The organism is Streptomyces peucetius, from assembly GCF_025854275.1.
GTDB lineage: Bacteria > Actinomycetota > Actinomycetes > Streptomycetales > Streptomycetaceae > Streptomyces > Streptomyces peucetius_A.
Genome location: NZ_CP107567.1, coordinates 6158512 through 6273854 on the forward strand (window position 1 = coordinate 6158512; position 115343 = coordinate 6273854).

The 115343-nt window shown below is 71.9% G+C and carries 92 protein-coding genes and 7 pseudogenes (2 of these 99 only partly in view); 51 read left to right on the forward strand and 48 right to left on the reverse strand.

Features of this window, described 5'->3' with window-relative positions; translation table 11 throughout:
- The 4 genes in view from OGH68_RS28025 to OGH68_RS28040 are tightly spaced (at most 33 nt apart) and all read left to right on the forward strand, a layout consistent with a single transcriptional unit that may run on beyond the window.
- Positions 1-1424, forward strand: partial view of a sensor histidine kinase gene (locus tag OGH68_RS28025; RefSeq protein ID WP_264247796.1) — the 3' portion only. Its footprint begins 1129 nt before the window's first position; only the last 1424 of its 2553 coding nucleotides appear in the window; its start codon lies off the left edge, out of view; it ends in the stop codon at positions 1422-1424.
- Entirely contained in the window at positions 1421-2104 is a 684-nt protein-coding gene (locus OGH68_RS28030; RefSeq protein WP_264247797.1) for a response regulator, read from the forward strand. The genes OGH68_RS28025 and OGH68_RS28030 overlap by 4 nt, the downstream gene beginning before the upstream one ends.
- Positions 2105-2137: 33 nt before the next feature.
- The gene (locus tag OGH68_RS28035; RefSeq protein WP_264247798.1) at positions 2138-2563 is read left to right on the forward strand and encodes an OB-fold nucleic acid binding domain-containing protein; all 426 of its coding nucleotides are present in this window, start codon (positions 2138-2140) and stop codon (positions 2561-2563) included.
- Between the two features lie 3 nt (positions 2564-2566).
- Positions 2567-3361: a DUF3159 domain-containing protein gene (locus OGH68_RS28040; RefSeq protein ID WP_413471041.1), complete on the forward strand. Its 795-nt coding sequence runs from the start codon at positions 2567-2569 to the stop codon at positions 3359-3361.
- A gap of 258 nt (positions 3362-3619) precedes the next feature.
- Here OGH68_RS28040 and OGH68_RS28045 read toward each other — a convergent pair whose 3' ends face one another.
- Together OGH68_RS28045 and OGH68_RS28050 are read right to left on the reverse strand one after the other, a co-directional pair.
- Positions 3620-4303 carry a potassium channel family protein gene (locus OGH68_RS28045; protein WP_264247799.1) on the reverse strand — a complete coding sequence of 228 codons (684 nt, stop codon included), beginning with the start codon at positions 4301-4303 and terminating at the stop codon, positions 3620-3622.
- Entirely contained in the window at positions 4303-4971 is a 669-nt protein-coding gene (locus tag OGH68_RS28050) for a potassium channel family protein (protein WP_264247800.1), read from the reverse strand. Before OGH68_RS28050 ends, OGH68_RS28045 begins: the two co-directional genes overlap by 1 nt.
- 212 nt (positions 4972-5183) lie before the next feature.
- Here OGH68_RS28050 and OGH68_RS28055 point away from each other — a divergent pair, with 212 nt between their 5' ends.
- Positions 5184-7232, forward strand: coding sequence for an APC family permease (locus OGH68_RS28055; RefSeq protein WP_264247801.1), 2049 nt, complete (start codon positions 5184-5186; stop codon positions 7230-7232).
- A 90-nt stretch (positions 7233-7322) separates the two neighbouring features.
- Positions 7323-8651 carry a class I SAM-dependent RNA methyltransferase gene (locus OGH68_RS28060; protein ID WP_264247802.1) on the forward strand — a complete coding sequence of 443 codons (1329 nt, stop codon included), beginning with the start codon at positions 7323-7325 and terminating at the stop codon, positions 8649-8651.
- A gap of 942 nt (positions 8652-9593) precedes the next feature.
- Here OGH68_RS28060 and OGH68_RS28065 read toward each other — a convergent pair.
- Complete coding sequence (locus OGH68_RS28065) at positions 9594-10196, reverse strand: TetR/AcrR family transcriptional regulator (protein ID WP_264247803.1); 603 nt, start codon at positions 10194-10196, stop codon at positions 9594-9596.
- 158 nt (positions 10197-10354) lie between these two features.
- Here OGH68_RS28065 and OGH68_RS28070 point away from each other — a divergent pair, with 158 nt between their 5' ends.
- A complete protein-coding gene (locus OGH68_RS28070) occupies positions 10355-10972 on the forward strand; it encodes a flavodoxin family protein (protein ID WP_264247804.1) in 618 nt (205 codons plus the stop codon).
- Complete coding sequence (locus tag OGH68_RS28075; protein ID WP_264247805.1) at positions 10969-12054, forward strand: NAD(P)H-dependent flavin oxidoreductase; 1086 nt, start codon at positions 10969-10971, stop codon at positions 12052-12054. Before OGH68_RS28070 ends, OGH68_RS28075 begins: the two co-directional genes overlap by 4 nt.
- Here OGH68_RS28075 and OGH68_RS28080 read toward each other — a convergent pair.
- From OGH68_RS28080 to OGH68_RS28095, 4 genes are all read right to left on the reverse strand, one after another.
- A complete protein-coding gene (locus OGH68_RS28080; protein WP_264247806.1) occupies positions 12042-12344 on the reverse strand; it encodes a hypothetical protein in 303 nt (100 codons plus the stop codon). The two genes, OGH68_RS28075 and OGH68_RS28080, sit on opposite strands and share 13 nt — an antisense overlap.
- Before the next feature lie 137 nt (positions 12345-12481).
- Positions 12482-12787 (reverse strand): hypothetical protein, encoded by a 306-nt coding sequence (locus OGH68_RS28085; protein WP_264247807.1) that lies wholly within the window; start codon positions 12785-12787, stop codon positions 12482-12484.
- 312 nt (positions 12788-13099) lie between these two features.
- Entirely contained in the window at positions 13100-13591 is a 492-nt protein-coding gene (locus OGH68_RS28090; protein WP_264247808.1) for a hypothetical protein, read from the reverse strand.
- Between the two features lie 79 nt (positions 13592-13670).
- Positions 13671-13970: a hypothetical protein gene (locus tag OGH68_RS28095; protein ID WP_264247809.1), complete on the reverse strand. Its 300-nt coding sequence runs from the start codon at positions 13968-13970 to the stop codon at positions 13671-13673.
- 105 nt (positions 13971-14075) lie between these two features.
- Between OGH68_RS28095 and OGH68_RS28100 the strand changes: the two genes are divergently transcribed.
- Positions 14076-14621 carry an ABATE domain-containing protein gene (locus OGH68_RS28100; protein ID WP_264247810.1) on the forward strand — a complete coding sequence of 182 codons (546 nt, stop codon included), beginning with the start codon at positions 14076-14078 and terminating at the stop codon, positions 14619-14621.
- 18 nt (positions 14622-14639) lie between these two features.
- Here the strand turns inward: OGH68_RS28100 and OGH68_RS28105 are convergent, their stop codons facing one another.
- Positions 14640-15347 carry a SapC family protein gene (locus OGH68_RS28105; protein WP_264247811.1) on the reverse strand — a complete coding sequence of 236 codons (708 nt, stop codon included), beginning with the start codon at positions 15345-15347 and terminating at the stop codon, positions 14640-14642.
- Between the two features lie 434 nt (positions 15348-15781).
- Entirely contained in the window at positions 15782-16342 is a 561-nt protein-coding gene (locus OGH68_RS28110) for a TetR/AcrR family transcriptional regulator (protein WP_264247812.1), read from the reverse strand.
- Here OGH68_RS28110 and OGH68_RS28115 point away from each other — a divergent pair.
- The 3 genes from OGH68_RS28115 to OGH68_RS28125 are packed head-to-tail and all read left to right on the forward strand — an operon-like array spanning position 16269 to position 18639.
- Positions 16269-16856: an aminotransferase class I/II-fold pyridoxal phosphate-dependent enzyme gene (locus OGH68_RS28115; RefSeq protein WP_264250326.1), complete on the forward strand. Its 588-nt coding sequence runs from the start codon at positions 16269-16271 to the stop codon at positions 16854-16856. The genes OGH68_RS28110 and OGH68_RS28115 overlap by 74 nt on opposite strands.
- Positions 16856-17104, forward strand: a complete 249-nt coding sequence (locus tag OGH68_RS28120) for a hypothetical protein (protein ID WP_264247813.1) — start codon at positions 16856-16858, stop codon at positions 17102-17104. Before OGH68_RS28115 ends, OGH68_RS28120 begins: the two co-directional genes overlap by 1 nt.
- A gap of 44 nt (positions 17105-17148) precedes the next feature.
- Positions 17149-18639, forward strand: a complete 1491-nt coding sequence (locus OGH68_RS28125; protein ID WP_264247814.1) for an alpha/beta hydrolase family protein — start codon at positions 17149-17151, stop codon at positions 18637-18639.
- A gap of 1102 nt (positions 18640-19741) precedes the next feature.
- Here the strand turns inward: OGH68_RS28125 and OGH68_RS28130 are convergent.
- From OGH68_RS28130 to OGH68_RS28165, 8 genes and pseudogenes are all read right to left on the reverse strand, one after another.
- A pseudogene (locus OGH68_RS28130) lies at positions 19742-19967 on the reverse strand (IS701 family transposase); the annotation flags it as partial.
- Positions 19966-21221: pseudogene (locus OGH68_RS28135) on the reverse strand (transposase); the annotation flags it as partial. The pseudogenes OGH68_RS28130 and OGH68_RS28135, both read right to left, overlap by 2 nt.
- A 194-nt stretch (positions 21222-21415) precedes the next feature.
- Entirely contained in the window at positions 21416-21604 is a 189-nt protein-coding gene (locus tag OGH68_RS28140; protein WP_018888431.1) for an acyl-CoA carboxylase epsilon subunit, read from the reverse strand.
- Between the two features lie 32 nt (positions 21605-21636).
- Positions 21637-23181: an acyl-CoA carboxylase subunit beta gene (locus OGH68_RS28145; RefSeq protein WP_264247815.1), complete on the reverse strand. Its 1545-nt coding sequence runs from the start codon at positions 23179-23181 to the stop codon at positions 21637-21639.
- A gap of 24 nt (positions 23182-23205) precedes the next feature.
- Positions 23206-23637 (reverse strand): hypothetical protein, encoded by a 432-nt coding sequence (locus tag OGH68_RS28150; RefSeq protein ID WP_078878630.1) that lies wholly within the window; start codon positions 23635-23637, stop codon positions 23206-23208.
- A 110-nt stretch (positions 23638-23747) separates the two neighbouring features.
- Positions 23748-24542, reverse strand: coding sequence for an AfsR/SARP family transcriptional regulator (locus OGH68_RS28155; protein WP_030862306.1), 795 nt, complete (start codon positions 24540-24542; stop codon positions 23748-23750).
- Positions 24543-24962: 420 nt separating this feature from the next.
- Positions 24963-25055, reverse strand: a pseudogene (locus tag OGH68_RS28160).
- A 31-nt stretch (positions 25056-25086) separates the two neighbouring features.
- Positions 25087-25179, reverse strand: a pseudogene (locus tag OGH68_RS28165).
- A gap of 175 nt (positions 25180-25354) precedes the next feature.
- On the opposite strand from OGH68_RS28165, the gene OGH68_RS28170 reads away from it, so the two are divergent.
- The 6 genes from OGH68_RS28170 (at position 25355) to fabI (ending at position 30703) form a co-directional block, all read left to right on the forward strand.
- The gene (locus OGH68_RS28170; RefSeq protein WP_264247816.1) at positions 25355-26350 is read left to right on the forward strand and encodes a DUF2156 domain-containing protein; all 996 of its coding nucleotides are present in this window, start codon (positions 25355-25357) and stop codon (positions 26348-26350) included.
- Between the two features lie 143 nt (positions 26351-26493).
- Positions 26494-26658, forward strand: a complete 165-nt coding sequence (locus OGH68_RS28175) for a hypothetical protein (RefSeq protein ID WP_167343788.1) — start codon at positions 26494-26496, stop codon at positions 26656-26658.
- A 245-nt stretch (positions 26659-26903) separates the two neighbouring features.
- Positions 26904-28007 (forward strand): fatty acid desaturase family protein, encoded by a 1104-nt coding sequence (locus OGH68_RS28180; RefSeq protein ID WP_264247817.1) that lies wholly within the window; start codon positions 26904-26906, stop codon positions 28005-28007.
- Positions 28008-28188: 181 nt separating this feature from the next.
- Positions 28189-29613, forward strand: coding sequence for an MFS transporter (locus OGH68_RS28185; protein ID WP_264247818.1), 1425 nt, complete (start codon positions 28189-28191; stop codon positions 29611-29613).
- 2 nt (positions 29614-29615) lie between these two features.
- Positions 29616-29942 carry a ferredoxin gene (fdxA, locus tag OGH68_RS28190; protein ID WP_018888440.1) on the forward strand — a complete coding sequence of 109 codons (327 nt, stop codon included), beginning with the start codon at positions 29616-29618 and terminating at the stop codon, positions 29940-29942.
- Positions 29939-30703, forward strand: coding sequence for an enoyl-ACP reductase FabI (fabI, locus tag OGH68_RS28195; RefSeq protein ID WP_030234948.1), 765 nt, complete (start codon positions 29939-29941; stop codon positions 30701-30703). Before fdxA ends, fabI begins: the two co-directional genes overlap by 4 nt.
- Before the next feature lie 83 nt (positions 30704-30786).
- Here fabI and serS read toward each other — a convergent pair whose 3' ends face one another.
- The 11 genes from serS to OGH68_RS28250 all read right to left on the reverse strand — a co-directional run bounded on the left by serS (position 30787) and on the right by OGH68_RS28250 (position 41667).
- Positions 30787-32064: a serine--tRNA ligase gene (gene serS / locus OGH68_RS28200; protein ID WP_264247819.1), complete on the reverse strand. Its 1278-nt coding sequence runs from the start codon at positions 32062-32064 to the stop codon at positions 30787-30789.
- A gap of 136 nt (positions 32065-32200) precedes the next feature.
- Positions 32201-33421 carry a beta-ketoacyl-[acyl-carrier-protein] synthase family protein gene (locus tag OGH68_RS28205; protein ID WP_018888443.1) on the reverse strand — a complete coding sequence of 407 codons (1221 nt, stop codon included), beginning with the start codon at positions 33419-33421 and terminating at the stop codon, positions 32201-32203.
- Entirely contained in the window at positions 33421-33651 is a 231-nt protein-coding gene (locus OGH68_RS28210; protein WP_018888444.1) for an acyl carrier protein, read from the reverse strand. Before OGH68_RS28210 ends, OGH68_RS28205 begins: the two co-directional genes overlap by 1 nt.
- Positions 33652-33757: 106 nt before the next feature.
- Positions 33758-34765 (reverse strand): beta-ketoacyl-ACP synthase III, encoded by a 1008-nt coding sequence (locus tag OGH68_RS28215; RefSeq protein WP_264247820.1) that lies wholly within the window; start codon positions 34763-34765, stop codon positions 33758-33760.
- Entirely contained in the window at positions 34762-35754 is a 993-nt protein-coding gene (locus OGH68_RS28220) for a VlmB-like protein (RefSeq protein ID WP_030234932.1), read from the reverse strand. The genes OGH68_RS28215 and OGH68_RS28220 overlap by 4 nt, the downstream gene beginning before the upstream one ends.
- Positions 35751-36308, reverse strand: coding sequence for a flavin reductase family protein (locus OGH68_RS28225; RefSeq protein ID WP_264247821.1), 558 nt, complete (start codon positions 36306-36308; stop codon positions 35751-35753). Before OGH68_RS28225 ends, OGH68_RS28220 begins: the two co-directional genes overlap by 4 nt.
- Positions 36305-36913, reverse strand: a complete 609-nt coding sequence (locus tag OGH68_RS28230; protein WP_264247822.1) for a hypothetical protein — start codon at positions 36911-36913, stop codon at positions 36305-36307. The genes OGH68_RS28225 and OGH68_RS28230 overlap by 4 nt, the downstream gene beginning before the upstream one ends.
- A gap of 21 nt (positions 36914-36934) precedes the next feature.
- Complete coding sequence (locus OGH68_RS28235; RefSeq protein ID WP_043378878.1) at positions 36935-37417, reverse strand: type II toxin-antitoxin system RatA family toxin; 483 nt, start codon at positions 37415-37417, stop codon at positions 36935-36937.
- A gap of 2 nt (positions 37418-37419) precedes the next feature.
- Positions 37420-38715, reverse strand: coding sequence for an aspartate aminotransferase family protein (locus tag OGH68_RS28240; RefSeq protein ID WP_264247824.1), 1296 nt, complete (start codon positions 38713-38715; stop codon positions 37420-37422).
- 135 nt (positions 38716-38850) lie between these two features.
- Positions 38851-39990 carry an acyl-CoA dehydrogenase family protein gene (locus OGH68_RS28245; protein ID WP_264247825.1) on the reverse strand — a complete coding sequence of 380 codons (1140 nt, stop codon included), beginning with the start codon at positions 39988-39990 and terminating at the stop codon, positions 38851-38853.
- 45 nt (positions 39991-40035) lie between these two features.
- Positions 40036-41667, reverse strand: a complete 1632-nt coding sequence (locus tag OGH68_RS28250; RefSeq protein WP_264247826.1) for an aldehyde dehydrogenase family protein — start codon at positions 41665-41667, stop codon at positions 40036-40038.
- 138 nt (positions 41668-41805) lie between these two features.
- On the opposite strand from OGH68_RS28250, the gene OGH68_RS28255 reads away from it, so the two are divergent.
- From OGH68_RS28255 to OGH68_RS28305, 11 genes are all read left to right on the forward strand, one after another.
- A complete protein-coding gene (locus OGH68_RS28255) occupies positions 41806-42132 on the forward strand; it encodes an acyl carrier protein (RefSeq protein WP_264247827.1) in 327 nt (108 codons plus the stop codon).
- 11 nt (positions 42133-42143) lie between these two features.
- The gene (locus tag OGH68_RS28260; RefSeq protein WP_264247829.1) at positions 42144-47852 is read left to right on the forward strand and encodes a type I polyketide synthase; all 5709 of its coding nucleotides are present in this window, start codon (positions 42144-42146) and stop codon (positions 47850-47852) included.
- A gap of 18 nt (positions 47853-47870) precedes the next feature.
- The gene (locus tag OGH68_RS28265; RefSeq protein ID WP_264247830.1) at positions 47871-49487 is read left to right on the forward strand and encodes a fatty acid--CoA ligase; all 1617 of its coding nucleotides are present in this window, start codon (positions 47871-47873) and stop codon (positions 49485-49487) included.
- 38 nt (positions 49488-49525) lie between these two features.
- Positions 49526-50530 (forward strand): LLM class flavin-dependent oxidoreductase, encoded by a 1005-nt coding sequence (locus OGH68_RS28270; protein ID WP_264247832.1) that lies wholly within the window; start codon positions 49526-49528, stop codon positions 50528-50530.
- 53 nt (positions 50531-50583) lie between these two features.
- Complete coding sequence (locus OGH68_RS28275) at positions 50584-51351, forward strand: thioesterase II family protein (RefSeq protein ID WP_264250327.1); 768 nt, start codon at positions 50584-50586, stop codon at positions 51349-51351.
- A 288-nt stretch (positions 51352-51639) separates the two neighbouring features.
- Positions 51640-52893 carry a cytochrome P450 gene (locus OGH68_RS28280; RefSeq protein ID WP_264247833.1) on the forward strand — a complete coding sequence of 418 codons (1254 nt, stop codon included), beginning with the start codon at positions 51640-51642 and terminating at the stop codon, positions 52891-52893.
- Between the two features lie 60 nt (positions 52894-52953).
- The gene (locus OGH68_RS28285; RefSeq protein WP_264247834.1) at positions 52954-54426 is read left to right on the forward strand and encodes an MFS transporter; all 1473 of its coding nucleotides are present in this window, start codon (positions 52954-52956) and stop codon (positions 54424-54426) included.
- A gap of 31 nt (positions 54427-54457) precedes the next feature.
- The gene (locus OGH68_RS28290; RefSeq protein ID WP_264247835.1) at positions 54458-55288 is read left to right on the forward strand and encodes an alpha/beta fold hydrolase; all 831 of its coding nucleotides are present in this window, start codon (positions 54458-54460) and stop codon (positions 55286-55288) included.
- 402 nt (positions 55289-55690) lie between these two features.
- Positions 55691-56656, forward strand: coding sequence for a diacylglycerol/lipid kinase family protein (locus OGH68_RS28295; RefSeq protein WP_264247836.1), 966 nt, complete (start codon positions 55691-55693; stop codon positions 56654-56656).
- 82 nt (positions 56657-56738) lie between these two features.
- Positions 56739-57107, forward strand: a complete 369-nt coding sequence (locus OGH68_RS28300; RefSeq protein ID WP_030234889.1) for a nuclear transport factor 2 family protein — start codon at positions 56739-56741, stop codon at positions 57105-57107.
- 128 nt (positions 57108-57235) lie between these two features.
- Positions 57236-58789, forward strand: a complete 1554-nt coding sequence (locus OGH68_RS28305) for an MmgE/PrpD family protein (RefSeq protein ID WP_264247837.1) — start codon at positions 57236-57238, stop codon at positions 58787-58789.
- Between the two features lie 87 nt (positions 58790-58876).
- Here OGH68_RS28305 and OGH68_RS28310 read toward each other — a convergent pair whose 3' ends face one another.
- On the reverse strand, positions 58877-59536 hold the full coding sequence (locus OGH68_RS28310) for a ScbR family autoregulator-binding transcription factor (RefSeq protein ID WP_264247838.1): 660 nt from the start codon (positions 59534-59536) through the stop codon (positions 58877-58879).
- A gap of 334 nt (positions 59537-59870) precedes the next feature.
- Here OGH68_RS28310 and OGH68_RS28315 point away from each other — a divergent pair, with 334 nt between their 5' ends.
- Positions 59871-60836, forward strand: coding sequence for a ScbA/BarX family gamma-butyrolactone biosynthesis protein (locus OGH68_RS28315; protein WP_264247839.1), 966 nt, complete (start codon positions 59871-59873; stop codon positions 60834-60836).
- A 46-nt stretch (positions 60837-60882) separates the two neighbouring features.
- Here OGH68_RS28315 and OGH68_RS28320 read toward each other — a convergent pair whose 3' ends face one another.
- Positions 60883-61476: a TetR/AcrR family transcriptional regulator gene (locus OGH68_RS28320; RefSeq protein ID WP_264247840.1), complete on the reverse strand. Its 594-nt coding sequence runs from the start codon at positions 61474-61476 to the stop codon at positions 60883-60885.
- Between the two features lie 98 nt (positions 61477-61574).
- On the opposite strand from OGH68_RS28320, the gene OGH68_RS28325 reads away from it, so the two are divergent.
- From OGH68_RS28325 to OGH68_RS28335, 3 genes are read left to right on the forward strand one after another with little or no spacing between them, the layout of a single operon-like run.
- Positions 61575-62822 carry an acyl-CoA dehydrogenase family protein gene (locus OGH68_RS28325; protein ID WP_264247841.1) on the forward strand — a complete coding sequence of 416 codons (1248 nt, stop codon included), beginning with the start codon at positions 61575-61577 and terminating at the stop codon, positions 62820-62822.
- A complete protein-coding gene (locus OGH68_RS28330; RefSeq protein WP_264247842.1) occupies positions 62812-63567 on the forward strand; it encodes an HAD family hydrolase in 756 nt (251 codons plus the stop codon). The genes OGH68_RS28325 and OGH68_RS28330 overlap by 11 nt, the downstream gene beginning before the upstream one ends.
- 44 nt (positions 63568-63611) lie before the next feature.
- The gene (locus OGH68_RS28335) at positions 63612-63809 is read left to right on the forward strand and encodes a hypothetical protein (RefSeq protein WP_264250328.1); all 198 of its coding nucleotides are present in this window, start codon (positions 63612-63614) and stop codon (positions 63807-63809) included.
- A 111-nt stretch (positions 63810-63920) separates the two neighbouring features.
- On the opposite strand, the pseudogene rpsR reads toward OGH68_RS28335, so the two are convergent.
- The 3 genes and pseudogenes from rpsR to OGH68_RS28350 form a co-directional block, all read right to left on the reverse strand.
- Positions 63921-64019: pseudogene (gene rpsR / locus OGH68_RS28340) on the reverse strand (bS18 family ribosomal protein); the annotation flags it as partial.
- Between the two features lie 633 nt (positions 64020-64652).
- A complete protein-coding gene (locus OGH68_RS28345; protein ID WP_319020244.1) occupies positions 64653-65144 on the reverse strand; it encodes a potassium channel family protein in 492 nt (163 codons plus the stop codon).
- Positions 65145-65624: 480 nt separating this feature from the next.
- A complete protein-coding gene (locus tag OGH68_RS28350) occupies positions 65625-66149 on the reverse strand; it encodes a hypothetical protein (protein ID WP_264247844.1) in 525 nt (174 codons plus the stop codon).
- Between the two features lie 557 nt (positions 66150-66706).
- On the opposite strand from OGH68_RS28350, the pseudogene OGH68_RS28355 reads away from it, so the two are divergent.
- A pseudogene (locus tag OGH68_RS28355) lies at positions 66707-67047 on the forward strand (acetyl-CoA carboxylase biotin carboxyl carrier protein subunit); the annotation flags it as partial.
- A 107-nt stretch (positions 67048-67154) separates the two neighbouring features.
- On the forward strand, positions 67155-67952 hold the full coding sequence (locus OGH68_RS28360) for a putative protein N(5)-glutamine methyltransferase (RefSeq protein ID WP_264247845.1): 798 nt from the start codon (positions 67155-67157) through the stop codon (positions 67950-67952).
- 59 nt (positions 67953-68011) lie between these two features.
- Here OGH68_RS28360 and OGH68_RS28365 read toward each other — a convergent pair whose 3' ends face one another.
- Together OGH68_RS28365 and OGH68_RS28370 are read right to left on the reverse strand one after the other, a co-directional pair.
- On the reverse strand, positions 68012-68203 hold the full coding sequence (locus tag OGH68_RS28365; RefSeq protein ID WP_264247846.1) for a hypothetical protein: 192 nt from the start codon (positions 68201-68203) through the stop codon (positions 68012-68014).
- Entirely contained in the window at positions 68179-68721 is a 543-nt protein-coding gene (locus OGH68_RS28370; protein ID WP_319020245.1) for an NAD(P)H-dependent oxidoreductase, read from the reverse strand. The genes OGH68_RS28365 and OGH68_RS28370 overlap by 25 nt, the downstream gene beginning before the upstream one ends.
- On the opposite strand from OGH68_RS28370, the gene OGH68_RS28375 reads away from it, so the two are divergent.
- The 3 genes from OGH68_RS28375 to OGH68_RS28385 are packed head-to-tail and all read left to right on the forward strand — an operon-like array spanning position 68713 to position 72238.
- Positions 68713-69933, forward strand: coding sequence for a lycopene cyclase family protein (locus tag OGH68_RS28375; protein ID WP_264247847.1), 1221 nt, complete (start codon positions 68713-68715; stop codon positions 69931-69933). The two genes, OGH68_RS28370 and OGH68_RS28375, sit on opposite strands and share 9 nt — an antisense overlap.
- Complete coding sequence (locus OGH68_RS28380; protein ID WP_264247848.1) at positions 69930-70673, forward strand: class I SAM-dependent methyltransferase; 744 nt, start codon at positions 69930-69932, stop codon at positions 70671-70673. Before OGH68_RS28375 ends, OGH68_RS28380 begins: the two co-directional genes overlap by 4 nt.
- On the forward strand, positions 70670-72238 hold the full coding sequence (locus OGH68_RS28385) for an FAD-dependent oxidoreductase (protein ID WP_264247849.1): 1569 nt from the start codon (positions 70670-70672) through the stop codon (positions 72236-72238). Before OGH68_RS28380 ends, OGH68_RS28385 begins: the two co-directional genes overlap by 4 nt.
- A 78-nt stretch (positions 72239-72316) precedes the next feature.
- Here the strand turns inward: OGH68_RS28385 and OGH68_RS28390 are convergent, their stop codons facing one another.
- From OGH68_RS28390 to OGH68_RS28420, 7 genes and pseudogenes are all read right to left on the reverse strand, one after another.
- Positions 72317-73321: a Rieske (2Fe-2S) protein gene (locus tag OGH68_RS28390; protein WP_264247850.1), complete on the reverse strand. Its 1005-nt coding sequence runs from the start codon at positions 73319-73321 to the stop codon at positions 72317-72319.
- A gap of 5 nt (positions 73322-73326) precedes the next feature.
- Positions 73327-74334, reverse strand: a complete 1008-nt coding sequence (locus OGH68_RS28395; protein ID WP_264247851.1) for a phytoene/squalene synthase family protein — start codon at positions 74332-74334, stop codon at positions 73327-73329.
- Between the two features lie 9 nt (positions 74335-74343).
- A complete protein-coding gene (locus OGH68_RS28400; RefSeq protein ID WP_264247852.1) occupies positions 74344-75825 on the reverse strand; it encodes a phytoene desaturase in 1482 nt (493 codons plus the stop codon).
- A 362-nt stretch (positions 75826-76187) separates the two neighbouring features.
- Positions 76188-76670, reverse strand: coding sequence for an MSMEG_6728 family protein (locus OGH68_RS28405; protein ID WP_264247853.1), 483 nt, complete (start codon positions 76668-76670; stop codon positions 76188-76190).
- A gap of 167 nt (positions 76671-76837) precedes the next feature.
- Positions 76838-77736, reverse strand: a pseudogene (locus OGH68_RS28410) (LysR family transcriptional regulator).
- A gap of 119 nt (positions 77737-77855) precedes the next feature.
- Positions 77856-78137: a hypothetical protein gene (locus OGH68_RS28415; RefSeq protein WP_264247854.1), complete on the reverse strand. Its 282-nt coding sequence runs from the start codon at positions 78135-78137 to the stop codon at positions 77856-77858.
- A gap of 1 nt (position 78138) precedes the next feature.
- Complete coding sequence (locus OGH68_RS28420; RefSeq protein ID WP_264250331.1) at positions 78139-83322, reverse strand: DUF6531 domain-containing protein; 5184 nt, start codon at positions 83320-83322, stop codon at positions 78139-78141.
- An 846-nt stretch (positions 83323-84168) separates the two neighbouring features.
- On the opposite strand from OGH68_RS28420, the gene OGH68_RS28425 reads away from it, so the two are divergent.
- The 7 genes from OGH68_RS28425 to OGH68_RS28455 all read left to right on the forward strand — a co-directional run bounded on the left by OGH68_RS28425 (position 84169) and on the right by OGH68_RS28455 (position 95985).
- On the forward strand, positions 84169-87765 hold the full coding sequence (locus tag OGH68_RS28425; protein WP_413471128.1) for a LamG-like jellyroll fold domain-containing protein: 3597 nt from the start codon (positions 84169-84171) through the stop codon (positions 87763-87765).
- Between the two features lie 97 nt (positions 87766-87862).
- The gene (locus OGH68_RS28430) at positions 87863-88918 is read left to right on the forward strand and encodes a LacI family DNA-binding transcriptional regulator (protein ID WP_264247856.1); all 1056 of its coding nucleotides are present in this window, start codon (positions 87863-87865) and stop codon (positions 88916-88918) included.
- Complete coding sequence (locus OGH68_RS28435) at positions 88915-90165, forward strand: extracellular solute-binding protein (protein WP_264247857.1); 1251 nt, start codon at positions 88915-88917, stop codon at positions 90163-90165. Before OGH68_RS28430 ends, OGH68_RS28435 begins: the two co-directional genes overlap by 4 nt.
- Before the next feature lie 21 nt (positions 90166-90186).
- Positions 90187-91173: a carbohydrate ABC transporter permease gene (locus OGH68_RS28440; protein ID WP_264247858.1), complete on the forward strand. Its 987-nt coding sequence runs from the start codon at positions 90187-90189 to the stop codon at positions 91171-91173.
- The gene (locus OGH68_RS28445; protein WP_264247859.1) at positions 91170-92015 is read left to right on the forward strand and encodes a carbohydrate ABC transporter permease; all 846 of its coding nucleotides are present in this window, start codon (positions 91170-91172) and stop codon (positions 92013-92015) included. Before OGH68_RS28440 ends, OGH68_RS28445 begins: the two co-directional genes overlap by 4 nt.
- A gap of 5 nt (positions 92016-92020) precedes the next feature.
- Positions 92021-94039: a TIM-barrel domain-containing protein gene (locus OGH68_RS28450; protein ID WP_264247860.1), complete on the forward strand. Its 2019-nt coding sequence runs from the start codon at positions 92021-92023 to the stop codon at positions 94037-94039.
- On the forward strand, positions 94036-95985 hold the full coding sequence (locus OGH68_RS28455; protein ID WP_264247861.1) for a glycoside hydrolase family 127 protein: 1950 nt from the start codon (positions 94036-94038) through the stop codon (positions 95983-95985). The genes OGH68_RS28450 and OGH68_RS28455 overlap by 4 nt, the downstream gene beginning before the upstream one ends.
- 12 nt (positions 95986-95997) lie before the next feature.
- Here the strand turns inward: OGH68_RS28455 and OGH68_RS28460 are convergent, their stop codons facing one another.
- From OGH68_RS28460 to OGH68_RS28470, 3 genes are all read right to left on the reverse strand, one after another.
- Positions 95998-96780, reverse strand: coding sequence for a spermidine synthase (locus OGH68_RS28460; protein WP_264247862.1), 783 nt, complete (start codon positions 96778-96780; stop codon positions 95998-96000).
- 115 nt (positions 96781-96895) lie between these two features.
- Positions 96896-98581: a ribonuclease J gene (locus tag OGH68_RS28465; RefSeq protein WP_264247863.1), complete on the reverse strand. Its 1686-nt coding sequence runs from the start codon at positions 98579-98581 to the stop codon at positions 96896-96898.
- Positions 98582-98716: 135 nt separating this feature from the next.
- A complete protein-coding gene (locus tag OGH68_RS28470; RefSeq protein WP_264247864.1) occupies positions 98717-99769 on the reverse strand; it encodes a PucR family transcriptional regulator in 1053 nt (350 codons plus the stop codon).
- 584 nt (positions 99770-100353) lie between these two features.
- Between OGH68_RS28470 and fusA the strand changes: the two genes are divergently transcribed.
- Complete coding sequence (gene fusA / locus OGH68_RS28475; protein ID WP_264247865.1) at positions 100354-102447, forward strand: elongation factor G; 2094 nt, start codon at positions 100354-100356, stop codon at positions 102445-102447.
- Between the two features lie 83 nt (positions 102448-102530).
- Here the strand turns inward: fusA and OGH68_RS28480 are convergent, their stop codons facing one another.
- Positions 102531-103202: a flavin reductase family protein gene (locus OGH68_RS28480; protein ID WP_264247866.1), complete on the reverse strand. Its 672-nt coding sequence runs from the start codon at positions 103200-103202 to the stop codon at positions 102531-102533.
- A gap of 30 nt (positions 103203-103232) precedes the next feature.
- Between OGH68_RS28480 and OGH68_RS28485 the strand changes: the two genes are divergently transcribed.
- From OGH68_RS28485 to OGH68_RS28495, 3 genes are all read left to right on the forward strand, one after another.
- A complete protein-coding gene (locus OGH68_RS28485; RefSeq protein ID WP_264247868.1) occupies positions 103233-103469 on the forward strand; it encodes a hypothetical protein in 237 nt (78 codons plus the stop codon).
- A gap of 214 nt (positions 103470-103683) precedes the next feature.
- Positions 103684-104427 carry a transposase family protein gene (locus OGH68_RS28490; protein ID WP_413471087.1) on the forward strand — a complete coding sequence of 248 codons (744 nt, stop codon included), beginning with the start codon at positions 103684-103686 and terminating at the stop codon, positions 104425-104427.
- A 29-nt stretch (positions 104428-104456) separates the two neighbouring features.
- Positions 104457-105005 (forward strand): DUF1062 domain-containing protein, encoded by a 549-nt coding sequence (locus OGH68_RS28495; protein ID WP_264247869.1) that lies wholly within the window; start codon positions 104457-104459, stop codon positions 105003-105005.
- A 99-nt stretch (positions 105006-105104) separates the two neighbouring features.
- Here the strand turns inward: OGH68_RS28495 and OGH68_RS28500 are convergent, their stop codons facing one another.
- Complete coding sequence (locus OGH68_RS28500; protein ID WP_264247871.1) at positions 105105-105494, reverse strand: hypothetical protein; 390 nt, start codon at positions 105492-105494, stop codon at positions 105105-105107.
- Positions 105495-105586: 92 nt separating this feature from the next.
- Positions 105587-108343 carry an ATP-binding protein gene (locus OGH68_RS28505; protein WP_264247873.1) on the reverse strand — a complete coding sequence of 919 codons (2757 nt, stop codon included), beginning with the start codon at positions 108341-108343 and terminating at the stop codon, positions 105587-105589.
- Positions 108344-108496: 153 nt separating this feature from the next.
- Here OGH68_RS28505 and OGH68_RS28510 point away from each other — a divergent pair, with 153 nt between their 5' ends.
- Positions 108497-109156: an isochorismatase family protein gene (locus OGH68_RS28510; RefSeq protein ID WP_264247874.1), complete on the forward strand. Its 660-nt coding sequence runs from the start codon at positions 108497-108499 to the stop codon at positions 109154-109156.
- Positions 109157-109747: 591 nt separating this feature from the next.
- Positions 109748-115343, forward strand: the 5' portion of a protein-coding gene (locus OGH68_RS28515) for a DNRLRE domain-containing protein (RefSeq protein ID WP_264247876.1). It continues 2954 nt past the right edge of the window; only the first 5596 of its 8550 coding nucleotides appear in the window; its start codon is at positions 109748-109750; the stop codon falls past the right edge of the window.

A 115343-nucleotide genomic window follows, 5' to 3' on the forward strand; every position in this document is an offset into this window, starting at 1 on the left:
CCCGGATCGCCGGGGGGTGGCTCGTCGGCGTCGCGGGACCCGTGGCGCTCTCGCTGCTGCTCACCGGTCTCGACAACGGGCCGGGCCTGGCCAACAACGTCCTGCTCTTCCTCTTCCTGACCGTGAACGCGGCCCTGCTCGGCGGACTGCTGCCCGCGCTCGCCTCCGCCGCCGTCGGCTCGCTGCTGCTCAACTACTACTTCACCTCGCCCACCCACACCCTCGACATCGCGGAGCCGAGGAACCTCGTCGCCATCGTGATCTTCTTCGCGGTGGGCGTCGCCGTGGCCTCCGTGGTGGACCTGGCCACGCGCCGCACCCACCAGGCGGCCCGTCTGAAGGCCGAGTCCGAGATCCTCTCCTTCCTCGCCGGCAGCGTCCTGCGCGGTCACACCGCGCTGGACGCCCTGCTGGAGCGGGTACGGGAGACGTTCGCCATGGAGTCCGTCGCGCTCCTCGAGCGGGACAGCGACGTCGATCCGTGGACCTGCACGGCGAGCGCCGGCCCCCGGCCCGCCACCCGGCCCGACGACGCGGACGTGGACATGCCCGTCGGGGACCACATGGCGATGGCGCTCTCCGGCCGTGTCCTGCCCGCCGAGGACCGGCGGGTCCTCGCGGCGTTCGCCACCCAGGCCGCCGTCGTCGTGGACCGGCAGCGCCTGGTCGGCGAGGCGGAACAGGCCCGTGAACTCGTGGAGGGCAACCGGATACGCACGGCCCTGCTCGCCGCCGTCAGCCACGATCTGCGCACCCCGCTGGCCGGCATCAAGGCGGCCGTCACCTCACTGCGGTCCGACGACGTCGCATGGTCAGAGGCGGACGAGGCCGAGCTGCTGGCCGGCATCGAGGAGGGCGCCGACCGCCTCGACCACCTGGTGGGCAACCTGCTCGACATGTCCCGGCTGCAGACCGGGACCGTCACCCCCCTGATCCGCGAGACCGGTCTCGACGAGGTGATCCCCCTCGCGCTCGCCGGCGTCCCGGCCGAGAGCGTCGAACTGGACATCCCCGAGACACTGCCCATGGTGGCCGTGGACCGGGGCCTGCTGGAGCGCGCCGTGGCCAACATCGTCGAGAACGCCGTCAAATACAGCCCCGACGACACGCGTGTCACCGTCGCCGCGAGCACCCTCGGCAACCGCGTCGAGCTGCGCGTCGTGGACCGCGGCAGCGGTGTGCCCGACGACGCGAAGGAACGGATCTTCGAACCGTTCCAGCGCCACGGCGACGCCCCGCGCGGCGCCGGCGTCGGCCTCGGACTCGCCGTCGCCCGCGGATTCACGGAGGCGATGGGCGGCACGGTCGCCGCCGAGGACACGCCCGGCGGCGGCATGACGATGGTGCTCACCCTCGCGGCCGCCCCCGGCCCCACCCGAACACTCCCAGCAGCCCACACGGGCGGAAAGGCGGGCAGCACATGACCCGGGTGCTCGTGGTCGACGACGAGCCGCAGATAGTACGTGCCCTCGTGATCAACCTGAAGGCGCGCAAGTACGAGGTGGACTCGGCGTCCGACGGCGCCACCGCCCTGGAACTGGCCGCGGCCCGCCACCCCGATGTCGTCGTGCTCGACCTCGGACTGCCCGACATGGACGGCGTCGAGGTGATCAGGGGCCTGCGCGGCTGGACGCGCATCCCCATCCTCGTCCTGTCCGCCCGGCACTCCTCCGACGAGAAGGTCCAGGCGCTGGACGCCGGCGCCGACGACTACGTCACCAAGCCGTTCGGCATGGACGAGCTGCTCGCCCGGCTGCGCGCCGCGGTCCGCAGGGCGGAGCCCGTCGGCGGCGGGGACGAGGTGAGCCTGCTCGAGACCGACGGCTTCACCGTCGACCTGGCCGCGAAGAAGGTGCACCGCGAAGGCCGTGACGTACGGCTCACCCCGACCGAGTGGCATCTGCTCGAGGTCCTGGTGCGCAACACCGGGCGCCTGGTGAGCCAGAAGCAGCTGCTTCAGGAGGTGTGGGGCCCCTCGTACGGCACCGAGACGAACTATCTGCGCGTCTACATGGCGCAGCTCCGCCGCAAGCTCGAGGCCGACCCGTCGCATCCCAGGCATTTCGTCACCGAACCCGGCATGGGATACCGCTTCGAACGTTGATTTGGGCCTGGTGGCGGCCGGTAGGCTTGCTGTATGAGTGCTCGACCCCGTTCCGCGAAGGCGGCGAAGGAGGATCCGGTGGCCAGACCGGCCGGCCGCTTCCGGCGCATGCTGGACCGGCTCTCCAGCTCGCAGCAGGACCTCGAGTCCGAGGAGCTCCAGGAGGACGCACAGGCATCGGGGTGCACCCGCATCTGCGACTGCGGCGACCGCCAGGTCGTCAGAGTCGCTGGTACGTTGCGCACGGTCACCCTGCGTCCGGTGGCCGGCGTGCCCGCGCTGGAGGCGGAGCTCTTCGACGGCACGGCTCCGCTGGACGTGGTCTGGCTCGGCCGGCGTTCCATCGCCGGCATAGAGCCGGGCCGCAGACTGATCGCCTCCGGCCGGGTCTCCATGAGCCAGGGCCGCCGGGTGCTGTTCAATCCCAAATACGAACTCCGACCACTCGGACAGGAGTAGCCGGTGGCGTCTGTCGACAAGCCGACCCCCACTACCACGACCAGCGACGCGCAGGATCCCGCTGCCCCCGCCACGTCACCCGCCGCCGCGCCGGCGTCCGCCTCCGGTTCCGGAACCGCTTCGGCGTCCGACGACGTGAAGACGGTCACGGAGGCGGCTCTGTTCGAGGCCTTCGGCGGCGTCCGCGGCATGGTGGAGACGGTCCTGCCGGGACTGCTCTTCGTCTCGATCTACACCGTCAACAAGGACCTGCACCTCTCGGCGATCGCCGCCCTCGGCGTCGCGCTGGTGATGGTCGTGGTCCGGCTCGTGCGCAAGGACACGGTCAAGCACGCGTTCAGCGGTGTCTTCGGTGTGGCCTTCGGTGTCGTGTTCGCGATGATGACGGGCAACGCGAAGGACTTCTACCTGCCGGGCATGCTGTACACGCTGGGCCTGGCCCTGGCGTACATCATCACGGCCATCGCGGGCGTACCCCTGATCGGCCTGATCCTCGGCCCGGTCTTCAAGGAGAACCTCTCCTGGCGGACCCGCAACCCCGGCCGCAAGAAGGCGTACACCAAGGCGAGCTGGGCGTGGGGGCTGATCCTGCTCGCCAAGTGCGCGATCCTCTTCCCGCTGTACTGGTGGGCCGACACGACCCAGCTCGGCTGGGTGCTCGTGGCGCTGAAGATCCCGCCGTTCCTGCTGGCGGTCTACCTGACTTGGGTCTTCCTCGCGAAGGCACCGCCGCCGATCGACGTCTTCGCGGAGATGGGGGCGGAGGAGGAGCGGCGCAAGGCCGAACAAACCGGCTGACCGCGGCGCCATGGCCCTGTCCGGAGCGGGCCATGTCCTTGTGCAAGCCCTGCCGGCCGTGCCCGAAGCCCTCGGGCACGGCCGGCTGCGCAGGGCGAAGCCCCTGGCCCCGGAATGCGGGGCCAGGGGCTTCGTTGTGAGCGCACGCGGCCCGGCGACGGCCGCCCGCCGGGGGAAGCGGCGGGGTGGACGACTCCATCCGGTGAGCGGGCAGCCCTCACGCCCCCGCAGGGGCGTGGCCGGGCGTGGGCCCCCGGTTCAGTCCGACGTCGGCGGACCCTCGCGGCGGACCGAGAGGAGGTCCTCCAGCTGTTCCTCCCGCGCCTGCGCCGCCACGAACAGCAGCTCGTCACCCGCCTCGAGCGTCTGTTCCGGGCTCGGCGTCAGCACCCGCGAACCACGGATGATCGTGACCAGCGAGGTGTCCTCGGGCCAGGCCACGTCCCCCACCAGCGTGCCCGCCAGCGCCGACTCGGGCGGCAGCGTCAGCTCGACGAGGTTCGCGTCGCCGTGGCTGAAGCGCAGCAGGCGTACCAGGTCGCCGACGCTCACCGCTTCCTCCACCAGCGCCGACATGAGGCGCGGCGTGGACACGGCGACATCGACGCCCCAGGACTCGTTGAAGAGCCACTCGTTCTTGGGGTTGTTGACGCGCGCGACGACCCGCGGCACCCCGTACTCGGTCTTGGCGAGCAGCGACACGACCAGGTTGACCTTGTCGTCACCGGTGGCGGCGATCACCACGCTGCAGCGCTGCAGCGCCGCCTCGTCCAGCGACGTGATCTCGCAGGCGTCGGCGAGCAGCCACTCCGCCTGCGGCACGCGCTCCACCGAGATCGCGGTGGGGGTCTTGTCGATGAGGAGGACCTCGTGCCCGTTCTCCAGCAGCTCACCGGCGATGGAACGGCCCACCGCACCGGCGCCCGCGATAGCGACACGCATCAGTGACCGCCCTCCTCAGGACCTTCCGCGAAGGCCTCCTCGACCTTCGCGATCTCGTCCGTGCGCATCATCACATGCACGAGATCACCTTCTTGCAGAACGGTCTGCGAGGTCGGCAGGATCGCCTCGCCCAGCCGGGTCAGGAAGGCGACCCGTACGCCCGTCTCGTCCTGCAGTCGGCTGATCTTGTGGCCGATCCACGCCGGCGAGGTGTGCACCTCTGCCAGCTGCACGCCGCCGCTTGGATCGCGCCACAGCGGCTCCGCGCCGGAGGGCAGCAGCCGCCGCAGCATCTGGTCGGCGGTCCAGCGGACGGTGGCGACCGTCGGGATACCGAGACGCTGGTAGACCTCGGCCCGCCGGGGGTCGTAGATACGGGCCGCGACGTTCTCGATGCCGAACATCTCGCGTGCCACGCGGGCCGCGATGATGTTGGAATTGTCACCGCTGCTGACGGCGGCGAACGCGCCCGCGTCCTCGATGCCCGCCTCCCGCAGGGTGTCCTGGTCGAAGCCGACCCCGGTGACGCGGCGGCCGCCGAACCCGGATCCCAGACGGCGGAAGGCGGTGGGGTCCCGGTCGACGACGGCGACCGTGTGCCCCTGCTGCTCCAGGGTCTGCGCGAGAGCGGCTCCCACTCGCCCGCATCCCATGATGACGATGTGCACGACCGTCCTTCCGGCTATGTCTTCTGGGGTACCCGGCCATCGAGGCACAGTTCTGCGGTACCGGTCCTTGACGCACTCAGGGTCTCAGACCACAGCCGGACAGGGTACGCGCCATTCGTCAAGAGGGCCCGGCGAGGCACCCGCGTTAAGATCCCGCACGTGATGCGCTCCTGGTTGGGCCTGGCTCATATTGAGCGCTTACGATCCTCAGCGTGTCCAAACTGACCGACGTTCCCAAACGGATCCTGATCGGCCGGGCGCTGCGCAGTGAAAAGCTGGGGGAGACACTTCTCCCGAAACGCATCGCCCTCCCTGTCTTCGCTTCCGACCCGCTGTCCTCCGTGGCATACGCGCCGGGCGAAGTCCTGCTGGTCCTGTCCATCGCCGGTGCGTCGGCGTACCACTTCAGCCCGTGGATCGCGGCCGCCGTCGTGGTCCTCATGTTCACGGTCGTCGCCTCGTACCGGCAGAACGTGCACGCGTACCCGAGCGGCGGCGGCGACTACGAGGTCGCCAACACCAATCTCGGCCCGAAGGCCGGTCTGACCGTCGCCAGCGCCCTTCTGGTCGACTACGTCCTCACGGTGGCCGTGTCGATCTCCTCCGGTGTGGAGAACCTCGGCTCGGCGATTCCGTTCGTCGTCGAGCACAAGGTGTTCTCGGCCGTCGCGATCATCGTCCTGCTCACCCTGATGAACCTGCGGGGCGTGAAGGAGTCGGGCAAGCTCTTCGCGATCCCGACCTATGTCTTCGTCACCGGCGTCTTCATCATGATCATGTGGGGTGCGTTCAAGGGCATCGTCCTCGACGACACCATGCGCGCCCCGACCGCCGACTACGAGATCAAGCCGGAGCACCAGGGCCTCGCCGGCTTCGCGCTGCTCTTCCTGCTGCTGCGCGCGTTCTCCTCCGGTTGCGCCGCGCTGACCGGCGTCGAGGCCATCAGCAACGGTGTCCCGGCCTTCCGCAAGCCCAAGAGCCGCAACGCCGCGACGACGCTGTTCATGATGGGCGCTCTGGCCGTCACCATGTTCTGCGGCATCATCGGCCTGGCCATGGCCACCGACGTCAAGATGGCGGAGTTCCCGGCGAGGGACCTGATTTCGAACGGCGCCCCGGTCGGTCCGGACTATGTCCAGAACCCGGTGATCTCGCAGGTCGCGGCCGCCGTCTTCGGCGACGGAACGTTCTTCTTCGTGCTGCTCGCCGCCGCCACCGCGCTGGTGCTGTTCCTGGCCGCGAACACCGCGTACAACGGCTTCCCGCTGCTTGGCTCGATCCTGGCGCAGGACCGCTACCTGCCGCGTCAGCTGCACACCCGCGGCGACCGGCTCGCCTTCTCCAACGGCATCGTGCTGCTGGCGGGCGCCGCGATCCTCCTGGTCTGGGTGTACGAGGCCGACTCCACCAAGCTGATCCAGCTGTACATCGTCGGCGTCTTCGTCTCGTTCACCCTCAGCCAGACCGGCATGGTCCGGCACTGGAACCGGCATCTGAAGACCGAGCGGGACAAGGGCAAGCGCCGCCGCATGATCCGCTCCCGGGCGATCAACACCTTCGGTGCCTTCTTCACCGGGCTGGTGCTGATCGTCGTGCTCGCCACCAAGTTCACGCACGGCGCGTGGGTGGCCCTGCTGGGCATGGTGATCTTCTACGGGACGATGACCGCGATCCGTAAGCACTACGACCGGGTCGCCGAGGAGATCGCGGCACCCGACGAGCCCGGCGAGGACAGTGTCAGGCCGTCGCGCGTCCACGCGATCGTCCTCGTCTCCAAGGTCCACCGGCCGACCCTGCGGGCCGTCGCCTACGCGAAGGCGATGCGCTTCGACCGGCTCGAGGCCATCAGCATCAACGTCGACCCGGCCGAGACCACGGCACTCAAGCAGGAGTGGGACCGGCGGGGCATCAACGTCCCCCTGAAGATCCTCGACTCCCCCTACCGGGAGATCACCCGCCCCGTCATCGAGTACGTGAAGGGCCTGCGCCGCGAGAGCCCGCGCGATGTGGTCAGCGTCATCATTCCCGAGTACGTGGTGGGGCACTGGTACGAGCACTTCCTGCACAACCAGAGCGCGCTGCGGCTGAAGGGCCGGCTGCTGTTCACGCCCGGCGTGATGGTGACCTCGGTGCCGTACCAGCTGGTGTCCTCGGAGGCGGCCAAGCAGCGGGCCCGGAAGCGCCAGGAGTGGCACGCCCCCGGGTCGGTGCGGCGCGGCATGGTGAACGGCAGGCCGAAGGAGCCGAGCGGCAGGGCCTGAGACGCTCCGCGGCCGACGTAGACTGGTCGGTCGTTGTCCTGCGCTCGCCGTGTCCCGCGCCGCCCCCTTGATCTCTGGAGTCACCCCACCATGCAGAACGCACCTGAGTCCTCGCTGGTCGGGCAGGAGTACGAGGTCGAGGTCGGCCCGGTCGCCCACGGCGGCCACTGTGTCGCCCGCACCGAGGACGGGCGGGTGCTGTTCGTACGGCACTCGCTGCCCGGCGAGAAGGTGGTGGCCAAGGTCACCGAGGGCGAGGAGGACTCCCGTTTCCTGCGCGCCGACGCGGTACGGGTGCTGGAGCCGTCCAAGGACCGTGTCGAGGCCCCCTGCCCCTACGCCGGCCCCGGCAGGTGCGGCGGCTGCGACTGGCAGCACGCCAAGCCGGGCGCCCAGCGCCGCTTCAAGGGCGAGGTGATCGCCGAGCAGCTGCAGCGCCTCGCGGGCCTCACCCCGGAAGAGGCCGGCTGGGACGGGACCGTCATGCCCGCGCCGGGCGACAAGCTCCCGGCGGGCGAGGTGCCGGCCTGGCGCACCCGCGTCCAGTACGCGATCGACGCCGAGGGCCGGGCCGGACTGCGCAAGCACCGCTCGCACGACGTACAGCCCATCGACCACTGCATGATCGCGGCGCCGGGGGTCAGCGAACTGGGCATCGAGAAGCGGGACTGGCCGCAGATGGCGTCCGTCGAGGCGATCGCGGCGACCGGCTCCAACGACCGCCAGGTCGTGCTCACGCCCCGCCCCGGCGGCCGGCTCCCGCTCGTCGAGCTCGACAAGCCGGTCTCCGTCCTCCGGGTCGAGGAACGCGACGGCTCGGTCCACCGCGTCCACGGCCGTGCCTTCGTACGCGAACGGGCCGACGAGCGCACCTACCGCGTCGGCATGGGCGGCTTCTGGCAGGTCCACCCGCAGGCGGCCGACCTCCTGGTCAAGGCCGTGATGCAGGGGCTGCTGCCGCGCAAGGGCGACATGGCACTCGACCTCTACTGCGGCGTGGGCCTCTTCGCGGGCGCCCTCGCCGACCGGGTGGGGGAGAAGGGCGCGGTGCTGGGCATCGAGTCCGGCAAGCGCTCGGTGGAGGACGCCCGCCACAACCTCCAGGACTTCGACCGGGTCCGCATCGAGCAGGGCAAGGTCGAGTCCGTCCTGCCCCGCACCGGCATCGAGGAGGTCGACATCATCGTCCTCGACCCGCCCCGCGCGGGCGCCGGCAAGCAGACCGTCAAGCACCTCGCCGGGCTGGGTGCGCGGAGGATCGCCTACGTCGCCTGCGACCCGGCGGCGCTGGCGAGGGACCTGGCGTACTTCCGCGAGGGCGGCTACCGGCCGCGGACGCTGCGGGCGTTCGACCTGTTCCCGATGACGGCGCACGTGGAGTGCGTGGCGATTCTCGAGCCCGCTCCAAAGGGGCTCTGAACTGCGGTTTTCCTAGGCTGCTCAGGTGTGGACCGGTGCGCTCGACCTGTTTTCCAGAGGTGCATGACGTAGAGCGCGTCGTATCCACAGGGCGGTGTCTGACCTGCTCTTACGTGGCGTCGTTTCATGACAACAAGGGTTTCTCATCGGTCTTGGGTCGCACAGCGGTAGGACGTCTTGTCGCTCAGATGACGCTCGTCCTGGCGTGCAGTCACCTTGCAGACTGAAGATGCTCGCCTTCGGATTCCCATCTTCAGGCAGCTACCTCCAGCGGGCGTTGCCGTTCTCGCTGAGCACGGCAGATTCAACTCTCCACTGTTCGCCTTCACCAGCCTCACCACGGACGACGGAATCCGGCCCGTCGGGGTGGCTGTGCGGCGGTAGACGTGTTCCGGCGCGCCGGAGGCCCCTGGTGCCATCGCCTCCACCACCGGCCCCGTCCGACCCCACCGGCGTCCGTGCCACTGTCCCACTCCGGGCCCTACACACCGGCCGCGTCACGACGGCCCTGCCACCTGCGCCGGCTGCGGCCCCGCGGGGAGAGGGCACGGGTCTGCGTGCTCGGCGCGATGAGTCTGCCCTTCGGCGGAGACAGACTCGCCCTGGACGTCACCTCTGAGGCACGCAGCAGGCTGCAGGTGACCGCGGCCGCCGCCATCCCCCTGGGCGGCTCCACCCCCAACCCCCGCTACCCACGACGTACGGCTGACCGTCGGCGAGGACGCGTCCCTGCGCTGACTGTCCCGGTTGCTGATCAGCGCTGGCGGCAGCATCCTCCACCAGCCGTCCGCGTGGAAACTCGCCGGTACTTCGTCGCTGCTCCTGCGTGAAGAACGACTCTCCGGACGCTTCGCGGAGCCGCCGAGCCACCTGTCCACTCCGCGCATACGGGTGAGCGGGCGGGTGTCAAGGCCCGCCACTCCGTGTCCGTACCGGGGCTGTCTACGGCTCTTCGCCGCTGACGAGGAGCAGTGTGTGGGGCCAGAGGGTGTCCAGGACCGCGGGATCGTTCTTGAGTTTGGCGAACAGCACCAGCCCCTCCAGATGGGCGATTACTGCGCGTGCGACCGACTGTTCGGCGTGCTCGCGAGGGATGTCGCCTTCGCCCGCGGCCTGACCGAGCACGTCGCCGATCAGCGCGGTCTGCTCGTCGAAGATCTCTTCCAGCCTGGCGCGAACGTCAGGTTCCTGGGTGCTGAGTTCGAGGGTGAGGTTCCCGAGCAGGCAGCCGTCGACCGTGCCGCAGGTCTCCTTCCTGTGCCGCTGGACCTGTGCCATGCCCTCCAGCAGCCGGCGGAGCCGGATCAGAGCGGGGTCCGGGCCGTCCAGCGCGGTGGTCCAGGCGCGGCGCTGGCCTTCCCAGTAGGCGTTGACCGCCTGGAGGGTGAGGTCCTGTTTCGAGGTGAAGAAGTGGTAGAAGCTGCCCTTCTTGACCTCTGCCGCGGCGCAGATCTCCGCTACTCCCAGGCTGCTGTACCCCCGGTGCCGCATGAGTTCGCCGGCGGCGTCGAGGAGCCGCTCGCGTGCGGTGCTGGTGCGTCCCATGGCGGCAAGTATACGGTCGGTCAACTAATTCGGAGGTGCGCCGGGTGGCGGGATAGTTGACCGGTCGTCTAGTGTGCTTCCGGAGGCGGCCCCGACACCCGCGTCCGGTTGACCGTTCGCCCCGATTCCGGGGCATACACCACTTCATGGAGGGCCACATGTCCGTACCCATCTCTGTCGTCATCGCCTACCACAGCGGATACGGGCACACGGGCCGGCAGGCGGCGGCCGTGGCGGAGGGCGCCGCGGCGGTGCCCGGCGTCCTGGCCGATCTGCGGGACGTCTCCACGCTCGACGAGGGCCTGTGGGCGGCTCTGGCGGAGGCGGAGGCGATCGTCTTCGGCTCCCCCACGTACATGGGCGCCACCTCTGCCGTGTTCCAGCGCTTCGTGGAGGCCAGTGCCCCCGTCTGGGCCGCGCGCGGCTGGCAGGGCAAGCTCGCCGCCGGGTTCACCAACTCGGCGGGGGTGAACGGCAACAAGGACAACGCGCTGCTGTCCATGACGGTCCTGGCGGCCCAGCACGGCATGAACTGGGTTCCGCTTGGCCTGCTGCCCGGCTGGATCTACAGCTCCGGCGGCAGTCCCGAGGACCTGAACCGGCTGGGTTCGTTCGTGGGAGCCATGGCGCAGTCGCCCTCCGACCTCGGCCCGGAGGAGTCCCCTGCAGAGGCCGATCTGCGGACCGCGCGGCACCTTGGCGAGCATGTCGCCCGGACGGCCCTGCAGTTCGTGCACGGGCGCGAGGCCGTCGAAGCCCTGGTGGTGACGGCGTGAGCGCCGGACGCCTCGGTGATCTGCTGGGCATCGCCCTTCCCGTCGTGCAGGGCCCGTTCGGCGGGGGCCTGTCCTCGGTCGCACTGGCCGCGGCCGTGTCCGAAGGGGGAGGGCTGGGCTCCTACGGGGCGCACCTCCTGGACCCGCGAGAGATCACGGGCCTCGTCGGAGAGTTGAGGGCCCGCACCGGCCACCCGTTCGCCATCAACCTCTGGGTCCCCCACCAGGACGAGGCCGGACCGTGGCCGGACGCCGCCGAACTGGCCCCGCACATCCGGCGGCTGCACCCCTGCTACGACGAACTCGGGCTGCCCGCGGTGGCGGCCGAGGACATCACGCCGGGGCCGGACTTCGACGCCCAGGTGGACGCGCTGCTCGCGGCAGCGCCCCCGGTCATCAGCTTCGTGATGGGCCTCCCGCCCCGAAGGGTGATGGACGAGGCCCGCCGCCGCGGCATCGCGGTGATCGGCACGGCGACCACCGTGGACGAGGCAGTCGCACTGGAGCGCGCCGGCGTCGACGCCGTCGTGGCCTCCGGCGCCGATGCCGGCGGCCACCGGGGCGCCTTCCTGCGGCCGGTACGGGAGTCGCTCGTGGGGACGTTCTCGCTCGTGCCCCAGGTAGCCGACGCCGTGAGCGTTCCCGTCATCGCCGCCGGCGGGATCGCCGACGGCCGGGGGATGGCCGCGGCGCTCACCCTGGGCGCCGACGCCGTCCAGATCGGCACCGCCTTCCTCGCCACCCGCGAATCAGGGGCGAGCGAAGCCCACAAAAGGGCACTCGGCTCCCTCGAGGCCCGCACCACCGTTCTCACGCGTCTCTTCACGGGCCGGACCGCCCGCGGAATCGTGAACCGGTTCGTCCGTGACATGGCCCCGTACGAGGAGACCGTGCCCGCGTACCCCGTGCAGAGCGCACTGATGCAGTCCGTCCGCCGTGAAGCCGGTGCCCAAGGGCGGGAGGATCTCAGCAGCCTGTGGGCCGGCCAAGCCGCGGTACTTGCCGGCGGCGCACGTGGGGCGCGGGACTACCTCAGCTTGCTCATGGACGACTTCCGGGCACGGGGAGGTCAGGGAGCCTGACAGGTCGGATCGTCGACGACGACGGTGTTGGCGGGGACGATGACGGGCGGATCGTCGTGCCTCACCCAGCGGGTGGTGACATAGGCGCGCTTGCCGACTCCCACGCATTCGGTGGTGAGGTTGCCGAAGCCGTCGGGCATGTTGAAGACCTCGGCCGGCGTGTTGTCCCCCGAGCGTCCCTGGACCGGCGCGTCGCCTTTGCCGCGCTCGTCGTTGTACTGCTGGGTATAGTCGGTGACCAGGTCGATGGCCGCGATCACCGGAATCACGCGCCGGAACGCAGGGGACATGCCGTGCATCGTCGATCCTCTCGGACAGGGAGCGGGTGGGGTGGAAGCTGGGGCGAGGGGAGCGGGTTGGTGCCGCGAGCGGGGCACAAGCGGTGGCGGCGCTGACGCGCCGCGCACGGAAGACCTCATGGGGGCGTTCAGCCGAAGGTGGCTTCCGGTGGGATGTGGAGGGTGAAGGCGCAGGATTTGTAGGGCCGGCCGGTGATCTGGAGTTGTACGCGGTGCGCGCCGGGGTGGTATCGGCGTGTGCTGAGTGGCCGGAGCGGGTGGCGGCGGACGCCCGAGCGGCGCTCGCCGGGGAGGAGGTCGCGACTGGTGAGTTTGAAGACCTTGGGGGAGAGGCTGCCGTTCGCCTTTCGGTAGTGGACGACGTAGTCGATGACGAGACGCGCGTTACGGGGGCCCAGTGTTGGTGACCTCGTAGTCGAAGACCAGTTCCTCACCCAGGTGCACGTGGGGTGTGCGGACGTCGGGGCTGACGACCCGGACACGGACGTCGGGGTCGTGGCCGAGGAGGCCAGCGCGTCACGGTCGCCGGCCTTGACGAGGGTCCGCAGGCCATGCCGGACCAGGGCCGGTGTGGTGGGGCGCGGGCTCGGCGAGCCAGCGGGCGGCGGTGGCGACGGCCGTGCCGGGGTGGTCGTGGCTGATGTCGTTGAGGTGGTTGGCCACTGAGCGCCTGACGTACTCGCTCGGGTCTCGGTACAGCGCGTCCAGGACGGGCAGGGCCGGGGTGGGGTCGGCGACGAACGCGGTCAGCCGGGGCGCACGGGCAGGCGCGGGCGGGTGCCCTCGCGCGCGAGGCGTCGGCCGTGCGGATCGGGATGACGGATCCACAGCACCGCCCGTTCCAGGGCGCGTGGTGGATCGGCGCTGAAGAAGGGGCGTACCGCCATCTCCGCGGTGAGCAGCGGAGTGAGGGCGGCGAGCAGATCGAGACCCGGCTCGAACATGTCGGACGCCAGGGCGCGTTCGTCGACGGCCGCGTTGACGGGGAAGGTCATCCAGCCAGTGAATTCGGGTCGGCGCAGGGCCGCGTGGACGACGTCGGCGAAGGCGGGGTAGGCGTCCGGAACGTCGGCGAGGACGGCTTCCTTCACGGCGGTGATGCGCCGACTGAAAGCCAGGTCCTCCAGCAGGGCTCCGCAGCCGCGGAGGGCAGTCGCCGGTGCGGCGCCCGCTGCCGCCATGACGGAGGCCAGCAGCTCCTTGGTGCGAGGGTTGATCAGTTCGTCGGCCGTGGGCACGACTGTCCCTTTTCCTCGGTGCCGTACCGGGCGGCGTGCTCGCCCTGTGTGGTCGGGCGCGCCGCCGGTACCGGCTCGGCTAGGGCTGGGTGCTGTGCAGTACTTCGGCGTGCCGCATCTCGTGGACCTCGCCGATCAGGCTGAAGAACTCCCCGGCGGCCGGGTCTCCGGGCATCTCCTCCGCCGCGCGGGCGGCTGCCTCCGGGGAGGCCCAGAGGATGAGGTCGAGCAGGGAGCCGTCCTCGTACCGGGCGAGGTGCGCGCCGAGGAAGTCGGACCCGTACCGCTCACGCAGAAGGGCGATCAGCCTGGCGCGGTGGGCGGTCAGCCGCTCGGGGTCGGCGCAGGCGAAGCGGACGTATTCGATCGTCGTGCTCATGGGAACCCTTCCTTTATCGCCTCACGGATTCGGATCTCTGAATCCGTGAATGGAAGCTATCACGGATTCGGCGCAGGGAATCCGTGGGTCCGGTAGGTTGATGACATGTCCCTCAAGAACCTGCGCGAGATGCCGTGGATCGGCGAGCGGCCGGTCCTCGACGTGGCCAACACCGTCGTCGTCGGAGCCGGTCACGCGGGTGGCGACGTCGACCTGCTGGCCGAACCGGAGCTCCTGGCGTCCTGGCGGGAGAAGGCGTGCGACCGGGAGCTCGCCGACCTCCCCCTGGAGGATCTCGCGGAGCTGCGCGCCCCGGTCAGGGCCGCGCTGGACGCGGCGGCGCGGCAGGCCCCGGTGCCGGGGCCGGCGAGGGCGCGACTCAACGCGCTGGCCGCGCGGGCCCCCGTGACCTTCCGGGTCGACGATGCCGGCCACCTCACGGAGCAGGAGGCTGGCGGGCCGGTCGCGGCGACGGTCGCCCGGCAGGCGCTCGTGCTGGCCGCCGGGCCGGAGCAGGCGCGGTTGCGGTGCTGCCCCGCGCCGAGCTGCGGGATGTTCTTCCTCGCGCGCAGACGGGATCAGGCGTGGTGCTCCATCGGCTGCGGCAACCGGGCGCGCGCCGCCCGCCGCAGCGAGCAGCGCGCGGACTGAACCCGACCCTTCCCTTCGTCAGCCGTCGACGAGCTCGCCGTAGAGGCGTGTCGGGTTGTGCAGCGAGACGAGGTGGGCGTGGATCAGTCTGAGATAGCCCTTGAGGTGGAGAGAGAGCAGATCGGCGGGGGAATCGCCGGCGCCGATCTCCCGCAGCCTCTCCTCGCTGATCACCCAGATGTTGCCGATCTCGACAGTGGCGCCGCCGGGCCGGGGCATTGTTATCGTCCGCTGCTCCAGCAGGTCGAGGCGGAGGAGTTCCTTCATGAAGTCCCGGGTCGGCATCACCTCCCGGGCGCACTGCAGGAGGAGTTCGACGCGCTCGGTCAGGAGTGGTGTGAGGGAGCCGTCCTCCTCGAAGAGGCGCTCGCCCTCGACTGTGCTCCAGCCGTCGTAGTCGGCGTCGATGTACACGCTCATCTCTTCGTCGTCCTCCACGACCGGGAAGAACGGGTACGCGCGGACCGAGGCGGGCCGGTACGCGTGGGGGCGCCACTCGCCGTCCTGTGTGACGTACTGGTTGCGGCCCCGTTCAAGGCCCAGCAGCGCGCACGGGGTGAGCCCTCTCGGGCCCTCGGAGAAGACGATCGGATAGGTCACCGCCGCCTCCGGGAACTCCGCCCCCAGGAGTGTGGCGAGCTGCTGCGGCGCGCCGTACCGCTCGGTCTGCGGCAGGGTCACGCGCAGTGAGGCGTGCTCTTCCTTGTTCAGTGGCACCGGCCGCATGAGATCTCCCCTCCTCACCAATAACGGATTTGAAATGCAAATCCGTGAGACACGCTGTCAGTCTCCGCGTGAGTCGGCGCCGGATCGGGGTCGATGCCGGGCCGTCCGGCCGCCGGGCGGCCGCTGCGCGGCCTCTGCGTGGCCGTCGGGTGTGGCGAAGGCGACCAGGGGTCGGCCTTCGTTGCCGGGCAGGGTTCCGGACCGGATCGCGGTGCGCCACCCGGCAAGGGAGCTGGGGAAGCCGACCCTCCGGTGGGCCGCGTCCTCCCGCCGCGGGTGCGGTCTCGGATCGGTGGCGGGGAAACACGCCGGTGAGGCTGATCCACCGGCGGAACCCCGCCCGGACGGAGGCGTGTGCGTGAGCTGGGCCGTCAGAGTCCAGGACGTCCATGTCGGGGCTCAGGTTGGACCCCCGGCCGAGGGGTGGCGCGGCGTCAGGGCGTGGCGAAGAGCGTCAGTGCGGCCCGGACGGCTCGTTTGAACGGCTCCGTGCTGCCGCTCGCCCGGCACAGTACCTGGGTGCCTTCGAGGAGGGTGACCAGCAAGGCGGCCTTCTCCTCTGCGTCGGCCGTCGCGAGTCCCGCCTCCCGCAGGTTTCGGGCGAGCTGTTCGGTCCACGAGCCGAAGGTCGCGGCGGCAGCCTGGCGCAGCTCACCGTTCTCCTCGTCCGCGGGGACGGTCACGGCGGCGACGGCGCATCCGGCGCCTCGGGTCGCAGCCTGGGCAACGGGCCGTGCGAACTCCACGAAGGCCGTGGCGACGCCCTTCGGGTCGGCCGCGCCGAGCTCGGCGAGCCGGTCGCGTACCTCGCGCCCGTGCCGTGTGGCGGCTTCCGCGGCCAACTGGCCCTTGCCGCCGGGGAAGTGGTGATAGATGGCGCCGCGGGCCGCCCCGCTTCGCGCGAGCACATCGGTGAACGACATGCCCTGCAAGCCGTGTTCCCGCAGTGCGTCCACCGCGGCATCCACCATCCGGCCCCGGGTCTCCTTGGCCATCGCGCCCGGTCCTCCCTCTCGTTCCCCACACACCCCCGGGGGCCGGCAGGTCGATCCGGAAGAGCTTGCCGCAGCGGTGGGGCCCGACACCGCCGCTGTGTTGGCCATGGCACCGGCCATGCCGACCGGTGCACTGCTCGGCCCGAGTCACTGGAAGGCTCTCGCTCCTGTTCTGGAGAGGCATGACTGCTGGCTGATCCACAACGCGGCGATGGAACGCATCCTGTTTGACGTCAACCGCCCGGCGCATCCGGCCGCGCACCCCGCTCTCGCGGAGCGGACCATCACCGTCGGCTCGGCGTCCAAGGAGCTGCGTCTGATCGGCTGGCGGGTGGGGTGGGTCGTGGGTCCGTCCCGGATCATCTCCGACATCGCACTGGTGGGGATGACCAATGTCGTGTGCCAGGTGGGAATCGCCCAACAGGCCGTCGTCGCAGCGCTCGACGCGTCCGGCGCCGATTTGAGGACGTCGCCACGGCCACACGCGTCTGGGAGCGGCGCCGGGACATCGTGATGCGGCAGCTCGACGGCTACCCGCTCGTACGACCGCACGGCGGCTGGTCCCTTCTGCTCGACACCGCCACGCTGGGACTGGCTCCGGGTGAGGCGTCCGAGCGTCTGTTCCACCGCGGGCGGGTCGCCGCGACGCCAATGACGGGGTGGGGACCCAGTGGAGACAGGTATCTGCGGCTGGTCTTCGCCAACGAACCCACCGACCGTCTCGGCGATCTGCGCGAACGCTTCCGTGCGGCCTTCGGATGAAGGTCAGTCAGCCTCAGGTCGCACACGGTCGCGACCTGGGCTTGATGTGGGGAAGGCAGTCGTGCACCCAGCATGACCGTGTGACCGAAACACTGCCGGGACTGCACATGTCCCTTCTGGAAACCGTGCTTGTGGTAGGTGCCGTCGCGCTTGTGACGGCCCGCTGGCTCCCCCGACGGATGCGTCGGCCTGCCGCGTTCGGTGCCGGAGTCGTGGTCCTGTTGTCCGGTGTGGCGCTGGTGGTGGGTCCGGTGCGCTGGCAGATGGTGCCCGTCCTGGTCGGCACCGCACTCGTCCTGCCGTTCGCCGTCGCGGCCGAGCTGCGAGCGCGCGGCGGCCGGGCGCCGCGCAGGGCTCGATGGTGGGCGGCTTTGCCGGCGTCGCTGGTGTGTCTGTGTCTGATCGCGGTCGGCCCGGCCGCCGCCTGGGCTTTGCCCGTGCCGGTGTTCCCGGCGCCGTCCGGCTCCTTCGCCGTGGGCACCAGCGTGGTGCAGTGGACCGACCCCGGCCGGCCCGAGAACGCCACCTCCGAGGCTGACGATCGGCGCACTGTCGTCGTGCAGTTGTGGTACCCGGCACGAAAGAGCCCGTCGGAGGCGCGGCGTGCCGCGTACCTCGGACGCACGGACCGCGAGGTGGAGATCGTCTCGGACGCCCTCGCCGCTTACGCCGGCATACCCGGATTCCTGCTCGACGGCCTGCCCCGCGCCCGTACCCACGCGGTGGTCGACGCGCCGGTGGCCGGCGGCAACGGACGCTTCCCGGTCGTGCTGTTCTCCCCGGGTCTGGGCGGCGTACGTACCCAGAATTCGGCGTGGGCGCAGGAACTGGCCAGCCACGGCTACGTCGTCGCGGCCCTCGACCATCCCTACGACTCGGCCGCCGTCGTCCTCGCCGACGGCCGGACCATCCGCACGAAGGTCACCGCCACGGGTGATGATGACCGTGACGAGGAGCTGGCTGTCGGGTGGACCGCAATCCGGGCAGCCGACCTGAGCTTCGTTCTCAGCCAGTTGGACCGTGTAACGCGAGGCGAGATCCCGGGGCCTGTGAGCGGGCGCATGGACACCGGACGGGTCGCCGTTGCCGGTCACTCCCTCGGCGGGGGAGCCGCCCTGCAGGCAGCTCGCCAGGACGATCGGTTCGACGCCGTCATCGACCTGGACGGCTTTCCGCACGACCCCGCCCCGACACGTTTCCCGCAACCGGTGCTGGCGCTGACCCAGGACGTCAGCCGGGACATCGACCCGGACTACCTCCCCCGCCTCACTCATGTGCTCAGCTTGAGCGGCGCGACCAGTTACCGGCTCACCGTCCCCGGCGCGGCCCATCTCACGTTCACGGACGCGCCGCTCTACATGCCCCCGGTGGAGTCGCTCCTCGGATCACAGGACCGTACCGATGGGCCGCGTATCACCGCCGCCGCGTCCCTGGCCTTCCTCGACACCACGCTGCGCGACCAGCCGGATGACCTGGCCGCCGTTCTGCGCGCTCACGGTGTTCTCACCGTCCACTCCCCGCGCGGCAGTGGCTGAGGAAGGGGTGTGGCCCGCCCGCTGCCGCCGGCGCCTGGGCGGCCGGTCCGTGCGACCGTCACAGCAGGGGGTACGGTCCGTCGGTCGGAGTCGGTGCTACACGGCGGCGGGCCAGCTCTGTTGGTCGAGGATGCACGCCACCGCGTCGGGGTGGGCGAGCGGGGGTAGTGCCCGGTGCCCGGGACGGCGGATCGGGCTGCGTAGTCGCAGGTGGCCCGGACATCGCGCGGAGCATCCGGGGTAGTCCGAGCCCGGAGCGAGTTCTATCGGGGGGCACGACCATCAGCCGGCCGTCTCGACGCCCGAGGCGTCCAGCCCTGATGGGCCCTCTTGAGGACCTCCATATGCCGCCGTGCTGGGGGTCACGCCCACAGCGGGCGCCGTCAGTCCCGCCGCGATAGCAGCCGGACGGGAATGACGACCATGACTTGGGTTCTGTCTCCCGCTGGGTTCATTGATTCACACGGCCTTGGGCAGGTTCGGTGGCTGGGGTCGGAGGCCGAAGGGATGGGGGCCGCCCCGTACACCTGGGCGAGAGTGGCGGCCCGCTGTCGGCGGACGAGGTCGGCGGTGCCGAAATGGACGCCAGCCCGGATGTATAGAGGCCGGAGAAGTGGTGCGGGGTGCGATGCGGGAACCATGTCCGGAGTGAACGAGGGCGGGCTTGCACGAGGGCGCGGTTTTGGCAGCATGCCCCGCCCTGACCGGAGGGATGGGCTGTTGGTCATGACGCTCGTTTGACGCTCTGTGCCCCCGCACGCAGGCCAGTCGGCCGAGAAATGGCCTCTGACCCGGGTCTTTCCGAGACCCGCTCAGTCCGACATTTTTCCGATGACGTCGCACGTGGAGTGTGTGGCGATTCTTGAGCTCGCAGCAAAGGGCCGCTGACCTGCTGATTTTCTGATTCCCCAGGTTGCGGGCGGGTCGTGCCGACATGTTTCCGTAGGTTCACCGCGTGGAGCATGCTGTAGGTTCCTGCCACACGTCTCACCTGCGTTTCGCAGCAGGGGTGTGAGTCGAGAACGCTCGGCCTCAACTCCGTAAGGGACGGGTTCGGGAAATGTCTTGACGCTCGTTCGACGCTGTTTCTGACGGAGCGTGACAGGGCCTGCTTCATTTCCCGGTAGTCGTGCTCGATGCGCCAGCGGAGCTTGGCGAGCCGGACCAGGGTGGTCAGTGGGGTGTCGGCGGGCAGGTCGGAGAGCCAGAACTGGACCGGCTCGGTCTCGGCGGCGGGCCACTCGGTCAGCAGCCAGCACTCGGGCAGCTCCGGGCCCTCGGTGGTCCTGGCGGATCTCGCGTCCGGCAGGCCGGATACGCAAGGCCACGGCGGCCGCCCCGGGTGATGCGGGCGGCTGCGTGCAGCAGCCGGTAGCGGAGCTTCTTTGGCTCGGCGGTGGCCAACTCGCCTGCCAGCAGCAGTGTTTGAGTCCAGGCGAGCAGGTCGGCGCCGGTCAGGGCGAGCTCCAGCCAGGCGGCGTTGATCTGGAAGTGGCGGGAGGGGAAGCGGCCCAGGCCGGTGGTCTTGCCGTTGCGGATGCGGTCCTCGACGCGGGCGTGTCCGCGATGGCGGACCTCCAGGTGCTGCAAGGAGCCCTCGCCGTAGGGGGTGTCGGTGAGGAAGACCTGGTGGCGCATGCCTTCGCAGTCGATCACGCCGGTCAGCTCCGCGACTTCCGCGCCCTGGCGCAGGGTGCCGTCCTGTTCGAGTGCGGGATGCCAGACCTGCTCGGGCAGGGCTCGGATCGCCTGGCGGATCGGCTCGGTGACGGCGTATCCGACGGAGAAGTAGGTGAGGATTCCGCATGAGCGCAGGGCCCGCACGTAGTCCAGGAACGCTTCGCTCCTCCGGCGCTGTCGGCGCGGATGAGGATGGGTGTGCTGTGGCGGTGGGTGTCGGGGGTCTGGGCAAGTGCCTGGTCGAGGACGGTGATGTGGTCGACGGCGGTGTTGGCGCCGGCGTTGCCGGGCCTGAGGACTCCGGCCAGGGCTTCGCCAGTGTTGTCCAGGAAGCACAGCGGCGGGTGGTAGCCGAAGCCGCGCTTGTAGGTCGCCGCTGCCTGCTCTTTCTCGGAGTGGCAGGTGACCAGGGTGGCGTCGAGGTCCAGGACCAGGCCGGGCAGGTCGCGTCCGCCCGCGCGGGCTGCGGGTATCCCTGCCCTGGTCTCGGCGGCCTGCAGCCAGGCGATCTCCCGGGCGGTGGCCCTGGCCGAGCGCAGGCGGGCGAGTCCTGCCGAGTCGATGCCGGCCAGCAGGCGCCAGGCGGTCGGGCCGGAGGCGACGGGGCCGAACACCTCTGCCTGATCGCGCAGCAGGGCCAGGTCCGCTATCGCCTCGCCGCCGTCGGCGAGCATGACCGCGAAATCGACCGCGATCCGGCCGGGATCGTGCCCGGTGCCACGCGGCCGCAACCGGCGCAATGCATCCATGAAGGCGCTGGTCAGACCAGTGACATCGGCGAGATCGGCCAGCAGGCGGGATCCGGCGTGGCTGACCACCCCGTGACCGTCGGCCGACACGACGAGCTTGGGACGCGACCGGATGGGCTGCACGCAGAAAGTGCCTTCCCGCTGTGATGACAGAGGCCTTAGACAAGCCTCATCAGAAGGCACTTTCGCTTTTCCGACCAAGACTCGGACACCGCGGCAAGTGAAACGCCCAGGCTGGACCGGGTGAATGGGGACGCCCGAGTCCCGGCGGGAGTTGGGTGCGCCGAAGCGCCGGACCGGCCGCCTCGGAGGGAGGGGGCCGGTCCGGCGCTTCGGCGCGTCACAGCTCAGGGCGTCTGCCAGCTGTGCGGGGGGTGGAAAGGGCGGGGGCGCCAGGAGGTGGTGCCGGGGGTGGACGCCTGCGCGTCGACGTCGGCCCGGGTGGCACGGCTGAGCAGCAGGGCCGCGAGGGCGGCCAGTTCCTCGTCCGTGGCTTGGCCCTTCTCGATGCGGATGGGGGGCGGGGGAGTGAGCATGGGACCTCCGTCACTGTGGGGCGGCCGTGCCGTCACTGAGGGGGGTTGCCGTGCTTGCGGGCGGGGTGGTCGGCGTGCTTGGTGCGCAGCATCGCCAGTGAGCGGATGAGGACCTCGCGAGTGTCGGCGGGGTCGATGACGTCGTCGACGAGGCCGCGCTCGGCCGCGTAGTAGGGGTGCATCAGTTCCGCCTTGTACTCCTTGACCAGCTCGGCCCGCATGGCTTCGGGGTCCTCGGCCTCGGCGATCCGGCGGCGGAAGATGACGTTGGCCGCGCCCTCGGCGCCCATGACGGCGATCTCGTTGGTGGGCCAGGCGTAGGTGAGGTCGGCGCCGATGGACTGGCTGTCCATGACGATGTAGGCGCCGCCGTAGGCCTTGCGCAGGATCAGGGAGATCCGCGGCACCGTGGCGTTGCAGTACGCGTACAGCAGTTTGGCGCCGTGGCGGATGATGCCGCCGTGCTCCTGGTCGACGCCGGGCAGGAACCCGGGGACGTCCAGGAGGGTGACGATCGGGATGCTGAAGGCGTCGCACATCTGCACGAAGCGGGCGGTCTTCTCGCTGGCCTCGATGTCCAGGACACCGGCGAGCACTCTGGGCTGGTTGGCGACGACGCCCACCACCTGCCCGCCGAGACGGGCCAGCGCGCAGATGATGTTGCGCGCCCAGCGCTCGTGGACCTCCAGGTACTCGCCGTCGTCGACGATCTCCTCGATGACCTCCGCCATGTCGTAGGGCCGGTTGCCGTCCGCCGGGACCAGGTCGGCGAGGGTGTCGCAGCGACGGTCGTGCGGGTCGTCGCACGGCACCGCGGGCGGGTTCTCCCGGTTGTTCTGCGGGAGCAGGGACAGGAGGTAGCGGACCTCCTGGATGCAGGTCTCCTCGTCGTCGTGGGCGAAGTGGCAGACGCCGCTGGTCTCGGCGTGCACGTCCGCGCCGCCGAGGCCGTTCTGGGTGATCTCCTCACCGGTGACCGCCTTGACGACGTCCGGTCCGGTGATGAACATCTGCGACGTCTCGCGGACCATGAACACGAAGTCGGTGAGTGCGGGGGAGTAGGCGGCACCTCCGGCGCACGGGCCGAGCATCACCGAGATCTGCGGGATGACGCCGGACGCCCGGGTGTTGCGCTGGAAAATGCCGCCGTAGCCGGCGAGCGCGGTGACGCCCTCCTGGATGCGGGCGCCGGCGCCGTCGTTGAGGGAGACCAGCGGTGCGCCCGCCGCGATGGCCATGTCCATGATCTTGTGGATCTTGTTGGCGTGGGCCTCGCCCAGCGCACCGCCGAAGATCCGGAAGTCGTGGGCGTAGACGAACACCGTGCGGCCCTCCACCGTGCCCCAGCCGGTGATCACACCGTCCGTGTACGGCTTCCTGGCCTCCAGACCGAATCCGGTCGCCCGGTGTCGGCGCAGCTGCTCGACCTCGCGGAACGAGCCCTCGTCCAACAGCAGGCCGATGCGCTCGCGCGCGGTCAGCTTGCCCTTGGCGTGCTGCGCCCGCGTCGCCTTCTCACTAGGGCCGGCCAGCACCTGGCGGCGTATCCCGGCCAGCTCCGCGACGTGGGACCTCATGTCTCCCCCTGATGGGACGGGATGTCAGTTGCCGAGCCGACGCAGACCGTTCATCTGGAGCACGGCGAAGGCCGCGACGACGGCCGCTTGGAGCGGGGTCCACACCGTGCCGACGGTGTTCGGGTCCAGCCAGCCGAAGACCACGGCGGCCACGCTCGCGACCGCCCACAGCAGGTTCGCCTCGATGACCACCTTGGTGGCCGCGGTGGACGGCACCGGACGGCTGGCCAGCACGGCGACCAGTGCGCCGTAGACGGTGAGGAACACGCCGATGCCGCGGAGGAAGCTGGTGTCGAGGCCGAGCAGGTCCCCCACCGGGCCGGCGGCGAACAGGTAGATGAGGCCGTTGCCGCCGGTCACGACGGCGTCGAGGCCGAGGAAGAGACGTAACGGACGCGCGGCCTCCGCGCGCCCCTGGGTCGTCACGGCGCGGGCCGGCGACTGGCTCGTGGTCATGTGGTTCTCCAAAGGTCGAGGGGCGGTTTCCACTTCCGATCCGGATCGTTACAGGCAGTGCTGACCAGCGGCTGACGTGCCGCTTACGCGCGGCGTCGGGACCGGTGGCGTCAGGTGAGCTGGAGCAGGGGAGCGCGCACGTCACCGGACAGGGCCGGGTCGTGGGACAGGATGGCGCTCTCGACCTGCCGCAGCGCGGGGGAGGGCTCGATGCCGAGTTCGTCGGCGAGGTGGCGGCGCATACGGCGGAACACATCCAGGGCGTCGGCCTGGCGGCCCGCGCAGTACAGGGCGATCATCAGCTGCTCGCAGAAGCGTTCCCTGAGCGGGTGGCTCGTGTGGGTCTCGGCGAGTTCGGCCAGGACGGCGGCGTGCCGGCCGAGCCGCAGCTCGGCGTCGAAGCGGAGCTCCATGGCCCGCATGCGGTACTCCTCGTAGCGGGCGCCGGCGAGTTGGCACAGGGTCCCGCCGGTGAAGCCGCCGAAGACCGGCCCCCGCCACATGGCCAGGGCCTGTCTCAGTAACCGGGCCGCCTCCTCCGGTGAGCCCGAGCCGAGGGTCTCGGCCTGGCGGACCGTCCTGACGAACTCGGCGGCGTCCAGCTCCCCCTCGTTGACCGTCAGGCGGTAGCCCGAGGGGTGGATGGTGACGCGCGAGGTGGTGCGGTCGGGCTCCAGGCCGCGCAGCTTACGGCGCAGCCGGCTGACATGGGCCTGCAGGGCGTTGGCCTGGTTGTCCGGGGCGCCCTCGCCCCACATCTCCTCGACCAGCGCCTCACCGGAGACCGACTGGCCCTCGCTGACCAGCAGCGTCTGGACCAGGGTCCGTTGCAGATCGCCGGAGATCTCGGCCGGTCCCGACGCGGTGCGGATCTGCAGTGCCCCGAGGATCGAGAACCTCAGCATGTTTCCCCCTTGGCGATCAGTGCGGCAGAGAGTGGTCGGGGGGGCCGGTCGCGGCGGTCCGTCTCTGCGGCCGAGGCCGCGTGGCGGTCTCCCGGCCGGTTTCCGTCACGGGGTTTCCTCCCGACTCCATCCTGGCACAGAATGATTCCTTTGGGAAGGTATTTTTCTGCTGCACGCGTCCGAGTCGTGCCGACAAGGGCGCTGACCTGTGCGGTTGCCGGACGACAGAGGTCAAGCGGAAGTGGTGGTGGTGGATGCGGACGTGTCTGCGCCCCGGCGCACCGCCCAGTGCCGGGCGGTGCGCCGGGGCGCGTGTGTCCGTCGGCGCGGGGGTCGCCGACGGTGCGTGCGGCACCGGGGCCGCGCGGCCGGTGGGGCGGGGCCGCGCCGGAAGCCGGGTGCCGGGGCGTATACGACGAGCGGAGAGGGCAGGATTCGAACCTGCGTGGGCTTTGTGGGCCCGACCGTGAGATTGCTCTCTGGTCCCCGTTGAGCCGCTCCGGGCACCTCTCCTTGTGTGGCCGTTGGTGCGTGGCCGTTTTCGCGGAGAGGGCAGGATTCGAACCTGCGTGGGCTTTGTGGGCCCGACCGTGAGATTGCTCTCTGGTCCCCGTTGAGCCGCTCCGGGCACCTCTCCTTGTTCCCGGCTTCCGGTCTCCCGTGCCGTTCACGAGAACAACATTGGCAGGGAGATCTGACAAAGCGCTGACGTTTCTCTGACTCGATCTGAGAATTCCCGTCCGGTCTTTTCCCGCACCTGCCCTCGATGCTCTACTCGGGACGACGGAAAACGCTCCCGAAAGGGGAAAACAATGACCGTGACCGCCATGGACAACCCGGTTCTCGAGGCGATACGCACCCATACGTCAAGCGAGAACCCCAGCGCGTTCCTGGCCCTCAACAGCGGAAACGACGTCTTCACACTGGCCGGTGCCGACGGCGTCGTCGTGTACCGCCGCACGGGTCGGTTCGCCGTCCAGTTCGGCGGCCCCTTCGCCGCCCCCGACGACCACGACCCTCTCCTGGAGGCCTTCCGCCGGCACGTCCGCGACGAGGGCCGCACCCTGGTCGCCATCCAGCTCCAGCGCGCCGACGCCGAGCACTACGCCCGCCGCGGCTTCACCGTCAACCAGGTCGGCGCCTCCTGGGCCGTCGGCCTGCCGGACTTCACACTGCGCGGCACCCGCTTCATGCAGCTGCGCAACAAGATCTCCCGGGCCCGCCGCAACGGCCTGGTCGTCCAGGAGGTCTCCGCCGACGACTGGCAGGACGCGATCGCCGCCATCGACCGGGCCTGGCTCGGCTCCAAGGGCGGCGCCCAGCAACTGGAGTTCCTGGTCGGCCAGATCGGCGGACCGGCCCAGGCACACCGCCGGCTGTTCACCGGCACCATCGACGGCAGCCCCGTGGCGTACATCTCCTACTCGCCGGTGTACGGCGGCCGGGCCGGCTGGATGCACGACCTGAGCCGGCGCGTCCCGGACAGCTCCCCGGGACTGATGGAGGCCATCAACGCGACCGCCGCCGAGGTGTTCCGTTCGGAGGGCGTCGAGTGGCTGCACTTCGGCTTCACCCCGTTCACCGGCCTCGACGCCGGCCACGAGATCGACGGCCACAGCCCGGCGTTCCAGTGGCTGATGCACGCCCTGTGGGCCGAGGGGGCCGCGCTGTACCCGGCGCAGACCCAGCTGTCGTACAAGCAGAAGTGGGCTCCGGACGTGGTCATTCCGGAGTACGTCGCCTTCGACGGCCCGCAGGCCTCGCTGGCGTCCTTCGCCCACGTCTTCCGTGCCTGCAAGGCGTTCTGACGACCCGTCATCTGCCACGCCCGCAGCGGGGCACTCCGGACCGACCGTGCCCGCAGCGGGGTGCGGCGTCGCGGCGCGCCGCGGGTCACCCTCCCCGCACCGCCCTCACGCACCACCCGTCTTCCGGAACAGGAGAACCAGCGATGAGCGACAACGGACCCGACACCAGCACCGAAGTCCTCCAGCACACCGTGGTCGAGCGGCTGATGGCCGTCATCGGCGCGCCCGACAACGAGGAAGTGGCGCGCGACGCGGACGCCGCCGTCCTGGCGCTCGACGAACGGCTGCGCGCCGAGTCCGCCGCCTGACGGCCGCCGCCGATCAGACCGGCATCAGTGGCACATCAGCGCGGCGCAGCACGCTGGACACGTGTTCGTCCGGTGGTCCCCCGGCGGAGTACCGCACTGTGCTCCGGCGTTCCCGGACCGCCGGGCGGGCACGCCCGCGCGTTCCCGACCGCCCGCGGGAGCACTGTCGACTCGCGGCGCCCGCAGGTCCGCCGGGCAGCGTCGCCGCCGCCCGAACCGGGCACTTCTCCCAAGGAGAGCAACGCATGCAGCGTCCGCACACACAAGAAGCCGGGGCAGCAGCCGCCTCCGCGGCCGGCCCGCGCACCGGCGCCTCGGCGACGTTCGCCGAGCTCCTCAAACGCGTCAAGGCGGAAGGTCTCCTCGACCTCGACCCGCGCTACTACGTGGGCCGTCTCGCCCTCAACACCACCCTGCTGCTGATCGGATTCGCCGCGTTCTTCGCCCTGGGCGACTCCTGGTGGCAGCTGCTGACGGCCCTGTGGATGGGGCTGTGCGGCGGCCAGTCGGCGTTCATGTGGCACGACGCCGGACACAAGGCCATGTTCCGCAGCAAGAAGGCCGCCTCCGCCGTCGGCTACATCCACGCCAACCTCGTCAACGGGGTCAGCTACGGCTGGTGGGTCAACCACCACAACCGACACCACAGCAACCCCAACCACCTGGACAAGGACCCGGACATCGGCCGGCGCACCGTCATCTTCGACGTCAAGCAGTACCCCAGCCGGCGGGGCACGCAGAAGTTCGTCGTGCGCCACCAGAGCGTGCTGTTCTTCGTGCTGCTCGTCCTGGAGGGCTTCAAGATGCTCCGGACGGCCGTGGTGTCCATCGCGCAGGGCAAGACCAAGCGGCCCGTGCTGGAGTCGTTCCTGGTCGTGCTGCGCGCCGCGGTCTACTGCGCCCTGGTCTTCACGGTTCTCTCGCCGGTCCTCGCCGTCGCGTTCATCCTCGTGCAGCACGCCGCCCTGGGCGTCTACTTCGGCATGATCTTCGCCCCGAACCACAAGGGCATGGACGTCCGCGACGGCGAGGAGGAGACCCTGGACTGGCTGGAGCGCCAGGTCCTCACCTCCCGCAACATCCGCCCGAACCCGGTGGTCGACTTCCTCTACGGCGGCCTCAACTACCAGGTCGAGCACCATCTGTTCCCGGCCATGCCGCAGAAGCACCTGCCGCGCGCCCGGGAACTGACCCGCGCCTACTGCGCCGAGCGCGGGGTGCCGTACCACGAGGTCGGCTTCTGGACGTCCTACCGGGAGGTCGCCTCCTACCTGCACGAGGTCAGTGAGCCGGTGCGGGCCGGGACCGTGGAGGAGGAGATCAGGCGCCGGGCAGCCCAGGCGGCCTGACCCGGCCCGCGCCCCTCGGTCGCCGTCGGTCCGGGACCCCCCACGCTCCGGTCCCGCACGGCCCCGCACCCCCACGCGTCCACAGCCCCGGCCCCCGGGCCGCACGCCCGGGCCCGCCGTCGGCCCGGGCGGTTCCCTCACCGGAGTCCCTGAGAACCAGGAGTCCAAGGAGAGCCTCCCCATGTCCCAGACCACCACGGCGGCGGTCGGTGTCACCGCTCCCGCCGCGATCGGGGTCCGCCTGGACCGCATGCCGATCACCCCGATGCACCGAAGACTCACCATGGTCATCGGCATCGGCCTGCTCTTCGACACGTTCGAGAACAACCTCTCGGGCACCATCGCCAAGGTGCTCCAGAGCGACTTCGCCTTCGGGTCGACCGAGCTCAAACTCGTCCTGGCCTCGGTGTTCATCGGCCAGTTCATCGGCTCGCTGGTGCTCGGCCGGATCGCCGACCGGTTCGGCCGGCGCCGGGCCTTCCTGATCAACCTCGCCGTCTACTCGGGCTTCTCCCTGCTGGGCGCCTTCTCGCCGAACGCCGCCTGGCTGATCGTCACCCGCTTCATGGCCGGCATCGGCATCGGTGCCGAACAGGTGCTGTCCGACTGCTACCTGGCCGACGTGCTGCCCGCCAAGCGGCGCGGCCGGTACATCGCCTGGGCCTACACCGTCGCCTTCTGCGGGGTGCCCGCCGTCGGCTTCGCCGCACTGTGGCTGGTGCCCCTGTCCCCGCTGGGCATCGACGGCTGGCGCTGGCTGTTCGTGATCGGGTCGCTGGGCTCCGCCGTGGTGTGGGTGCTGCGCCGCCGGCTGATCGAGTCGCCGAGGTGGCTGGCCGCCCAGGGCCGCACCGAGGAGGCCGAGCTGCTGGTGGCCGAGATGGAGAAGCAGGCCTACCCGGACCGTCCCGCGACGGTTCGCCCGGTGGCCGCGGACACCGCCGGACCGGTGGAACCGGCCGCGGTGCGCCACCGTGTGCGCGACGTGTTCGGCCGCGGCATGCGGCGCCGCACGGTGGTGCTGTGGATCTTCTGCGTGCTGTCCGTGGTCGGCTACTACGGTTTCGGCACGCTGGCCCCCCAGATCGTCGCGGCCAAGGGCTATGGCATCGTCGCGGGCATCGGCTTCACCGCGCTGTCCTTCCTGGGCTACCCGGTCGGTTCCGCGCTGGCCCTGCCGATCGTCGACCGGTTCGAGCGCCGGACGCTGGTCGCGGCCTCCGCGGCGGCGATGATGGTGGCCGGCCTCGGCTTCGCCTACGCCGGATCCCCCGCGCTCATCGTGGCGTTCGGCTTCGTCTACACCCTGTGCAGCAACGTCTTCTCCAGCGTCTCGCACGTGTACCTCTCCGAGCAGTATCCGACCGCGATCCGCGCCACCGCGTCCGGCGCCGCCTACTCGCTGTCCAAACTCAGCGCTGCCGCACTGCCGTTCGTCCTGCTGCCGGTCCTGGACTCGCACGGCCCCGGTGCCCTGTTCGGGGTCATCGCCGCGGCGATGGCGGCCCTGGCGGCGACCGTCCTGCTGCTGGGCGAGCGCACCACCGGGGCTCCGGTCGACGGCGTCCCCGGCCCCCCGACCACCCCCGTGACGAAGAGGAGCTGACGATGGCCTACGTCATCGCGCTGCCCTGCGTCGACGTCAAGGACCGCTCCTGCGTCGACGAGTGCCCCGTGGACTGCATCTACGAGGGCCGCCGGGCCCTGTACATCCACCCCGACGAGTGCGTCGACTGCGGCGCCTGCGAACCCGTCTGCCCCGTCGAGGCGATCCGCTTCGAGGACGACGTGCCCGCCGAGTGGGGCGACCACACCGCCTCCAACGCCGACTTCTTCGCCGCCGTGGGCTCGCCCGGCGGCGCCGCCGCACTCGGTGCCCTCGGCCACGACTCCCCGCTGGTGCGGGCCCTGCCCGAGGCGGTGACCCGGACATGAGCGGACTCCTCGCCGGCAAGCGGATCCTGGTGACCGGGGTCGTCACGGACGCGTCCATCGCCTTCCACACGGCCCGCATCGCCCAGGAGGAGGGTGCCGAGGTCGTCCTCACCGGCTTCGGGCGCCTCTCCCTGATCGAGCGCGTCGCCGGACGGCTGCCGAAGCCGGCCCCGGTGCTCGAACTCGACGTCACCGACCAGCGGCAACTGGACGGCCTCGGCGACCGGATCCGCGAGCACACCGACACCCTGGACGGACTGGTGCACTCCATCGCCTACGGGCCGCGGGGCGCCTTCTCCTTCCTGGACGGCGACTGGAACGACGTGTCGACCGCCGTGCACGTGTCGGCGTACTCCCTGAAGTCGCTGACCACGGCCTGCCTGCCGCTGATGGAGCGGCGCGGCGGCTCGGTGGTCGGGCTGACCTTCGACGCCGCGGTCGCCTGGCCGCGCTACGACTGGATGGGCGTCGCCAAGGCCGCCCTGGAGTCGACCAGCCGCTACCTCGCCCGGGACCTGGGCGGTCGCGGCGTCCGCTGCAACCTCGTCGCGGCGGGACCGCTGCGCTCCATGGCGGCCAAGTCCATCCCCGGGTTCGCCGACCTCGCCGGGGTCTGGGAGCACCGGGCCCCGGCGGGCTGGGACCCCACCGACCCGGACCCGGCGGCCCGCGGGGTCGTCGCCCTGCTGTCGGACTTCTTCCCGCGCACCACGGGGGAGATCGTGCACGTCGACGGAGGGGTGCACATGATGGGCGCCTGAGCCCCGGGCCGGGCGCGGCGAAAGGGGCGGGAGCGGGTCGCGGACCCGGCTCCCGCCCCTTTCGCGGTGGCGCCCGCCGGCGCCTACGCGGTGTCCCCGCCCGGCAGGATCCGGCGGAAGCCGGTGTACGGGACGAGGGCCTCGGGCAGCACCACCGAGCCGTCCTCCCGCACGCCCTGCTCCAGCAGCGCGGCGACCGTGCGGCCGATCGGCAGCGCCGAGCCGTTCAGCGTGACCGCCGGCGTCCTGCTCCCGTCGGGCCGCTTGACGCGGATGTCCGCGCGACGCGCCTGGAAGGTGCCGCAGTCGGAGACCGAGGAGATCTCCCGGTAGGAGCCGCTGCCCGGCAGCCACACCTCGACGTCGTAGGTCATCCGGGCGGAGAACCCGAGGTCGCCGGCCGGCAGCAGCACCACGCGGTGCGCCAGTTCCAGGCGCTTCAGGCACTCCTCGGCGTGGTTCACCATGAGTTCGAGCTGTGCCGGGGCGTCCTCGGGGGCGCAGACGCGCACCAGCTCCACCTTCTCGAACTGGTGCAGCCGCAGGATGCCGCGGGTGTCCCGGCCGTACGCCCCGGCCTCCGCCCGGAAGCACGGCGTGCAGGCGGTGAAGGCCAGCGGCAGCGAGCGGGAGTCGAGGAGCCGGCCGGCCACCAGGTTGGTCAGCGGGACCTCGGCGGTGGGGATCAGGAACAGTTCCCGCTCACCGACCTGGGTGCGGAACAGGTCGTCCTCGAACTTGGGCAGCTGCCCGGTCCCGGTCATGGTGTCGCGGTCGACCAGGAACGGCACCGACTGCTCGGTGTAGCCGTGCTCGCGGGTGTGCAGGTCGAGGAGGAAGTCGCGCAGGGCCCGCTCCAGTCGTGCCCCGGCCCCGCGGGCGACGGCGAAGCGGGCACCGGACAGCCGGGCCGCGGCCGGGCCGTCGAGGATGCCGAGGGACTCCCCGATGTCGGCGTGGTGGCGGGCGCCGTCCGCCGGACGCGGAGCGGGACCGCCCCGGCGTATCTCCACGGTCTCCTTCTCCGAGTCGCCGTCCGGGACCGCGTCCAGGGGGATGTTGGGGACGGAGAGCAGCAGCTCGGTCAGGTGTGCTGCGGCCGTGCGGGCGGCGGCCTCGGCCCGCTGCACCTCGGTCCGCAGCGCCCGGGCGGACGCCTTTTCCTCCTCGGTCGGCGGGCCGGAGCGGCGGGCCCTGGCCGTGCGGTTCAGCTCGGTGCGCAGCCGGGTCACCTCCGCCTGCGCGCCGTTGCGCTCGCGCAGGGCGTCGGCCAGCGCGGCCGGGTCGAGGTCGTGGCGGCGGCGGGCCAGCCGCCGTACGGCCTGCGGCCCGTCCTTCAGCAGTTCTTGGGGATCGTGCACGGTGGACTCCTGACGTGTGGCGGGATGGGGTGGCCCGCGGACCGGCGGGGCGGGTGCCGTGCCGCCGGGTGCCGCACGGGAACAGCCGCCCGGCGGAGGTGCTCCGCGGGCGGCTGCCGGTATGTGTCCGGGCCGTTCAGGCCGGGGCGATGGCCAGGGCCGTGTTCTGGCCGCCGAAGCCCAGGGAGTTGCTCAGGGCGAGGTCGATGGGCATGTAGGTGGCGGCCTGGGCGAGTTTGATGTCGATCCTGGAGTCGGGCATGACGAGGTTGGCAGTGGGGGGCACGAGTTCGTGCTCGACGCTCAGCACGGTGAAGGCGGCCTCGACTGCCCCGGCCGCGCCGAGCAGGTGTCCGGTGACTCCCTTCGTGGACGTGACCAGCGGGTCCCCGCGCAGCGTCCGGCCGATCATGCGGGCTTCCGCCAGGTCGTTCAGCGGTGTCGACGTGCCGTGGGCGTTGACGTGCTGGACGTCGTCCGGGTCCGCGCCCGCGTCGGCGAGCGCGGCGCGGACGGCGGCCTCGATGCCCGCGCCGTCGGGGTGCGGCGACGTCATGTGGTGGGCGTCGGCGGTGGCGCCGTAGCCGATGATCCGGCCGTGCACATGGGCGCCGCGGGCGCGGGCGTCCGCCACCCGTTCCATGACGAGGATGCCGGCGCCCTCCCCGGCGACGAAGCCGTCCCGGTCGGCGTCGAACGGCCGGGACGCGGAGGCCGGGTCGTCGTGCCGCTTCGACAGCGCCCCCATCTGGGCGAAGCCGGCCATGACCAGTGGGGTGACCATGGCCTCGCTGCCGCCCGCGAGGACGATGTCGCAGCGGCCGAGGGCGAGCAGGTCCCGGGCCGTGCCGATGGCGGTCGCGCCCGAGGCGCAGGCGGTGGCCACCACCAGGTTGGGCCCGGTCGCCCCGAATTCGATGGCCGTCTGCCCGGCCAGCATGTTCGGCAGCTGCATGGGCAGCAGCAGCGGCGAGACCCGGTCGGCGCCCTGCTCGCGCAGCACGTGGTGCTGTTCCTCGACGGTGCCCGGGCCGCCGTCTGCGCAGCCCAGCACCACACCCACCCGCGCCCCGTCCCACGTCTGCGGATCGAGGCCCGCGTCGGCCACCGCCTCGTGCGCGGCGACCAGCGCGAACTGGACGAACCGGTCCAGGCGGTGGGCCCGCCGCGCGCTCAGCAGGCGCTCGGGGTCGAAGCCGGGCACCCGGCAGGAGATACGTACGGGGTTATCCGTCAGCAGCGGATCGAGGGCGGCGGCCGGCCTGCCGTCGCAGACCGCCGCCCAGCTCGGCCCGACCCCGATACCACCCGGGGTGACCAGGCCGAGCCCGGTGACGGCGATGTCCATGCCGGCCATCAGACCTTCGCACTCCGCTCCTCCATCAGCCGGACCATGTCGGCCACGGTTTCCGCCTCCAGCAGGTCGTCGTCGCTGACGTCCAGGCCGAGCTCGGACTTCAGCAGCAGTGACAGCTCCACCACGGCCAGCGAGTCCAGCTCGATGTCCTCCCGAGTGGCCTCCGGGGTGATGGCCTCCGGCGACACCTTGAGCTTGTTGGACAGGATTTCCTTGAGCTGCTCCAGCATGTCGGTTCCTTTCGACAGTTCTCTCGAAGGCGCAAGCGCCCGTTCTCCGCTGTGTCGGACAACGCTTGTTGGAGGGGCCGGCCCGGGCCCCGCCTGTGACGAGACGTCAGATGGTCTGCACCTCGGGCCAGACCAGCGTGGTCGCGCCCCAGGACAGCCCGCCGCCGAACGCGGTCAGCAGCAGCCGGTGCCCGGCGGTGAGCCGTCCGTCCGCCGCGCTCTCGGCCAGCAGCAGCGGCAGTGAGGCGGCGCCGGTGTTGCCGACCCGTGCGATGTTGCTCAGCCGCCGTTCGCCGGAGATGCCGAGCCGCTCCGAGACCGCCTCCAGGATGCGGGCGTTGGCCTGGTGCGCGGCGAACCGGTCGACGTCGCACGGCCGCCAGCCGGCCCGCTCTGCCGCCTCGGTGGAGGTGACGGTCATCCGCTCCACCGCGTGCCGGTAGGTGTCGCGGCCCACCATCCGGAAGAAACGGTCCTCCGGCGCGGGCTCCCGGCCGGACGACCGCTGCCGCGACCCTCCGGCCGGCACCTCGATCAGATGGCTCAGCCCGCCGTCGCTGCCCAGCACGAGCGGGCCCACCGCGCCCGGCTCCCTGGGGGAGCCGGCCCGCAGCAGTACCGCGCCCGCGCCGTCCGCGAAGATCACCGCCGTGGTGCGGTCCTCGGGGTTGATGATCGTCGTGAACGCGTCGGCGGCAATCAGCAGCACCCGGTCCGTCACCCCGGCGGCGATCAGGCCCGCCGAACTGGCCAGGCCGTACAGGAAGCCGGAGCAGACGGCGGCCACGTCGAAGGCGGGCACCTCGCCGAGTCCGAGCCGCGCCGCGACCTGCGGCGCGGTGGCCGGGCACGGCTGGTCCGGGGTGGTGGTGGCCAGCACCACCGCGCCCGCCCGCCCGTCTCCCGCCGACTTCAGCGCCCGCAGGCCCGCCTCGACCGCCAGGTCGCTGGTCGCCGTGCCCGGGGCGACCACACAGCGCCGGGCGATCCCGGTGCGCGAGCGGATCCAGTCGTCCGAGGTGTCCAGGCTCCGGGCCAGATCCTCGTTGGTGACCACGTCGGGCGGGACGTACGACCCGATCCCGCAGACCACGGCGGCCCGTCGGGTGCTCACGCGCCCGGCCCCGGACTGCTGAGGACCTCCAGGGGCAGGCCCATGTAGGCCATCCGGGCCTCGGCCATCTCGTCGGTCCACCGCTCGGCCATGTCGTAGCGCTGCTCGGGAGTGGTGTCGAGCATCCGCACGCCGGGCCAGATCTCGTAGTCGCCGATCCGGTCGGCGTGCCGGAGCATGCCCTCCTGGAACAGCTCCTCGCGGTGGATCACGAACTCCCGGTCGGGGATCTCGTCCCACAGACGCACGCCGGCCCGCAGGATCTCCAGCAGGCGCGGACGGTACTCGGGGTGCGCGGCCACGTGGTCGCGCAGGATGGTGCTGGCCACCGTCAGATGGCGGATCTCGTCGATCGCGGTGCCGCGGGAGATCTCGCCGGTGGCCGGGGACAGGGGAGTCCACTTGCGTTCGCTCAGCTCGGCGGCCGGCGCCAGCACGCCCTCGATGACGATGGCGAACACGGCGACACCGCCGGGGAAGTCGGCCTGGTCCCGGACGATGTCGAGGGTGAAGTCGACCACCGGGTCCAGCACCCGGGCGCGGTAGTCCCGGGCCATCTCGTCGATGCTCTTCAGGAGCGTGTCGGCCGGGATGCCCAGCTCCACCAGGTGGTTGCGGAACACCCGGGCGTGCCGTGCCTCGTCGAGCAACTGGGTGGCGTAGAACTCCATCTCGGGGATGCCGGGCGCGATCGACACGTAGTGGCCGAGCAGCCGGGTGGCCAGCTCCTCGGACAGCCCGCGCAGACCGAACTCCAGCACCAGCGCCTCGCGCAGCGGGCCCGGCTCCTTCAGAAAGTCCGGGACGATCGCGTCGTCGTGGTGGCCGGTCACGCCGCGGTCGCGCAGCGTGCCCTGGGCCACCGAGGTGATCCAGTAGGCGAGGTCGCACTCCTCGGGACCGAGGGTGAGTTCCTTCGCCCCGTCCAGCAGACCGGGCGCCTTGTCCCAGTCGGCCTCGGGGGCCACGAGTACCTTGGACTGCGTCATGACGCTGCGGCCTCCTTCGCCGGGTGCAGGGTGCCGGCGTGCAGGCGGCCGGCGTAACTCAGCAGGGGGAGCCCTTCGTCCGCCCTGGCGCGCACGACGTGGCCGAGCAGCAGCTCGCTGTCGCCCGCGGCGTGGGCGGAGTGGAAGCGGCAGGTGTAGTGGGCGAGCGCGCCCGCGATGAGCGGGGCCTGCGCGTACGGGTCCGCCGTCCAGGCCAGGCCCGCGAACTGGGCGCTGCCGTCGGGGCGCCCGCTGTCGGCGAACCGGCGGGCCACCTCCGCCTGGTCACCGCCCAGCACGTTGATCGCGAACCGGCCCGTGGCGGCGGCCCGCCGCGCGAAGGACGACCCGGCCCGCAGCACGACGCCGACGAGCAGCGGCTCGCGCGAGACCAGGGTGACCGTGCTCGCGGTGGTGCCGTGCATCCGGCTCTCCGGGCCGGTGGTCAGCACCGACACCGGGGACGCCAGGTGGTAGAGCGCCCGGCGCCGTTCGGCCGGGTCCTGGCGGACGGGCCGGCGCGTGCGCGGGCCGGTCGCGGTCGCGGTGCTCATCGCAGCGCCTCCGCTTGCCTGGCCGCGGACTCTCCGGCCACGGCGGCCTGCGCCGGGGCCTCCTGCGCCGCGGCGGTGTCCGCCCGCGGCGCCGGCACCGGCTTGCGGACCGGGACGTGCCCGACCGGCACCGGGTCCGTCACATGCCCGACCGGCTTGGGGTGCGGCAGGCCCAGGTCGTCCAGGAGCCGCAGGTAGCCGGGCTGGCGGACCGGCTCGAAGGGCAGCGCGAAGGACTTCATGAAGTTGCCGAACAGCCCGCGGTCGCCGAAGAGGTGGAAGGGCAGCACCAGCAGCGCCCACTCCGGCTTCACCAGCCAGCACCACAGGGCGGCCACGGCGGCCTGGGTGATGAGGCTGTGCATCACGTTGTACAGGACGTAGTACGCCTTGTGGATCGGCCGCCCGCCACTGCGCCGGAACGCGATCGCGCCCGGGATGTATCCGATCAGGTCGATGTAGAGGAAGAGGGCGATCGCCGGCAGCCAGCGGATCTCGTCGAAGTGGGCGATCATCAGGCCGGTGGTGACGGCGAAGCCCACCACGTACTCGGCGCGGTGCAGCGAGTACGTGCGCGGTGTCTCGAACGGGTTTGCCTGGTCCATGGTCAGCAGCTCCCTGATGCGCTAGGCGCCGACCGCGGCGGGCGGGGTGAGTTCGATGCCGCCGCTGATGCGCACGGCGGGGAACAGACCGGTCAGCGCCCAGGCCACGGTCTCCTTGATGACCCGCTCGGCGATCGGGTCGAGGATGCCCTCCAGACTCGGGATGCCGAAGTCGAAGTCGGCGTCGAAGCGGACCGCGACGTCGTCGCCGTCCTGCGTCACCGACCAGGTCCCGGAGAAGGAGTCGAAGTCCCCGTCGGACTGCTCGAAGCGGATCTCGCCCTGCTCCGGCAGCACGGTGTCGTCCTCGGTCCAGCGCAGCAGGCCGCTGCGGAAGTGCAGCTCCCAGCTGGAGGAGGCGGCGGGGTCGGGGTAGGCGGCGTGCACCGTGGTCGCGTTGACGTGGGGCGCCAGGTCCGGGTACCGCTCCCAGCGCCGTACGGCGTGCAGGACCGTCTCGGCCTGCTCCCCGGGTATCAGGGCATCGAGTTCGACGTGCCTCACGATCAGTTACCGCCTTCCGGCATCTTGGCCGCGCCCCGTACGAGGTCGCGGGTGGCCAGGTCGAAGGAGTTGAGGAGGAAGTCCACGTCGGTGTCGCCGAGCACGGCGGGCGGGGTGAACCGCACCACCGAGCTGCCGTTCATCGAATGGTTGGCGACCACGCCGTGGTTGAACAGTTCGATCAGCAGCTCGCCGGCCAGCCCGGCCTCGACGAGCTCGACGCCGATCAGCAGGCCCCGGCCGCGCACGTCCACCACGAGGTCGGGGATGTTGCGGCGCGCGATCTCGGTGATCGCCGGCAGCAGCCGGGCGCCGAGGTCCAGCGCCCTGGTGACCAGGCGCTCCTCCTTCACGGCCCGGATGGCGCCCTGGACCGCGGCCATCAGTACCGGCTGGCCGGAGAACGTGGCGGTGTGGACGTAGGGGTCCTTGTCGAAGGGACGGAAGGCCTTGCGGGTGGCGACGGCCGCCGAGACCGGCATCACCCCGCCGCCGAGCGCCTTGCCGGCGAGCAGGACGTCCGGGACGACGCCCTCGATGTCGGCGCCCCACCACTCGCCGAGCCGGCCGAAGCCGGACTGCACCTCGTCGAGGATCAGGAAGCCGTCGTACTCGCGCACCAGCTCCTCGACGCGCTTGAGGTAGCCCTTCGGCGGGATGATCACACCGCCCTCGCCCTGGACCGGTTCGAGGATGACGCACACCTCGCCCGGGTGAGCGGCGAGTTCGGCCTCCAGGGCGTCGGCGTCACCGAAGGGCAGGTGCAGGAAGTCGGGCACCAGCGGGCGGAACGGCCGCTGGTAGACCTCCTTGGCGGTGGCCGACAGCGCGCCGAGGGTCTTGCCGTGGTAGCCGCCGCGCATGGAGACCGTGCGCTTGAAACCGCCCGCGCGGGCCAGCTTCAGGCCGGTCTCCACCGCCTCCGCCCCCGACAGCGCGAAGTGCGCCCGGTCCAGACCGGGCGGCAGCACCGAGACCAGTGCCTCGGCCGCGCGGGCCACGGTGGGCTCCAGCAGGATGCGGGTCGCGGTGGGGTGGGTGCGCAGCTGGCGCTCCACCTCCTCCATCACGATCGGGTGGCGGGCGCCCATCACGAACACGCCGTAGCCGCCGGCGTTGAGGAAGCGCTCACCGTCGCTGGTGGTGACCCAGGCGCCCTCGGACGCCACCTCCATGTGGCTGCCGAACAGTTCGGCGAGCGTGGCCCGGCCCTTGCTCAGATGCGCGCGGTACAGGCCAAGGATTTCTGCCTCGGCGTCGGCGGACGAAGCCGCCGGGGATTCCTGGATGACGGTCACGTGTGGCTCACTCCAAGGGGTCGTGGGGTCGTGCGGACAGGACCGGGACCGTGCGGCGGCCGGGGGCCTGTCCGGCCGCGGCAGTGGTGCTGTGACCGGGTTTTCACCGGCCGGCGAACCGTCCCGGCCGCGGCCCTAGGCGAGGACGAGCTCGCCGCCGCCGAACCAGCGCAGCAGCGGCTCGGCGGCGGCGGCGCGCGATGGCGGGTGGAAGGCGAGGGCCCGCAGCGCGGCCGCGGCCTGTGCCGGACCGGAGCCGCGGATGAAGTCCAGGCCGCCCAGCAGTTCCAGGGCGCGGGAGGCGATGTCGGGCAGGGCGTTCTGCACGGCGTACCGGGCCACCAGTACGCGGGCCACCGACTCCTCGTCACCGGGCTCCGGGCCGGTCGCCCGCGCGACGCCCTCCAGCAGCGCGACCGCGGTCTCCATGTCCACGGCGAGGGAGGCCCGCTCCGCCACGCTGCCGCGCTCGCGCTCCAGCACCTGCTCCACCAGCTCCAGCGCACCGCCCGCGTACCCGGCGGAGATCAGCAGCTCGAACCAGACGAACCCGGCCGACTGGAGGTCGTCGAGGCGGTGCGGGTCGTCGGCGCCGGCCCGCACGACCATGCCGGCCGGTACGAACACGTCCTCCAGCCGCACCTCTTCGCTCTCCGCGCCCGCCAGCAGGTCGTTACCCCAGTACGGGTGCACGGTCAGGCCGGGCGCGTCGGCCGGCACCAGGGCGAGCGCCAGCTCCGGCTCGCCGTCGTCGCCGTGGATGGCGACGCTCGCCGTGAGCAGGCTCATCGAACGGGACAGGCTGCACGGCTTCTTGGCGCCGGTGAGCAGGAACCCGTCGCGCACCGGGCGGGCGGTCACGGCCGGCTTGAGGATGTTCTGCGCCGTCCGGCCCTCGGCCCAGCCGGACGCCATCACCTGCTGGTCGGGCACGATCCGGCGCAGCAGGGCCGTCTGCTCGTCGGTCAGCCGGCCCGCCTTGACGGCCAGCGAGTACAGCATCGCGGTGGTGAAGTGGTGCATCGAGACGGCCGCCACCAGCGACGGGGACACGGCGCCCAGGGCCAGCTGGACCCGCATTGCGTCCAGGGCGTCGGCGCCGTGGCCGCCGTACTCCTCGGGGATCAGCAGACCGACCCCGCCGTGGATGCGGAACAGGTCGATCACCGGGCTGCCGGGCCGCTCGCGGTCGGTGTACGGGATCTGGTCCAGCTCCTTGAGCAGACCGGGGTGGAAGCGCTCGCAGACGGAGCGGGCGAGGTCGAGGGAACGCAACGGAAGCCTCCAGCGAAAACGGCGGGGTTCAGGGGCGGAGGGCGGTCAGGCGCCGAACACCGCGTCGTACGGGCTGACGCCGCGGGCGATGCTGACGCCCTGCACGTGGGAGGTCTTGAGCATCGGGTAGTTGGCCTCGCCGAAGGCGCCGCCGGTGCGGCCGGTGCCGCCGTGGCTGGGCAGGTAGGGCAGGAAGCCGATGTGGGAGTCGTTGACCTTCAGCAGGCCGCCGTTGACGACCCTCCGCACGAAGGTCTCGATGACGTGGTCGGAACGCGACCACAGGGAGTTGCGCAGCCCGTAGTCGTTGCTGTTGACGAAGCGCAGGAACGCCTCCAGGAGGGCGTCGTCGTCCTCCCGCTCGGGGACCACGATCGGCACCAGCGGGAAGAACGTCTCCTCGCGCACCACGTCGTAGGTGCGCGCCCGGTCCAGGCCGTCCACGCGCACCACCGTCGGCTGGAGGAAGACCCCCGTCTCCGAGGGCGTGCCGTCCAGTTCGGTGCGGTGGCCGCCGGTGACCAGCTCGGCGCCGTTGTCCAGCGCCTGCCGCAGCAGCCGGAAGAACCGCTCGCTGCGCCGCACCGGCGACAGCAGCACGTGCTCCTCCTCGGGCAGGCCCGGCCGGATGCCCTTGACCTGCTCCTTCACCTCGGCGATGAGGCTGTCCGCGATGTCCGGGTGCACCAGCACGTAGTTGGGCACCATGCAGATCTGGCCGGAGCCGTAGAAGGCCTCGGTGATGGCCTCGGCCGCCCACTTGACGTCTGCGTCCTTCCACACCACGATGCCGTCGTTGCCCGCCAGTTCGAGGATCGGCTTCTTGCCGTGCGCCACGCACTGCTGCTCGAAGCGCAGGCCCTCCTGGCTGCCGCCGATGTAGAAGATGTCGTTGATCAGCGGGTCCGCGATCCAGCGGTCCATGGTCTGCTTGGGGTTGCTGCACACCGCGTTGAGCACCCCGGCCGGCGCGTCCATCTCCTCCAGCAGCGGCGCCACCACGTCCCGCAGCAGCCACATGGTGCTCAGCGCGATGCTGCGCGGCGCCCGCACCACCACCGCGTTGCCGGCCATCAGCGCCAGCACGCACAGGGCGGCGCTCGGCAGGGGTGCGTTCTGCGGCGGGTTGAAGGCCACCACACCGTCGGGCTGGCGGTGCAGCACCAGCGTGCGGCCGGCGTACTCCTTCTCCACCCGCATCTGCTTGGTGTACCAGCGCAGGGAGCCCGGGGAGTAGATCTGCAGCAGGCAGCTCAGCTCCCAGCGGGCCAGCTTGACCGGGTGGGATTCGGCGACCAGCATGCGCAGGAACTCGTCCTGGTGCTTGATGAGTTCCTCGCGGAACCGGGTGCCCAGCCGCATCCGCCGCTCCAGCGGCACGGCCGCCCAGTCGGGTGCGGCGGCGGCCGCGGCCTGCGTGGCCAGGTCGATGGACGCGTCGTCCGCGACCGCGCAGCGCCCGACGACATACGGGTGCCTGGCCGCCTCCGACTCCGGGTCCTGCTCCAGGGCGCGCTTCAGGCTCACGCTGGTGAACACGTCTTCCAGCAGGGACCGGCCGCTGACGGTGTACACCCACCCGTCACCCGCGACGTCCTTGCCCGCGATGTAGAGGTCGTAGCTCTTGATATCGGAAGGTGCCTCGGCACTCTCCTCCTGCGCGGCTTCGCGAAGCATCTTCAGCCTTTCACCTTTGGCGAGCGGATTTTTCGAAGCAGTGCGAGCGTGGCAGCGGAATCTGACCCGGCGCTGACAGGGGGCTGATTCAGCCAAGCCGGCCCCGCCGTCCGTCAGTGGGGCGTCAGCCTGCGCTGCTTGCATGACCGCATGCCACCCGTCGACAGCACTGTTCAGCGCCTGCGTGATCTGCCGCGCGCCGAACTCGCCGAAGAAATCGAGTCGATCGTCCTCAAGAAATTCAGGGCGGTTCTCCTCATGGACGAATCCGAGGACCTTCCGCTCGACATCAGCTATTTCGATCTCGGACTCACCTCACTGCGGCTGACCGAAATACGGCAGAGCCTGGAGCGGCTCCTTGATCTCTCCATCAACGTCAACGTGCTCTTCAACGAGCCGACGGTCGCCCATCTGGTGGACCACCTGACCCGGGCCGTCCAGGACAGTTCCTCTCAGGAAAGCTAAGGAGTCTCTCCATGCCGCGTGCGGAGTCCCAGCAGCCGCCCGAGCCGGTCGCGATCGTCGGAATCGGTCTGCGATTCCCCGGCGGCAGCACCTCGCCCGACGAGTTCGACGCCTTCCTGCGGGAGGGACGCAGCGGGATCGGCCCGATCCCGCAGGACCGGTGGGACGTGGCCGCGTTCACCCCCGAGACCCCCGAGGACAAGGGGAAGATCCACACCACCGCGGGGGGCTTCCTCGACCGCGTGGACCTCTTCGACGCCGCCTTCTTCAACATCTCCCCGAAGGAGGCCCGGTACATGGACCCCCAGCAGCGCCTGCTGCTGGAGACCGCCTGGCAGGCCCTGGAGCACGCCAACATCGACCCGGCACCGCTGCGCCGCGGCAACGGCGGCGTCTACGTCGGCGCCAGCTCCATCGACTACGCGCTCGAGCTGGAGTCCCTGCCGTACGAGGAGATGGACGGCCACCTGGCCTCCGGCATCACGATGTTCCCGCTGTCGGGCCGGCTGTCGTACTTCCTGGGGTGGCGTGGACCCAGCATGAGCGTCGACACCGCCTGCTCGTCCTCCCTGGTCGCACTGCACCTGGCGGTGCAGGCCCTGCGCTCCGGCGAGACCGACATCGCGCTGTGCGGCGGCGTCAACGCCCTGCACCACCCGCGCATCCCGGTGATGTTCTCCAACGCACGGATGCTCGCCCCGGACGGGCAGTGCAAGACCTTCGACGAGTCGGCCGACGGCTACGCGCGCGCCGAGGGCTGCGGCGTCCTGGTCCTCAAGCTGCTCTCCGACGCCGAGCGTGACGGCGACCGGGTGCTTGCCCTCGTGCGCGGCACCGCCGTCGGCCAGGACGGCGACAGCGCCGGACTGACCGTGCCCAACGGCCCCGCTCAGGAGAAGGTGATCCGCACCGCGCTGGCCACGGCCCGCCTCGCCCCCGAGAACATCCAGTACGTGGAGGCGCACGGCACCGGCACCCCGCTCGGCGACCCGATCGAGTTCGGCGCCATCGGGGACGTGTTCGCCGAGTCGCACACCGCCGACAACCCCGTGCTCGCCGCGTCGGTGAAGACCAACCTGGGCCACATGGAGCCGGCCTCCGGCATCGTCGGCGTCATCAAGACGGTGCTGCAGCTGCGCTCCGGCACCATCTACCCGCACCTGAACCTCACCACCCCGTCCGGGCGCATCCCCTGGGACCTCTACCCGCTGCGCGTGCCGACCGCCTGCGAGCCATGGCGGGCCGAGGTGCGCCGCGCGGTCGTGAACAGCTTCGGCTTCGCCGGCACCATCGGCGCGGTGGTCCTGGAGCAGGCACCGGAGGCGAGCCCCGCGCCGCAGTCCTCCGGCACGCCCGCCGCCCCGCTGTTCACTCTCTCCGCCAAGAGCTCCGCCGCCCTGCGCGAGCAGGCCGCGAACCACCGGCGGCTGCTCGACGAGCGGCCCGACCTCCCCCTCGAAGCCCTCTGCCACACCGCCAACGTCGCCCGCACCCACCATCCCTACCGCGTCGCCGCCCCGGTCGCCGACCGCGCCGCCCTGGCCCGGCTCCTGGACCGGGCGGCCGGCCAGGACCACGAGGGCCCCAGCGGCATCCGCAAGACGGCCTTCATGTTCACCGGCCAGGGCTCCCAGTACGCCGGCATGGGCGCCGCCCTCTACGAGGCCCTCCCGGAATTCCGCTCCCACGTCGACGCGTGCGACCGGCTGTTCGCGGAGCACCTGGACCGCTCCGTGCGCGACCTGCTGCTCGGCACCGCCGAAGACCCCGGGGCGATCGACCGCACCGAGTACACCCAGCCCGCCCTGTTCACTCTCGAGTACGCCCTCGCCCGGCAGTGGATGGCCTGGGGCGTGCGCCCCAACGTGCTCGTCGGGCACAGCATCGGCGAGGTCGTCGCCGCCGCGGTCGCCGGCCTGTTCAGCCTCCCCGACGCCGTGCGGCTGGTCGCCGCGCGGGCCCGGCTGATGCAGGCGGTGCGCGCCGAGGGCGGCATGGCCGCGGTCGCCGCCCCCGCCGAGGACGTCGAGCCGCTCCTGGAGAGCCGCCCCGACCTCGCCCTGGCCGCGGTCAACGCCCCCGACCAGTGCGTCGTCTCCGGCGCCCTTCCCGCCCTGGACGAGGTCTGCGCCATCCTCAAGGAGCGCGGCGTGCGCGTCGACCGGCTCGCGGTCTCGCACGCCTTCCACTCCCCGCAGATGGCCGAGGTCTACGACGACTTCCGCGCCGCACTCGACGGCATCGAGTTCCACGAGCCGGCCATCAGCCTGATCTCCAACGTGACCGGGCGGCTCGCCCGGTTCCGCGACATCGCCACCCCCGACTACTGGGTGCGGCACATCGGCGAACGCGTGCGTTTCCTGGACGGCATCCGCGCGGTGGCCCGGCGCGGCCGGCACGCCATGATCGAGATCGGCCCGCAGGCCGCGCTGACCGCGCTCGCCCGGCGCGGCGTCGCCGCCGAGGACCACCTGTGGCTGGCCAGCCTGCGCCGCCGGGACCGGACGGCCACCACCACCCTGACCGCACTCGCCGAGTACTACGCCGCCGGACTCACCGTCTCCTGGCCCGGCTACCACGCCGGGCACGCCGTGCCGGCCAAGGCGGATCTGCCCACCTACGCCTTCCAGCGCAAGCGCTACTGGCTGCCGGCCGCCGGACCCCGCCGCGCCGCCGCGGGCGGCACCGCCCGCCACCCGCTGCTCGGCACCGAGGAGCGCTTCGCCTCGGGGGTACGGGAGTTCACCGCGGAGTTCACCGCCGAGGACCTCGGCCCGCTCGCCGACCTGGCCGACGGCGGACGCACCACCCTGCCCGCCGGCGCCTACGTCGACCTGCTGTTCGCGATCCAGGACGCGGTCCGGGGCCACGCCCGGTCCGCCGTGCGCGACCTCCGGCTGCTCGCGCCGCTCGACGTTCCCGCCGAGACCAGGACCGCCCTGACCACCCGCTGGCGGCCGCTGCCGGGCGGGGGCGCCGAGGTGGCGGTGTTCACGGTCGTCGGCGGCGAGGAGGACGTGCACGCCACCGCGGTGATCGCCGCCGACCCCGAACCGGTGGTCCCCGTCTCCGAACTGGCCGAACTGGACGCGGGCCTCGCCCCCGCCGGAACGCAGATCGACGACGAGGACATCTACACCGACCTCGCCTCCGTCGGCCGCCCGCACGGCTCCCGGATGCGGCTGCTGCTGCGCGCCGCCCGGCACGCCGACGGCCTGGTCACCGGGGAGCTGACCGGCCGGAATGCCTCCGCCGTCGAACATGTGCCGGCGGAGCTCGTGGAGGCCGCCGTCCAGGCGTGCGTCGTCCTCGATCCCGAGGGCCCGGTGTTCGTGCCCCGCGGCGTCGCCTCGGTCCGCCACTTCCGCAAGCCCCGCGGCGAGGAGCTGCGCGTCCTCGCCCGGGTGCACGGCGACCAGGACCGCCGCACCGCCGACGTGCTGCTCCTGGAGAACGGCGACCCGGTCGCCGAACTGCTCGGCGTCCGGCTGGCCCGCCCCGAGGGCAGCACCGGCCGCCGCCGGTTCCTGCACCGCCCCGAGTGGGTCCGCCGCGCCCTGCCCGCACCGCAGACCACCGCCCCCGCCCGGCACGTCGTGCTGCTCGACCCGTCGCCCGCCCGCGCCGCCGACCTCGCCGGACGGCCCGGCCTGAAGCTCACCCGGGGCGCCGGCCTCACCGAACTCAAGGCGGCCCTGGAGGACCCCACCGTCACCGACGTCTGCCGCGTATGGCGGCAGTTCCCGCAGACCATGTCCGCCGACCGGCTGCGCGCCGAGTGCGAGGAGAACTACCGCGAACTGCTCGCCCTGATCACCGCGCTGGACGCCGCGGGCACCCCCCGGCCGCCCCGCCTGTGGCTGGTGACCGAGGGAGCCCAGTGGCTGCCCGGCGACCCGGCCGGCGACGGCGGACACCTGGCCGCCGCCACGCTCTGGGGCTTCGGCCGGGTGCTGCTCACCGAGTACCCCCAGTACCGGGCCACCCTGGTCGACGTCGCCCCCGGCAGCGGCCTGACCCCGCTGCTGGAGGAGTGGCACGCCGAACCGCCCGGCGAGTACCAGGTCGCCCACCGTCCGAACCGCCGCTACGTCCGCCGGCTCCTCTCCGGCGACGCCCCGCTCACCTGGTCCGGCGGCTTCGAACTGCGCGCCCCCGACTCGGGCGACCTGTCCGACCTCGCGTTGGTCGCCGCCACGGACGTGCCCCCGGGGGCCGACGAGGTCCAGATCCGCGTCCGGTCGGTCGGCCTGACCGCCGACGACGCCCGCACCGCCCTGGACACCGGCCGCGCGGAGCGCGAGGAACTGCTTGGCGCGGAGGAGGAGCCCCCGCCGCTGCTCGGCACCGCGGCCACCGGCACGGTCCTCGCCGCGGCCGAGGGCACCGAGTTCGCGCCGGGCGACGACGTCCTCGTACGCCACGACGGCACGTTCCGCTCAACGCTCACCGTCCCCGCGGCGGCCGTGGTGCACGCCCCGCCCGCCGAAGAGGACGACGGCGCTCGGCACTTCCGCCTCGACGAGACCGGCGAAGCGCTGCGGACGGCCCTGTCGGACCCGTCGGGACAGTCCTGGGTGACCCTCCCGGACGCCCCCGAGGCGGAGCCCGCCGCCCCCGCCGAGGAGGTCCCGGCCGCCCTGCGCCCGGACCGCACCTACCTCGTCACCGGCGGTCTGGGCGGCCTCGGCCTGGTCACCGCCCGCAAGCTGATCGCCCTCGGCGCCCGCCACCTGACGCTGGTCAGCCGCAGCGGACGGCCCACCGAGGAGGCCGCCCCCGTCCTCGCCGACCTCGCCGAGCACGCCGAACTCGACCTGGTCCGGGCCGACATCGGCCGTGCCGAGGACGTGCGGCGGCTGGTGCGGCACCTCGCGGACGGCCCGCACCCGGTGGGCGGGATCGTGCACGCCGCAGGCGCCTACGACAAGAAGCTCGTCGCCGAGCTGACCTGGGAGGCCATCGACGCCCAGCTGGAGGCCAAGGCGTACGGCGGCTGGCTGCTGCACGAGGCCGCCCAGTCCTCCTTCCCGGAACTGGACTTCTTCGTCACCTACTCCTCGATCGCCTCGGTCCTCGGCGGCGCCACCCAGGGCCACTACGCCGCGGCCAGCGCCGCCCTCGACGCCCTCGCCGAGTGGCGCGGCCGGCGGGGCGTGCCCGGCCTGTCGGTGAACTGGGGCGCCTGGGCACGGGTCGGCATGTCGGCCCGCCTGGAGGAGCACCTCAGCCAGGAGATCGAACGCAGCGGCGTGCGCTTCTTCTCCCCGACCCGCGCCCTGGACACCCTGGCCAGGCTCTGGGGACGCCCCCGCACCCAGCGGGTGGTCGGCGAGTTCGACTGGGACCGCTACGTCGCGGGCAGCGTCACCGGCGACCTGTTCTACGACCGGCTCGCCCGCAACGCCTCCGACGACGACACCGGCCCCGACCTCACCGCGCTCGCCGCCCTCCCGCCGGCCGAGCGGACCGCCGCCGTGACCGGGGTCGTCCGCGAGAAGGTCGCCGCCGTCCTGCACCTGGAGGAGGGCGACGAACTGAACCCGAACACCGAGTTCGTCTCCTTGGGCCTGGACTCGCTGATGGCCCAGCAGGTCAAGGCCGCCCTGGAGCAGGCGTTCCGGCTGCCCCTGCCGGCCTCGCTCACCCACGACCACCCGACCGTGCGGCAGCTGGCCCAGTTCCTCTGCGGGCAGCTCGAGCCGGTGCCGGCCGCCTGACGCACACAAGGACGGATCATGACTGACACACCCAGCGGCACACCGAGGGAGCGCTGGACGCTCACCCACTCCTCACGGGCCCACGCCGGCAGCCGGCCGGACCACCCGGCGATCATCTGCGAGGGCCGCGTCACCACCTACGACAAGCTGCACCGCGACAGCAACCGTGCCGCGCACGCCCTGCGCGCCGGCGGCGTGCGGCGCGGCGACCGGGTCGCCTACCTGGGGCGCGAATCGGAGAACTACTACGTGGTGATGCTCGCCTGCGCCAAGGCGGGCGCGGTCCTGGTGCCGGTCAACTGGCGGCTCACCCCGACCGAGGTGGACCACATCCTGCGCGACTCCGGCGCCGCCCTGATCTTCGTCGACGACGAGTTCTGGGACACCGTCGCCGCGGTGCGCCACCAACTGCCCGGTCTGCGGCGGGTGATCCGCGTCGACGGCACCGACGCCGACGGCGAACCCGCCCGCGGCACGGGCCTGCCCGCCTGGGCCGCCGACCAGCCCGACTCCGAGCCGGTGCCGGGCACCGGCCCCGACGACGCCGTGGTGCAGATCTACACCAGCGGCACCACCGGACTGCCCAAGGGCGCCGTCCTCGCCCACCGCAGCTTCTTCACCCTGCCGCACGCGATGCGCGAGCACGGCGTCGCCTGGATCGACTGGCTGCCCGACGACGTCAGCCTCATCTCGCTGCCGGGTTTCGGCGTCGCGGGCATCGGCTGGTTCCTGCACACCTTCAACGCGGGCGGCACCAACGTGATCATGCCGCAGTTCGACCCGCAGGAAGCGGTCCGGCTGATCCGCACCCACAAGGTCACCACCACCTTCGCGGCCCCCGCCATGCTCCAGATGATGGCCGTCGAACGCGGCGCGGGACCGGAGGCGTTCACCTCCCTGCGCAAGATCGCCTACGGCGCGGCGCCCATGTCCGAGACCCTGCTCAGGCAGTGCCTGGAGACCTACGGCTGCGAGTTCGCGCAGATCTACGCCAGTACCGAGACCGGCAGTGTGGCGGTGTGCCTGCCGCCCGAAGCGCACCACCCGGGCAGCCCGGTGCTGGACTCGGTCGGCAGGCCGTGCCCCGGCAACGAGGTCAAGGTGATCGGCCCCGACGGCGACCCCCTCCCGCCCGGGGAGATCGGCCAGATCTGCGTGCGCGCCCCGTCCCGGATGCTCGGCTACTGGAACCTGCCCGAGGCCACCGCGCGCACCCTGGTGGGGGAGTGGCTGCACATGGGGGACGCCGGCTACCTCGACGAGGACGGCTACCTCCACCTGTGCGACCGCATCAACGACACGATTATCGTCGCCGGGCAGAACATCTACCCGGCCGAGGTCGAGAAGGCGCTCGCCGCGCACCCGGCCGTGGCGGACGCCGCCGTCGTCGGCCTGCCCGACGAGCACTGGGGCGAGAGCGTGCACGCGGTCGTCGTCCTGCGCCCCGGCGCCGAGGCGCACCCGCGCGAGCTGCTGCTCTCCCTGCGCGGCCGGCTCGCCGACTACAAGATCCCCACCGCCTACCACTTCACCGACTCCCTGCCCCGCAACCCCTCCGGCAAGATCCTGCGCCGCGCGGTGCGGGAGCGGCTGACGGCACCGGCCCGGGACCCGCTGGCCGGCACGGTCGCATGACACCGCGTCAGCCACCGCGGACAGAAAGGTCGTCGCCCATGAACGGGCCCCTGCACGTCGGCATCCTGCTGCCCACCCGGGAACAGGCCATCAACGGCACCTACGCGGCGGCCCCGCTGCTGGGCTTCGCCCGGCAGGCCGAGGCCCTGGGATTCGACTCCCTCTGGGCGGGCGACTCGCTCACCGCCCGCCCCCGCCTGGACCCGCTCGTCGTCCTGGCCGCCGCTGCCGCCGCCACCGAGCGGATCACCGTCGGCACCGCCGCCCTGACCCCGGCCCTGCGCCACCCGCTGATCGGCGCCAACATGGTCGCGAGCCTCAGCCACGTGGCCGCGGGCCGGCTGGTCCTCGGGCTCGGCTCCGGCTTCCCCATGCCCGAGACGGAGGAGGAGTTCGCCTCGGTCGGCGCCAGCTTCACCGGCCGCGTCGGACGCCTCGACGAGATCACCGCCCTGTGGCGCACGGCCTGGCGCGCCGGACAGGAGGGCGAACCGGCCGACTTCCAGGGCAGGTACTGGCAGGCCGACCACCTCGACCGGCTGCCCTCCCCGGCCACCGCCGGCGGCCCGCCGCTGTGGCTGGCCGGCAGCGACACCCCCAAGGTGCTCGCCCGCGCCGCCACCCGCTACGACGGCTGGCTGCCGTTCCTGCCCGACCCCGACGCCTACGGCCGGGCCCGCCGCCGGATCGCCGAGCTCGCCGAGGAGGCGGGCCGCCCCGCCGGCGCCGTCACCCCCGCCCTGTACGCGACGATCACGGTGAACCGCGACGAGCGGGCGGCCGAGGCCGAACTGGAGCACTACATCAGCCACTACTACGGCCGTTCCCTCGATCAGATGCGCACCATCCAGGCCTACGCCTGGGGCAGCGCCGAGAAGTGCGCCGAATGGCTCGGCGGCTACGTCCGGGCCGGCGCCCGCCACCTGGTCCTGAGGATCGGATCGCTCGACCCGGAACCGCAGTTGAAGGAGATCGCCGAGGTGCTGCTGCCCGCGGTACGCGCCCTCGGCCCGTCCACCACCGTGGGGAGTACACAGTCGTGACCAGTACCACCAACGCAACGGACACCGGCGCCACCGTCGCCGCCGGCAGCCGGATGTCCCGCGCGGGCCAGTGGTTCCACCCGGTGGAGCCCTCGCCCGACGCCTCGATCCGGTTGTTCCTGCTCCCGCACGCGGGCAGCGGCGCCATCATCTACCGGGACTGGGAGAGCCTGCTGCCGCCCGACATCGCCCCGCAGGCGGTGACCCTGCCGGGCCGTCACAACCGCCGGGAGGAGCCGACGTACGGCGCGTTCTGGCCACTGCTCGAAGCGCTGCACGAGGCCGTGCTCGACGACCTGGACGACCGGCCGTTCGCGTTCTTCGGGCACTGCCTCGGCGCCCAGCTGGCGTTCCGGCTGGCCATCCGCATGGAGGAGGAGGGCGGCCCGGCGCCCGTCATGGTCGGCATGTCCGGCTGGTCGCCCGAGGGCTTTTTCCAGCCCACCGAGGAGCAGAGCCGGATGCCCGAGTCCGAGCTCGTCGAGTGGATCAAGAAGCTGGGCTCCTTCCCGGCCGAGATTTACGACAACCCCGAGATGCTCGCCCTCGTGGTCCCCGCGCTCCGCGCCGACCTCAGGGTCGCCGCCCAGTACGTCGACGACGGCGCCGGGGTCGCCTGCCCGCTCGCCTCCTACGGCGGGCGCTCCGACCCCCTGCAGGAGGAGCCGGACGCCATGACCCACTGGGCCGGACGAACCCCCGCCTACCTCGGCCACAACGAGTACTCCGGCGGCCACTTCTACATCGACACCCACGCCCAGGCCGTCACCGCCCACTTCGCGCACCGCCTGCAGCGGATCGCCGCCCACCACGCGCGCTAGCGCCGCGACCGGAGAGGTCGACCTGCCGGCCTTCCCGGCCACAGCACCAGCGCGGCACCGGGAAGGCGCCCCGCTCCGGCGCCTTCCCGGTCTGCACCACACCCCCAGCACCGCCCCCCACACGAGTGCCGCGGGTTCCACAGCCCGACCGGCACCCGTGTCAGCGCCGTGTCAGCGGACTGCGCGACAGTGGCGCACGACCGTCCGCGGCTTTGGACGAGACACCACCCATGTCCCCTCCGCCCCGGCGGCGTCAGCGCGTCCGAGTCCGACCACGGAAGAGAGCCGGTGCCCGGGATCCACCTGCCTGCCCCCTCACCCCTGGAGGCCAACATGTCGCTCGCGGACCACACCGATGTCCTGGACTGGCCCTTCGCCCGCACCGAGGACGGAGACCCGCCGCCCATCCTGGCGGAACTGCGCAACGCGCCCCCCTGCGTGGTGCGCCTCCCGGCGGGAGCCGCCGAGTCCCGCCTGGCCTGGCTGGTGACCCGGTACGCCGACGTACGGCAGGCGCTGGGCGATCCCCGCCTCAGCGCCGACGAACGGCTGCCCGGCGCACCGGTGCGCATCCAGGTCCCGCCCGGCGGGAACCCGAGTTCCTTCCTGCGCCTGGACGACCCCGAGCACGCCCGGCTCCGCTCCATGATCCAGACCGAGTTCACCGCGCGCCGGGTGAAGCGGCTGCGCGAACCGGTCCAGCGGCTGGTGGACGAGCTGCTGGACGAACTGGAGGCACTGCCCCGGCCGACCGACCTGCACGCGGTGTTCTCCCGCGCGCTGCCGACCCTCGTCATCGCACGGCTGCTGGGCGTTCCGGAGCAGGACTCCGCGTTCTTCATCGAGAAGACCCGCGTCACCATCTCCCAGGAGGACCCGGCGGCCTCCCTGGCCGCCTACGAGGAGATGTCCGAGTACCTGGCCAAACTGGCGCTGCGCAAGCTGGAGAGCCCTGGCGACGACCTGATCAGCCGCCTCGCCGTCAACCACCACGCGAAGGGCGCCATCACCCTGGACGAGCTGGTCGGCATCGCCCGGCTGGTCCTGGTGGCCGGACACGAGACCACCACCAACCAGATCGCCCTGAACATCCTGGCGCTGCTGCGCGACGACGACCTGCGGGCGCGGGTGGCCGCCGACGACGGCGCGCTCATACCGAACTTCATCGAGGAGTCGATGCGCTACTGGTCGATCTCCCAGGACGCGATGGTCCGGCTGGCGGTGGAGGACCTCGAACTCGGCGGTGTGGCCGTCTCCAAGGGCGACGCCGTCGTCATCTCCGTGCCCGCCGGCAACCACGACGAGTCGGTCTTCGCCTGCCCGCACCGGATCGACCCGCACCGCGACACCAGCGGCCACCTGCAGTGGGGCTTCGGCCCGCACTACTGCCAGGGGGCCCCGCTGGCGCGGCTGGAGATGGAACTGTCGCTGCGCTCCCTGCTGCGGCGCTTCCCGAACCTGCGGCTGGCGGCCGACCCGCGCACGGTCTTCCGCCGCGGCACCGTCTTCCACGGGGTGACACACCTTCCCGTGACCTGGTGACCGGCCACGGTACCGGCACCACCGGCCAACCACCCGAAATGATCGAGAAACGGAGTCGTCATGACTTCTGAGACAAGCACAGAAGTCGTCGTCGAGGGGCGTGCGCCGACGCCCCCCGGCGGCGCACCGGCCGCCGCCCCCTCGGCCGGTGCCCTCCTGGTGGTGCTCGTGGGCACCTTCATCACGGTGCTGGACTTCTTCATCGCCAACGTGGCCGTCCCCGCCATCAAGGCCGACCTGGGCGCCAGCGCCGCCCAGGCCCAGATGTTCGTCGTGGGCTACGGCGTCGCCTTCACCGCGGGACTGATCACCGGCGGCAGGCTCGGCGACCTCTTCGGCCGCCGGCGGATGTTCACGCTCGGCATGGTGCTGTTCATGCTGGCTTCGGCCGCGTGCAGCCTGGCACCCACGGCGACCGTCCTGGTCGTCGCCCGCATCGCCCAGGGCGCCGCCGCCGCGCTGATGGTGCCGCAGGTGCTCGGCATCATCGGCACGGTGTACACCGGCGCCGCCCGCGACCGCGCCTTCAACGCCTACGGCCTGGTCATCGGACTCGCCGGCGTCTTCGGCCAGTTCATCGGCGGTGCCCTGATCACGGTCGACATCGCGGGACTGAGCTGGCGGACCATCTTCCTGATCAACGTCCCGCTGTGCCTGGTCTCCCTGGCCTTCGTCGGCCGCACGATCCCCGAGTCGCGCGGCGAGGGCGGCACCCGGCTGGACCTCGTGGGCGCCCTGCTGGTCACGGCGTCCCTGGGCATCATCGTCTTCGCGCTGCTGGAGGGCCAGGAGAGCGGCTGGCCGCTGTGGGTGTGGGAGTCGCTGGCCGGTGCGGCCGTCCTGCTGGCGGTGACCGTCTGGCACCTGCGCCGGCGGGCGGCGGCCGACCGGGGCCCGCTGATCGAACCCGCCCTGTTCAAGGGCCGGGTGTTCTCGGTGGGGCTGACCGCGACGGTGGTCTACTTCCTCGCGATGGGCTCCTTCTTCTTCGTGCTGGCCCTCTACCTGCAACTGGGCCGGGGCCTGTCGCCCCTGGAGTCCGGGTCCGTCTTCCTGGCCCTGGGCGCGGGCTACTTCGGCGCCTCGGTGGTGTCGTCGCGCAAGGCCGCCTCGGTCACCGCCCGCAGGGTGGCCGTCGGCCCGCTGACCCTCGCGATCGGCTACGCGGCGGTCGCCCTGACCGCCGACCGCCTCGACACGACGGGACACGTGCTGTGGCTGCTGCCCGCCCTCCTCGTCGCCGGGCTCGGCATGGGCCTGACGACCGGCCCGCTGACCAACCTGGTGCTGGGCGCGGCCGTGCCCGAGCACGCGGCCTCCGCGTCCGGACTGCTGAACACCGCCCAGGAGGGCGGCGCGGCCGTCGGCGTGGCGATCGCCGGCGCGGTCTTCTTCCCCACCCTGGCCGACGCCGGCGGCTCGGCGGGCGCCTACCCACACGCGTTCGCCGTCACGCTCGTCCCGCTCATCGTCCTGGGACTCCTGGCCTCCGCCCTGGTTTTGGCGGCGCCGGGCCGCACCGCACGGCGCTGAGGGGTCCCCACCACCAAGGAAGGCAGGCGTCATGCCGTACGTCACCACTCGGGACGGGACCCGGCTCCACTGCACCGACTGGGGCGAAGGACGTCCCGTGGTGCTGCTCAGCGCCGCCATGGCGGACTCGCGGATGTGGGAGTTCCAGGCGCCGTTCCTGGCCGGTCAGGGGCTGCGCTGCGTCACCTACGACCGGCGCGGCACCGGGCGCTCGGACGTCCCCTGGAGCGGCTACGACTACGACACCCTCGCTTCGGACCTCGCCGACCTGCTCGACCACCTCGACCTGCGGGACGTCCTGCTGGTCGGCTACGCGGCGGGCGGCGGTGAGGCCGTGCGCTACCTGTCCCGGTACGGCGCCGCGCGGGTGGGGAAGCTGGCGCTGGTCGCCTCGACCACGCCGTTCCTGCTGCGCGCCCCGGACAACCCGGACGGCCTGGAGATGGCGCTGTTCGAGGAGATCGAGACGGCCATCCGTGCCGACCGGGCCGCCTGGCTGAGATCACTGACCTGGCCGTTCTTCGCCGGCCCCGAGGCGGATCCGGCGAGCACGCCGCTCTCGTCCCGACTGGCCGAGTGGCTGACGGACCTGGCCATGGACACCTCGCCGCGGGCCGCCACGGAGATCTACCGCACGCTGTTCACCACCGACCAGCGAGCGGAGACGGCGGCCGTCCGGGTGCCCACCCTGGTCGTCCACGGCACCGCCGATCTCGGGGCGCCGTATCCGCTGTGCGGTCCCCGCACCGCGGAGCTCGTTCCCGGCAGCACCCTGCTGACCTACGAGGGCGCGGCCCACGGCCTGTTCGCCACCCACGCCGACCGTCTGAACGCGGACCTGCTGGCCTTCGCCAAGCAGTGACCGCGAGGGCGGCGCCTCCCGTGTGGCCGCCGCCCGGCCCGCGCCCTGCCCTCCCCTCGCTCCCACTCCCGAGCCACCTCGCACACGTGTCTCACACGCCCGCGGACCGGGGCGCTGGGGCGCGGCTCCGGGCGCGGCACCGGGAGCCCCGCCGGGGGTGCCGCGGCGCCCGGCCCGGCGCACCGCGGGCGTCCGCGGCGGGCCGGGCGTGCCCTCGGCCCCGCGTCCCAGTGCCCGGCGTGTCCCTGTCCTGCCTCCCCTGCCCGTGCGCCTCGTCGGCGTCAGCCGCACGTCAGCGCCGTGACAGCGGTCGGCGGCAGAGTCGACGTCGTGGGCCCGGAGCCGCAGGCGCGGCCCCGGCCCCGGACCCGCCGGCACCGTCCGACGAAGGAGTACGCCCGCATGGCAGATACAGCAGCCCCGGTCCCGACCCGGGCACTGGTCCTGGCCAACCCGGCCTCCGGCAGCCACAGCCCGGAACTGGTGGAACAGGTGCGCCAGTTGTGCGACTCGTACCTGGAGCGCACCGAGGTGTACCCGACCACCGGACCGGGTGACGCCACCGTCGCGGTGCGGAGGGCCCTCGAACGGCACACCGGCGCCCCCGACCTGGTCGTCGTCATCGGCGGCGATGGCACCGTCCGGGAGGCCGTCCAGGGCCTGGTGCCCGCCTCCGGGCGCGCCACGCTCGCGGTGGTGCCCGGCGGCACCGGCAACTCCGGCTACAAGATGCTGTGGGGCGACCGCCCCTGGACGGAGTCCCTCAAGGCGATCCTCACCGACTCCGGCATCGGCGGCAGCGCCCGCCCTCGCCGCCTGGACCTGGCCCGTCTCGCCGAGACCCGTCAGTACGTCTACCTGGGTGCCTGCTCCGGTGTGATCGCCGACGCGCTGATCACCGCCCGCGACCTGCCGCTGACCGGCCGCGAGCGGTACGCTCGCGCCTTCGCCGACACCGCCGCGGGCTACGCGCCGTACCCGGGCCGGGTCACCGTCGACGGGCGGGTCGTGCACGAGGGCCCGACCGTCCTCGCGAACGTCGGCGGCGGCCCCTACCGCGGCGGCCGGTTCAACGTCCTGCCCGACTCGCTGCTCGACGACGGCCTGCTCGACGTCTGCGTCATCGGCGACGGGATCGCCGCGGCCGACGTGCCGCGGCTGACTCTGACTGCCGCCCACATCGGCCACCCCGCCACGTGGTACGCGCGCGGCCGGACCATCACCGTGGAGCGCACCGACGGCCGCCGGCTGCCGCTGGAGCACGACGGCGAGTACCAGCACGGCATCGGCTCCACGGCCACCTTCGAGGTCCTCCCCGGCGCCCTCCCCGTGTGGGCCCCGGCCCCGGACCGCCCCGAGACCCCCTGAGACATCCAGAACCCCCGTCGTACCGCACGCCTGGCGACGGTACGTCGGGTCAGCCGCACCAACGGAAACGAGGAGAACACACATGAGCGACCTGACCACCACCGTCGACCGCTACCTGGCCATCTGGAACGAGGCGGACGCCGACAAGCGCGCGGCGGCCATCGCCGAGCTGTTCACCGCCGACGCCCCGTACATCGACCCGCTCGCCGCCGTCGAGGGCCACGAGGGCTTCGGCGCGGTGGTGGCGGGCGCCCGCGAGCAGTTCAAGGGCCTGACCTTCGAACTGCACGGCACGGTCGACGCCCACCACAACCAGGCCCGGTTCCAGTGGGGCCTGGTCACCGAGCCCGGCGCCGAGCCCATCGCGATCGGTTTCGACGTCCTGGTCGCCGACGAGGCGGGCCGCATCAAGGCCGTCTACGGCTTCCTGGACAAGGTGCCGGCCGCCTGAACCCCTCCCCGCGGCGGCGGGAGCACCGTCGGCCGGTGCTCTCGCCGCCGCTTCCTCCCGCCCGGAGTGACCAGCCGCCGACCACGGCACGCCCCGGCCGGCGTACGGCAAGAGAGGTGCCTCGCGCCATGACGGCAGTACTCGGTGAGAGCGTGGCCAGGGCGCTGTGCGACGACTGGGGGAGCACGGCGCCCAGGCGCCCTCGCCGACCCACCGACACCCCGCTGCGTGAACTGTCCCAGTGGGCGGCGACGCTGCGCCCCGAGCACATCCCGTGCCGGGTGCTGAAGCTCGCCGCCAGTCAGGTGCTCTCGCAGGCCGCATCCATCAGGGCCGGGCTCCAGCACCCGCTGGGACGGCGGCTGGTGGCGGCCTTCGGGCACCCGATGCAGCGCGACCCGCGCACCGCCGCGGGCGTCTTCGCCGCCCTCGGGTCCTGGCTCAACCTCGACGACACCGCCTACGCCGGACACCTGTCGAACTCCACCGTCGCGGTACCGCTCGCCTTCGCCTACACCCGCCGGCTCGACGGGCTGTCCCTGCTGACCGCCGTCGTCGCGGCCAACGAGTGCGCGGCCCGCATCACCGCCTCGGCCACCCTCGGCCCGCTGCGCGGCCAGAGCGCCGTGCACACGCACCTGGCGGGCGCGGTGGCCGGCCGGCTGCACTGCGACCGGGCCCCGGCCGCGCTCTTCGAGAACGCCTTCGGGCTGGCCTTCGCCATGCCCAACTGGCCCCTGATGCGCGCTTTCCTGGCCAGCGACGCCCGTCTGTTCAACACCTTCACCCCGGTGCGCACCGCCATGGACGCCTGCGACGCGGCGTACGCGGGGCTGCGCGGCGCTCCCGACATCGTCGAGCACGAGGACGGCTTCCTCGCCCGGTTCGCCACCGTGCCGCTGCCGCAGGCGGTGGCCAAGGGACTGGGCCGGCGCTGGCACACCGACACGCTTTCCTTCAAGATGCACCCCGGCGGGCCGGGCATCGACGCGGCTGTGGACTGCGCCGCCGAGATCCACCGGGAACTGGGCGGCCTGCGGCCCGAGGACGTGGCCGAGGTGGTCGTCGAGGCGTCCCTGTACACCCTCTTCGCCGGTGAGCGCGCAGCCCGGTACGTCAACGGTCCGGGCTCCCCGCTTGGCGCCCTGGTCCTCGACGTGCCCTACCCCGTCGCGACCACCCTGCTCACCGGCGAGTTCACCGTGGACGACTTCTCCTCCCCGCACCTGGACGACCCGGCCCGCTGGGCGCTGGCCCGGCGGGTGCGCCTGGAGCACGACACCGAGATGACGCGCGAACTGTTCCTGTCCGACGCCCCGTTCGGCGAGGCGGTACGGGAGGCGGGGGACCGTGCCGTGCCGTGGCTGCGCGGCTTCGGCGGGGACGAGCTGGTCGACCTGCTGGGCCCGCTGAGCGCCGACGACCGGGACTTCTCCCGCGCCGCGAAGGCCACCGGTGCCCGGGTCACCGTCCGGCTGACCGACGGCCGTACGGTGTCGCGGACCCGGCTGATTCCGGTCGGTGCGGCCGGCCCGGAGACCCGGGTCCGGCACGCGGACCTGGTGCGGGAGAAGTTCCTGTCGGTCGGCGGCCCGCACGAGGTGTCCGACAGCGTGGACCGGCTGCACCGCATGCGTCCGGGCGCCCTGCGTCGCTGGATAGAGGCCGCCTTCCTGGACTGAACCGTCCGGCCCGCCGCCGGACGGCGTGACGTTGTGGCGACCGGAGCGGTTCACCGGCTCCCGCCACACCTTCCCGGCCACACGGTCCTACCGCGCCGGCACCGACAGCAGGGCGAAGGCGTCGAGGATCTCCTCGACCCGCTCTACGATGTCGGCCCGGTCGTTCTGCACCCAGGAGATGTGCTGGGCGCCGAACAGGGCGGAGACCAGGACCCTGGCCAGGGCCTCGGGCACCGCGCTCTCCGGCAGCCGGCCCGCGGCCCGGCACTCCTGGAGGAGTTCGACGATCAGTGACGTGAAACCGACGTACGGGACCGGCATCTCCGCCTTGATGTAGGGACGTTCGATCTGCAGGCGCGCCCCCGCCTTGACGTAGACGTCGTCGCGGAACCCGCCCGCGGTGCGCAGCAGCACGTCCACCACCGTCGAGGGCGAGGAGTGGTCGCCATCGAGCGCGGGAGAAACGATTTCGTTGAGCCTGCGGTAGAACTCCTCCGTCACGGCGACCGCGAGGGCCTCCTTGTTGGAGAAGTGGAAGTACACCGCCCCCTTGGTCATCTCCGCGCGGTCGGCGATGTCCTTGATGGTGACGTTCGGGTAGCCGTGCCGGGCGAAGACCTCCGCGGCCGCGTCGAGGATGGTGCGCCGGGTGCGGATGGCGCGCTCCTGCTTGAGGTGCGAGGTGTCGTCGACCGAGGTGCCGCCGGAGATGTGCGAGGTCTGTGTCGCGTCGCTGTGTTCGCTCATGACGTCCATTCGTGCCGTGCCGTCCGCTGCTTTCGGTGGCTGGTTCGTGGGGGGACTGGGCCGGGGCACGTGCGGACGCTTCGCGGGTTTCGCCCCTCTGACCAGCAGGGGTGACCGATCATCCGCCGTGCTCCGCCCGAGGCTTGCAAAATACCTTCCCAAAGGTATATTAATTACGTGCCGAAGGGCGCCGCACGTCTGTTAGTTCGCATGGTCCTGGTTCTTCCAGTACGGGGGAGGCGAATCCCAGATGTCAGTCCTGCTCAATCATCCCAGCATCCCTCAGGCGTCAGCAATGGCCCACGCCTGTGATTCGTTGAGCTTTGCACGTCCCGTGACGCGTGAGCTGGTGCACCGCAGCTCCGTCGCGGAGGTGTTCGTCACCGACGGCGCCCGTGTCGGTGACCGCGAGTTCGTCGTCGCCGCCCAGTGGCCGCGCGACCACGCGCTCTACCACCCGGACGAGAACGGTCTGAGCGATCCCCTGCTGTTCGCGGAGACCCTGCGTCAGGGGATGGTCTACGTCGCCCACCGGCACTGCGGTGTGCCGCTCGGCCGGCGCTTCGTCGGCCGTGACATCGACTTCGAGATCACCGACCCCGTCACCCTGCGGGTCGAGGGCGTACCGCTCTCGGTGTTCCTGGTGGGCGAGTGGACCTGGGACGGCGACGACGCGCGGGGCAGGAGCGGGGCCCGGATGGACTTCCGGCTCGTCGTCGGCGGCCGCGCCTGCGGCTGGGGCACCATTAGCATGCTGATGGTGGACGAACGGCGCTACCGCCTGCTGCGCCGGCTCGGCGGCGGTGCCGCGGACGCGCCGGCCACCGTACCGGCGCGGACGGCCGCTTCCGGGGCGCCGCGAACGCCCCCGCACCGGGTGGGGCGGCTGCGCTGGCGGGACTGCGTCCTGGAAGAGGCCGCGAGGCCCGACGAGTGGCGGTTGCGCGTGGACCGCGACCACGCGGTGCTCTTCGACCACCCCACCGACCACATCCCGATGATGGTGATGCTGGAAGGCTTCCGCCAGCTCGGCCACCTCAAGGTGCACGACGCGTGCGGCGGCCCGTTCGCCGACCTCTCCTTCGCGCTGGCCCGGACCGCGGTGCAGTGCCTGGCCTTCGGCGAGTTCGACCGGCCCACCCGGCTGGTGGTCGAGGAGTGCGCGTCGGGCGCCCGTCCGCAGGAAACGTTTCAGCTGTCCGTCTCGGCGGTCCAGGGTGACACCGTACTGGCCCGCGCACGGACCGCCTGGGCCTGCGTGGGCACCCGCCCGGCGGCGGCCGTCCCGGCCTCCTGGTAGCGGCGGCCCACCGGCCCGGGCCCCGGGGCCGCACGGTCGTCGGAGCTCAGGCGGATGCGCGTGTCCCCATAACGCGCGTCAGCACGCCCCACATCGCGGCGACGCTGGGCCCGGGCCGGTCCGGGCCCGCGCAGGCGCCGGTCCACAGCGCGGTGCAGAACGCCGCGATGATGAGATCGGCCAGGGCGTCGGCCGGCGGTGCCTCGTCACAGTGCCGTCCCCGCTGCACCTCGCCCACGAGTTCGAGCGCGATGCCATGGGTGTCGCTCAGGAGAGGAGCCACCATGTCGGCCGCCCGAGCCGCCTCCACCTCCAGCCGCAGGGCCGCCTGCGCCCTGTGGTCGGTCTCGAAGAGCTGGCCGAGTCCGAGCACCAGGGCCTCCAGCCGGCTCGTGGCCGGCTCGGGCGAGGTCCTGGCCCCGTCCAGCAGCGTCCGCACGCTCCGGGACAGATGTTCCGTCAGCGCGGCGGCCAGCTTCTCCTTGCTGGAGAAGTGCCCGTACAGGGCGCCCTTGGTCAACCCGATCCGGTCGGCGATGCGCTGCAGGTTCGCGTTCACGTAGCCGTAGCGTGCGAACTCGTACGCAGCGGCGTCGAGGACGCGATCGTGCGTCCGAAGGGCACGCGCCTGCTTGACCACGCTGATCACCTCCTTCACCCCGGCCCGGTGGTGAAGGGCCGGCCAAGAAAAATTCGTTCCCGAACGAATTCTAGTCGTGGAGTAAAGGAGAGCGATAGGTGAACCGGCGTCAAATCTGCACAGGCCAGGGGGCACAGGGTGGCGCGCCGCGGGCGCGCGTACAGCTGGCGGGCGCCGTGGCCTCCGCCGCTGCACACGCGTCGGCGGTGGACGCCACCGGCCGGCTGTCCGCGGAGACCGTCGCGCTGCTGACCCGCGCCGGCTTTGCCCGTCACTTCGTGCCCGGGGTCTGGCACGGTACCGAGGGAACCTTCAGCGACCTCCTCGCCGAGGTGGCGGCCGTCGGCGAGGGGTGTGCGTCCGCCGCGTGGTGCGCCGCCCTGTGGGCGACCCACGGCAGATACGCCGCCCACCTGCCCCTCGAAGGGCAGCTCGACCTGTGGGGCCGATCGCCCGATGTGCGGATCGCCGCCGGACTACGGCCCTCCGGCTCGGCCGCCCGCTGCTCCGGAGGCTGGCTGCTCAGCGGCGCCTGGGAGTGCGTCAGCGGGATCGCGGACGCAGACTGGCTGCTGCTCGCGGCCCCGGAACCGGACGAACCGCGGTTACCCGGCGGCCGGTGCCGGCTCTTCGCCGTCCCCGCCGCCGAGATCCACGTACGGGAGACGTGGAGCAGCACCGGAATGCGCGGCACCGGCAGCCACACCGCGGTCCTCGACGGCCCGGTGGTGGTCCCCGACCACCGTACCTGCTCGCTGTCGGACGTGCTGGCGGGCTCTCCCGGGCCCGGACGGTCCCGCTGCCACACCGCCCCGGCGCACCTGGGGACGGGACTGCTGCTGTGCGCGCCCGCCCTCGGGGCGGCCCGCCACGCCCTACGGGAGTGGACCGCGTGGGCCGCGCGCAGGGGAGCCGGCCGGCCCTCGGAGCGCGCCACGCTCCAGCTGACGCTGGCGCAGTCGGCTGACGACATCGAGGCCGCCGAACTGCTGCTCGGGGACGCGGCGCTGCGGGCCGACTCGGGCACCCGCGCAGAGCGGGACGTGGCCCGCAACCGCCGGGTCGCGGCGGCCGCCGCACAGCACCTGGTCACCGCCGTCGAGCGGCTGTTCCGCGCGGCCGGAACCCACGCATGCGGCGGCCCCGGGCCGCTGGAGCGCACCTGGCGCGACGTCCACGTGCTGGCCGCGCACCAGGCCGTGCGCCGGGAGACCGCGGCGGCCCTGTACGCCGACTCGGTGTTCGCCGACTTCGAAGGCCGTCCCGAGCAGGCGGCCGGGCCGGCGGCCGCGCCCCGGTTCGTGGCGCACTCCGCGCCGGCGGAGGTGGTCGCCGGTGTCCACTGACACCCGCAGCGGGCGCAACCGGTCCCCGCGACCCGCGACGACGCCTCCCCGTCCCACACCCTCCCGGCCCGCTGCGCGGGCACGCCCCGAGGGCCCCCGCCGGCTGGTGTTCTTCGACGTGGACGAGACGCTGATCGGCCGCAAGAGCGGCCCGGACTTCCTCCGCGACCACTTCGCGCGGATGCATGGCGCGGACGGAGTGCGCCGGGCCGGCGAACTGCTCGGTGCACTGGCCGGTCTGCCCCGCGCGGAGGCCAACCGCCGCTTCCACCGGGCCTTCCGGGGCTGCCCGGCCGCGGAGGCCGAGGCCGCGGCCCGCCGGTGGTACCGGGAGCACAGCCGGGCCGACGGCTTCTATCTCCCCACCACACTGGCCGCGCTGCGCCGGCACCGGGCCGAGGGCGCGTCCGTCGCCCTGGTCTCCGGCACCTTCCCGCCGCTGCTGGCCGTCATCGCCGAGGCGGTCGGGGCGCGGTTCGCCCTCGGCGCGAGACTCGAACGCTGCGGGCCGCTGCTCACCGGCGAACTGATCGGCCCCCCGGCCATCGGCGCGGGCAAGCGCACCCTGGTGCGCCAGCTCCTCGCCCGCCACCCTGACATCGACCCGGCCGACTGCTGGGCCTACGGGGACCATCCCTCCGACCTGCCCATGCTGCACAGCGTGGGGCACGCGGTGATGGTCGCCCCGGACGGGACCCACACCACCGTGCCACCGCACGCCGCCGGGACCGACGGAGGCGGGTGACCGCGGCGGACCGCCGGCTCCGGCCGGGACCGGTGCGGTTGTCGATGCGGATCACCGTGACCTGCCCGCACGACGGTCACGCGGATGAGTGCGAGGTCGGCGTGCACCGTCAGCACGCCGATCATGCCCACGTGCACGGCGAGGGCTGCGGGCACGTGACGGTGCCCCACGATGACCACATGGACTACGTGCACGACAGCCACCGTCATGCGGCTCACGAAGGCCACTGGGGCGATCACTGACTACTTGGAGCACGCTCCCGGAAACTCGAGATGCACTCCGGCGTCCGGGGTGCATCTCGTGTGCTTCCGCAGCCCGGAGGAATGGCTCGGTGGCAGATGAATGGTCGGTTCTCACCGGCTCGAGCAGGGCAGGAGCGCCATCTCGGGAGCGTTCTTGATCGCCCTGACGATCCGCCGTTGCTGCTGGGCCGTGACGCGGGTGACGCGGCGGCCGGGTGCTGATCGCGCTGATGCCGTGACGGCCGGGCTGCTCACCCCTGCTTGTCGGAAGTCGTAGCCGAGCAGGTCGCCCGATGGCGCCACGCTCTTACGGATCAGCAGGCCGGCGGCGGCAGGCCGGTCGAAGAACTCTTCCTCTCGCGCCGCGCCGGCCACCGCGCGCCGGTCCATCCCGCGCGGCTCCTCCCGCGCGATGCGCTCGCACTGCGCGGGCGCCGAAGTTTTGTGCCCGCAAACCGAGCCCTCGGTGGTTGCCGCGGCCTGGGTCGCGCTGAGCAGGCGGACTGCCTGTCGGTGACGCTCGTTTGATGCTCTGGCTGTCCGTGCGCAGGGGAATGAGCCGAAGGAGCGGCTCTGGCCTGGAGGTTTACGCTGCTTGTTCAGACCGACATCTTTCCGATGACGCACCATGTGGAGTGCGTCGCGATCCTTGAACCGGCCGAAAAGGCGTCTGACCTGCTCCTTTGTATTCCATGTGGTCGAATTGACTCGTTTTCGCTCGCGGAATGCGTCAGCTGAGTTCACTTGTGCAGAACGGTCTGAGCCAACGGGCACAGCCCGCCGACGGCCGTAAATGCTGGGCAGACGACCTGCGGGCCCGCCCTGCAGAGGGGCGACTCCGGTTCACCCGGCCCCTGCCCCTGGTTCTCCCTTCGTGGTGAGCATCCGCTCGACGCGGTCGAAGCGTTCGTGCAGCGCGTGCGCGGTCTCGTCGGACAGCCGATGAACGGCCTCTTCGACCATCCGGTCCAGGTGCCTGCGCCGCCTGTCCTCCCGGCCCACGAACCAGGTCGCCAGGGCGGCGGTGACGATGCCGTACGTGGTGATGCCGACGACCATCACGACCGCGGCGATGACCCGGCCCCATGGCGTCACCGGGTAGAAATCCCCGTAGCCCACCGTGGTAGCCGTCTCGATCGACCACCACAGCGCCGTGGGGTACGTCGTCAGATTGGCGTTCCGGGCGCCCTCTTCGGCGGTCACCACCGTCCAGGACCCAGCCAGCATCGTGATCGCCAGGACGGCCGTGGCACCGCCCGCGGCCTTCAGGTGCAGCGAGCGGTCCTTCCGGCCGAGCAGCACATCCATCGCCCTGGTCAGGAATCCGGGCAGCACGCTGTTCCTCCTGTCTCCGACCGCCGGGACGGGCTACGGCGACGGGCACACAGGTGCGGCAGACGGTGGCGAGCCCGGCAGCCGCTCGCGGGCGGTCCTCGGCGCATCCCGGCATGCGCCCAGTGTCTGCCCACGTGGAGTGCGCCGGCACGCCGGCCGTGGCATTCGAGAGGCGGGACGACCGGGGTCCAAGCGGTCGTCGGCCGCACGACTGCGGCGCCTCGCGCAACCTCACCCGTACGGGCCGTCGCGACGGGCCACAGGGACGGCATGCCCGCCACGCTGACGCTGGACATCGCCGCCGTGTCGGTTCCAACGCCATCACCCTCACCAACGGCGGGCTCGACGGTGCGTCGCACGACTCCACCGAACAGGCGGTGACTCTCGGCACGCAACGACTCAAGGACGTGCCGGCGGGCAGGACCCTCCGAGCAACCCGTCGGTGAGCAGGGCTGACATCTCCGCCGCCGGCCGGCCTGGTCAGTGCTGAATGGCGACCTTGGCGGCGACGAGCACCAGGCCGAGCGCGAGGTTGACAGCGCCGACGGACACCACTGCACGGCGGGACGCGCCGGCCCGGATTCCCCCGGCACTGGCCCAGGCCACCTGCTGGGCCACGGCGACGCCGAGCCCCAGCCACGCCGTGCCCTCGAGCCCCAGACCGAGCAGCGGGCTGATCGCGACAGCGGCGGCCGGGGCAACGGCCGCCTGGGCGATCGGCCACTCGTGAGCGCAGCGGCGGCGGACCGCCGACCACGTCAGTGTCCGGTACGGCAGCAACTCGCCGACGAGAGCGGAGTAGACGTGCGCGGCCCAGAACACGACTCCTGTGCACAAGAGGAGCAACACGAGCTGGACGCGCGGGTACGGGCCGGGCGTACTGGCTCCGGCGACCACCGAGGCGGCCAGGAGCGAGCCATGGACCGCGCCCGTGTAGTCGGTCCGGACGACACCGGACGGTCGCCCCGCAGAGCCCGGTCCTCGTAGATTGGGCTGATGTGTCACCTTTCTATGGTCATCACAAAGGCCGGTTCGCCGCCTGCCCGACCGGGTCGTGCAGCGCGGCCAGAACCCGGCGCGGCACACAGGGTCTCCGGGCCACAGATGCCGAGTCGCCGATCCGGTGCAAACCCGGCTGCCGGGCACGCCGGCGCCGGTGACAGCACGATGGGACGGCCGAAGGAGCGCGGCAACGACCGGTTCCGGTGCCCTGTGTGCTCGCGCCGTCGGTACCGCGGTCGCCGGGCTGAGCATGGTGTCCAACTTCGTGTGGCTGCCTCGTGCGCCCGGCTGGGTCAGTGTGCCCATCATCATGCACGGCTTCGTCATCTGGGTCCTTTGTGCGCCCCGCCGCAGCACCGAAGCGCAGAACTGGCAACTGCCTCGAGGCGATCGCGCTCGGCGATGGCCAATCGGTCATCCCGCACGCCGGCGTCGGCCGCGGCCTGACGAACCAACTGCCGCAGGGCATTTTGTGAATGCCGAGGTCCGCGTCCTCGTGGTCCCGCCCGCGGCTTCCTCCCGTCGGGCAGCACCCTCGGGATGGGGGGATCGCCTTCCGCCTCGACGGCGTCACCCACCGCTTCGCCGTCGCTCCTCCCCGGACGGGCTCTGGCTGGGCCGCGACGGGCACACCTGGCACGTCCTGGACCACGACCCCGTCGAGGCCGCCCTCTCCGGTGCCCGGCACGGCGGGGCCGACACGCTTGCCGCGCCCATGCCCGGCACGGTCACCGTCGTGAAGGTGGCCGTCGGGGACGGGATGGAGGCCGGGCAGAGCCTGCTCGTCGTCGAGGCGATGAAGACGGAGCACCTCACCGCCCTGCACACCGGCACCGTCACCGAGCTGGACGTCACGCCCGGCACCACCGTCGCCATGGTCCAGATCCTCGCTGTCGTCAGCGCAACCGGTCCGGTTGAAGGGCGAGATCGACCCGTCGGATACTGCTGGGACAGTCGCCCGTCTTCTCCGGCAACCGCACGTCACCACCTGCGGTTCGAAAGGCTTCCATGTCGATTCCCGCGCTGGACCACTCCGAATCCGCCATCGTCTCCCGACTCCGCACCGGCGGATGTGTGTTCGCGGAGGACGAGGCGCAGGTGATCATGTCGGCGGCCGGTGACGCCGCCGAACTCGAAGAAATGGTCGAGCGCCGGGTCGTCGGTCTGCCTCTCGAACACGTCGTCGGTCACGCGGAATTCCGCGGCCTGCGCATCGAGGTGGATGCCGAGGTCTTCGTACCCCGGCGGCGCACCGAGGCGCTCGTTCGGGAGGCCGCACGGCTCGCTCCGGCACGGGCGGTCGTCGTCGACCTCTGCTGCGGCTCCGGCGCACTGGGCGTCGCCCTCGCCGCCGCCCTGGAGGAGGTCGAGCTGTACGCCGCGGACGTCGACCCCGCCGCCGTCCGCTGCGCCCGGCGCAACGTCGTTCCGGCCGGGGGCTCGGTCTACGAGGGTGACCTCTTCGAGCCGCTGCCCGCCGGGCTGAAGGGCGGCGTGGACGTCCTGCTGTCCAACGTCCCGTACGTGCCCACCACGGAGATCGAGCTCCTTCCGGCCGAGGCCCGCGACTACGAGGCGCGGGTGGCTCTTGACGGCGGTGTGGACGGTCTCGAGGTCCTGCGGCGGGTTGTCGCCGAGGCGGCCGAGTGGCTGGCTCCGGGCGGCATCCTGCTGTTCGAGACGAGCGAGCGGCAGGCCGACGAGGCCGTTTCCGCCGTGACGGGTGCCGGTCTGCTCGCGCGGGTGGCCACCGACGACGAGCTGGACGCCACGGTGATCATCGCGAGCCGCTCCGACGTCCCCTGAGCCGTGCCCGCGACGGCCGGGCGGCGAGGATCCCTCGCCCGACCGGTCGGCCGTCGGGCTCAGAACTGCCGGGCGTACCGCTCCGCTTCCTCGTGGGCGTGGGCGCGGGCGAGGGAGGCCTCGGCCAGGGGGCGGAGCGCGGCCATGGCGGGGTTGTGGGAGGCCGTGGTCAGTTCGGGGGTGACGAAGTCCACCTCCAGGCCGAGGGAACTGCCGAGGACGGTCTTCAGGCAGTGCGTGACGTGGTCCATGCCGCCGCGGGGCTGCCGGGGCCGTAGCCGCCGCGGCGGCTCGCGACGACCACGGCGCGGCGGCCGCGCGTTGGCACCTGGTCGGGGGAGCCGAACAGGACCCGGCCGACGACGAAGACCTGGTCGATCCAGGCATTGAAGGCGGACGGCACCGAGTTGTTGTACATCGGGACGCTGAACAGGTAGGCGCCGGCCCATGGAACTCCTCGATGTGAAGCCTGCCGGCCCTCGCATCTGGCGCGTGATCCGCTTGGTCGGCGTCGCGGTCCCGCGTCCGGACCTGAGCGATCGGCGCAGTGGTCGTGACGGGGCCGGTGGACGCTCCGCCACGCGGACCGCGTCCGGAACACCACCTGCGACGCCGCCGCCGGGCAGACTCGACGCAGCAGTGCACGCGGCAGCAGTGCATGCGGCACTGCAGTGCACGCGGTGATCGAAGCGATGGCGGGCGAGGCGCACATGGTGTCCCCGAGGAGCGGCGGAACCCACGTCCTCCACCAGGAGGGCACATGAGTCATGCGGGCGACGCCACCGACGTCGTGATCGTCGGCGGCGGGGCGGCGGGGCTGTCGCTCGCGCACGCGCTGACCGCGCCCGGCGCCGCCCGCCCCCTCTCGGTGGCGCTGGTGGACACCCCGAGGCCGTCGCTGCGACCGGCGGAACGCACCTGGTGCTTCTGGCAGGAGGGCCCGGGCGACTTCGGCGACGCCCTGGTCGCCTCCTGGCGCCGGCTGCGCGTCCATGGCCGGGACGGCGAGGTGGTCGAGGGGGAGCTCGAGAAGCTGCGCTACCGGATGCTCCGCTCGGACGGCTTCGAAGCCCTGGTCGGCTCGCGACTGGCCGCCCTTCCTCATGTGCGGCTGGTGGAGGCGACAGCGGAGACGGTGCGCAACGTGGCCCACGGCGCGGAAGCCCTGTGCGTCACCGCCGGAGGGGACCGCGTCACACTGCGGGGCCGGCATCTGTTCGACTCCCGACCCGCCCGTTCGCTGCCGCCGGCCCGCAGCACCCTGCTGCAGCACTTCAGAGGCTGGTTCGTCCGTACCTCGGCCCCGGCCTTCGACGACGAGGTCGTGGAGCTGATGGACTTTCGGGTCCCTCAGCCCGCCCACGGGCTCGCCTTCGGATACGTCCTCCCGCTCGGCCCGCGGGACGCGCTCGTCGAGTACACCCAGTTCTCCAGGACCCCGCTGTCCCGCCCCCAGTACGAGGCGGCCCTCGCGCAGTACACCCGGGACGTCCTGCGCCTCGGGCGGTTCGACGTGCGTTCCGTCGAAGCGGGCGTCATCCCCATGACCGACGCGCGGTTCGCCCGCCGGATCGGCCCCGCCGTGCACCGCATCGGCGCAGTCGGGGGTGCCACCAGGCCGGCGACCGGCTACACCTTCTCCGCCGTCCAGAGGCAGAGCAGGGCCGTCGCCGCCGCGCTGCGCGACGGCAAGGAGCCCCGGCTGCCGGCGCCCCACGGGCGTCGCGCGCTGGCCATGGACGCCGTGATGCTGCGCGCCCTGGACACCGGGCGCGTCAACGGCCCCGACTTCTTCACCCGGTTGTTCCGGCGCACGCCCGCCGAACGGGTGCTGCGTTTCCTCGACGGCCGGACCGGGCTGTGGGAGGACGTGCTCCTCGGCCTCGCCACACCCGTGGGCCCCATGCTCCGTACCGCGGCGGAACTGCCCTTCCTGCCGCGGAAGCCCTTCCCCCTCACACGCGAAGAGAGCACCGGATGACGCTGATGCGCGACGCGGACCTTGCAGCAGCCTTCGACCATGCCGCCCCGGCGTACGACCGGCTCGTCGGTCTCAACGCCGGGTACCACCGCGACCTCAGACGTTCCGCGCGGCGGCTCCGTCTGCCCGACGGCGGCGCGGGCCGGCACATCCTCGACATCGGCTGCGGCACGGGAGCCTCGACGGCCGCCCTACTGCGGGCCGCCCCGCTCGCCCGGGTCACCGCGGTCGACGCCTCCGCGGGCATGCTCGAACGGGCAGCCGCCAAACGCTGGCCCGCCGGCGTGACGTTCGTGCACACGCCGGTGGAACGGCTGGCCGCCGCCGGGGTCACGGGACCGTTCGACGCGGCCTTCGCCGGCTACCTCTTCCGTAACGTGGCGGACCCCGACGCCGTGCTGGCCACGGTCCACTCGGCTCTGCGCTCCGGCGGCAGACTGGCGGTGCACGAATACTCCCTGAGCGGGTCCGCCGGGCACCGGGCTCTCTGGTCGGCCGTGTGCCGGGCGGTCATCATCCCGGCCGGCACCGTCACCGGCGACAGCGGCCTCTACCGCCACCTCCACCGCAGCGTGCTGGAGTTCGACACCGCGCCCGCGTTCGCCGCCCGGCTCTCCGGCGCCGGATTCAGGGACGCCCGGGCGCTCCCGGTGCCCGGATGGCAGACCGGCATCGTCCACACGTTCCTGGGCCGTCGCGCCGGATCCGGCGAGGGCCGACGGGAAGCAGGGCCCCGATGAGCCGCCTCGGCGCTCGCGCCGGGGCGGCTCCGCGCCGGGGGCGGGACCGGAAGGCGCAGGTGGTGCCGGCGGCGCCGGGTCTGCGCCGGGTCCACGGACCGGCGCCGCGGGCCGCGGTCGTCGGAGGCGGCATCGCCGGCCTGGCAGCCGCGACGGCGCTGGCAGAAAGAGGCGTCAGGGTCACGCTCCACGAGCGCGGATCCGGCCTCGGCGGCCGTCTCGCCGGCTGGCGGACCGAGCTCGCGGACGGCAGCCGGGTGACCATGAGCCGCGGTTTCCACGCCTTCTTCCGCCAGTACTACAACCTGCGCGGTCTGCTCCGCCGTGCGGACCCCTCGCTCTCCGTCCTCCGTCCGCTGCCCGACTACCCCTTGCTCCATCGCACCGGGCTCACCGACAGCTTCGTCCATGTGCCCCGCACACCACCCTGGAGCGCGGTCGGGTTCGCGGCGCTCAGCCCGACCTTCGGTTGGCGGGACCTGGCGGCCATGCGGCCGGGGGCCGCCCTCCCGCTCTTCGACGTGCGCGTGCCCGATGTGTACGAGCGGTTCGACGCCGTGAGCGCCCACGACTTCCTCGAGGCGGTCGGCTTCCCCCCGGCGGCGCACCACCTCGCGTTCCAGGTGTTCTCCCGCAGCTTCTTCTCGGACCCGCGAGAACTGTCGGCGGCCGAACTGCTGCTGATGTTCCACATCTACTTCCTCGGCTCCTCGGAGGGGCTGCTCTTCGACGTGCCCGACGACCCTTTCCCGCAGGCGCTTTGGGAGCCGCTGGGCCGTTACCTCGAACGCCTGGGCGTGGACGTCCGGACCGGCGCACCCGTCGACTCCGTCCGGCCGTCGGGCGGCACGGCTCTGAGCGTCGACGCCGGCGGCACCTCCACCGCGTACGACGCCGTGGTCCTGGCCCTGGACGTGACGGGCCTGCAAGGTTTGGTCGAGGCGTCGCCGGGGCTGGGCGACGAGGCGTGGCGGGCGGCAGTCGCGGCCCAGCGGACCGCGCCGCCCTTCCTGGTGTCCCGGCTGTGGCTGGACCGCCCCGTGGACCGGTCCCGGCCCGGATTCCTCGGCACGAGCGGCTTCGACGGCCTCGACAACGTGAGCGTTCTGGACCGCTGGGAGGGGGAGGCGGTCCGCTGGGCGCGGCGCACCGGTGGCAGCGTCGTGGAACTGCACGGCTACGCCGTCGACGAGTCGGCCGACCGACACGCCGTCGAACGGAGGCTGCTGCGGCAGCTTCACGAGGTCTACCCGGAGACCGCCGGGGCCCGGGTCGTCGACGCCCGGCACGAATGGCGCGCGGACTGCCCGCTGTTCCCCGTCAAGGGCTACCTGTCCCGCCCGGCGGTGAGCACTCCCCACCCCGCTCTGACGATGGCCGGCGACCTGGTCCGCACCGACCTGCCGGTGGCGCTCATGGAGCGTGCCGCCACGACCGGGTTCCTCGCCGCCAACTCACTGCTGCGGCGCTGGGGCGCGGCCGGCCATCCGCTGTGGACGGTGCCCCGCAAGGGGCGTTCGCCGGTGCTGCGGGGCATGGCCGCCCGGCTCGCGGACGGCTCCTGAGCCACCGGCCTCGCAGGACCCCTGCCCGTGGGTTCGGCGGGGCGCGCGGCCGGCGGCCGGGCGGCCGGACGGACCCGCTCACCCCGGGAAACGGCCCGTGCCGCGCAGCAACCGGCGCCGTTCCGCGTACGCGAGGTCGTCGCGCCACAGACGCCCAGCCACCCACCGGATCAGCGGCCGGAGCGCGGGAGCCGCCGCCCGTGCCACGGCGAACCCGCGTCGACCGGAGACGGCGACGACGGCCTCGATCACCGCCGTGCGCGGACTGCCGTCCGGGGCGGGGCCCAGCGGCGTGGCGTGCGTCTCCACGACGGACGTCGCGCCCTCGCCCTCGGCGATGTGCATGACGACCGTGCGCGGCTCCGGGGCGGTGAACACCGCCCGCACGGGAACGACCAGCCGCCCGGGGAGCCTGAACGACACGTCGACGGTGAACGCGTCCTCGTCCGCGTCGCTCGAAGGGACCCCCACGACGGTCAGGTCCACGAAGGAGTACGGGTGCAGCCAGGACCCGTGCCACGGGTCCAGGCGGTTGGCGACCACGTCCTCCGGCTCGCAGCGGCCCACGGCGGTGAACACGGCGTCCACGGCTCCGTCGCGGGGACGCGGCGGTACCACCGGCCGGTCGAGCGGCGGTTCCCCGCCGAGTGCGTCGAGGCGCACCCAGGCGAGCACACCGTCGTCGTGGGCGGGCAACGGATCCCATCCGGCGAACGGGCGCCCGTCCAGGGACAGTCCGTGCCAGTGGCAGACCAGGCTGCCGCACACGACCCGGCTGTCCCGCAGTGGCGCGCCCAGGTGCGGGCAGGCGCCCGGTCCGGCCCTCAGCTCGCCCGACGCGGTGCGCCAGGCGACGACCTCCACCCCGCCGACCGTCCGCCCGAACGGGCGTCCGCCGCCGATGTCGCGCGAGGCGCCGATGACGTACCAGTTGCCCGACGGCCGCGCCGCGGAGCGCTTCAGCGCGTCCGCGATCAGCGACGGCCTGGCCTCGCGCCATGTCGGCGTCTGCTGCTCCCAGCGGGTCCGGCGCCGCGACCGTACGGGCAGGGCGTACCGCGGCGCCCCCCGACGCTCCCTCATGCTCGCTACCTCCGAGGGCCGTTGGAAGGCGACCTGTGCGCGGGTCCCGACGTGAGGGGGTGCTCCGGTGACCGCCGGGGTTGTGGGCGCAGACGGGCCGTGAGGATCCGGGCGAGCCCGCCCAGCGCCACGGCGGCGCGGCGCCTGTGTGGCACCACCGACCGCCGTTGCACCACGGCGTAGCCGTCGTCGGCGATGGCGTCGAGGATCCCGCCGTACAGGGTGTACGCCGTCCGGATGCAGGGCCGGGCGCGCGGTTCGAGCATGTCGATGCCCGGCCGGGCCTCCCGGTAGACGCTCCGGGTGAGGTCCTCGGCGGCCTCGAGCGCGGCGCGGATCCTGGGGTCCGGCCTGCCGGTGGCGCGGCTCCACTCCAGCAGCGCGCGGTCCGCGCCGTGCGCGGCGAGCAGGTCGGCGGGCAGATACACCCGTCCGCGGTCGAGGTCCTCGCCGACATCGCGCAGGAAGTTGGTGAGCTGGAACGCGACCCCCAGCGCGGCGGCGTGCGGCGCCGCCACCTCCTCCGGCACGACGGTGCCGAGCACCGGCATCATCTGGAGGCCGATGACGGCGGCGGATCCGTGCATGTACGACCTGAGGTCCTCGTAGGTGGCGTAGTCCGTGACCGTGAGGTCGTCCCGCATGGAGGCCATGAAGTCCGCGAAGTGGGCGTGGGGGATGGCGTAGGTCCTGGCCGTGTCGGCCACCGCCCGCACGACGGGTTCGCTGCTCCGGCCGGTCCGCAGCCCGGAAGCGAGTTCGCTCTCCAGCCGCGCGAGCTGCCGGTCACGTGCTTCGGGCGTGCGGGCGCAGGCCGGATCGTCCACGATGTCGTCGGCCCAGCGCGCGAAGCCGTACAGCGCGTGGACGGCAGGGCGCCGGTGGACCGGCAGCAGTCGGGTCGCGAGGAAGTACGTCCTGCCGTGCCGGGCGTTGAGCCGCCTGCAGTGCTGGTACGCCGCTCGCAGCTCCGGGTCCGAGATCCGCGCCGCGTCGAGTTCACGTCGTGTCATGGACACCTCTCACTGGCCGCTGATGCGGGACGCCGCCAGCTTTCCGCTGACGAGCACGGTGGGTACGCCGACGCCCGGAGTCGTTCCGCAGCCTGCGAGTACGGCGTTCTCGACGCCGGCGACCAGGTTGCGCGGCCGGAACGGGCCGGTCTGCGCGAACGTGTGGGCCGCGGAGAACGGTGTCCCCGCCGCGTGGCCCTGTGCCGTCCAGTCGGCGGGGGTGATCAGCCGTTCGTGCTCGACGGCGTCGCCGAACCCGTCCAGACCGCGCTTCTCCAGCTCGCCGACGATGCTGTCGCGGTAACGAGGGCCCAGGGAACGCCACTCGGCCGCCGACGGGCCGACGGTCGTGTTGGGGCAGGGCGCCAGCACGTAGTGCAGATGCCGGCCCTCGGGCGCGAGCCGCGGCTCGTGGGCAGTGGGCCGGGTGATGAGCAGCGACGGGTCGCTCATCGGCCGCCCCGTGCGGGTGATCTCTTCGAACGTCCGCTCCCAGGCGTGTCCGAACGAGATGGTGTGGTGGTGCAGGCCGGGCCAGGTGCGGCGCGTGCCCGCGTGGAGGATCACCGCGGAGGGCGAGTGCGTCAGTCGTACCGGTCGGCGCGGCGTGCGGCCCAACAGGCGGTAGGCGACGGGCAGATCGGGTGTGAGGACCACGACGTCGCAGGGCAGCCGCTCGCCGTCGCCGAGGCGCACGGAGGTGACGCGCCCGGCGGACAGGGCGAGTTCCGTGACCTCGGTGCCGTAGCGGAACTCGGCCCCGGCGTCGCGGGCGGCGTCCGCCATCGCCACGGGCAGCGCGTGCATGCCTCCCCTGGGGAAGTACACGCCGGCGACCGTGTCCATGTAGGCGATGACGGCATAGGCGGCGAGCGCCCGGGAGGGCGGCACGCCGGCGTAGAGCGACTGGAAGGAGAACACTCTGCGCAGCCTGGGGTCCTTGATGTACCGGCCGATCTGCCTGTCCAGCCGGCCGAAGCCGCGCAGGGCGGCCAGCCGCGCCAGGTCGGGGTGCAGCAACTGGAGGGGCGAGTCGAAGTTCGTGTCGATGAACCGCCGCATCTGCGCTTCGTAGAGGGACCGCAGCCACTGCCGCAGCCTGCGGTAACCGGCGGCCTCGGCCGGGCCGGCGAACGCGCGGACCTCCTCGGCCATCGCCTCGCCGTCGGTGTGCACGTCGAGGCCCGAACCGTCGGCGAACTGCGCCCGGTAGGCGGGGTGCAGGGCGACGAGCTCGACCCGGTCCGCGAGCGAGTCGCCCACCGCGGCGAACGCCTCGTCGGCGAGGTGCGGCATCGTGAGCACCGTCGGACCCGTGTCCAGGAGGTAGCGGCCCAGCCGCGCCCGCCCCGCCCGGCCGCCGGGCCGGTCCGCCCTCTCCACCACGGTCACCTGCCGGCCGCTGCCCAGCAGGTGCAGCGCGGCGGCGAGGCCGGACAGCCCGGCACCGACGACGACCACGCGGTCGGTGCGACCGGGGACGGTTCTCATGGACTGTCCTCCTCGTGCGGCGGGGTCGGCCCCACCGCTGTGCGGACCAGACTGCCGAGCGCCGCGACCGCTGGGGGCCGACCGGGCAGCGCGGCCGGTCGGCGTTCACTGAGGTGGACCAGCCGACTGCTCCATGCCTCCACGTCCCGCGGGCTCTCCGAAGCGGTCCGGGCCTTCGTACGCGGGCGTCCGGCGACGCGGCCCCGACGGACCCGGCGACCGGCGACACGGGCCCGGACGCGTCCCCCTCCCGGGCGTCGCGACTGCCTCGACCACCGTCTCCTCCGCCTCCTCCGCTCGGGAGGCCCCCGAGCAGCATCCGCCCCGCCGTCCGGGGCCACGACCGAGAAGCGACACGCGGCTCACCCGCGACGCAGTTCCGGGTCGCGGTCGGACTTCGGCCAGACGTAGGGAAGATCGTCCGGCACCCCGGGGAACCGGTCCCGGTAGAACGCCGGGTCCTTGCGCACCAGAGCCGACTGGTGGCTGCGATGGAAGTCCGGGTCGCCGAACCAGGGCGGGAGGTCGCCGTCCGTCACGAGCTGCTGCTGGGACCGCACGGCCCCGTCCGGGTGCCGGGCCCGGAAGTCCTGGAGGAGGGTCGCCGCGCAGGTGTCGGTGTGTCCCTCGCTCGTCCACGCACGGCAGATGTCCAGCCCGTACCGTACGAGCGCCTCCTCGTAACCGGCCCACATCCGGACCGCCGGGTGCCTGCGCCAGCCGTAGCCGGGCACGGTCAGGCCACGGAGCACCTGCAGTGCCTCGACCCGCTGTTTCCCCAGCCGCCTGGGGTCCAGCGCCGCGGCGGATTCCATGAAGCTCGGGAACGGGAGGAAAGTCTGCATATGTCCTGCCTACCCGTGGGGACGCCACCCTCCCGCCTTCCGGCCGAAGCTCTGGTCACACAAGCCGCGCGGACCGGGACGCGCGGCCGGGCGGGCCGGGCCCGGGTGATGGAGTACAGCGGCTTCACGGCGTCGGGCGGCCTGCTCCGCTTCCTTCCGGAGTCGGCTCATGCATGGTCGGAGCGGAGGGTGACCGCCCGGAGCAGTGCGTCCCGGCACGCCTGGATGGCAGGGTGCCGGCCGCTGCCGCGGCGTGCCACGGTGAAGACGCGGCGCGTGCGCAGGCCGCGGGGGGAGTCGCGCCAGGGCCACGGTCGGGGGTGTCCGTGCCAGACGAGGCCGGGCAGGAAGGCTGCGGCGTGTTTCTGCTCGACGAGGCGGAGGTGGAGCAGGAGGTCGGTGGTCTCGAACCGTACGTCGTGTTCGAAACCGGCGTTGCGGCACAGGGGCATGGCCCAGTGCCGTGCGGCTGTGCCTTCGGGTTCCATCACCCAGGGGTGGTCCGCCAGCGCGCGCAGCGCGGCCATCGGGGCTGCGGCGTCCGATCCGTCGGCCGGATCCGGCAGCGCGAGGTGCAGGGGGGCGTCGAGCAGGTCTTGCTGTTCGAGTTCGGCGGGCCGCGGGTTCGGGTTGCCGGGGTATTCCTCGGCGAGGACCAGGTCGAAGTCGCGGGCCTGCAGGGCGGGGAGTGCCTTTTCCGGTTCCATGCGTGACGTGGACGCGCAGGTGCGGGTGCCGGTCGCGCAGCAGGCCGAGCGCGGCCGGAACCAGGGCCAGGGCGGCCGTCTGGAAGGAGGCGATGCGGAGCGTGCCGGTCAGGTCGGTCAGGGAGGCGGCGATGTCCGCCTCCGCGCGCTCCAGACGGGCGAGGACCGCTTCGGTGTGGGCGACGAGGATCTCGGCCTGCTCGGTCAGCCGCACCCGCCGTCCGACCGGTTCCGGAAGGGGGACGCCGACCTCGGCCTCCAGCTGGGAGAGCTGCCGGGAGACGGAGGAGGGGGTAGGACAGGGCGGCGGCGAGGGCCGCCAGGGTGCCGCGGTGCTTGATCAAGTGGTGTCCGACCAGCGGCGACTGCGGGTGGACTGCCGTGCCGTTCCCAGCGGCCCTGGGACGGCACTCGTCCGGCCGTTGGGACCACACGACACGGCAATCCACCACTCGGCCGGGGGAGTCCGGCCCCGAGATCAGAGCAGGTCACGCTCCATCAGGTCGTCCGCCTCCTCCCAGGTGATGAAGGAGCAGGCTCCGGTACTCAGGTCGACGGCCACGGGCAGGTTCCCGCCGAGCTGCATGTCCTCACGTCCGTGATCCAGGTACTCGGCATGGTCGTACGGGGCGATGAACCGTCCCCCGTCCGTGAAGCAGTACTCGGGGATGATCCTCACGTCGGAGGACGGCCCCCATGTCCTGCTCTCCTCCGCAAGGAACTCCGCGGCCCTGCGCTCGGCTTCTTCGGGGGCGAGCATGTCAGTTGGTCCTCATCACGTAGTAGTCGCGGTATTTCTTGTGGGCCGGATTGGCCTTGCCCGACTGGAAGTCGAGGAAGACCACCTTTCCATCGATGTTCGCGACGTTGAAGTAGTGGCCGATACCCTTCCTCGGCCATGCTCCTACGATCGCCCGGGCACCGGGTCCCCAGCGCAGCATGTCGCTCACGACGACGTTGAGTCCGCCGACCTTCCGGAACGGCAGGCCCGTCATCGCCGACACCTCGGCACGCGTCAGCGGGCGGTCCGCCCCGGACACCGCGTTCGGGTTCCGGCCGGCCATGAGGTCGTCGCCGGCGGTCGCGCACAGCCCGCAGTTCCTCCGGCCGCCGTCCGGGTTGATGCGGCTCATGGACGACGGGGTCTCCGGCGTGTAGTAGGGAAGCCCGAACCGTGTCGAACTCGGCTCCCCGTAGTACCGTCCGCCGCCCGGCTCGACCGCGGCCCTGCGCCACCCCGTCAGACCGCCGACGCCGGTGACGACGAGCTGCTGCGTCAGTTCCTCCGCCGCCTCGGCGTACAGGTCGGCGAGGGCGTCGCAGCCCTGTTGCCGGAGCATGTACTCGGCGCGGTAGAGGCGGTAGGCGGGGCGGACGGGGAGGTACTTGTCGACGAACGCGCCGGCGCCGCCGTTCTCGCCGGTGAACGCGTCGTGCGCGTCACCGAGGAACACGAAGGGCGACTTGAAGACGTCGACGAAGGCGTCACCGAAGATGCCGAGTGCTTCTCCCAAGCTGTCGACGCGGTCGTTGTTCGGGTCGTCGGGGGTGAGGCCACTGGGGTCGGTCAGCAGGGTGGGGACGTTGTCGGCGTAGGCGTACGGCGAGAGGTAGGGGGTCGACCGGTCGCGGCTTGCCGGGTCGGGCCGGGTGAAGCGTCCGGTGGTGGTGTCGTACTGGCGGGCGTGGAGGTCGAGGTTGCCGGTGGTGGTTTCGTAGCGGGCGCCCGTGTAGGAGGGGGTGCTTGCGGGGGCGCCGCCGGCGGTGGTGTTCAGGACGCGGGTACCGAACGGGTCGTAGGCCCAGCGCTGGTGGAGGGTGCCGGTGCTGCCCGTGACGTCGACCGGGGAGCCCTGGGTGTCGTGGTGGTAGTAGAAGAGCGCCCCGGCGCCCGTCCTGGTGGCGGTGGGCTGGCCGAGCGGGTCGTAGCGGTAGGACTGCTTGATCGTCCAGGCGCTGTCGTACTCGGTGGCCGGCATCGGCAGGGGGGCGTTGGGGTCCCACTGGGTGCGGTGGGTCACCGCGCCGTCCTTGGCGGTCGCGACCTGGTTGCCGCTCGCGTCGTGGTCGTAGGTGTAGTCGGCGCCGGCGACGGTGGCGGCGGAGATCTGCCCGGCCAGGTCGTAGGCGTAGGTGTCGGCGCCCGCCTTGGTCTGGTTGCCCTCGGCGTCGTACGCGTAGGTGGTGGTCGTGGTGCCGGCCGTGGTCGAGGTGAGCTGGTCGGCCGCGTCGTAGGCGTAGCTGGTGGAGGCGGTGCCCAGGGTGGAGGTCAGGCGGTTGCCGACCTTGTCGTAGCTGTAGGAGGTGGTGCGGCTCGCCGCGCAGCCGGTGACCCAGGGCTGCGGGTAGCAGCCGGAGGTGAGGCGGCCGGCCGCGTCGTACGTCAGGTCGTAGCCGCCGGTGCCGACACCGGCCCGGGTGACGTCGACGCGGGAGGGCAGGCCCGCCGCGGAGAGGGTGAGCGCGGTCCTGGTGACCGTGGCGCCCGCCTTGGACGAGGCGACGGCCGTCAGCCGGCCCGCCCGGTCGTAGGAGCGGCTCTCTGTCTCGGTGTTGGGCAGCGCCGACTTGGTGAGGTTGCCGGCCGCGTCCCAGGTGTACGTGGTGGTCCTGCCGTCGGCCGTCATGGTGGAGGTACGGCCGTCGTCGTCGTAGGCGTAGGCGATGGTGCTGCCGTCGGAGTACTTGCGGGTGAGCATCTGCCCGGCGGCGTCATAGGTGTAGGCGAAGCCGCGCGTCCTGGTGAGGTTGCCGACGGCGTCGTAGACGAAGTCCTCGGAGATCTTCGAGTTGGCGCGGGCGGTCATGCGCCCGGCGTCGTCGTAGCCGAACGTCGCGTCGGGGGTGGTGTCGGAGTAGTCGACCCTGGTGGGCAGGCCGCGCGGGTCGAAGGTGTAGGTGGTGGATCCGCGGGGCGTGGTCTTTCTGACGAGGTTGCCGTCGGCGTCGTAGGCGTAGCTCGTCACCCGGTTCAGCGGGTCGGTGACCGAGGTGAGGCGGCGGGCGGCGTCGTAGCCGTAGCCGGTGACGTGGCCCTTGGCGTCGGTGCGCGCGGTGACGTTGCCGACCGTGTCGTAGCCGTAGGTGGTGACCGCCCCGCCGGGCGCGGTGACCGTGGTGAGCCGGTCGAGCCTGTCGTAGCCGTAGACGGTGGCGCGCTTGTCGGCGTCCGTCTCCTTGACGACGTTGTTCACCGCGTCGTAGGCCGTGGTGGTCACGCCGCCGAGCGGGTCGGTGACCGTCGTGGGGTTGCCCGCCGGGTCGTAGCCGTACGTGGTCGTGTACTGGGCGGGGTCGGCGCCGGTGGCGTTGCCGCGGGGGTCGGTCGTGGTGGCCTGACGGCCGTCGGCGTCGTAGGTCCAGCTCGCCCTGTGGCCGAGCGGGGAGGTGCGGCTGAGCAGGTTTCCGTCGGCGTCGTAGGCGTAGGAGGTGGTCCTGCCCAGTCGGTCGGTGCTGCTGGTGAGCCGGTTGTTCTTGTCGTAGACGGAGGTGACCGTCCTGCTCGCGGCGTCGGTGACCTCGGTGATGTTGTCGTTGGCGTCGTAGGCGTACCTGGTGGTGTGGCCCAGCGGGTCGGTGACCACCAGCGGCCGGTTGATCGCGTCGTAGGTCGTGGTGGTGGACGCGCCGGTGGGGCCGGTGACGCTCGTCCGGTTGCCGGCCGCGTCGTAGGAGAAGGTCGTGGTGTGGGCGGCCGGGTCGGCGCCGGAGACGTTCCCCCGCGGTGAGACGCTGCTCAGCAGGCGGCCCACCTTGTCGTAGGTGTAGGTGGTCCTGCCGCCGGCCGCGTCGGTCTCGGAGGCGAGGCGTCCGCTCGCGTCGTAGGTGCGGACGACGGACTCGCCGGAAGGGTCGGTGGTCCGGGTCAGGTGTCCGGCGTCGTCGTAGGCGAACGTGGTGGTGTCGCCCGCCGGGCTTCGCGCGGACGTCAGTTGCTCGGCGCCGTTGTAGGTGTAGCTCGTGGTGCGGCCCAGCGGGTCGGTGGCCGAGCTGAGCAGTCCGCGGCCGTCGTAGGCGTACCTCGTGGTGTACGCGGCCGGGTCGGCGCCTGTGACGTTGCCGCGCGGGTCCGTCCTGGACAGGATCCGGCCGGCCTTGTCGTACGTGAAGGTCGTCCTCTCACCCAGCGGGGTGGTGACCGATGTCCGGTTGCCCGCCGCGTCGTAGCCGTAGGTGGTGACCTTGCCGCGCGGGGTCGTCACGGTCTCGAGGGCACCGAGGGCGGTGTACGTGTAGGCGGTCCTGCCGCCCATCGGGTCCGTGGTCGACGTCAGCCGGTTCGACGCGTTGTACGTGTACGTCGTCTTGTTGCCGCGGCCGTCGGTGTGGCCGGTGATGTTGCCCGCGGTGTCGTAGGTCCAGCTCTCCGCATGGCCGAGCGCGGAGGGCGCGCTGCGGGTGAGCATCCGCCCGGCGCCGTCGTACGTCATCGACGTGGTGTTGCCGCGCTGGTCGGTGATGCCGACGGGACGCAGGTGGCGGTCGTAGTCGTAGGTGATGCTCCTGCCGTACGGGTCGATCGTCTCCATCAGGACGTTGCCGGCGTACACGTCGGTCCACACGCCGCCGTCGGGGGCCGTGGTGTGCGACTCGCTGCTGCCGTCCCGGGTGAATGTGGTGGTCCTGCCGATCTGGTCGGTCTGGGACGTGATGCGGCCCGTGGAGTCGTAGACGTTGGTGACCTTGCCGCCCGCCGGATCGGTGTAGGAGGTCAGACGCTTGTTCGCGTCGTAGGCGTACGACGACGTCCTGCCTGCCGGGTCGGTCACCGAGGTCAGCAGGCCGTCCGTGTAGCCGTACGACACCGAAGTGCCGTCGGGCAGGCCCACCTTGGACAGCAACCCGTCGGCACCCACCGTGAAGGCGGTGGTACGGCCGGCCGCGTCCCTGACGGAGGCGAGGCTGCCGGACGCGTACGTCAGGCTCAGCCCCTGCCCCGCACCGCCGACGACGGACGTGAGCCTGCCACCGCTGTCGAAGATCCGTTTGGTGTGGTCCGGAGTGGTGACCGTGTAGCTGCTCGTGCCCTTGACCAGCTTGGCCGCCGACCCTGCCGGGGCGGTGTATGCGCCGTCGCTCGCCCGCGTGAACACGAACGACGCCCCGTCGCCCGTCCGGTAGGTCACCTTCCCCGTCGCGACCGCCAGCTTCGCGTCGAAAGGTGTCGCCCAGCCTCGGCCCAGCAGGCCGAGGGCGGTCGAGTCCGAGCGGTAGGTGCGCTCCAGGGTCAGGGGCACTCCGGGGCTCACCAGCGAGGCGTCGGTGAGCTGTTCGAAGAACATGCCGGTCGCCGTGTTGACCGGGTCGGCGCGGTGGGCCTGTGCGTAGCAGGTGCAGATGCCCGCCTGCGCACCGGGAATCACCGGGGTGTAGAACGCCTCCACCAGCGGGGAGGTGGTCCCGCCCGGGCTCGATGTCCCGTCGGCACCGTTCAGGAAGACCCAGGCGTAGTACTTCTTGCCGTCCTCCAGGATTCCGCCCAGCGCGCTGCCGGCCCACCAGAAGCACCGGTCGGCGGGATAGGAGTTGCTCGACCACCAGTCGTAGCACCAGGCCCCCGTGTCCGGGGTGTCGCCGCTGGGATCGTCCGTGGCCTTCCTGATCTCCTGCTGGACGACGAAATTGCCCGCCTCGTCCCGGACGTACAGCCACATCCCGGTGTACGACGAACCGTCCTTGGGGAGTTGCACCTGCCCGCCGATCGACAGCATGCCCGGGTACGCGGTGGCCCAGGACGACACCCAGGTCGGGTTCTCGGTCGCTGCCGCGCGGGGCTGGACGGTCAGGTCCGGTTCGGCGGCGGGGCCGCGTTCGGCGCGGTTCTTGCCCGGCCGGCCGTGGGGCTTGCCCTTGAGTTTCCTCTCGGGCGCGTTCATGTAGTCGCGCATCGGGGACGGTTCGTGCCGCTCCTCGGCGACCTGCCTGCGGCGCTCGGCCAGCGTCATGGACCTGGGCGGCTCGGGCAGATCGGCGGCTGTCCTGGCCTCTGCCCGGGTGACGGCCGCCGGGGCCGTGGCGGGCGGTCGGTCACGGGGCGACGCCCAGGACGGGGCGGCACCCGCGGTCAGCAGGAGGGCCAGGGCCAGGACGAATGTGACGAGTCTTCGCGTTTGCGTGCGCATCATGCATCACCTGTGGGGCAGTTGTGAAAAGGACCGGGGTGATCCTTGATCCACAGGGCGTTCGAACTAACGCGCTGTCAGGGGTATGGCTGGGATGCGACGGCGAGTCGGGGGCACTCGGCCGCTCCCGTCCTGGTCGCCCGGTCGCAGGGGCCGGCACCAACCGGCGATTGGCGTGAACACGCCTGCCCGTGCCGGATGGCGCACATGAACACGCCGCGGACGGCGAGCCAACGGCGGGGCGCGGTCCGGTGTCGGGAGTGAAGCCCTCGCTCGCGGACCCCCGCCCGGCGACCGGCGTTGCGCAGAGCGTTGACGTCCGACGTGCGCCGCCCTATCTTTCGGTTCGGCAGACGGAATGGCGTCTGATATTTCGAACAAGTCGGATTCGGATGCCCCGTTTCCGCGTTCCAGACCAACCCTGGCGGCGCCGGCAGGTGCGCGTCGCGGGCTCACATCACCGCCGTACACGAAAGGCGCCACACATCCGGCGCGTTGTCGAACCGGTTCGACAGCTCGACTCGGGCCGGTCCGAAGCAGATTGACGCAGTCCTCCGACACCTCACAGGAGCCGCAACGATGGTGCTACCGAGAGCACGACAGGGACGTGTGCGAGCACGGCGGGAAGGCGCGAGAGCGGGGCAGGTGCGGGCCGGCGTCGCCTCGGCGCTGGCTGTCGCGCTCGGGATCGGCCTGGTGGGCGCGGGCCCGCCGGCGCCGGCGTCCGCCGCCGAACTCCCGGTGCCGGCCCTGAAGTACACGTTCGACGCCGACGACCTGGCCTCCGGCACCATCGCCGACAGCTCGGGCCACGGCCTCGACGGCACCCTGGTCAACGGCCGCAGCGCGGCCCTCGTCGACGGCGCGGCGGGCGGGTCGGCCCTGGATCTGCCCGGCGGCGCCGCCGGCTCCGACGGCGCCCATGTCCGGCTGCCCAAGGAGGTGTTGGCCGGGGCCGGCGATCTGACCGTCTCCGCCAGGGTGCGCTGGGACGGCGGCACGGCGCCGTGGCAGTGGATCTACGCCCTCGGCAAGGACACCGGCCGGTACCTGTTCAGCACTCCGTACAACAACGACGGACGGCTGCGTACGGCGGTCACCACCTCCGGTGGCGGTGGCGAGGACCAGGTCACCGGGTCGGCGGCATTGCCGGACAAGGAGTGGAAGACCCTTACCGTCACGCTCGACACGAGCGCCGAACGCCTCACCACCTACCTCGACGGTGTCGCCGTGGCCTGGGCCAGGACCGGTATCGGTGCCGGTGAACTCATCGACGCCTCCAGTACCTTCGCCGGATACATCGGCAGGTCCTTCTACCCGGACCCGCTGTTCGCGGGCGCGGTCGACGAGTTCGCGGTGTACCACACGGCCCTGACCGCCGAGCAGGTCGCCGGGACGGTCGGCGCGACACCGACGCCGACCGGCCTGGCGGACGCGGAGTTCGAGATCCGTACCACCGTGGGGACGGCCCCCGACCTGCCTGCCACGGTGCGCGCCACCTACTCCGACGGCTACGACCGGCAGGTCTCCGCCGACTGGGATCCGGTGGACCTCGACGCGTACGACGCTCCCGGTTCCTTCACCGTGTCGGGCAAGGCCGCCGGGCGGACGGTGACAGCGAAGGTCACCGTGGTCCGCGAGGGCGAACTCGTCGTCGATCTGGGCAAGGACACCGGAGCGTTCCACGGCGGCGCGTCCGGCACCCTCTACGGGCTCTACGGACAGGACGTGCCGACGAACAACCTGATCGAGGGCATGCACCTGCGCACCGTCGCCACCAAGGCGCAGGACGGCCCGCAGCATCCGGGCGCCGACGCGCTCGAGGTCGTCAAGCCGCTCGCGGACAGCACGGACGGCGACGTCTACATCTACATGACCGACATCCACCGCGGCTTCCCCTACCAGTGGGAGGGCGACACCCCGGCGGACCGGATGCGGATCTACCGGGAGAAGATCGCCAAGCAGGTCGACCAGGTGCGGCAGCTGCCCGAGCAGTACCAGGACAACATCGTCTTCGTGCCCTTCAATGAGCCCGAGGGCAACATGTTCGGCACCGGCGAGTGGAGCTACAACGGCGTCAGCTGGCTGGACGATCCGGACGACTACTTCGCCGCCTGGGACGACGTGTACCGGCTGATCAAGGGCAAGCTTCCGGACGCCCGGATCGCCGGCCCCAACACCAGCGTGCTGTTCACCCAGGTCCAGGGATTCCTGAAGCACGCGGTACAGGCCGGCACCGTCCCTGCGGTCATGACCTGGCACGAGCTGAGCCACCCGGAGCAGATCCGCACCAGCGTCAAGAGGTACCGCGGCTGGGAGAAGGAGATCTTCGCCGGCAGCGCGTACGAGGGCACCGAACTGCCGATCAACATCAACGAGTACGCGTACAACTACCACACCTCGGTGCCCGGCCAGATGATCCAGTGGATCTCCGCCATCGAGGAGTCCAAGGTCGACGCCGACATCGCCTACTGGAACATCGACGGCAATCTGTCGGACTCGGCCGTCCAGGCCAACCGCGCCAACGGCCAGTGGTGGCTGCTCCACGCGTACGGCAGCATGACCGGCCGCACCGTCCGGGTGAGCCCGCCGTTCCCCGGCGAGAACTACACGATGCAGGGCGTGGCGGCGCTGGACGACAAGAAGCGCCAGGCACGGGCGATCTTCGGCGGCTCCGACGGCGGCGGGCTCATCCGGTTCGACCGGGTGCCCGGCGACGTCTTCGGGGACACGGTGCACGCCTGGATCCGCGAGATCCCGTGGACCGGGCAGATCGGCGACTCCGCCCCGCCGCGGCTGATCGCCGAGAAGGACGTCCGGGTGGGCGACGACGGTTCGGTGGCCTTCGACTTCGGCGGCGACGCCGCCCTGCCGGCGCTCAAGGAGTCGTCGGCGTACGAGATCGTCCTCGCACCGGGCGGCAGCGGCACGAAGACCTCGGCTCCCACGATCCTGTGGGAAGCCGACCACGAGGCCGAGGACGCGGCGCACACCGGCTCCGGCTACAGCAGGAACGGCCCCGAGGGATCGCCTTCGAACGTGGCGAAGTTCTACACCTCCGGCGGCCACGACGTCGGGGGGCTGAGGACGGGCTCCGACGTGAAGCTCGACTTCACCGTCGACGTCCCCAAGGACGGCACGTACGACCTGAGCGTCTTCGCCAACTCGCTCAACACCTTCGACAAGGTCACGGAGCAGGGCCCCACCAATGTGTTCCTCACCGTGGACGGCGGCGCCGAACAGGAACTGTTCCTGCCGCTGGGCTACAAGTGGGTGGTCTGGGACCACACCGACACCACCGTCCAGCTGACCGAGGGCACCCACACCCTCTCGCTCGCCGCGAAGAGCCTGGACGGCAAGCGGGTCACCCAGGGCGACGCGATCGTCGACCGCCTCACGCTCACCCTGCCCAACCCCGAGGCCCGGAAGGCGGTGTACGAGGGAGAGCTCGCGGCACTCGACGGCGGGCGCCCCGTCTACGGACCGGGCGGCGTGTCGGGAGCGGGGGCGGCCGAGCTCGGGCAGGGCGACAGCGCCACCTTCTGGGTCTACTCCCCGGCCGACACCGAGTCCACCCTGACCCTCGCCACGCGAGGCACCGGACGGGCGCAGCTCACCGTGAACGGCCAGGACGTCCTGCGTGTGACACCGTCGGCCAGGAAGGTGGCCGTCTCCCTGTCCGGCGGCATCAACAAGGTCACCGTCAGCGGAAAGTCAGGCACGATGCTCGTCGACCACCTCGGCGTCGAGCAGACGTCCACGACCCTCGAGCCGGCCGTCTACCAGGCCGAGGACGCCGAGCTCGCCGGCTCGGCGGGACCGGCGCGGCTGTCGCTCGCCAGTGACGGCTCGGCGGTACGCGGCATCGGCGGCGCGCCGGGCAACGGGAACACCGCGACGTTCCACGTCACGGCCCGCAAGGACGGCCTGTACGCCATGCGGGTGCGCTACTCCAACCCCGAGCAGTCCGAAGCCACCCACTACAACCCCGACCCGCTCGCCAGGCCCGCGGACATCTCCGTCAACGGCGGCGAACCGCGCCGCACGCTGTTCCCGCACACGTTCCACGAGAACAACTTCTGGGAGCTGACGGTGCCGGTACGGCTGAAGAAGGGCAGCAACACGATCCGGTTCTCGGCCGAGGAACTGCCCAACTTCGACGGCACGTCCTTCGCGTCCGACACCTTCCCCGGCGTCCTGCTGCGCTCGCGGTACGCGCCCGTGCTCGACAAGATCACGATCGCGAGATTCGCAGACCGGCCGTGACGGCCGCCGGCGGCCACCACCCGGCGGCCACCACCCGGTGGCCGCCGACCGCCGGCCACCCCGCGGTGGACACCAACGGCCCAGAAAGGAAACCGGCATGGTCACCATCGGCGACATCGCCCGCGCCGCCGGAGTGTCACGCAGTACCGCCTCGTACGCGCTGTCCGGCAAGCGCTCGATCTCCGAGGAGGTGCAGGAACGCGTCCGGGAGGCGGCCCGGGAGCTCGGGTACACCCCCAACGCCGGCGCCAGGGCGCTGGCCACGGCGGAGACCAGGGTCATCGGGCTGCTCGCCCGGTTCCTGGACGACGAGTTCGCCCCGGCCATGCTCCAGTACATTCGCGGCGTCAGCGACACCGCGCGGGCGCACGGCTACGACACCCTCCTCGTCACGGAGGCCGACGGGGCCCGCGCGCTGCGGCGGATCACCTCCTCGCGGATGGTCGACGGCGTCGTCCTGCTCAACGTCGCGGAGGGCGACGCCCGGCTGCCGCTGCTGCGAAAGGCCCCGCAGCCCGGCGCGCTGGTCGGACTGCCCGGCGACTGCGCCGGCGTGGACGTCTTCGACCTCGACTTCGAGGCGGCCGGCCGGCTGATGGTCGACCACATGCACCGGCTGCGCCACCGCGAACTGCTCCTCGTCTCGCAGCCGGAGCACGTCGTCGAGCGGGGCGGCGCCTATGTGTGGCGGCTCCGGGACGCGGTCGTGCAGCAGGCGCGGGCCCGGGGCATCCGGCTCCACGCGGCCTTCGGCGAGTCGAGGCAGCCGGAGGTGGGACGGTCCCTGCACGCACTGCTCGACGCCCATCCCACCGCCACCGGTCTGCTGCTGGGCAACGAGGCCGCCGCCGCTGCCCTGCCGTCGGTGCTGCACGCGCGCGGACTCGCCGCGCCACGGGACCTGTCGGTCGTCGGCCGGTACTCCGACGAGTTCGCCCGCACCTTCTCGCTGCCGTTCTCCTCCATCGAGAGCGCGCCGGACCTGCTCGGCGAGCTGGCCGTCAGCCAGCTGGTGCGCCGCATCACCACACCGGAGGGCAGCGAGGAGCCCCACGTGCTGCGGCTGCTCCCGCCCGAGCTCGTCGACCGCGGCAGCACCGGGCCGCCCCCGGCGGCACCCCGTACTTCGTCCGTTCAAGGAGGAACACCATGAGAAGCGCCACCAAGTCCGCCCGCGCCATAGCCGTGTCCGGTGCCGCCGTCCTCGCCCTGACCGCCTGCTCCCCTGGCCAAGGCGGCAGTGCCGGCGGGCAGTCGAGCGACACCTACACCTGGTGGGACCCCTACCCCCAGCACCAGAAGTCCTCCGGCTGGGCGAAGCGCGTCGCCAAGTGCGGCGACGAGGCGGGCGTCACCATCGAGCGCACCGCCTACGACACCACCGCCCTCACCAACCAGGCGCTGCTCGCGGCCCAGGAGGGCACGGCGCCCGACATCATGCTGCTCGACAACCCCGCTGTCTCCACCCTCGCCGACACCGGCATGCTGACCACGATGAAGGAGTTCGGCCTCGACACCTCCGGCATCGACGCGAACCTGCTGTCGGCCGGTGTCGTGGACGGCAAGGAGTACGGCGTCCCCGTCGGCGCCAACACGCTCGCGCTCTACTACAACAAGGACGTCCTCGACGCCGCCGGTGTCGACCCGGCCTCGGTGGAGGACTGGGACTCGCTCACCGCCGCGCTGGAGAAGGTGACCGGCGCCGGCAAGAAGGGCATCACCTTCGCCGGGATCGGCACCGAGGAGGGCTCCTTCCAGTTCCTGCCCTGGTTCTGGGGCGCCGGCGCCGACCTGCGCGATCTCGACTCGCCGCAGGCGAGAGAGGCGCTGGAGCTGTGGACCGGCTGGCGGAACAAGGGGTACGCCCCGGCATCGGTGATCAACAACTCCCAGAACACCACCTGGGAGGAGTTCCTGACCGGCGACTTCGGCTTCGCCGTGAACGGCACCTGGCAGGTCGACAGCGCCAAGGAGGCGAAGTTCGCCACCGGTGTCGTCCAGATCCCCGGGAAGGACGGCGGCGTCGCCCCGACCCCGACCGGCGGCGAGTTCATCACCGCACCCGTCCAGAAGGACACCGGCCGCTACGACGTCACCCATAAGATCGTGCGGTGCATGACCACCCCCGAAGGCATGGTCGAGACGGCCAAGACCTTCGCGTACTACATCCCGCCCACCAAGGCCGGACAGGACCGACTGCTCGAGGACGAGCCGGATCTGAAGCCGTGGGTGGACGCGGTGCGCAGCGCCAAGGGCCGCACCGGCGACAACCTCGGCACCGACTACCCGAAGATCTCCGAGCCGTTGTGGACGGCCGTGCAGAAGTCCCTCAGCGGGGCCGAGAAGCCCAAGGAGGCGCTGGCCGAGGCTCAGTCGACCGCGAAGGGCGAGGTCGGCTGAGCGCCGGCCGGACCGACCGACATGAGAGTGACCACCGAGCCGGCCGCGCCCGCGGAGCGCGCCAAAGGCGGCGAGCCGCCTCCCGCCCCGCGGCCGGTCCCGCCCCCGCACCGGCGCATCCGCTCCACCCAGTGGGCGGGCCTGGCGTTCCTGGCCCCGCTCCTCGCCTACCTGTTGATCTTCTACGCCTATCCGCTGTACCGGAATCTCGAACTCAGCGTGCACGACTACACGGTCAGGGCGTTCGTCCTCGGTGACGCCGAGTTCACCGGCCTCGCCAACTACCGTGACGTCCTCGCCTCCGACACCTTCGGTCTCGCCCTGCGCAACACGCTCCTGTTCACGTTCGTCTCGATCGCCGCGCAGTACGCGATCGGCCTCGCCCTCGCGGTGTTCTTCCGCAGCGGCTTCCGGCTCTCGGGAGTGCTGCGGGCGATGTTCCTGGTGCCGTGGCTGCTGCCGCTGATCGTCTCCGGCTCCACCTGGGCGTGGATGCTGGCCGGCGACAACGGCATCGTCAACGCGGCCCTGGAGGCGTTCGGCATCGGCCGGATCAACTGGCTGACCGACCCGGACTGGGCACTGACCTCCGTGATCATCGCCAACATCTGGCTCGGCGTCCCGTTCAACCTCGTCATCCTGCACGCCGGGCTGCAGAACATCCCCGACGACCTGTACGAGGCCGCCGCCCTGGACGGGGCGAACGCCTGGCAGCGGTTCCGGCACGTGACCTTCCCGCTCCTGCGTCCCGTCTCGGCGATCACCCTGCTGCTCGGGCTGGTCTACACACTCAAGGTCGTCGACGTCATCTGGATCATGACCACCGGCGGTCCCGGCAACGTCTCCACCACCCTGGCGCTCTGGTCCTATCGCGAAGCCTTCGGCACCGGGCAGCCCGACTTCTCGCCCGCGGCCACGGTCGGCAATCTGCTCATCGTCATGGCCCTGGCCTTCGGTTTCCTCTACCTCCGACTCCAGCGCCGACAGGACCGGGAGACACAGTCATGACGGCCCCCACGGCACGGCCCACACGCAGGGGCCACCGCTCCCGCTGGAAGACCGCCCTGGGCGTCCTCCTCACCGCGCTGATGCTCTTCCCCGTGTACTGGATGTTCAACGTCTCCCTGACCCGGACCGAGGACATGCGGGCCGACCCGCCGCACTGGTTCCCCTGGAATCCCACGTTCGAGGGCTACGAGGCCGTGCTGCGCGACCAGTTGCCCGCCCTTGGCACCAGCCTGGGCATCGGCCTCGGGTGTGTGCTGCTCACCCTGCTGATCTCGGCGCCCGCCGGGTTCGCGCTCGCCAAGCTGCTCCGCAGGGGGAGGGGCACGGTCAGCTTCTTCCTGCTCGTCGCCCAGATGATCCCCAGCGTGGTCATGGCGATCGGCTTCTACGCCGTCTATGTGCGGCTCGGCTGGATCAACTCCGTCTGGGGACTGATCGTCGCCGACTCGACCATCGCCGTCCCGTTCGGCGTGATGGTCCTGGCCGCCTTCATGTCCGGCATCCCGGGGGAGCTGATGCAGGCCGCCCGGATCGACGGCGCGAGCACCTGGCGGACCTTCGTCTCCGTGGTGCTGCCGCTCGGCCGCAACGCCCTGCTGACGGTGTCGCTGTTCTCGTTCCTGTGGGCGTGGTCGGACTTCGTGTTCGCCTCCACCCTCAACCGCAACGGGGACGCGGTCCCGATCACCCTCGGCATCTATGCCTACATCGGCAACAACACCACCGAATGGAACTCGATCATGGCGACCGCCGTCGTCGCGTCCGTCCCCGCGGCCGTGCTCCTCGTCGTCGCCCAGCGATTCGTCGCCGGCGGTGTCACCGCCGGCGCCGTGAAGGACTGACTCCCATGGTGACCTTCCACCCGACCGCCACCTGTCTCGAAGTCCGCCACCGGCACGAGGTCCTCACCGTCGAGGCGTGGGGAGCCGACAGCGTCCGGGTCCGCGCCGCCCAGTACCGCATCCCGGCCGAGAGCCACGGCGCACTCGGCACACCCCCGCCGTCCGCGGCGCCGGCGATCGACGTCGCAGAGGACCACGCGACGTTGGTGCACGGCGAGCTGACCGTGACGGTGCGCTTCGACCGCGCCGCCGCCTATCCCGAGCCGCTGCTGACCTTCACCCGCACCGGCACCGGGGCCGAGCTGCTCGCCGAGAGCCGCGAGCACTTCTGGATGCCCGGCGCACGCGTCTTCCTCGGCAACCGCTCCGGCGGCTACGAGGTGCACCAGCAGTTCGCCGCCCACCCCGGCGAGCGCCTGTACGGCATGGGCCAGCGCACCCACGGCCGGCTCGACCTCAAGGGCCTGGCCCTGGACCTCGTACAGCGCAACGGCGAAGTGTCCATCCCCTTCGTGCTGTCCGACCGGGGCTACGGGATGCTGTGGAACAACCCCGCCCTCGGACGCGTCGAGTTCGCCGAGAACGCCACCCGCTGGCAGGCCGGCCAGACACGGGGGATCGACTACTGGCTCACCGCCGCCGCCACGCCCGCCGAGATCCTCGCCCGGTACGCCGACGCCACCGGCCACGCCCCCGAACTCCCGCACTGGGCCAGCGGGTTCTGGCAGTCGAAGCTGCGCTACCGCGACCAGGACGAACTCCTCGCCGTCGCTCGCGAGCACCACCGCCGCGGTCTGCCTCTCTCCGTCATCGCCGCCGACTACTTCCACTGGCCGGCGATGGGCGACCACCGCTTCGACGACAGCGAATGGCCCGACCCCAGGGCCATGGTCGACGAACTGGCCGGCATGGGCGTGGAACTCATGGTCTCCATCTGGCCCACCGTCTCCCCGCTGGCCGAGCACTTCGCCGACTACCGCGACCGCGGCCTGCTCGTCGGCACCGACCAGGGCGTCGAGTTCCACCAGACCATCCAGGACAAGCACATGGCCGCCCCGATGCCGGTGGCCTTCTACGACCCGACCAACCCCGAGACCCGCGCCCACGTCTGGGACCTGGTCCGCCGCGGCTACCGCGACCTGGGCGTCAAGGTCTTCTGGCTGGACGCCTGCGAACCGGAGCTGAACCCGGCCCACCCGGCGAACCTGGCGCTGTACGCCGGCCCCGGCGCGGAGGTCGCCGGCATCTACCCGCGGGACAACGCCCGGCTGTTCGCCGAGGCCATGGCCGCGGAGGGCGAGCCGACGGTGCTGCTGTGCCGCTCGGCGTGGGCCGGCGCGCAGAAGTACGGCGCCGCGGTGTGGTCGGGGGACATCCCCGCCACCTGGGAGTCCCTGCAGCAGCAGATCCGCGCCGGCCTCGGCGTCGCCGTCTCCGGCATCCCGTGGTGGACCACCGACATCGGCGGCTTCCACGGCGGCGACGCCCGCGACCCCGCCTACCGCGAACTGATGATCCGCTGGTTCCAGTTCGGCGTGTTCTGCCCGCTGTTCCGGCTGCACGGCGACCGCGAACCCCGCACCCCCACCTCGTACGCGCAGTCCGGCGGACCGAACGAGGTCTGGTCGTACGGGGACGAGGCGTACGGCATCATCTCCGGCCTGCTGCACCTGCGGGAGCGGCTGCGCCCCTATATCCACCGGCAGATGCGCACCGCCGCCCGCACCGGTCTGCCGCCGATGCGGCCCCTGTTCCTGGACCACCCGGACGATCCGCGCGCCTGGCGGACCGACGACCAGTTCCTGTTCGGACCGGACATCCTCGTCGCGCCCGTCGCCCTGCCCGGGCAGCGCTCACGCCAGGTCTACCTCCCGGCCGGCGCCCGCTGGACCTGCGCAGCGACCGGCGAGGTCCACGACGGCGGCACCACCGTGGAGGCAGCCGCCCCCATCGACCGAATCCCCGTCTTCACCCGCGAGGGTGCCGGCGTACCGCTGGCCGCAGGAGAGGAAGCACACGCGTGACCGTGCAGGGCACCCCGAGCGACATCGACCCCAAGGGCGGCAGGCCCGTCATCCCCACCCGGGGCGCCCGACGCCCGCTCGGGCTGCGGGAGGTGACGCTCACCGGCGGATTCTGGGCGACGCGTCAGCAGACCAACGCATCGGCCACCCTCGACCACTGCGAACAGTGGATGGAACGCCTGGGCTGGCTCGCCAACTTCGACCGGGTGGCAGACACCGCCACCGGACCCGGCCGTCCCGGCTGGTGCTTCTCCGACTCCGAGGTCTACAAGCTCATCGAGGCTCTGGCCTGGGAGTACGGCCGCTCCGGCGACCCCTCGCACGACCGGGCGGTACGACGCCTCACGGCGCGTGTCGCCCGTGCCCAGGACGCCGACGGCTACCTCAACACCTGCTACGGGCACACCGGTCAGCAGCCCCGCTACAGCGACCTGGAATCCGGCCACGAGCTGTACTGCACCGGGCATCTGCTCCAGGCGGCGGTCGCCCGGCTGCGGACCGTCGGTGCCGACGCACTGGTGGATGTCGCCCGCCGTGCCGCCGACCACGTCTGCGCGACGTTCGGCCCCGACGCGAATCCGGGCATCTGCGGCCACCCCGAGATCGAACTCGGCCTGGCCGAGTTCGGCCGCGCCCTCGGGGAGAGCCGCTACGTGGACCAGGCCCGGCTCTTCGTCGAGCGCCGCGGCCACCGCACCCTCAAGGACATCCCGCTGGGCCGGGCCTACTTCCAGGACGACGTACCCGTCCGCAAGGCCGACACCTGGCGCGGCCACGCGGTCCGCGCCCTGTACCTGTCCGCTGCGGCGGTCGACGTCGCGGTGGAACACGACGACCGCGACCTGCTCGCCGCGATTGAACGCCAGTGGACCAACGCCGTCTCCCGGCGCACCTACCTGACCGGCGGCATGGGCTCCCGCCACCAGGACGAGGGCTTCGGCGAGGACTGGGAACTGCCCCCGGACCGCGCCTACTGCGAGACCTGCGCCGGCGTCGCCTCGATCATGGTGTCCTGGCGGCTCCACCTCGCCACCGGACAGGTGCGCTACGCCGACCTGATGGAACGCACCTTCTTCAACGTGATCGCCACGTCGCCGAGTGAGGACGGCCGGGCCTTCTTCTACGCCAACCCGCTGCACCAGCGGACCGCCGGCACGGACGCGGACGACGCCGAGGTGAGTCCACGCGCTGAGGGCGGTTCCCGTGCCGCATGGTTCGACGTGTCGTGCTGCCCCACCAACGTCGCCCGCACCCTGGCGACGTGGCACACCTACCTGGCCTCGGCGGGGGAGCGGGACCTGACCGTTCTGCAGTACGCCGGCGGACGGATCACCGCGGAACTGGGGGACGGGCGCACGGTCGAGCTCGCGGTCGAGACGGCCTACCCGGACGACGGCCTCGTGACCGTACGCGTGGTGCGGGCACCCGACGGCCCGATGGCACTGCGCCTGCGCGTCCCGGCATGGGCCCGCGGAGCGGTACTCGACGAGGGCGGCCACCGGCGCTCCGCCGATCCCGGACTGGCGGTCGTGGACCGGGAGCTCGTATCCGGTGAGGAGATCCGGCTGCACATTCCCGTACCCCCGCGCCACACCTGGCCGGATCCCCGCGTCGACGCCGTCCGGGGCTGCGTCGCCGTCGAACGCGGCCCGCTGGTGTACTGCGCGGAGTCCCTCGACCTGCCGGACGGCACGGGGCTCGACGACCTGACCGTGGACGCCACCACGCAGCCGGTGGAAGACCACGGCCGTGTCCACGTCCGCGCGTTCACCCGCCTCCGCCCCGGTCCCGGCCCGGCCTGGCCGTACGGGCCGGTACCCGCGCCGAGCACCCCGGACGGCGAGCGAAGCGTGGAGCTCACCCTCGTTCCGTACCACCAGTGGGCCGAGCGCGCCCGGTCCGCCATGCGCGTCTGGCTCCCGGCCGGACGGCCGGAGGACAGCTGAGTCCCGATGCCGTCACGGCCCTCCGGCCGCCGGGCGGTCCGCGGCGCCGGCGGCGTCCGGGGCCGGGCACGGGGTGGCAGGTTCCGTCCGCGCGACGTAGACGGTGTTGGTGGCCGTGCCGCCCTGCAGCGGGTTGTCGAAGGGGACGACATGGGCTTCGGACTCCGCGAACACGTCCGCCAGCACAGCGCTGAAGCCGTCGTCGGGCGGGTCGTTGGACCACAGCGCGAAGACGCCGCCGGGCCGCAGCCGCCCGGCCAGGGCACGCATCCCGGCAGGACCGTAGAGCGCCTGGTGACGGGGGTGCAGTACCTGGCGGGGCGAATGGTCGATGTCGAGCAGGACGGCGTGGAAACGGCGGTGCGGGTCTGCCGGGTCGAGGGCCCCGCCCTCGCCGACGCCGGCGAAGAAGTCACCGTGGACGAGCCGGCACCGCGGGTCACCGACCAGGCCCGGCCCCAGCGGTACGAGGCCGCGCTCGTGCCAGTCGATCACTTCGCCGAGGGTGTCGACCACGATCAGGGAACGTACCCGGGTGTCGTCGAGCACCGCCCGTGCGGTGCAGCCGAGGCCGAGGCCGCCGACGGCCACGTCCAGCCCGGTGTCCGGCAGCGCCGCGAGGCCGAGGCGGGCGAGTGCGATCTCGCCCGCCGTGAAGAGGCTGGACATGAGGTACTCGTCGCCGAGTTTCACCTCGTACACGGCGTCGCCCGTCACCGGGTCCCGTCGGCGCCGCAGGCTGATGTCGCCCATCGGCGTCGGTTTCCAGTCGAGCTCGGCGAAACGTGCGCTCATCCCTGTTCCGTTCCTTGTTCCGTAGGTGCTGCACGTGACGTTCGCGTCGCCCGACCCGGGGCGCGGCTTGGGAGCCGGGGAGCCGTCGACGTCCCGGCCGGGCCGGTACGCCCGGTCAGGCGTCGATGATCACGGGAATGATCAGGGGCTTGCGGCGGTAGGTGCGGAACGCCCAGTTCGCCACCGCGCGGGCGATGAGCTGTTCGAGCTGGCGGGCGTCGCCGACGCCCTCCTCCGCCGCCTTGGCCAGGGTCTTCTCGATCACCGCGATCGCCGGCTCGAACGTGGTGTCGTCATGGACGAAGCCACGGGCCAGGAAGTCGGGCGCCTCCGCGAGCGCTCCCGTGTCGGCGTCCACGATCGCGACCACCGTCACCACGCCCTCCTCCGCGAGGGTGACGCGGTCCTTCAGGGACGCCTCGGTGGCACCGCCGACCGTCATGCCGTCGACGTAGACGTTGCCCGCGGGCACCTTGCCGGTGATCGAGGCGCGCCCGTCGACCAGGTCGACGACGACACCGTCCTCGGCGATCACCACGCGGTCGGGGTCGACGCCCGTTCGGATGGCCAGGTCGGCGTTGGCCCGCAGATGCTTCCACTCGCCGTGCACGGGCATGACGTTGCGGGGCTTGACGATGTTGTAGCAGTAGACGAGTTCACCGGCGCTGGCGTGCCCGGAGACGTGCACCTTGGCGTTGCCCTTGTGGACGACGTTCGCGCCCCACCGGGTCAGCCCGTTGATGACGCGGTAGATGGCGCTCTCGTTGCCGGGAATCAGGGAACTGGCGAGCAGGACCGTGTCGCCCTTGCCGATCCGGATCATGTGGTCGCGGTTGGCCATCCGGGACAGCGCGGCCATCGGCTCGCCCTGAGATCCCGTGCACACCAGGGTGATCTGGTGGTCCGGCAGCTTCTCCAGTTCCTTCATGCCGACCACGAGACCCGACGGCACCTTCAGATAACCGAGTTCGCGGGCGATGCCCATGTTGCGGACCATCGACCGGCCCACGAAGGCGACCTTCCGCCCGTACTGGTGCGCGGCGTCCAGCACCTGCTGGATACGGTGCACATGGCTGGCGAAGCTGGAGACGATGACCCGCTTCGGGGAGGTGCGCAGGACCTGCTCGATCGCGGGATTCAACTCGCGTTCGGAGGTGGTGAAGCCGGGGACCTCGGCGTTCGTGGAGTCCGTGAGGAACAGGTCCACGCCCTCCTCTCCGAGCCGGGCGAAGGCGCGCAGATCGGTGATGCGGTCGTCCAGCGGGAACTGGTCCATCTTGAAGTCACCGGTGTGCAGCACCATGCCGGCACCCGTGCGGATGGCGACCGCGAGCCCGTCCGGGATGGAGTGGTTGACGGCGACGAACTCGCAGTCGAAGGGGCCGAATCCTCGCCGGTCGCCCTCGCGGACCCGCACCGTCCGGGGCTTGATGTTGTGCTCCTTCAGCTTGGCCTCCAGGAAGGCCAGCGTCAGCTTCGAGCCGACGACCGGAATGTCCCTGCGCTCACGCAGCAGATACGGCACACCACCGATGTGGTCCTCGTGCCCGTGGGTCAGGACGACGGCCACGATGTCGTCCAGGCGGTCCCTGATCGAGGAGAAGTCGGGAAGGATCACGTCCACCCCGGGCTGTGTCTCCTCGGGGAACAGCACCCCGCAGTCGACGATCAGCAGCTTGCCCGCGTGCTCGAACACCGTCATGTTGCGGCCGATCTCGCCCAGTCCTCCCAGGGCGACGACCCTCAGTCCTCCGGCGGGCAGCGGAGGGGCGGCTTTCAATTCGGGATGTGGATGACTCATACGCCGACGCTACCGGAGAGTCGGCGCAGGTGATCCACGGCGCAATCCGGCGGGTCCACCGGTGCTGCGCGCGGCGGCGGCCCCGGTCCTCGCGCCGGGCGGCCGGGGGTGCCCGGAGGGTGAGGGCACACCGCGTCAGGAGTCCGACGACGGCCAGTCCAGGAGACGGGCCCCGATCACCGCCGTCTGCAGGGTGTAGCGGTGCACCGGGTCGGTGGGGTTCGAGCCGGTGACCTGATGGATCCGCGCGAGCCGGTACGTCAGCGCCCTGACACTCAGGTTGAGCCGGCGGGCCGCCTCGGCCGAGACGCAGCCCGAGTCGAAGTACGCCGTGAGGGTGTCGAGGAGCGGCCCCGGACCGCCGCGGGTGTGCCGCAGAGGCCCGAGGACGTTGTGCACGAGGTCGGCCATCGCCGCCCGGTCACGGGTGAGCACGGGATAGACGAGCAGGTCCGCGGCGCGCAGCACCGGATCGTCGATGTGCATCCGCCGCGCCAGGTCGAGAGCGTTGAGCGCCTCCTCGTAGGAGTGGACCACACCCCCCGGCCCGGGATGGGGCCGCCCGACGGCGACCTGGCCTCCGTCGGTGGCGGCGTGGGCGTGCTTGGCGAAGAACGTGAGGATGTCGGCCTCGTCGCCGGGCGCGATGCACACCAGCCGGCCGTCCTTGGTGGTCAGCAGGATGCGGCGGTCGCCGAAGCGGGCGTAGACGGCCTGCTCCACCTTCCGCAGCACCGAGCCGGTCTCCTCGTACGTGGTGAGGTTGCCCGCGACCGCGACGGCGTGTGCGTGGGAGAGCCGGAGGCCGAAGCGTTCGGCGCGCTCCGCGAGGCGGCCGAGGTCGCTGCCGCCGTAGAGGAGGTCGTCGATGAACTCGCGGCGTGCCGCCTCCTCCTGGCGGACCGCGAGCCGCTGGGCCCGCTCGTAGCCCTCGGCGAACGCGTCGACAGCCTGCTCCACTGCCGCGAGCACACTGTCCGCGGCGGTACCCGGCCAGGCGGCCCGGGTGGCGGCGAGGTGCTGGACGACGAGCGCGCGCAGCCCCAGGCCGGCCTCCGCGGCCTGCTCACCGAGCACCCGCCGGGATTGCAACTCGTCGCGTGTGAGCCTCCGTCCGGTCACGGCGACCTCGGTCAGGATGTCGGTGTACCCCGCCAGGTACTGCTCGGGAATCGTCCGTCTTGCCACCGTGCCCCCGGTTCTCGATGCTTCGCTGACGCGTTCCTGATGCGATGCGATCCCACCAGGGTGGCAGACGGGGGAGCGGAGCGTCGCAGGTGGTGAGGGGTACGTGAGCCGGTGCGCCCCGAGGGCAGGCGTGACACCGCTCTCGAAAACCGGTGTCCTGAGCGCGGTCGCCGTCCCTACACTCGGCTCGCGCGGTGCGAACGGAACCGCAGCGCACTGCGGCCGACGGCCGTGGTCCACGAGCCGATGAGGGGAGCACGACCATGCGTTGCCGCACTGCCGTCGCTGCTTCCCGGTCACGTTACGACGTGATCCTGGTGTCCTCGTCCTCCCGGTGCCGGCTGCGCGGCCGCCACCGGACACCCGTGACGAACGCCTGATCCGGCTCTCTTCGTCTGCCGCCTCCGCGACCGCGGGTCCGCCCCGACGGGCGCCCGACCGCTGTGGCCGGCGCGTGTCCCGACACGCATCCGTGCCCGCGGCGGACGACGGGGCGGGCAGACCGACCTCCGGAAGGTCCCGATGAGGCTGTTCGGCACGGGAATCGCGCTGCCCTGCTCCCACATTCCGAAAGGCCCTGGGCCGTGCGCACCGACCCGCGACACCGATCCGACCACTCCTCCACCACGCTGACCCGCGTCCGGAATATGGGCATCCTCGCCCACGTCGACGCCGGCAAGACGACCGTCACCGAACGGATCCTGTACCTCACCGGCGCCACCCACAAGCGCGGCGAGGTCCACGACGGCACCACCGTCACCGACTTCGACCCGCAGGAGCGCGACCGTGGCATCACGATCTTCGCCGCGGCGGTGAGCTGCCTCTGGGACGACCACCGGATCAACCTGATCGACACCCCCGGCCACGTCGACTTCGCCGACGAGGTGGAACGCTCGCTGCGGGTGCTCGACGGCGCCGTCGCGGTCTTCGACGCCGTCGCCGGAGTCGAACCGCAGAGCGAGGCCGTGTGGCGGCAGGCCGACCGGCACGCGGTGCCGCGGATCGCGTTCGTCAACAAGCTGGACCGCGCCGGTGCGGACCTCGACTCGGCCGTCCGGTCGATCCGGGAACGGCTGCGGACGGTCCCGCTGGTGGTCCAACTGCCCGTCGGGCAGGAGGACGGGTTCACCGGCGTCGTCGACCTGCTGCGTATGCGCGCCCTGATCTGGCGCAAGGGGCACGACTCGTACGAGGAGGGCCCGGTGCCGGACGAGCTGCGCGCGGAGGCGGAACGGCGCCGTCGCCTGCTGGAGGAGACGGTGGCCGAGCTGCACTCCGCCGCACTGGAGGAGTTCTGCGAGCGGTCCGCGCTCACCGGGCCCAGCCTGGCGGCGGCGCTGCGCGACCTGACCCACAGCGGTGAGGGCGTCGTGGTGCTGTGCGGTTCCGCGTACCGCAACTGCGGCATCGAACCGCTGCTCGAGGCCGTCGTCGCGTATCTGCCCTCACCACAGGACGTACCGCCCGTCCGCGGCGTCCACGACGGAACGGAACAGGAACGGCCCGCCGACCCGGACGCGCCGTTCGCCGGGCTGGTGTTCAAGGTCAACTCGACGGCCACGGGCCGCCTGACGTACGTACGCGTGTACGCGGGAACGATCCAGAAGGGAGACGCCGTGCTCGACGCAGGCAGCCGCCGCACCGAACGCGTCGGAAGGATCCTGCGCGTCCAGGCGGACCGGCACGCAGAGGTGGACCGGGCGGAGGCAGGGGACATCGTCGCCGTGATCGGGATCAAGTCGGCCCGTACCGGCGCGACCCTGTGCGCGCCGGCCGCGCCGCTGCTCCTCGAACCGCCCACCACGGCCGCCCCGGTCGTCACCGTGGCCGTCGAGGCGCGCAGCCGCCTCGACACCGACCGGCTGGCGACGGCGCTGGCCCGGCTGGCCGAGGAGGACCCGTCCCTCGCGGTCCGGACCGACCCCGAGACCGGCCAGACGGTGCTGTCAGGCATGGGCGAACTGCACCTGGAGGTCGCGGTGGAGAAGATCCGCCGCGCCCACGGGCTGGAGATGGGCGTCGGCCGCCCGCAGGTGTCGTACCGCGAGACCGTCACCCGCGGCGTGTCCGGTTTCGTCCATCGGCACGTCAAACAGGACGGCGGGGCGGGACAGTTCGCACACATCGTCCTCGACGTCGAGCCGCTGGACCCGGACGACGACCGCGCCGAGGGCTTCGCGTTCTCGTCGACCGTCACCGGCGGGCGGGTACCGCAGGAATTCGTCCGCGCGGTGGAGGCCGGCTGCCGGGACGCCCTTGCCGAGGGCCCCCTCGGCGGACACCCGGTGACCGGGCTGCGGGTGACGCTGACCGATGGGGCCACCCACTCCAAGGACTCGTCGGAGATGGCGTTCCGCACGGCGGGCCGGTTCGGTCTGCGCGAGGCGCTGCGCGCGTCCGCGACGGCCCTGCTGGAACCGGTGGCCGAGGTCACGGTCACCGTGCCCGACGACGCGGTCGGCACGGTCCTCGGTGACCTCGCGGCCCGGCGGGGCCGCGTCGCCGGCCAGACCGCCCGGTCCGGCACGGCGGTGGTGACGGCCACGGTGCCGCTGGCCGAACTCTTCGGCTACGCCTCCCGCCTGCGCAGCCGCACCCAGGGCCGGGGCACCTTCACCACCCGGCCCGCCGGCTACGCACCGGCACCGGCATCGGTGACGGGCGGGATGCCGTCGTAGCAGCATGAGCGCCCCGGAGCCGGACTTCAACCGGCACGGGGCGCTCGTGTGCCACCTCGCGCCGTACCCGCCCCCGTCCCCGCCTACGGCCGTGAAGCCGCCGTCTCCGAACGGAAGCCGTGGCCCAGTTCCCGGCCGTCGAGGCCGAAGTAGTGCCGGAAGTTGTAGATCAGGGGGCTCCAGGCCCCGGGGTCGATGTGCTGGGTGCCCGGCACCACCACGGAGGCGGAGGCGTGGACGCGCACGACCTCGCATTCGACGATCCGGAAGGCGCCGTCGGGGCCGGCCGGGACGATGGACCGCACCCGGGCCTCGAACTGCAGAGGGCACTCGGCGACACGCGGCGGCCCGACCACCTCCGAGGGGTGGGGGTGCAGCCCGCATGCGGCGAACTTGTCCCGCTCATGGCGGTACACGCCGCGCTTGGCCGCGGGTACCGGGTCGGCGCCGGTCAGCGGGGCGAGTCGTTCCACCGCTGCCCACAGATCGGGCGAGGGGAGGCTGACGACCAGTTCCGGGCGGTCAGCGAGGTTGGCGACGGTGTGGCCCTCAGCGCCCAGACCGAGAACGACGGTGTGACCCAGGGCCCAGGCCGAGGAGACCGGGGCGAGATTGGGTGTGCCGTCGGGGTTCTCGGTGGTCAACAGGGCGACGGGGGTCCCGAAGTACAGGATGCTGGGGGATATGGAGAGGTGATCGGTGCCGGTGGCCTTGTCGGTGGCGTCGCAGACCGTCGGAATCGCAGTGCTGTTCATGTCGGAGCACGCTAGGAGGGCGAAGCTTCGGTGCCCGCCGAAGTGTCGACCGACCTGATCGTCACTTGGTCGCACCTTGCGCGAAAGCCGCATCGCCGCCGTGGCGGCGAAGCCGCCCCGCGTCCGCCAGCAGGATCGTCCGTGCTCCGCCGGACAGAGTCCGGCGGCGATGCGCTCGAAAACCGGTGGAACGGCGCCGCCGCGCGCCATTACCGTGCTGCCGAACCAAGTAGTCTGGGCAAGGACGTGCCGTTGTACACCCTGTGAGACCTCCCGAGCGCTGAATCGTCGCGCGTCGCGCCTGTGCGCCGCGCCCCTTTTTGCTGCGGACTTCTCACTGAACGCTTCTCATCCTGTGGTTCGCGGGTGATGACGGCTGGCGGTCGGGGGCCGTAACGCGGCAGGGCTCCTGGTCGTTTCGGCTGGTGATCTCACTCGCCAACGTCTCGACACAGGAGCCCTGTTGGTCCCGCATCGTGCCATGCTCGACGTCCCGCACGAGGTCGTGGAGCACGTTTCCTGGCTCATCTACGCCCGAAGGTGTGAGCTGAACTCCCGCTGGCGCAGGCTGGGCTGCTTCCGGCAGGCCCTGCTTGTCCTGGTGCACCTGCGCAAGAACGAGACTCTGGCCCAGGTCGCAGCGGGGTTCGGCGTCTCCACCGCGACCGCCGGCCGCTACGTGAGCGAAACGGTCGACATCCTCGCCGAGCGCGCCCCGAGCCTGCACGAGGCCCTGCGCGAGTTGCCGCCGGAGGGGTTCGTCATCCTCGACGGCACCCTGATCGCCACCGACCGCATCGCGGCGGACGAGCCGTACTACTCGATGAAGCACCGCCGTCACGGGATGAACGTGCAGGTCGTGGCCGCGCCGGACGGGACACCGCTGTGGTTCTCGCGAGCGTTGCCCGGCCGCACGCACGACCTGACCGCAGCCCGCGCACACGGTGTGATCCAAGCCTGTCTGTCCCGTCAGCTCCTCGTCCTTGCCGACCGGGCCTACCGCGGAGCCGGAGCCACCGTCCGCACCCCCTACTACGGCCGAGACCTTCCCGAGAAGTACGCCCAGTTCAACCGGGACCACGCCCGGCTGCGGGCGCCGGGCGAACGTGCCTTTGCGCGCCTCAAGCAATGGCGGATCCTCCGCAAAGCCCGCTGCAGCACCAACCGCATCGGCCGCACGGTCGCCGCCGTTCACGCCATCGAGATCGCCTGGAGCTCAGGATGAGAAGCGTTCACTGAGACCGGTGTATTTCTGTGCTCAACAGCTGGGTGGTCGTGCCCACCTGCCTGCCGTTCGTTCTCCGCCGTTGCCACGCGTGCCCGTCCGACCGCTTCCGGACAAGCGGCAAGTTTCGCGTCAACGCCAACCACAAGCTCATCGACGCCTGGCTCCTCGCGCTCTGTACCGCTTGCGGGGGAACCACAAAGCTCACGGTCCTGGAGCGGATGAATGTGCGCTCCGTACGACCTGAGCTGCTGGACCGGCTGCATGACAACGACCCTTCCCTGGCAGCTGAGTTGCTCCAGGATCCGGTCGTGCGGCGCCGTAACCGCATCGCTCTCGACTGGGACAACGCCTGGCGCCTCGACACCGGCGGATCGGATCACCTGGACCGCGAGGTGATCGACGTCCCGGTCCGCTTCGCGGCGCGGATCCCCGTCCGGCTGGTGCGACTGATTGCTGAAGGCTGCCGTCTTCCGCGGGCCGAGGTCGAGAGACTGATCACGGCGGGGAAGCTCGTTTCGGCGGTCCGACTGAATGGCAGGCTCTCCGGCGACTTCACCTTCACGCTCAAACGCTGAGCCCTCCTCAGGCCCTGGGGCCCGTCCGGCAGGATTCACCGGACGGGCCCAGGGGCCGCACTGCCGGGCCGCCGTCGTCGTCAGTGCCGCCGTCGTCAATCAGTACAGTCCGACGATGCTGGGCGGTGCGAACACGTGCCGGGCCCGGTGTTCGTTGCCGAAGTGGGCGGCGGAGGCGGCCCGGTCGGCAGCACCGGAGTCGCGGGCGATGGCTTCGCGGTGGCTTGTGCAGCCCGCGCAGGCCGGGTCCCAGTCGGGCAGTTGCTCCGGGTGCGCGGCGGCCATGTGCTGCGCGAGGGCGATCTGCGTGCCGATGGCGCTGTCCATCGGGTCGAAGTCGATGCCGGGTTCGCAGGTGAGCCGGGCCTCCTCGGTCTCCTCCTGGACGTGCTTCATGGTCCGGTAGAGGCCGGCGCACTCCTCGCAGGCCCACATCCAGACGGGCGGCAGCGGCCATTCGTCCTCCGGCCTGATCCTGTCGTCGCTCATGCCGTCACCGTAGACCCGCCCGCTCCGCCGATGGGCCGGCCCTGGACAACCGGCCGGGCGGCCCGATCGGGGCCAAGGCGGCCGGCCGCGGCTCAGGACAGGTCCAGGCCTGCGAGTTCCCTGCGCGAGGTGACGCCCAGCTTGGGATACGCCTTGTACAGGTGGTACTCCACCGTCCGCGGGCTGAGGAACAGCTGCGCGGCGATCTCGCGGCTCGATGTGCCCGCTGCCGCCAGGCGCGCCACCTGGAGCTCCTGGTGGGTGAGGGAGGCCGCGGGCGAGGCCGGTGCCGTGGGCGGTGAGGCGGGGCTCGCGCCCGTGGCGTGGAGTTCCGCGCGGGCCCGCTCGGCCCAGGGCGTGGCGCCGAGCCGCTCGAAGGTCTCGGCCGCCGCCCGCAGTTGCGTACGGGCCTCGGTGGTGCGGCGCGCGCGGCGCAGCGCCTCGCCGTGGAGCAGCTCGGTGCGGGCCCGCTCGAAGGGCCGCGGCGCCCGTGGTGCGCCGGGGACCTCCCCGTACGCCTCGATCGCGCGCTCGTAGACCGCCAGGTCCTGGGTGCGCATCGCCTCGAGGCGCAACGCCGTGGCCCGCGCCCAGGGCCGGCCGCTCGCCTCTGCCCATGCCGCGAACCGCCGGGCCGCGCGGCCCGCCCGGTCCAGGTCGCCGAGGCGGACGGCCGCCTCGGCGGCGTCCGCGCAGGCGAGGATGCAGGCGGTGGAGTGCCACGCGCCGCCGCGTTCCGCCTCGTCGGTCCGGCGCAGTACGTCCTCGTACCGGCCGAGCCCCAGGTCCAGCAGGATCATCGCGGCGATGCCGTGGCTGCCGTCGATCGTGGGCCCGGTCCGTATCAGCGAGCGGACGCGTGTCTCGTCGCCCTCGATCGCGGCGATCCGGGCCACGACGTGGTCGAGCTGCACGACGCGCTTGTGCAGTCCCGTGTCGCGGGCGAGCGCCGTCGCCTCGGCCACGGTGACCAGCGCGTCGCGGTGCTCACCCGCGAAGACCTGCAGTCGGCCGAGCACGCTCAGCAGGAAGGGCAACGGCCCGATGACGCCCTCCTGCCGGCAGAGCCTGATCCCGTCCTCCGCCACCCGCCGGAGCCTGGCGTCGTCGCCGAGCAGCAGTCCGCCGGTGACCGCCTGGGCACGGGTGTGATGGTCCGCGCCGCCCGCGCCCGCCCTGCGCGCCTCCGCTCCGTCCGCGCCTGCGTTCGTCCGCGCGCCGGAGCCTGAGCCCGCGCCGGAGCCCGCCCGGTCGCCCGTGCCGTCGCCCACGCCGTCGAGGAGTCCCGCGAGCAGCGGCAGTCCACCCGCGAAGTCGCCCGCCGCCACCCGGGCCAGGCCCTGCACCGCGCGGTTGCCAGGGCACTCGCCCGCATGCAACTCGGGCCGGGCGGCGCAGTCGCGCAGGGCCTGGAGGTCACCGCTGTGCCAGGCGTAGAACGCGGCGGTGCGTACCATCTCCGCGCCGCGCACGGGCGAGGACGCGTCCGCGGCATGGTCGGTGAGCAGCCGTACCGCGTCGCCCACCGCGTCCCTCTCGAACAGGGAGAAGGAACGGATGTACGCGAGTTCGGCCAGCGCGGCCGGATCGTCGCTGCCGGCCGCGGCCTCCTCCGCGAGCTCACCGGATCGCGCCGCCAGTCCCGCCTGCCCGGCGGACCAGGCGGCCGCGGTGAGGCGTGCGGTCCGCACCGACGGGTCCGGGGACATCCGGGCGGCCTGGTGGTACACGTTCGCCGCTGAGGCGTGGCCGCCCCGGGCGCGGGCCCGGTCGGCGAGCGCCGCGAGCCCGGCCGCCGCCTCCTCGTCCGGGCCGATCGCGGCCGCCGCCCGGTGCAGCGCCGTGCCGTCCGGCGTCGGCGCCGTGTCGGCCAGCGCCCGGTGGACCGCGACCCGGCGGGTCAGCGGGGCGCCGCCGTACGCCGCCGCACGGATCAGCGGATGACGGAACGCCACCCGGTCGCCGGTGACTTCGACCAGCCGCTCGGCCTCCGCCCTGGCGAGATCCTCCGGTCCGGCGCCGAGTACCGCGGCCGCCTGCATCAGGTGGGCGACATCGGCCCGTGACCCGGCGGCCGCGACGAGCAGCATCAGCCGGGCGCCCTCCGGCAGGGCCGCGATGCGGGTGCGGAAGGCCGCGAGCACCCGGTCGGTGGCGGTCAACGGCGCCGCCGGCCCGGGCTCCGGCCCGTCGTCTGCCGCGAACTCGGTGAGTGCCAGGGGGTTTCCGCCCGATTCACGGATGATCCTCTCCCGCCGTGCGGGCGTCACATCGAGCGCGCCGAGCAGCTGAGCGGCCTCCTCCCGGCGGAGCCGGGCGGGCCGCAGTTCCACGATTCCGGGCGCGGGGAAGCCCTCGTCGCGCGCGGCGAACACCATCGCCACGCCCTCCGCGGTCAGCCGCCGTGCGGCGAACAACAGGGCCTGGCCGGACGGCCCGTCGATCCAGTGCGCGTCGTCGAGGAGGCAGAGCACCGGGCCGCCCTCGGCGACCTCGGCGAGCAGGGACAGCACCGCGAGCCCCGTGAGGAACCGGTCGTGCGTGCCGTGCCCGCCGGTACCGAGAGCCACGCGCAGCGCCGCTGCCTGGGGTGCCGGAAGTGCCTCGGCGTGGTGCGCGACGGGGCGGAGGAGCTGGAGCAGCGAGGCGAAGGCCAGGTCGGACTCCGGCTCGACGCCGGTCGCCCGCAGCACGGTCATGCCCTCGGCCGGCCGCGCCAGTTGCGCCAGTAGCGCCGTCTTGCCGATACCGGCCTCGCCGCGCACCACCACAGCGCCGCTCGTGCCCGCCCGCGCGCCCGCCACGAGCCCTTCGAGTGCGGCCGACTCCGCGTCCCGCCCGTACAGCATTACGCATCCCCGTTCCCCGACCCACGTACGTACCTACTGAAGCGCTACGGATTCGGCCTCGCGGGCGCCCGCCTAACTTCCTGGTCATGGCCACGGCCGCAGCGCGGAGGAACCGCGCACAGGGCCGTACGACACGAAGAAGAAGGTAACCCCATGCCCGAGACCAGCCGCCCGGCCGCCGCCCGGACCACCCGCGTCCACGAGCCGCTCACCCGGGACAACACCACACTCCTGCTGGTCGACCACCAGGTCGGCCTGTTCACCGGCGTCCGGGACATCACCGTGCAGGACCTCAAGCACAATGTGACCGGCCTGGCGAAGGCCGCCGCTCTGCTGGGCCTGCCCGTCGTCACCACGACGACTGCCGCCTCGGGCATGTGGGGCCCGCTCGTACCCGAGCTGAGCGCCGTGCTGCCCGCCGGGCACAAGGTCGTCGACCGCAGCTCGGTCAACGCCTGGGACGACGGCCGTGTCCGTGAGGCGGTCGAGGCGACCGGCCGCCCCAAGCTCGTCGTCGCCGGAATCTCCCTGGAGGTCTGCGCCACCTTCCCGGCGCTCTCCGCGACCGCCGCCGGTTACAAGACGTACGTGGCCGTCGACGCCTGCGGCACGTTCTGGGCCACCAAGCGCGAGACGGGCCTGCTCCGCCTGCAGCAGGCCGGTGTGGTCGTCAGCGACTACTCGGCGCTGATGGTGGAGATCCTCGCCGACAACGCGGACCCGATCGCCGGCGAGGTCTACGGCGCACTCGACATGCCCTTCGCGACGCTCGTCGGCCAACTGGCGGCGGCTTTCGGACCCGACCGCGCCTGAGCCGACGACGCCGCCACGACGGCCCGCGGCGGCCGGAGCGACAGCTCCCGCCGCCGCGTGCCTCGGCCATGTGCCGCGGCCGCGGCACGTGCCCGGCCCGGCCATGGACACGTGCCCGGCCCGGCCATGGACACGGCCCCGTCACGGCCACGCCCCGCCCCCGCGGCGGGCGCGGCCACGGACACCGGCGCACGTGCCCGGCCGATGTGTGCCCGATCGTCGTCGATGACTTCAAATGCCCTGATTATGAGGTCAGTTGACTTTGCCGTGATCCCTTGAATAGAAAGCCTGCGCCGTGACCGGCGGGCTCTGGGCGAGGTCATTCTCCCGTGTGTGGGGGTGGCCTGCTCGGCGTGCCCTGAAGTGCGCCGGCCGTGGCTCGAGTTCCACCGCGACCGGTGGCGGAGCGGCCGCCGCAGGCGCGCCGGTGCGCTCTCTCCGCGTAGGCGCGAGAGAGGCGCAGAGGGAGGGAACGGCGTGAAAGTGAGACTCGGGCGGGCGATAGCCTGCCTCGTTGTTTCCGCTGTCGCCAGCACGATGTTGCCACAAGTCGCTTATGCGGCACCAGTTTCGGACAGTGACGGCGAAGGCGTGCTGGACACCGTCGCGGGCTGGTTCTCGGACGAGGACGGCAACGGCGACACCGGGCCGGACGAGCCGTCGACGGGCGGTACTGAGACCCTGCCGAGCCGTGAAGAGCTGCCGAAGGGCGAGGCTGCTCCGAAGGCGAAGCGTGTTGCGGAGCTGACCGGCAGACGGACGGCCAACCAGCGCTTCTGGAAGCTGTCCGACGGCAGGGTGCAGGCCGAGGTCTCGGCCGTGCCGACTTCCTACCGCGCGGGCAAGTCCTGGAAGGCCATCGACCCGACGGTCCGCGCCTCCGAGGCGGCGGGCTTCGACTTCGCCAACACCACGAACACGGCCACCAGCCGGTTCGGCTCCGACGCGGACCGGCTGCTGCGCTTCGAGGCGGGCGACGGTCACGCGGTGACCCTCGGTCTCGAGGGCGCGGGCCGTCTCACGCCCGTGGCCGAGGGCAACACCGTGACCTACAAGGACGCGGTGGCCGGTGCGGACCTGTCGTACGAGGTCGGCCCCGGACGGGTCAAGGAGAACATCGTCCTGACCGAGCGGCCCGACGGACCGGTGTCGTTCACCTTCACCCTGGACGCGGACGGACTGACACCGAAGGCGGCGAAGGACGGTTCGGTCCGCTTCTACGGCGAGGCCGCGGACCCGGTGCTGGTGATCCCGGCCGCGTTCATGACGGACGCCGGGAAGGACGAGTCGTCGCCGTACGGCACCCGGTACAGCACGGCCGTGGAGCAGCGGCTCACCAAGGCGGGCAAGGACTGGAAGCTCACCCTGGTCCCGGACGCGAAGTGGCTGGCCGCCAGCGAGCGGCAGTACCCGGTCACGGTCGATCCGACGATCGCCATCGCGCCGACGCCGTCCACGGCGCAGGACGTGATGATCTCCTCCGACGGTCCGGCGGACAACTACGACGAGAGCTGGCGCCTGTCCGTCGGCAACACCAGCAGCGGTGCTTCCCGGGCGCTCGTGAAGTTCCCGCTGAACGGCATCCCCACCGGCACCAAGGTGGACTCGGCGGATCTGCGTCTGTACTACGACCAGACGCACACCACCAACGACAACGAGGTTCGGCTCGAGGCGCATCGCGCCACGCAGGCCTGGACCGAGTCGACCGCCACGTGGAACAGCGCCAACGGCATCACCGGTGAACTGTCCGGCACCGCCGTCGTGGTCGACGACGGCGACACCGGCCGGACCGCCGCCTCCGGCGCCTGGCCGGCCTCCGGCAACACCGCCTTCACGCAGTACGCGGTGAACCAGGACTACCTGTACAACAAGGACTCGGTCGCGGGGGACACCTACACCTGGCAGCCGAGCCTCCCCGAGGACGGCACCTACCAGGTCGAGGCGCACTATGTGCCCGCGTTCGACCGTGCCACCGCCGCGCCCTACACCGTCACCTACGACGGAGGCAGCAAGACCTACACCGTCGACCAGCGGGCCGGCAGCGCCGGAGTGTGGAAGACGCTCGGCTCGCACCCCTTCGAGGCCGGCACGCTCGGCAAGGTCGTCCTGGGGGACGGGTCGGGGTCGACGTCGACGGCGGTGATCGCGGACGCCGTCCGGTTCACCAAGGGCGGGGTCGTCACCAAGAAGCCGGGCGAGCTGAACACCTGGCACTCGTTCCCGGTCACGAAGACCGTCCAGTCATGGGTGGACGGCACGAACGCCAACCACGGCTTCGTCGTCAAGGCCGGCGACGAGAGCGCGGACGGCCCGAAGGGCGGCCCGCGGTACGAGGGCAGCGAATACGCCTACATGGGCGAGACGGTCAACTACCCGCGCCTGGTGCTGACGTTCGGCCGCCAGGGTGTCGACCTCGCGGCGCCGACGACGGTCCGTGCCACCGGAGCGGAGCTGGACTGGTCCGCCTACCAGGACCAGGACCCGGTCGCCACGGGCGACGACATCGTCGAGTACCAGGTCCACCGCTCCGTCTTCCAGAGCTTCACCCCCTCCGCGTCCACCCTCGTCTCACCGGTCGCACCGGACACGACGGCGTTCACCGACACGACGGCGGTGCCGACCAGAGCGGACGACGCGGATCCCTTCGGCCGCGCGTACTACTACATGGTCGCCGTGAAGACGAGGGACGGCGAGGTCATCAGCGCCCCGACGCAGCTGGTGCGACTGCCGAAGGCCGGCCGGATCACCAAGGTGCTGTTCGCCTCGGCGGACACGACGGTGTCCTCGGCCCGGCCCACGGCCACGCACGACGTCATCGACGACGGAGGACCGCAGACCTGGCTCTCGGTCGGCAACAACTCCTCGACCTACGGCAACACCCGCGCCCTGCTGCGGTTCCCGGCGCTCGGTGTCCCCTCCACGGCGCGGGTGCTGGACGCCAATGTGCGGCTCTGGGGCACCCAGACCACGAAGACCGCCGACGGAGCCGTGTACGAACTCAGGCCCCTGACCCGCGACTTCGACGAGGCCGCCACCTGGGAGAAGGCCGACGCCACCACCGGCTGGACCACCCGGGGCGGTGATGTCGGCGCAGCCATCGCCGACAGCGGGTCCATGTCGAACGACCCGTCGCGCCACGACTGGAACGTGACGTCCCTCGCCCAGTCCTGGGTGGCCGACCCGGCCTCGCAGAAGGGCCTCGCCCTCAAGACGGCCGACGAGACGGCCTCGCAGGAGCGGACCCTGTTCCTGTCGTCGGAGGGCGCCGAGCAGCGGCTGCGGCCGAAGTTCGTGATCACGTACATCGACTCGACCACCGAGTCGACGTACTACGCGCCTCAGACCCCCGCCCGGATGACCCCGAACACCACCTACACGGTGGATCTCACCCTCACCAACACCACCACGGCCACCTGGACGGCCGCCGACAAGGTCCTCACCTACCGATGGGCGCTGCCCGACGGCACGGACGTCACGAACGGCGGCAACCAGATCCACACCGCCCTGCCCCACGACGTCGCCCCCGGCGACTCGGTCACTCTCCAGGCACGGGTGCAGACGCCGATCAACTCGGACTCCGGCAACAAGCGCACCGACTACGCGCTGACCTGGGACGTCTTCGACAAGACGGCCGGCACCTGGACATCGGGCACGACGGGCATCCCCGGGCTGAAGCAGAACGTGGCCGTCGAGGACCCCACCTCCGACCAGCTCGGCCTGGAGAAGTTCTACTCCTACACCGGCAAGAACACCGGTGCCGGCTCCAGCCTGATGAACAGCACGGCGGCGGGAAACAGCGTCTGGCAGTACAACGCGTTCTCCAACCCGGGCCGCGGCCTCAACACGTTCGTCCGGTTCGCCTACAACTCCCTGGACACCAGCGACACCGTCCTCGGGCACGGCTGGTCGGCACAGGTCTCGGGTCCCATCCGGCTGGGTGCGCCGCTGGACTTCCACCCGAACCCGCGCCCGACGGAGATCCGCCTGCCGGACGGCGACGGCACCACGCACGTCTTCCGCAAGCAGGACGACGGATCGTGGAAGGCCCCCGCGGGCGTCCACTACAAGCTCAACGCGAAGCCGGGCCTGGACTGCACCCCTGCCAAGGACCCGGTGCCCGACGCCTGGACGCTGACCCGCCCCGACGGAACGCGGTTCCTGTTCGGCTGTGACGGCTACATGACGTCGGCGGTCGACAAGAACGGCAACACGCAGACGTTCACGTACGAGGAGCGCAAGTCCAACAACAAGCCGACGAAGTTCCTCGCCTACGTCACCGACCCGGCCGGCCGGCAGTCGCTGACGGTGGACTACTACGGCAAGGGCGACACCACCTCCCCGAAGATCGTCGACCACGTCAGGTCGATGACGGACATCTCGGGGCGGAAGCTGACCTTCGAGTACTCCGACAAGGGCCTGCTGACCAAGCTCACCGACGGCGCGGGTTCCGCCCAGCCCAAGGTGTTCTCCTTCACCTACGACGCCACCCAGGGCAACAAGAACGTCAAGCTGGTCGAGGTCACCGACCCGCGCGGCAACGCCACCGGCCTGGCGTACTACTACCCGAAGGAGGGCGACGACCCGAAGTACCACTGGTGGACGCAGACCATCACCGACCGGCTCGGCGGCAGCACCGGCTTCGCTTACGCCGCCGACACGGCCACGCCCGAGTTCACCAGGACGAAGGTCACCGACGCCGAGAACCGCGCCACGACCTATGTGACGGACGACTTCGGCCGGCCGGTGGAGACGGTCAACGCCAAGTCACAGACGACCAGGCTGACATGGGACGCGGACAACAACGTCACCTACCTCGAGGAGGCCAACGGCGCGACGACCGCGTACTGCTACGACCAGCGGACCGGCTACCCGCTGTGGAAGCGTGACGCCGAGCACAACAAAGCCGGTGTCCCGCCGCAGAGCGACTGCGCCCCGGGCGTGTATCCGGCCAACGCACAGAAGTACGAGTACCGGACACGTCTGGACGGCTACTCGGCCGACATCCACCGCAAGACGTCCCCGCAGGGCCGAACCTGGGAGTTCGGCTACGACGACTTCGGCAACCTCGTCTCGGTCACCGACCCCAAGGGCGTCGCCTCGCCCGACGCGGACGACTACACCACGCGGTACGAGTACGACGCCCACGGCCTGCTGGCCAAGGTGATCGACGCGCGGGGCAACCCGACCGTCAACGCCGGCTTCGGACCGACGGGTTTCCCGGCTGAGATCACCGACGCCCTCGGCAACACCACGTCGTTCGAGTACGACGAGCGCGGCCAGGTCACCCAGGTCACCGACGCGCTGGACAAGAAGACCACGCAGACGTACGACACCTACGGACGTCCGCTGGTCAACTCGGTGCCCAAGGACCAGAACGCGGACGAGCTGATCACCACTCCGGCACCCGTCTACGACGCCAACGACAACGTCACCCGGGCGACCGCCCCGAGCGGTGCGGTCTCGACCGCCGTGTACGACGCCGCGGACCAGCTCACATCGGCGACCGCCCCGAGGGACTCGGAGACCGCGCCGGAGCGCACCACGACGTACACCTATGACAAGGCCGGTCATCTGCGCTCGACCACGGAGCCCAAGGGCACCGCGACGACCGCCGATCCCGACGACTTCGTCACCACCAACAACTACGACGAGATCTACCAGCTGACGTCCGTGGTCAACGCGGAGGGCGACCGGATCTCGTACGAGTACGACGAGGTCGGCAACCTGGTCACGGTCGTCGACCCGAAGAAGAACGCGACCGCCGACACCACCGACTACTCCGCCAAGAACGCCTACGACCTCAACCACCGGATCGTCCGGATGACGGACGCGCTCGGCAACACGACCCGGCGCGCGTACGACAAGGACTCGCTCGTCGTCTCCGCCACCGACGCGGACGGCAACACCACCGAGATCAGCTACGACGAGCGGGGCAAGCGGACCGAGACCAAGGTGCCCCACAAGGGCGCCGACGGCGACATCACCTACCGCACGACCCGCTTCGAGTACGACGAGGTGGGCAACGCCACCCGGGTCGTCACACCGCGGGGCACGGCCACCGCGGAGCCCGGCGACTTCGCGTCGCGGACCGAGTACGACGCCCTGAACCGCCCGGTCAAACAGTTCCAGCCGTACGACCCGGCCGACAGCCGCTACAACAGCCCGAACGTCTACACCCAGACCTTCT

Coding starts and splice junctions, on each gene's coding strand:
- OGH68_RS28030 (WP_264247797.1), top strand. CDS start 1,421: ATGACCCGGGTGCTCGTGGTCGACGACGAGCCGCAGATAGTACGTGCC.
- OGH68_RS28035 (WP_264247798.1), top strand. CDS start 2,138: ATGAGTGCTCGACCCCGTTCCGCGAAGGCGGCGAAGGAGGATCCGGTG.
- OGH68_RS28045 (WP_264247799.1), bottom strand. CDS start 4,303: ATGCGTGTCGCTATCGCGGGCGCCGGTGCGGTGGGCCGTTCCATCGCC.
- OGH68_RS28060 (WP_264247802.1), top strand. CDS start 7,323: ATGCAGAACGCACCTGAGTCCTCGCTGGTCGGGCAGGAGTACGAGGTC.
- OGH68_RS28065 (WP_264247803.1), bottom strand. CDS start 10,196: ATGGGACGCACCAGCACCGCACGCGAGCGGCTCCTCGACGCCGCCGGC.
- OGH68_RS28070 (WP_264247804.1), top strand. CDS start 10,355: ATGTCCGTACCCATCTCTGTCGTCATCGCCTACCACAGCGGATACGGG.
- OGH68_RS28080 (WP_264247806.1), bottom strand. CDS start 12,344: ATGTCCCCTGCGTTCCGGCGCGTGATTCCGGTGATCGCGGCCATCGAC.
- OGH68_RS28095 (WP_264247809.1), bottom strand. CDS start 13,970: ATGAGCACGACGATCGAATACGTCCGCTTCGCCTGCGCCGACCCCGAG.
- OGH68_RS28100 (WP_264247810.1), top strand. CDS start 14,076: ATGTCCCTCAAGAACCTGCGCGAGATGCCGTGGATCGGCGAGCGGCCG.
- OGH68_RS28105 (WP_264247811.1), bottom strand. CDS start 15,347: ATGCGGCCGGTGCCACTGAACAAGGAAGAGCACGCCTCACTGCGCGTG.
- OGH68_RS28115 (WP_264250326.1), top strand. CDS start 16,269: ATGCCCTGCAAGCCGTGTTCCCGCAGTGCGTCCACCGCGGCATCCACC.
- OGH68_RS28110 (WP_264247812.1), bottom strand. CDS start 16,342: ATGGCCAAGGAGACCCGGGGCCGGATGGTGGATGCCGCGGTGGACGCA.
- OGH68_RS28120 (WP_264247813.1), top strand. CDS start 16,856: ATGCGGCAGCTCGACGGCTACCCGCTCGTACGACCGCACGGCGGCTGG.
- OGH68_RS28125 (WP_264247814.1), top strand. CDS start 17,149: ATGTGGGGAAGGCAGTCGTGCACCCAGCATGACCGTGTGACCGAAACA.
- OGH68_RS28140 (WP_018888431.1), bottom strand. CDS start 21,604: ATGCTCACTCCCCCGCCCCCCATCCGCATCGAGAAGGGCCAAGCCACG.
- OGH68_RS28145 (WP_264247815.1), bottom strand. CDS start 23,181: ATGAGGTCCCACGTCGCGGAGCTGGCCGGGATACGCCGCCAGGTGCTG.
- OGH68_RS28150 (WP_078878630.1), bottom strand. CDS start 23,637: ATGACCACGAGCCAGTCGCCGGCCCGCGCCGTGACGACCCAGGGGCGC.
- OGH68_RS28155 (WP_030862306.1), bottom strand. CDS start 24,542: ATGCTGAGGTTCTCGATCCTCGGGGCACTGCAGATCCGCACCGCGTCG.
- OGH68_RS28170 (WP_264247816.1), top strand. CDS start 25,355: ATGACCGTGACCGCCATGGACAACCCGGTTCTCGAGGCGATACGCACC.
- OGH68_RS28175 (WP_167343788.1), top strand. CDS start 26,494: ATGAGCGACAACGGACCCGACACCAGCACCGAAGTCCTCCAGCACACC.
- OGH68_RS28180 (WP_264247817.1), top strand. CDS start 26,904: ATGCAGCGTCCGCACACACAAGAAGCCGGGGCAGCAGCCGCCTCCGCG.
- OGH68_RS28185 (WP_264247818.1), top strand. CDS start 28,189: ATGTCCCAGACCACCACGGCGGCGGTCGGTGTCACCGCTCCCGCCGCG.
- fdxA (WP_018888440.1), top strand. CDS start 29,616: ATGGCCTACGTCATCGCGCTGCCCTGCGTCGACGTCAAGGACCGCTCC.
- fabI (WP_030234948.1), top strand. CDS start 29,939: ATGAGCGGACTCCTCGCCGGCAAGCGGATCCTGGTGACCGGGGTCGTC.
- OGH68_RS28205 (WP_018888443.1), bottom strand. CDS start 33,421: ATGGCCGGCATGGACATCGCCGTCACCGGGCTCGGCCTGGTCACCCCG.
- OGH68_RS28210 (WP_018888444.1), bottom strand. CDS start 33,651: ATGCTGGAGCAGCTCAAGGAAATCCTGTCCAACAAGCTCAAGGTGTCG.
- OGH68_RS28220 (WP_030234932.1), bottom strand. CDS start 35,754: ATGACGCAGTCCAAGGTACTCGTGGCCCCCGAGGCCGACTGGGACAAG.
- OGH68_RS28225 (WP_264247821.1), bottom strand. CDS start 36,308: ATGAGCACCGCGACCGCGACCGGCCCGCGCACGCGCCGGCCCGTCCGC.
- OGH68_RS28230 (WP_264247822.1), bottom strand. CDS start 36,913: ATGGACCAGGCAAACCCGTTCGAGACACCGCGCACGTACTCGCTGCAC.
- OGH68_RS28250 (WP_264247826.1), bottom strand. CDS start 41,667: ATGCTTCGCGAAGCCGCGCAGGAGGAGAGTGCCGAGGCACCTTCCGAT.
- OGH68_RS28260 (WP_264247829.1), top strand. CDS start 42,144: ATGCCGCGTGCGGAGTCCCAGCAGCCGCCCGAGCCGGTCGCGATCGTC.
- OGH68_RS28265 (WP_264247830.1), top strand. CDS start 47,871: ATGACTGACACACCCAGCGGCACACCGAGGGAGCGCTGGACGCTCACC.
- OGH68_RS28270 (WP_264247832.1), top strand. CDS start 49,526: ATGAACGGGCCCCTGCACGTCGGCATCCTGCTGCCCACCCGGGAACAG.
- OGH68_RS28275 (WP_264250327.1), top strand. CDS start 50,584: ATGTCCCGCGCGGGCCAGTGGTTCCACCCGGTGGAGCCCTCGCCCGAC.
- OGH68_RS28285 (WP_264247834.1), top strand. CDS start 52,954: ATGACTTCTGAGACAAGCACAGAAGTCGTCGTCGAGGGGCGTGCGCCG.
- OGH68_RS28290 (WP_264247835.1), top strand. CDS start 54,458: ATGCCGTACGTCACCACTCGGGACGGGACCCGGCTCCACTGCACCGAC.
- OGH68_RS28295 (WP_264247836.1), top strand. CDS start 55,691: ATGGCAGATACAGCAGCCCCGGTCCCGACCCGGGCACTGGTCCTGGCC.
- OGH68_RS28300 (WP_030234889.1), top strand. CDS start 56,739: ATGAGCGACCTGACCACCACCGTCGACCGCTACCTGGCCATCTGGAAC.
- OGH68_RS28305 (WP_264247837.1), top strand. CDS start 57,236: ATGACGGCAGTACTCGGTGAGAGCGTGGCCAGGGCGCTGTGCGACGAC.
- OGH68_RS28310 (WP_264247838.1), bottom strand. CDS start 59,536: ATGAGCGAACACAGCGACGCGACACAGACCTCGCACATCTCCGGCGGC.
- OGH68_RS28335 (WP_264250328.1), top strand. CDS start 63,612: ATGCGGATCACCGTGACCTGCCCGCACGACGGTCACGCGGATGAGTGC.
- OGH68_RS28360 (WP_264247845.1), top strand. CDS start 67,155: ATGTCGATTCCCGCGCTGGACCACTCCGAATCCGCCATCGTCTCCCGA.
- OGH68_RS28365 (WP_264247846.1), bottom strand. CDS start 68,203: ATGGACCACGTCACGCACTGCCTGAAGACCGTCCTCGGCAGTTCCCTC.
- OGH68_RS28375 (WP_264247847.1), top strand. CDS start 68,713: ATGAGTCATGCGGGCGACGCCACCGACGTCGTGATCGTCGGCGGCGGG.
- OGH68_RS28370 (WP_319020245.1), bottom strand. CDS start 68,721: ATGACTCATGTGCCCTCCTGGTGGAGGACGTGGGTTCCGCCGCTCCTC.
- OGH68_RS28380 (WP_264247848.1), top strand. CDS start 69,930: ATGACGCTGATGCGCGACGCGGACCTTGCAGCAGCCTTCGACCATGCC.
- OGH68_RS28385 (WP_264247849.1), top strand. CDS start 70,670: ATGAGCCGCCTCGGCGCTCGCGCCGGGGCGGCTCCGCGCCGGGGGCGG.
- OGH68_RS28390 (WP_264247850.1), bottom strand. CDS start 73,321: ATGAGGGAGCGTCGGGGGGCGCCGCGGTACGCCCTGCCCGTACGGTCG.
- OGH68_RS28395 (WP_264247851.1), bottom strand. CDS start 74,334: ATGACACGACGTGAACTCGACGCGGCGCGGATCTCGGACCCGGAGCTG.
- OGH68_RS28400 (WP_264247852.1), bottom strand. CDS start 75,825: ATGAGAACCGTCCCCGGTCGCACCGACCGCGTGGTCGTCGTCGGTGCC.
- OGH68_RS28405 (WP_264247853.1), bottom strand. CDS start 76,670: ATGCAGACTTTCCTCCCGTTCCCGAGCTTCATGGAATCCGCCGCGGCG.
- OGH68_RS28415 (WP_264247854.1), bottom strand. CDS start 78,137: ATGCTCGCCCCCGAAGAAGCCGAGCGCAGGGCCGCGGAGTTCCTTGCG.
- OGH68_RS28420 (WP_264250331.1), bottom strand. CDS start 83,322: ATGACGCTGGCCGAGCGCCGCAGGCAGGTCGCCGAGGAGCGGCACGAA.
- OGH68_RS28430 (WP_264247856.1), top strand. CDS start 87,863: ATGGTCACCATCGGCGACATCGCCCGCGCCGCCGGAGTGTCACGCAGT.
- OGH68_RS28435 (WP_264247857.1), top strand. CDS start 88,915: ATGAGAAGCGCCACCAAGTCCGCCCGCGCCATAGCCGTGTCCGGTGCC.
- OGH68_RS28440 (WP_264247858.1), top strand. CDS start 90,187: ATGAGAGTGACCACCGAGCCGGCCGCGCCCGCGGAGCGCGCCAAAGGC.
- OGH68_RS28445 (WP_264247859.1), top strand. CDS start 91,170: ATGACGGCCCCCACGGCACGGCCCACACGCAGGGGCCACCGCTCCCGC.
- OGH68_RS28450 (WP_264247860.1), top strand. CDS start 92,021: ATGGTGACCTTCCACCCGACCGCCACCTGTCTCGAAGTCCGCCACCGG.
- OGH68_RS28460 (WP_264247862.1), bottom strand. CDS start 96,780: ATGAGCGCACGTTTCGCCGAGCTCGACTGGAAACCGACGCCGATGGGC.
- OGH68_RS28465 (WP_264247863.1), bottom strand. CDS start 98,581: ATGAGTCATCCACATCCCGAATTGAAAGCCGCCCCTCCGCTGCCCGCC.
- OGH68_RS28480 (WP_264247866.1), bottom strand. CDS start 103,202: ATGAACAGCACTGCGATTCCGACGGTCTGCGACGCCACCGACAAGGCC.
- OGH68_RS28490 (WP_413471087.1), top strand. CDS start 103,684: ATGCTCGACGTCCCGCACGAGGTCGTGGAGCACGTTTCCTGGCTCATC.
- OGH68_RS28500 (WP_264247871.1), bottom strand. CDS start 105,494: ATGAGCGACGACAGGATCAGGCCGGAGGACGAATGGCCGCTGCCGCCC.
- OGH68_RS28505 (WP_264247873.1), bottom strand. CDS start 108,343: ATGCTGTACGGGCGGGACGCGGAGTCGGCCGCACTCGAAGGGCTCGTG.
- OGH68_RS28510 (WP_264247874.1), top strand. CDS start 108,497: ATGCCCGAGACCAGCCGCCCGGCCGCCGCCCGGACCACCCGCGTCCAC.